This is a genomic window from Amycolatopsis minnesotensis, assembly GCF_039529815.1.
Taxonomy (GTDB): Bacteria; Actinomycetota; Actinomycetes; order Mycobacteriales; family Pseudonocardiaceae; genus Amycolatopsis; species Amycolatopsis minnesotensis.
Window position 1 is genome coordinate 55,919 of sequence record NZ_BAAANN010000016.1, and the last position, 113,003, is coordinate 168,921.

General features: G+C 70.8%; 109 protein-coding genes and 1 pseudogene (2 of these 110 running past the window's edge). 72 read left to right on the forward strand and 38 right to left on the reverse strand.

From position 1 onward, the window contains the following. Together dapF and ABD256_RS20885 are read left to right on the forward strand one after the other, a co-directional pair. Window positions 1-206 carry the end of a diaminopimelate epimerase gene (gene dapF / locus ABD256_RS20880; protein WP_344421160.1) on the forward strand. It extends 619 nt beyond the left edge of the window, so the window shows 206 of its 825 coding nt (coding positions 620-825); its start codon lies beyond the left edge, outside the window; its stop codon occupies window positions 204-206. Between the two features lie 75 nt (window positions 207-281). Further along, window positions 282-707, forward strand: coding sequence for a hypothetical protein (locus ABD256_RS20885; RefSeq protein WP_344421163.1), 426 nt, complete (start codon window positions 282-284; stop codon window positions 705-707). Here the strand turns inward: ABD256_RS20885 and ABD256_RS20890 are convergent, their stop codons facing one another. Further along, complete coding sequence (locus ABD256_RS20890; RefSeq protein WP_344421166.1) at window positions 708-914, reverse strand: hypothetical protein; 207 nt, start codon at window positions 912-914, stop codon at window positions 708-710. 87 nt (window positions 915-1,001) lie between these two features. On the opposite strand from ABD256_RS20890, the gene ABD256_RS20895 reads away from it, so the two are divergent. The 3 genes from ABD256_RS20895 (at window position 1,002) to ABD256_RS20905 (ending at window position 4,330) form a co-directional block, all read left to right on the forward strand. Continuing rightward, complete coding sequence (locus ABD256_RS20895) at window positions 1,002-1,763, forward strand: GntR family transcriptional regulator (protein ID WP_344421169.1); 762 nt, start codon at window positions 1,002-1,004, stop codon at window positions 1,761-1,763. Between the two features lie 115 nt (window positions 1,764-1,878). After that, on the forward strand, window positions 1,879-3,291 hold the full coding sequence (hflX, locus tag ABD256_RS20900) for a GTPase HflX (protein WP_344421171.1): 1,413 nt from the start codon (window positions 1,879-1,881) through the stop codon (window positions 3,289-3,291). 58 nt (window positions 3,292-3,349) lie between these two features. Continuing rightward, window positions 3,350-4,330 (forward strand): SdiA-regulated/phytase-like domain-containing protein, encoded by a 981-nt coding sequence (locus ABD256_RS20905; RefSeq protein WP_344421552.1) that lies wholly within the window; start codon window positions 3,350-3,352, stop codon window positions 4,328-4,330. Between the two features lie 51 nt (window positions 4,331-4,381). Here ABD256_RS20905 and lexA read toward each other — a convergent pair whose 3' ends face one another. Continuing rightward, window positions 4,382-5,035, reverse strand: coding sequence for a transcriptional repressor LexA (gene lexA / locus ABD256_RS20910; RefSeq protein ID WP_344421555.1), 654 nt, complete (start codon window positions 5,033-5,035; stop codon window positions 4,382-4,384). A gap of 301 nt (window positions 5,036-5,336) precedes the next feature. On the opposite strand from lexA, the gene ABD256_RS20915 reads away from it, so the two are divergent. From ABD256_RS20915 to ABD256_RS20925, 3 genes are all read left to right on the forward strand, one after another. After that, the gene (locus tag ABD256_RS20915) at window positions 5,337-5,834 is read left to right on the forward strand and encodes a LysM peptidoglycan-binding domain-containing protein (RefSeq protein ID WP_344421174.1); all 498 of its coding nucleotides are present in this window, start codon (window positions 5,337-5,339) and stop codon (window positions 5,832-5,834) included. 538 nt (window positions 5,835-6,372) lie between these two features. Further along, entirely contained in the window at window positions 6,373-6,882 is a 510-nt protein-coding gene (nrdR, locus tag ABD256_RS20920; RefSeq protein WP_215546136.1) for a transcriptional regulator NrdR, read from the forward strand. A gap of 33 nt (window positions 6,883-6,915) precedes the next feature. Then, entirely contained in the window at window positions 6,916-11,016 is a 4,101-nt protein-coding gene (locus tag ABD256_RS20925; RefSeq protein WP_344421181.1) for a vitamin B12-dependent ribonucleotide reductase, read from the forward strand. 240 nt (window positions 11,017-11,256) lie between these two features. On the opposite strand, the gene ABD256_RS20930 is transcribed toward ABD256_RS20925, so the two are convergent. Continuing rightward, complete coding sequence (locus tag ABD256_RS20930; protein WP_344421184.1) at window positions 11,257-12,006, reverse strand: alpha/beta fold hydrolase; 750 nt, start codon at window positions 12,004-12,006, stop codon at window positions 11,257-11,259. 89 nt (window positions 12,007-12,095) lie between these two features. Between ABD256_RS20930 and ABD256_RS20935 the strand changes: the two genes are divergently transcribed. Then, complete coding sequence (locus ABD256_RS20935) at window positions 12,096-12,722, forward strand: TetR/AcrR family transcriptional regulator (RefSeq protein ID WP_344421187.1); 627 nt, start codon at window positions 12,096-12,098, stop codon at window positions 12,720-12,722. A 12-nt stretch (window positions 12,723-12,734) separates the two neighbouring features. On the opposite strand, the gene ABD256_RS20940 is transcribed toward ABD256_RS20935, so the two are convergent. Next, window positions 12,735-13,169, reverse strand: coding sequence for a MarR family winged helix-turn-helix transcriptional regulator (locus ABD256_RS20940; protein WP_344421190.1), 435 nt, complete (start codon window positions 13,167-13,169; stop codon window positions 12,735-12,737). Between the two features lie 54 nt (window positions 13,170-13,223). Here ABD256_RS20940 and ABD256_RS20945 point away from each other — a divergent pair, with 54 nt between their 5' ends. After that, window positions 13,224-14,069, forward strand: coding sequence for an alpha/beta fold hydrolase (locus tag ABD256_RS20945; RefSeq protein WP_344421192.1), 846 nt, complete (start codon window positions 13,224-13,226; stop codon window positions 14,067-14,069). A gap of 365 nt (window positions 14,070-14,434) precedes the next feature. Here the strand turns inward: ABD256_RS20945 and ABD256_RS20950 are convergent. Continuing rightward, window positions 14,435-14,614 (reverse strand): annotated as a pseudogene (locus ABD256_RS20950) (hypothetical protein); the annotation flags it as partial. 74 nt (window positions 14,615-14,688) lie between these two features. On the opposite strand from ABD256_RS20950, the gene ABD256_RS20955 reads away from it, so the two are divergent. Further along, window positions 14,689-14,868, forward strand: a complete 180-nt coding sequence (locus ABD256_RS20955; protein WP_344421195.1) for a hypothetical protein — start codon at window positions 14,689-14,691, stop codon at window positions 14,866-14,868. Here the strand turns inward: ABD256_RS20955 and ABD256_RS20960 are convergent. Then, a complete protein-coding gene (locus ABD256_RS20960) occupies window positions 14,838-15,050 on the reverse strand; it encodes a hypothetical protein (RefSeq protein WP_344421198.1) in 213 nt (70 codons plus the stop codon). The two genes, ABD256_RS20955 and ABD256_RS20960, sit on opposite strands and share 31 nt — an antisense overlap. Then, window positions 15,026-17,041: a prolyl oligopeptidase family serine peptidase gene (locus ABD256_RS20965; protein WP_344421201.1), complete on the reverse strand. Its 2,016-nt coding sequence runs from the start codon at window positions 17,039-17,041 to the stop codon at window positions 15,026-15,028. The genes ABD256_RS20960 and ABD256_RS20965 overlap by 25 nt, the downstream gene beginning before the upstream one ends. 122 nt (window positions 17,042-17,163) lie before the next feature. Between ABD256_RS20965 and ABD256_RS20970 the strand changes: the two genes are divergently transcribed. Next, the gene (locus tag ABD256_RS20970) at window positions 17,164-18,057 is read left to right on the forward strand and encodes a neutral zinc metallopeptidase (RefSeq protein WP_344421204.1); all 894 of its coding nucleotides are present in this window, start codon (window positions 17,164-17,166) and stop codon (window positions 18,055-18,057) included. Here the strand turns inward: ABD256_RS20970 and ABD256_RS20975 are convergent. Then, window positions 18,050-18,628 (reverse strand): TIGR03086 family metal-binding protein, encoded by a 579-nt coding sequence (locus tag ABD256_RS20975; protein ID WP_344421207.1) that lies wholly within the window; start codon window positions 18,626-18,628, stop codon window positions 18,050-18,052. The two genes, ABD256_RS20970 and ABD256_RS20975, sit on opposite strands and share 8 nt — an antisense overlap. Window positions 18,629-18,695: 67 nt before the next feature. Here ABD256_RS20975 and pdxR (ABD256_RS20980) point away from each other — a divergent pair, with 67 nt between their 5' ends. From pdxR (ABD256_RS20980) to ABD256_RS20995, 4 genes are all read left to right on the forward strand, one after another. Continuing rightward, complete coding sequence (gene pdxR / locus ABD256_RS20980) at window positions 18,696-20,117, forward strand: MocR-like pyridoxine biosynthesis transcription factor PdxR (RefSeq protein WP_344421210.1); 1,422 nt, start codon at window positions 18,696-18,698, stop codon at window positions 20,115-20,117. Window positions 20,118-20,121: 4 nt separating this feature from the next. After that, window positions 20,122-21,537: a MocR-like pyridoxine biosynthesis transcription factor PdxR gene (pdxR, locus tag ABD256_RS20985; protein ID WP_344421213.1), complete on the forward strand. Its 1,416-nt coding sequence runs from the start codon at window positions 20,122-20,124 to the stop codon at window positions 21,535-21,537. 76 nt (window positions 21,538-21,613) lie between these two features. Then, the gene (locus tag ABD256_RS20990; protein WP_344421216.1) at window positions 21,614-22,042 is read left to right on the forward strand and encodes a CBS domain-containing protein; all 429 of its coding nucleotides are present in this window, start codon (window positions 21,614-21,616) and stop codon (window positions 22,040-22,042) included. A gap of 103 nt (window positions 22,043-22,145) precedes the next feature. Continuing rightward, window positions 22,146-22,619 (forward strand): carboxymuconolactone decarboxylase family protein, encoded by a 474-nt coding sequence (locus tag ABD256_RS20995; RefSeq protein WP_344421219.1) that lies wholly within the window; start codon window positions 22,146-22,148, stop codon window positions 22,617-22,619. On the opposite strand, the gene ABD256_RS21000 is transcribed toward ABD256_RS20995, so the two are convergent. The 3 genes from ABD256_RS21000 to ABD256_RS21010 are packed head-to-tail and all read right to left on the reverse strand — an operon-like array spanning window position 22,616 to window position 24,929. Next, entirely contained in the window at window positions 22,616-23,287 is a 672-nt protein-coding gene (locus ABD256_RS21000) for a response regulator (protein WP_344421222.1), read from the reverse strand. The genes ABD256_RS20995 and ABD256_RS21000 overlap by 4 nt on opposite strands. Continuing rightward, window positions 23,245-24,381 (reverse strand): sensor histidine kinase, encoded by a 1,137-nt coding sequence (locus ABD256_RS21005; RefSeq protein WP_344421226.1) that lies wholly within the window; start codon window positions 24,379-24,381, stop codon window positions 23,245-23,247. The genes ABD256_RS21000 and ABD256_RS21005 overlap by 43 nt, the downstream gene beginning before the upstream one ends. 26 nt (window positions 24,382-24,407) lie before the next feature. Further along, window positions 24,408-24,929: a hypothetical protein gene (locus ABD256_RS21010; protein ID WP_344421230.1), complete on the reverse strand. Its 522-nt coding sequence runs from the start codon at window positions 24,927-24,929 to the stop codon at window positions 24,408-24,410. 274 nt (window positions 24,930-25,203) lie between these two features. Between ABD256_RS21010 and ABD256_RS21015 the strand changes: the two genes are divergently transcribed. Beyond that, the gene (locus tag ABD256_RS21015) at window positions 25,204-26,223 is read left to right on the forward strand and encodes a DUF4192 domain-containing protein (protein WP_344421233.1); all 1,020 of its coding nucleotides are present in this window, start codon (window positions 25,204-25,206) and stop codon (window positions 26,221-26,223) included. 10 nt (window positions 26,224-26,233) lie between these two features. Here ABD256_RS21015 and galE read toward each other — a convergent pair whose 3' ends face one another. From galE to ABD256_RS21030, 3 genes are all read right to left on the reverse strand, one after another. After that, entirely contained in the window at window positions 26,234-27,223 is a 990-nt protein-coding gene (gene galE, locus ABD256_RS21020; protein WP_344421235.1) for a UDP-glucose 4-epimerase GalE, read from the reverse strand. 81 nt (window positions 27,224-27,304) lie between these two features. Then, the gene (gene galK / locus ABD256_RS21025; RefSeq protein ID WP_344421238.1) at window positions 27,305-28,492 is read right to left on the reverse strand and encodes a galactokinase; all 1,188 of its coding nucleotides are present in this window, start codon (window positions 28,490-28,492) and stop codon (window positions 27,305-27,307) included. Beyond that, window positions 28,489-29,187 carry an iron-dependent transcriptional repressor DtxR gene (locus tag ABD256_RS21030; protein ID WP_344421241.1) on the reverse strand — a complete coding sequence of 233 codons (699 nt, stop codon included), beginning with the start codon at window positions 29,185-29,187 and terminating at the stop codon, window positions 28,489-28,491. Before ABD256_RS21030 ends, galK begins: the two co-directional genes overlap by 4 nt. A 138-nt stretch (window positions 29,188-29,325) precedes the next feature. On the opposite strand from ABD256_RS21030, the gene ABD256_RS21035 reads away from it, so the two are divergent. Genes ABD256_RS21035 through ABD256_RS21045 form a run of 3 tightly spaced genes read left to right on the forward strand, consistent with a single transcriptional unit; the run spans window position 29,326 to window position 34,142 of the window. Then, complete coding sequence (locus ABD256_RS21035) at window positions 29,326-30,174, forward strand: sulfurtransferase (protein WP_344421244.1); 849 nt, start codon at window positions 29,326-29,328, stop codon at window positions 30,172-30,174. A 49-nt stretch (window positions 30,175-30,223) separates the two neighbouring features. Next, complete coding sequence (locus tag ABD256_RS21040) at window positions 30,224-31,396, forward strand: acetoin utilization protein AcuC (RefSeq protein WP_344421247.1); 1,173 nt, start codon at window positions 30,224-30,226, stop codon at window positions 31,394-31,396. 49 nt (window positions 31,397-31,445) lie between these two features. Beyond that, window positions 31,446-34,142, forward strand: coding sequence for a bifunctional acetate--CoA ligase family protein/GNAT family N-acetyltransferase (locus ABD256_RS21045; protein ID WP_344421250.1), 2,697 nt, complete (start codon window positions 31,446-31,448; stop codon window positions 34,140-34,142). On the opposite strand, the gene ABD256_RS21050 is transcribed toward ABD256_RS21045, so the two are convergent. After that, entirely contained in the window at window positions 34,126-35,142 is a 1,017-nt protein-coding gene (locus ABD256_RS21050; RefSeq protein WP_344421253.1) for an isopenicillin N synthase family dioxygenase, read from the reverse strand. The two genes, ABD256_RS21045 and ABD256_RS21050, sit on opposite strands and share 17 nt — an antisense overlap. 143 nt (window positions 35,143-35,285) lie before the next feature. Here ABD256_RS21050 and ABD256_RS21055 point away from each other — a divergent pair, with 143 nt between their 5' ends. Genes ABD256_RS21055 through ABD256_RS21070 form a run of 4 tightly spaced genes read left to right on the forward strand, consistent with a single transcriptional unit; the run spans window position 35,286 to window position 38,752 of the window. After that, the gene (locus tag ABD256_RS21055) at window positions 35,286-36,692 is read left to right on the forward strand and encodes a fatty acid desaturase (protein WP_344421256.1); all 1,407 of its coding nucleotides are present in this window, start codon (window positions 35,286-35,288) and stop codon (window positions 36,690-36,692) included. Further along, entirely contained in the window at window positions 36,692-36,889 is a 198-nt protein-coding gene (locus ABD256_RS21060; protein WP_344421259.1) for a ferredoxin, read from the forward strand. Before ABD256_RS21055 ends, ABD256_RS21060 begins: the two co-directional genes overlap by 1 nt. Next, the gene (locus ABD256_RS21065; protein ID WP_344421263.1) at window positions 36,886-38,103 is read left to right on the forward strand and encodes an NAD(P)/FAD-dependent oxidoreductase; all 1,218 of its coding nucleotides are present in this window, start codon (window positions 36,886-36,888) and stop codon (window positions 38,101-38,103) included. The genes ABD256_RS21060 and ABD256_RS21065 overlap by 4 nt, the downstream gene beginning before the upstream one ends. 1 nt (window position 38,104) lies before the next feature. Continuing rightward, a complete protein-coding gene (locus tag ABD256_RS21070) occupies window positions 38,105-38,752 on the forward strand; it encodes a TetR/AcrR family transcriptional regulator (protein ID WP_344421266.1) in 648 nt (215 codons plus the stop codon). Window positions 38,753-38,790: 38 nt separating this feature from the next. Here ABD256_RS21070 and ABD256_RS21075 read toward each other — a convergent pair whose 3' ends face one another. From ABD256_RS21075 to ABD256_RS21100, 6 genes are all read right to left on the reverse strand, one after another. Next, window positions 38,791-40,032 (reverse strand): MDR family MFS transporter, encoded by a 1,242-nt coding sequence (locus tag ABD256_RS21075; protein ID WP_344421269.1) that lies wholly within the window; start codon window positions 40,030-40,032, stop codon window positions 38,791-38,793. Beyond that, window positions 40,029-41,117 carry a PLP-dependent cysteine synthase family protein gene (locus tag ABD256_RS21080; protein WP_344421272.1) on the reverse strand — a complete coding sequence of 363 codons (1,089 nt, stop codon included), beginning with the start codon at window positions 41,115-41,117 and terminating at the stop codon, window positions 40,029-40,031. The genes ABD256_RS21075 and ABD256_RS21080 overlap by 4 nt, the downstream gene beginning before the upstream one ends. A 117-nt stretch (window positions 41,118-41,234) precedes the next feature. Then, entirely contained in the window at window positions 41,235-41,588 is a 354-nt protein-coding gene (locus ABD256_RS21085; RefSeq protein ID WP_344421275.1) for a hypothetical protein, read from the reverse strand. Between the two features lie 73 nt (window positions 41,589-41,661). Further along, window positions 41,662-43,272 carry a long-chain-fatty-acid--CoA ligase gene (locus ABD256_RS21090; protein WP_344421278.1) on the reverse strand — a complete coding sequence of 537 codons (1,611 nt, stop codon included), beginning with the start codon at window positions 43,270-43,272 and terminating at the stop codon, window positions 41,662-41,664. After that, complete coding sequence (locus tag ABD256_RS21095) at window positions 43,269-44,363, reverse strand: acyl-CoA dehydrogenase family protein (RefSeq protein WP_344421281.1); 1,095 nt, start codon at window positions 44,361-44,363, stop codon at window positions 43,269-43,271. Before ABD256_RS21095 ends, ABD256_RS21090 begins: the two co-directional genes overlap by 4 nt. Window positions 44,364-44,373: 10 nt before the next feature. Beyond that, the gene (locus ABD256_RS21100; protein WP_344421558.1) at window positions 44,374-45,552 is read right to left on the reverse strand and encodes an acyl-CoA dehydrogenase family protein; all 1,179 of its coding nucleotides are present in this window, start codon (window positions 45,550-45,552) and stop codon (window positions 44,374-44,376) included. A 105-nt stretch (window positions 45,553-45,657) separates the two neighbouring features. On the opposite strand from ABD256_RS21100, the gene ABD256_RS21105 reads away from it, so the two are divergent. The 16 genes from ABD256_RS21105 (at window position 45,658) to ABD256_RS21180 (ending at window position 60,630) form a co-directional block, all read left to right on the forward strand. Further along, window positions 45,658-45,849: a ferredoxin gene (locus tag ABD256_RS21105; protein WP_344421283.1), complete on the forward strand. Its 192-nt coding sequence runs from the start codon at window positions 45,658-45,660 to the stop codon at window positions 45,847-45,849. 94 nt (window positions 45,850-45,943) lie between these two features. Further along, window positions 45,944-47,032: a Zn-dependent alcohol dehydrogenase gene (locus ABD256_RS21110; protein ID WP_344421286.1), complete on the forward strand. Its 1,089-nt coding sequence runs from the start codon at window positions 45,944-45,946 to the stop codon at window positions 47,030-47,032. Continuing rightward, window positions 47,029-47,940 carry a 3-oxoacyl-ACP reductase gene (locus tag ABD256_RS21115; RefSeq protein ID WP_344421289.1) on the forward strand — a complete coding sequence of 304 codons (912 nt, stop codon included), beginning with the start codon at window positions 47,029-47,031 and terminating at the stop codon, window positions 47,938-47,940. Before ABD256_RS21110 ends, ABD256_RS21115 begins: the two co-directional genes overlap by 4 nt. Further along, entirely contained in the window at window positions 47,937-49,442 is a 1,506-nt protein-coding gene (locus tag ABD256_RS21120) for an aldehyde dehydrogenase family protein (protein ID WP_344421292.1), read from the forward strand. Before ABD256_RS21115 ends, ABD256_RS21120 begins: the two co-directional genes overlap by 4 nt. After that, window positions 49,443-50,204 carry a glucose 1-dehydrogenase gene (locus ABD256_RS21125; RefSeq protein WP_344421295.1) on the forward strand — a complete coding sequence of 254 codons (762 nt, stop codon included), beginning with the start codon at window positions 49,443-49,445 and terminating at the stop codon, window positions 50,202-50,204. Between the two features lie 116 nt (window positions 50,205-50,320). Then, window positions 50,321-51,106 (forward strand): MlaE family ABC transporter permease, encoded by a 786-nt coding sequence (locus tag ABD256_RS21130; RefSeq protein ID WP_344421298.1) that lies wholly within the window; start codon window positions 50,321-50,323, stop codon window positions 51,104-51,106. Between the two features lies 1 nt (window position 51,107). After that, window positions 51,108-51,968 carry an MlaE family ABC transporter permease gene (locus tag ABD256_RS21135; protein ID WP_344421301.1) on the forward strand — a complete coding sequence of 287 codons (861 nt, stop codon included), beginning with the start codon at window positions 51,108-51,110 and terminating at the stop codon, window positions 51,966-51,968. Continuing rightward, entirely contained in the window at window positions 51,965-53,290 is a 1,326-nt protein-coding gene (locus tag ABD256_RS21140) for an MCE family protein (RefSeq protein WP_344421303.1), read from the forward strand. Before ABD256_RS21135 ends, ABD256_RS21140 begins: the two co-directional genes overlap by 4 nt. Continuing rightward, the gene (locus tag ABD256_RS21145) at window positions 53,287-54,318 is read left to right on the forward strand and encodes an MCE family protein (RefSeq protein WP_344421306.1); all 1,032 of its coding nucleotides are present in this window, start codon (window positions 53,287-53,289) and stop codon (window positions 54,316-54,318) included. The genes ABD256_RS21140 and ABD256_RS21145 overlap by 4 nt, the downstream gene beginning before the upstream one ends. Beyond that, a complete protein-coding gene (locus ABD256_RS21150; RefSeq protein ID WP_344421309.1) occupies window positions 54,315-55,361 on the forward strand; it encodes an MCE family protein in 1,047 nt (348 codons plus the stop codon). Before ABD256_RS21145 ends, ABD256_RS21150 begins: the two co-directional genes overlap by 4 nt. Beyond that, entirely contained in the window at window positions 55,358-56,563 is a 1,206-nt protein-coding gene (locus ABD256_RS21155; protein ID WP_344421312.1) for an MCE family protein, read from the forward strand. The genes ABD256_RS21150 and ABD256_RS21155 overlap by 4 nt, the downstream gene beginning before the upstream one ends. After that, entirely contained in the window at window positions 56,560-57,753 is a 1,194-nt protein-coding gene (locus tag ABD256_RS21160; RefSeq protein WP_344421315.1) for an MCE family protein, read from the forward strand. Before ABD256_RS21155 ends, ABD256_RS21160 begins: the two co-directional genes overlap by 4 nt. After that, window positions 57,750-58,988, forward strand: coding sequence for an MCE family protein (locus ABD256_RS21165; protein ID WP_344421319.1), 1,239 nt, complete (start codon window positions 57,750-57,752; stop codon window positions 58,986-58,988). The genes ABD256_RS21160 and ABD256_RS21165 overlap by 4 nt, the downstream gene beginning before the upstream one ends. Continuing rightward, window positions 58,985-59,473, forward strand: a complete 489-nt coding sequence (locus ABD256_RS21170; protein ID WP_344421322.1) for a hypothetical protein — start codon at window positions 58,985-58,987, stop codon at window positions 59,471-59,473. The genes ABD256_RS21165 and ABD256_RS21170 overlap by 4 nt, the downstream gene beginning before the upstream one ends. Continuing rightward, entirely contained in the window at window positions 59,470-60,084 is a 615-nt protein-coding gene (locus ABD256_RS21175) for a hypothetical protein (RefSeq protein WP_344421325.1), read from the forward strand. Before ABD256_RS21170 ends, ABD256_RS21175 begins: the two co-directional genes overlap by 4 nt. Before the next feature lie 306 nt (window positions 60,085-60,390). Next, a complete protein-coding gene (locus ABD256_RS21180) occupies window positions 60,391-60,630 on the forward strand; it encodes a hypothetical protein (protein WP_344421328.1) in 240 nt (79 codons plus the stop codon). A gap of 41 nt (window positions 60,631-60,671) precedes the next feature. On the opposite strand, the gene ABD256_RS21185 is transcribed toward ABD256_RS21180, so the two are convergent. Beyond that, entirely contained in the window at window positions 60,672-62,477 is a 1,806-nt protein-coding gene (locus tag ABD256_RS21185) for an AMP-dependent synthetase/ligase (protein ID WP_344421331.1), read from the reverse strand. 154 nt (window positions 62,478-62,631) lie between these two features. Here ABD256_RS21185 and ABD256_RS21190 point away from each other — a divergent pair, with 154 nt between their 5' ends. Genes ABD256_RS21190 through ABD256_RS21220 form a run of 7 tightly spaced genes read left to right on the forward strand, consistent with a single transcriptional unit; the run spans window position 62,632 to window position 67,810 of the window. After that, window positions 62,632-63,048 (forward strand): polyketide cyclase / dehydrase and lipid transport, encoded by a 417-nt coding sequence (locus ABD256_RS21190; RefSeq protein WP_344421334.1) that lies wholly within the window; start codon window positions 62,632-62,634, stop codon window positions 63,046-63,048. Between the two features lie 5 nt (window positions 63,049-63,053). Continuing rightward, window positions 63,054-63,845 (forward strand): metallophosphoesterase family protein, encoded by a 792-nt coding sequence (locus ABD256_RS21195; RefSeq protein WP_344421337.1) that lies wholly within the window; start codon window positions 63,054-63,056, stop codon window positions 63,843-63,845. A 27-nt stretch (window positions 63,846-63,872) separates the two neighbouring features. Then, a complete protein-coding gene (locus ABD256_RS21200; RefSeq protein WP_344421340.1) occupies window positions 63,873-64,313 on the forward strand; it encodes an SRPBCC family protein in 441 nt (146 codons plus the stop codon). Window positions 64,314-64,322: 9 nt separating this feature from the next. Then, a complete protein-coding gene (locus ABD256_RS21205; protein WP_344421343.1) occupies window positions 64,323-65,489 on the forward strand; it encodes an ArsA family ATPase in 1,167 nt (388 codons plus the stop codon). Beyond that, complete coding sequence (locus ABD256_RS21210) at window positions 65,486-65,944, forward strand: hypothetical protein (protein ID WP_344421345.1); 459 nt, start codon at window positions 65,486-65,488, stop codon at window positions 65,942-65,944. Before ABD256_RS21205 ends, ABD256_RS21210 begins: the two co-directional genes overlap by 4 nt. Further along, window positions 65,937-66,935 carry an ROK family protein gene (locus tag ABD256_RS21215; RefSeq protein ID WP_344421348.1) on the forward strand — a complete coding sequence of 333 codons (999 nt, stop codon included), beginning with the start codon at window positions 65,937-65,939 and terminating at the stop codon, window positions 66,933-66,935. Before ABD256_RS21210 ends, ABD256_RS21215 begins: the two co-directional genes overlap by 8 nt. Window positions 66,936-66,940: 5 nt before the next feature. Continuing rightward, entirely contained in the window at window positions 66,941-67,810 is an 870-nt protein-coding gene (locus tag ABD256_RS21220; RefSeq protein WP_344421351.1) for an NUDIX domain-containing protein, read from the forward strand. A 156-nt stretch (window positions 67,811-67,966) separates the two neighbouring features. On the opposite strand, the gene ABD256_RS21225 is transcribed toward ABD256_RS21220, so the two are convergent. Genes ABD256_RS21225 through ABD256_RS21235 form a run of 3 tightly spaced genes read right to left on the reverse strand, consistent with a single transcriptional unit; the run spans window position 67,967 to window position 70,383 of the window. Then, window positions 67,967-69,106, reverse strand: a complete 1,140-nt coding sequence (locus ABD256_RS21225; RefSeq protein WP_344421354.1) for a glutamate--cysteine ligase — start codon at window positions 69,104-69,106, stop codon at window positions 67,967-67,969. A 12-nt stretch (window positions 69,107-69,118) separates the two neighbouring features. Next, window positions 69,119-69,616: a hypothetical protein gene (locus ABD256_RS21230; protein ID WP_344421358.1), complete on the reverse strand. Its 498-nt coding sequence runs from the start codon at window positions 69,614-69,616 to the stop codon at window positions 69,119-69,121. After that, window positions 69,613-70,383, reverse strand: a complete 771-nt coding sequence (locus tag ABD256_RS21235) for an alpha/beta hydrolase (protein WP_344421361.1) — start codon at window positions 70,381-70,383, stop codon at window positions 69,613-69,615. The genes ABD256_RS21230 and ABD256_RS21235 overlap by 4 nt, the downstream gene beginning before the upstream one ends. 226 nt (window positions 70,384-70,609) lie before the next feature. Here ABD256_RS21235 and ABD256_RS21240 point away from each other — a divergent pair, with 226 nt between their 5' ends. Beyond that, entirely contained in the window at window positions 70,610-71,371 is a 762-nt protein-coding gene (locus ABD256_RS21240) for a lysophospholipid acyltransferase family protein (protein WP_344421364.1), read from the forward strand. A gap of 17 nt (window positions 71,372-71,388) precedes the next feature. Continuing rightward, on the forward strand, window positions 71,389-71,874 hold the full coding sequence (locus ABD256_RS21245; RefSeq protein ID WP_344421366.1) for a polyadenylate-specific 3'-exoribonuclease AS: 486 nt from the start codon (window positions 71,389-71,391) through the stop codon (window positions 71,872-71,874). 204 nt (window positions 71,875-72,078) lie between these two features. On the opposite strand, the gene ABD256_RS21250 is transcribed toward ABD256_RS21245, so the two are convergent. Further along, window positions 72,079-73,131, reverse strand: a complete 1,053-nt coding sequence (locus ABD256_RS21250) for a 3-deoxy-7-phosphoheptulonate synthase (protein WP_425546487.1) — start codon at window positions 73,129-73,131, stop codon at window positions 72,079-72,081. A 341-nt stretch (window positions 73,132-73,472) separates the two neighbouring features. Between ABD256_RS21250 and ABD256_RS21255 the strand changes: the two genes are divergently transcribed. The 6 genes from ABD256_RS21255 to dacB all read left to right on the forward strand — a co-directional run bounded on the left by ABD256_RS21255 (window position 73,473) and on the right by dacB (window position 81,524). Continuing rightward, window positions 73,473-74,498 (forward strand): 6-phosphofructokinase, encoded by a 1,026-nt coding sequence (locus ABD256_RS21255; RefSeq protein ID WP_344421370.1) that lies wholly within the window; start codon window positions 73,473-73,475, stop codon window positions 74,496-74,498. A gap of 390 nt (window positions 74,499-74,888) precedes the next feature. Continuing rightward, entirely contained in the window at window positions 74,889-76,142 is a 1,254-nt protein-coding gene (locus ABD256_RS21260; RefSeq protein WP_425546488.1) for a glycoside hydrolase family 18 protein, read from the forward strand. Window positions 76,143-76,297: 155 nt separating this feature from the next. Further along, entirely contained in the window at window positions 76,298-76,963 is a 666-nt protein-coding gene (locus ABD256_RS21265; RefSeq protein ID WP_344421376.1) for a DUF2461 domain-containing protein, read from the forward strand. A gap of 78 nt (window positions 76,964-77,041) precedes the next feature. After that, window positions 77,042-78,466, forward strand: coding sequence for a pyruvate kinase (pyk, locus tag ABD256_RS21270; RefSeq protein WP_344421379.1), 1,425 nt, complete (start codon window positions 77,042-77,044; stop codon window positions 78,464-78,466). Window positions 78,467-78,502: 36 nt separating this feature from the next. Continuing rightward, window positions 78,503-79,411, forward strand: coding sequence for an acyl-CoA thioesterase II (gene tesB, locus ABD256_RS21275; protein WP_344421382.1), 909 nt, complete (start codon window positions 78,503-78,505; stop codon window positions 79,409-79,411). Between the two features lie 556 nt (window positions 79,412-79,967). Continuing rightward, window positions 79,968-81,524: a D-alanyl-D-alanine carboxypeptidase/D-alanyl-D-alanine endopeptidase gene (dacB, locus tag ABD256_RS21280; protein ID WP_344421384.1), complete on the forward strand. Its 1,557-nt coding sequence runs from the start codon at window positions 79,968-79,970 to the stop codon at window positions 81,522-81,524. Here the strand turns inward: dacB and ABD256_RS21285 are convergent, their stop codons facing one another. Continuing rightward, window positions 81,525-81,845 carry a hypothetical protein gene (locus ABD256_RS21285; RefSeq protein ID WP_344421387.1) on the reverse strand — a complete coding sequence of 107 codons (321 nt, stop codon included), beginning with the start codon at window positions 81,843-81,845 and terminating at the stop codon, window positions 81,525-81,527. A 226-nt stretch (window positions 81,846-82,071) separates the two neighbouring features. Between ABD256_RS21285 and ABD256_RS21290 the strand changes: the two genes are divergently transcribed. The 4 genes from ABD256_RS21290 (at window position 82,072) to ABD256_RS21305 (ending at window position 86,572) form a co-directional block, all read left to right on the forward strand. Beyond that, the gene (locus ABD256_RS21290) at window positions 82,072-82,935 is read left to right on the forward strand and encodes a helix-turn-helix domain-containing protein (protein ID WP_344421390.1); all 864 of its coding nucleotides are present in this window, start codon (window positions 82,072-82,074) and stop codon (window positions 82,933-82,935) included. A 43-nt stretch (window positions 82,936-82,978) separates the two neighbouring features. After that, window positions 82,979-83,164, forward strand: coding sequence for a DUF397 domain-containing protein (locus ABD256_RS21295; protein ID WP_344421393.1), 186 nt, complete (start codon window positions 82,979-82,981; stop codon window positions 83,162-83,164). 148 nt (window positions 83,165-83,312) lie between these two features. Beyond that, window positions 83,313-83,471, forward strand: a complete 159-nt coding sequence (locus ABD256_RS21300; protein WP_344421395.1) for a hypothetical protein — start codon at window positions 83,313-83,315, stop codon at window positions 83,469-83,471. A gap of 62 nt (window positions 83,472-83,533) precedes the next feature. After that, the gene (locus ABD256_RS21305) at window positions 83,534-86,572 is read left to right on the forward strand and encodes a helix-turn-helix transcriptional regulator (protein WP_344421398.1); all 3,039 of its coding nucleotides are present in this window, start codon (window positions 83,534-83,536) and stop codon (window positions 86,570-86,572) included. A 136-nt stretch (window positions 86,573-86,708) separates the two neighbouring features. On the opposite strand, the gene ABD256_RS21310 is transcribed toward ABD256_RS21305, so the two are convergent. Then, a complete protein-coding gene (locus ABD256_RS21310; protein ID WP_344421401.1) occupies window positions 86,709-88,322 on the reverse strand; it encodes a succinic semialdehyde dehydrogenase in 1,614 nt (537 codons plus the stop codon). A gap of 274 nt (window positions 88,323-88,596) precedes the next feature. Next, a complete protein-coding gene (locus ABD256_RS21315; RefSeq protein ID WP_344421404.1) occupies window positions 88,597-89,205 on the reverse strand; it encodes a TetR/AcrR family transcriptional regulator in 609 nt (202 codons plus the stop codon). A gap of 112 nt (window positions 89,206-89,317) precedes the next feature. Between ABD256_RS21315 and ABD256_RS21320 the strand changes: the two genes are divergently transcribed. From ABD256_RS21320 to ABD256_RS21350, 7 genes are all read left to right on the forward strand, one after another. Further along, complete coding sequence (locus ABD256_RS21320; protein WP_344421407.1) at window positions 89,318-90,469, forward strand: acyl-CoA dehydrogenase family protein; 1,152 nt, start codon at window positions 89,318-89,320, stop codon at window positions 90,467-90,469. Between the two features lie 45 nt (window positions 90,470-90,514). Continuing rightward, entirely contained in the window at window positions 90,515-91,657 is a 1,143-nt protein-coding gene (locus ABD256_RS21325; RefSeq protein ID WP_344421410.1) for a CaiB/BaiF CoA transferase family protein, read from the forward strand. A 242-nt stretch (window positions 91,658-91,899) separates the two neighbouring features. After that, window positions 91,900-92,067 carry a hypothetical protein gene (locus tag ABD256_RS21330; RefSeq protein ID WP_344421413.1) on the forward strand — a complete coding sequence of 56 codons (168 nt, stop codon included), beginning with the start codon at window positions 91,900-91,902 and terminating at the stop codon, window positions 92,065-92,067. Window positions 92,068-92,378: 311 nt separating this feature from the next. Beyond that, on the forward strand, window positions 92,379-92,861 hold the full coding sequence (locus ABD256_RS21335) for a helix-turn-helix transcriptional regulator (protein ID WP_344421415.1): 483 nt from the start codon (window positions 92,379-92,381) through the stop codon (window positions 92,859-92,861). Between the two features lie 158 nt (window positions 92,862-93,019). After that, on the forward strand, window positions 93,020-93,916 hold the full coding sequence (locus ABD256_RS21340) for a lytic transglycosylase domain-containing protein (protein WP_425546484.1): 897 nt from the start codon (window positions 93,020-93,022) through the stop codon (window positions 93,914-93,916). Between the two features lie 626 nt (window positions 93,917-94,542). After that, window positions 94,543-94,956: a hypothetical protein gene (locus ABD256_RS21345; RefSeq protein WP_344421418.1), complete on the forward strand. Its 414-nt coding sequence runs from the start codon at window positions 94,543-94,545 to the stop codon at window positions 94,954-94,956. A 35-nt stretch (window positions 94,957-94,991) separates the two neighbouring features. Further along, the gene (locus ABD256_RS21350) at window positions 94,992-95,336 is read left to right on the forward strand and encodes a DUF3817 domain-containing protein (protein WP_344421421.1); all 345 of its coding nucleotides are present in this window, start codon (window positions 94,992-94,994) and stop codon (window positions 95,334-95,336) included. On the opposite strand, the gene ABD256_RS21355 is transcribed toward ABD256_RS21350, so the two are convergent. Beyond that, on the reverse strand, window positions 95,302-96,765 hold the full coding sequence (locus ABD256_RS21355) for an MFS transporter (RefSeq protein ID WP_344421424.1): 1,464 nt from the start codon (window positions 96,763-96,765) through the stop codon (window positions 95,302-95,304). The two genes, ABD256_RS21350 and ABD256_RS21355, sit on opposite strands and share 35 nt — an antisense overlap. A gap of 121 nt (window positions 96,766-96,886) precedes the next feature. Here ABD256_RS21355 and ABD256_RS21360 point away from each other — a divergent pair, with 121 nt between their 5' ends. Then, complete coding sequence (locus ABD256_RS21360; protein WP_344421427.1) at window positions 96,887-97,456, forward strand: TetR/AcrR family transcriptional regulator; 570 nt, start codon at window positions 96,887-96,889, stop codon at window positions 97,454-97,456. Here the strand turns inward: ABD256_RS21360 and ABD256_RS21365 are convergent. Genes ABD256_RS21365 through ABD256_RS21385 form a run of 5 tightly spaced genes read right to left on the reverse strand, consistent with a single transcriptional unit; the run spans window position 97,442 to window position 101,866 of the window. Next, complete coding sequence (locus tag ABD256_RS21365) at window positions 97,442-98,293, reverse strand: spermidine synthase (protein WP_344421430.1); 852 nt, start codon at window positions 98,291-98,293, stop codon at window positions 97,442-97,444. The genes ABD256_RS21360 and ABD256_RS21365 overlap by 15 nt on opposite strands. Next, window positions 98,293-98,673: an adenosylmethionine decarboxylase gene (gene speD, locus ABD256_RS21370; RefSeq protein WP_344421433.1), complete on the reverse strand. Its 381-nt coding sequence runs from the start codon at window positions 98,671-98,673 to the stop codon at window positions 98,293-98,295. Before speD ends, ABD256_RS21365 begins: the two co-directional genes overlap by 1 nt. Further along, window positions 98,663-99,814: a type III PLP-dependent enzyme gene (locus ABD256_RS21375; protein ID WP_344421435.1), complete on the reverse strand. Its 1,152-nt coding sequence runs from the start codon at window positions 99,812-99,814 to the stop codon at window positions 98,663-98,665. The genes speD and ABD256_RS21375 overlap by 11 nt, the downstream gene beginning before the upstream one ends. A gap of 13 nt (window positions 99,815-99,827) precedes the next feature. Further along, window positions 99,828-101,414, reverse strand: a complete 1,587-nt coding sequence (locus ABD256_RS21380; RefSeq protein WP_344421439.1) for a solute symporter family protein — start codon at window positions 101,412-101,414, stop codon at window positions 99,828-99,830. Then, entirely contained in the window at window positions 101,411-101,866 is a 456-nt protein-coding gene (locus ABD256_RS21385; RefSeq protein WP_344421442.1) for a DUF485 domain-containing protein, read from the reverse strand. The genes ABD256_RS21380 and ABD256_RS21385 overlap by 4 nt, the downstream gene beginning before the upstream one ends. A gap of 1,136 nt (window positions 101,867-103,002) precedes the next feature. On the opposite strand from ABD256_RS21385, the gene ABD256_RS21390 reads away from it, so the two are divergent. The 4 genes from ABD256_RS21390 to ABD256_RS21405 all read left to right on the forward strand — a co-directional run bounded on the left by ABD256_RS21390 (window position 103,003) and on the right by ABD256_RS21405 (window position 108,249). After that, window positions 103,003-106,386 carry a sensor histidine kinase gene (locus ABD256_RS21390; RefSeq protein ID WP_344421445.1) on the forward strand — a complete coding sequence of 1,128 codons (3,384 nt, stop codon included), beginning with the start codon at window positions 103,003-103,005 and terminating at the stop codon, window positions 106,384-106,386. Continuing rightward, window positions 106,383-106,835: a roadblock/LC7 domain-containing protein gene (locus ABD256_RS21395; RefSeq protein ID WP_344421448.1), complete on the forward strand. Its 453-nt coding sequence runs from the start codon at window positions 106,383-106,385 to the stop codon at window positions 106,833-106,835. The genes ABD256_RS21390 and ABD256_RS21395 overlap by 4 nt, the downstream gene beginning before the upstream one ends. 117 nt (window positions 106,836-106,952) lie before the next feature. Further along, complete coding sequence (locus ABD256_RS21400) at window positions 106,953-107,654, forward strand: DUF742 domain-containing protein (protein WP_344421451.1); 702 nt, start codon at window positions 106,953-106,955, stop codon at window positions 107,652-107,654. Then, window positions 107,635-108,249 carry a GTP-binding protein gene (locus ABD256_RS21405; RefSeq protein ID WP_344421454.1) on the forward strand — a complete coding sequence of 205 codons (615 nt, stop codon included), beginning with the start codon at window positions 107,635-107,637 and terminating at the stop codon, window positions 108,247-108,249. Before ABD256_RS21400 ends, ABD256_RS21405 begins: the two co-directional genes overlap by 20 nt. Before the next feature lie 5 nt (window positions 108,250-108,254). Here the strand turns inward: ABD256_RS21405 and ABD256_RS21410 are convergent, their stop codons facing one another. The 3 genes from ABD256_RS21410 to ABD256_RS21420 are packed head-to-tail and all read right to left on the reverse strand — an operon-like array spanning window position 108,255 to window position 109,700. Next, entirely contained in the window at window positions 108,255-108,908 is a 654-nt protein-coding gene (locus ABD256_RS21410; protein ID WP_344421457.1) for a DUF899 domain-containing protein, read from the reverse strand. Then, window positions 108,905-109,351, reverse strand: coding sequence for an SRPBCC family protein (locus tag ABD256_RS21415; protein ID WP_344421460.1), 447 nt, complete (start codon window positions 109,349-109,351; stop codon window positions 108,905-108,907). The genes ABD256_RS21410 and ABD256_RS21415 overlap by 4 nt, the downstream gene beginning before the upstream one ends. Then, window positions 109,341-109,700 carry an ArsR/SmtB family transcription factor gene (locus ABD256_RS21420; protein ID WP_344421463.1) on the reverse strand — a complete coding sequence of 120 codons (360 nt, stop codon included), beginning with the start codon at window positions 109,698-109,700 and terminating at the stop codon, window positions 109,341-109,343. Before ABD256_RS21420 ends, ABD256_RS21415 begins: the two co-directional genes overlap by 11 nt. A 550-nt stretch (window positions 109,701-110,250) precedes the next feature. On the opposite strand from ABD256_RS21420, the gene icmF reads away from it, so the two are divergent. Continuing rightward, window positions 110,251-113,003 carry the 5' portion of a fused isobutyryl-CoA mutase/GTPase IcmF gene (gene icmF / locus ABD256_RS21425; RefSeq protein ID WP_344421465.1) on the forward strand. It continues 484 nt past the right edge of the window, so 2,753 of the gene's 3,237 nt are visible here — the first part of the coding sequence; the start codon lies at window positions 110,251-110,253; its stop codon lies off the right edge, out of view.

Here is a 113,003-nt window from a genome sequence, read left to right on the forward strand (position 1 = left end):
AGACGCGCGCCTGCGGGACCGGCACGGTCGCCGCCGTCGCGGCCACCCTGCACCTGGCGGGCGCCGATTCCGGTTCGTCCACTGTGGACATCCCCGGCGGGAGGGTCTCGGTCACGGTCGAGCGCGGCGCGTCCACGCTCACCGGCCCCGCCGAGATCGTCGCGCGCGGCGAGCTGGACGAGCACTGGTGGGCCGGTCTCGGTTGAGTTCCGCCGGGGACACCTCCCCGTGGTTCTTCGCTACCGTGCTCGGAGCACGTCGTCCGATCCGAGGGGAAGCCGATGACCGAGGGTTCAGGCGAGGTCAGGGAGAGCACCGTCTCCGCGAAACTGGCCATGGTCTTCGCGGGCCTGCTCGGCCTGCTCACCCTGCTGAACGGCGCCAACGGGCTGTCTCTGGTCGGTGAGGTCGCGGACACCGCGCGCCTGGTCCTGCTGGAAGCCTTCCTGTTCGTGATCGCGCTGAGTTCGCTCATCGGCGTCGCCCTCCTCGCGTGGCGCGTCGCCGCGGGGATCTCGATGGTGGTCACCGGCGCGGTGGTCGCGGTGCTCATGGTGGTGACGTTCTTCATCCTCGACTCGATCCCGCCGCACGGCGGGCTGTCCCAGTCCACCGCCACCCTGCTGGGCGCGGTCACGTTGCTGGCCGTGCTCGCCTTCGTGCAGGCGCTGCGCCGGGGCACCCAGATCTGGGTCGGCCGCGCCTGATCACGGGCACTCGGTCAGGGCATCGAGATCGGCGACGCGCGAGAGCACGTCCGCGCCGAGAGTGGCGAGGTCGAGCCCGAGGTCGCGTAGGTCCTCGACAAACTGATCGGGGTCGAGGGTGTGGCTGAGCCGGACCAGCCTCCCGGCGCGCAGGTCGCGCGCGGTCGCCGAGACCTGGTCGAGCAGAACGCGATCGAGTGGGTCCACGAATCCTCCACTGGTAATGTTGTCCTTACCAGTGGAGCATGCACAGCCTAACTGGTCAAGACGAGATGTCCTGTGGAGAATGGAGACATGGTGGATCGGCGCAGCGGGGTCCCCGCATTCCGGCAGGTCGCCGCCGACCTGCGCGACAAGATCTCGGCTGGCGACTACGCGCCGGGCGATCGCTTGCCCAGCGAACGCGAACTGGTCGAGACCTATGGCGTCTCGCGCCCGACCATCAGGGATGCCGTGAACGTCTTGCGCACCGAAGGGATCGTGACAGCGGAGCACGGTCGCGGCGTCTTCGTGCGCCCGCCGTCCAGCATTCGGCGGCTGTCCCGGTCTCGGCTGTCCAAGGCGGCTCGCGACCGGAACCAGGGTGCTTTCCTCGCCGATGCGGCCGCCGGTGGTTTCATGCCGTCCACTTCGGTCAAGATCCGGTTCGAGCAGGCTGATGAGCGTGTGGCCTCCTTGCTGGCGATCAGCGCTGGCGATGAAGTGACCGTACGAGACCGGCTGATGCGGGCGGATGGCCTCGTGGTTCAGCTCGCGGTGTCGCGGCTGCCGAGGAAGTTCACCCGGGACACGACCATCGAGCAGGTCGACACCGGGAAGGGCGGGGCGTACGCGCGACTCGAAGAAGCCGGTCATGCCATCGCCACCTTCGCGGAGTATGTCGGCGCGCGCATGCCGACCCCGGAGGAAGCCTCGGCGCTTCAGCTCGCCGAAGGAACACCGGCCATCACGGTAACTCGTGTCGCGTACGGGAGTGACGGGATTCCCTTGGAGATCAACGACATGGTGCTCCCCGCCGACAAGTACGAGCTGTCCTACGAGTGGGTGGCGGACTGAGTCCGGAATACCCCGCCCGATAATTCCGTTCTGTGTTCGACGCGGATCGTGGGACCATAGGTGCAGGAAGCACGGGCACGACCGAGGCAGGGGATTCGAACTGACTTACACCGACATGACTGACGCCGAACTGTCCACCGGTGAGCTGGAGCTGGAAGACCGGGCGTCACTGCGCCGGGTCGCCGGGCTGTCCACCGAGCTGCAGGACATTACCGAGGTCGAATACCGGCAGCTGCGGCTCGAACGCGTGGTGCTGGTCGGGGTGTGGACCGAGGGGAGCGCAGCGCAGTCGGAGGCGTCACTCGCGGAACTGGCGCGGCTCGCCGAAACGGCCGGTTCCGAGGTTCTCGAAGGTGTGGTGCAGCGCCGGATCAAGCCGGATCCCGCGACCTACATCGGCTCGGGGAAGGTGCGCGAGCTGCGCGACGTCGTGATCGCCACCGGCGCCGACACCGTGGTCGCCGACGGTGAGCTGTCACCAGGCCAGCTGCGCCAGCTCGAAGAGAAGCTCAAGGTCAAGGTCATCGACCGCACCGCGCTCATCCTCGACATCTTCGCGCAGCACGCGCGGTCGAAGGAGGGCAAGGCGCAGGTCGAGCTGGCTCAGCTGCAGTACCTCATCCCGCGGCTGCGCGGCTGGGGTGAATCGCTGTCCCGGCAGGCCGGTGGCCGTGCCGGTGGCGCGAACGGTGGCGTCGGCCTGCGCGGTCCCGGTGAGACCAAGCTGGAGACCGACCGCAGGCGCATCAACAAGCGGGTGTCGAAGCTGCGGCGGGAGATCGCCGCGATGGACACCATCCGCGAGACCAAGCGCGGGCGCCGCGTCGCCAACGAGGTGCCGAGCGCGGCGATCGTCGGCTACACCAACGCCGGGAAGTCGAGCCTGCTCAACGCCATCACCGGTGCGGGGGTGCTGGTCGAGGACGCGCTGTTCGCGACCCTGGACCCGACGACGCGGCGGGCCGAGACCCCGGACGGGCGCACCTACACGCTGACCGACACGGTCGGGTTCGTGCGGCACCTGCCGCACCAGCTGGTGGACGCCTTCCGCTCCACGCTCGAAGAAGCGGCCGACGCCGATCTGCTCGTGCACGTGGTGGACGGGTCGGACCCGGCGCCGGAGGAGCAGGTCAACGCCGTCCGCGAGGTGCTGGGCGAGATCACGCAGCGCCGGTCGGAGCCACTGCCGCCCGAGCTGATCGTGATCAACAAGGCCGACGCGGCGGACGAACTGTCGCTCGCCAGGCTCCGGCACGTGCTGCCCGGCGCGGTCGTGGTGTCCGCGCGGACCGAGGAGGGCATCGGCGAGCTCGTCGACATCATCGCCGAGCGGCTGCCGCGGCCCGAGGTCGTCGTCGACGCGCTCGTGCCCTACGCGCGGGGCGAGCTGGTGGCGCGGGTGCACGCCGACGGCGAGGTCCTCACCGAGGAACACCTCGAAGAAGGCACGCACCTGAAGGCACGGGTGCGTCCCGACCTGGCCGCCGCGCTGGAGACCTATCTCGCGAACGGTTCGCTCACCCGGTGATCAGTACCGTGGGAGCGTGACGGTTACCGGGCGCAGGGTCCTCGCCTGCCTTTCGGCTTTGCTGTGCGCGCTGGTGCTGGCGCCCTCGGACGCGTACGCGACCGAGGCACCGGCGCCGGTGTGCACCGTGCAGGACAAGCGGCTGACCGAGCTGTCCGGGCTGGCCAGCGACGGCGAGCACTTCTACGCCATCAACGACGGCGGCACGAAAACGCAGGTCTTCGTGCTCGGCCGCGACTGCGCCGTCCAACGGGTGATCACCAACCCCGCCGACCCGTACGACGTGGAGGACCTGGCCAGGGCCGCCGACGGCACGTTGTGGCTGTCGGACACCGGCGACAACCGCAAGCAGCGGGACACCGTCGCGCTGCTCGCGATCACCCCGAAGGGCAAGGCCACGCTGTACCGGCTGACCTATCCCGACGGCCAGCACGACACCGAGGCACTGCTGCTGGACCGGACCGGCACGCCGTACCTCGTCACCAAGAACGTCCTCGGCGACGCGATGGTGTTCCGGCCGAAGGGAAAGCTCACCAGCCCCGGCCCGACACCGCTGGAGAACGCCGGCACGGTGACCATCAAGGCCACCGACACCGAGGGCGGGCCCGTCGGCACGTTCGGCTCGCTGCTCGTCACCGGCGGCGCGACCAGCGCGGACGGCGGAGTCGTCGCCCTTCGCACGTACACCGACGCCTACCTCTACCCGGCACCCGACGGCGACATCGCCGCCGCGCTGAAGCGCGAGCCGGTGCGCGTGCCGTTGCCGGGGGAGAAGCAGGGCGAAGCGATCGCGTTCGACCCGGACGGCACGCTGCTGTCCGGCAGCGAGGGTGTCGGCGAGCCGATCAGGGCGGTGCCGAAGGCGACCGGTCTCGTGCAGGTGGAGCCGGAAACTTCAGGCGGCGCGCCCGCGGCCCCCGGCGCCGAGGCGGCACCGGCCGGATCCGGGCCGGACGAATCCACCGTCACGGCGGTCATCGTGGTCGCCGCCGTGCTCCTCATCGGGTTCGGCCTCTTCCGCCGCTCGCGGCGGCGCTGACGAAGGTGGTGCCCCCGCCGTCCCGGCGAGGGCACCACCTTCGGGTGAACCTCAGAGGCGGCGCAGCACGGCGACGACCTTGCCGAGGATGCTCGCCTCGTCGCCGGGGATCGGGTCGTAGGCGTCGTTGTGCGGCATCAGCCACACGTGCCCGTCCTTGCGCTTGAACGTCTTGACGGTGGCTTCGCCGTCGATCATCGCGGCGACGATCTCACCGTTGTTCGCGGTGGGCTGCTGGCGGACGACCACCCAGTCGCCGTCGGTGATCGCGGCGCCGGTCATCGAGTCGCCGGTGACGCTCAGCAGGAAGACGTCGCCCTCGCCGACGATGTCCTTCGGCAGCGGGAACACGTCCTCGATGGCCTGCTCGGCGAGCACCGGGCCACCGGCGGCGATCCGGCCGACCAGCGGCACGTACGCCGGGCGCGGCATCTGTTCCTCGGGCGGCTCCTCCGCCGCATGCGCGGCGAGCACGCCCACCGCCCGCGGGCGGTTCGCGTCCCGCCGCAGGTAGCCCTTCCGCTGCAGCGCGCGCAACTGGTGCGACACCGAGGAAGTCGAGGTCAGGCCCACTGCTTCGCCGATCTCGCGCACGCTCGGCGGGTAGCCGAACCGGTTCACCCAGGCGCGGATGACCTCCAGCACCTGCTGCTGGCGCGTCGTCAGGCCTTCTTCGGCGTCCTCGGCCTCGGCCAGGGTGTGCACCTTGGCGCGGCCTTCCTGGCCACCGGTGGCGACACCGGTGCCCCTGCCGCCCTTGCCCGCGTCGCGTGTCACTGCGCTGCCTCCCAGCTCGTCCAGCATCTTGTGGTGCTTGTGGCTCCTGTGACGCTATCCCGCCGCCGGGCCGATTTCAAACAACTGTTCGAAGGACACGCCGGGCGCCGCTCGATTTTGTCGGTGCGGGGTGGTACACATTCGCACGGACGTTCGATAGAACGGATGTTCGACCCGGCGGGCTCAGGGTGGGCCGCCGGAGGAGCTGGGACTGCTAGGAGGTTCCGTGATGTCGCTGCTGGACGAGAGGTCACCGCAGGTAGGTGCCGTGCGACGGGTGCGGTCGCTGACACTGGTGCCCCCGCTCCCGGACACCGAACCCGCGCCCCGGTCTCCCGGGGCGGGCAGGCGCGTCCGCGCCGTCGAGACCAGGCGCCCCGCCACCAGGGCCCGGGTCGTCGCGGGCAGGCCTGCGATGCGGCCCGCGTCGTGCGCGCCGCGGCGGGCACCCGTGCGCTGGCCCGCGCTCGCCGGGCTCGCGGCCGCGGTGTTCCTCGCGGTCGTCGGCATCGGCCTGTTCGCCAACGCGATGGCAGGCGGGTCCCCGGTGCCGTCGAACACCGCCACGGTGGCCGTCGCCCCCGGCGACACGCTGTCCGCCATCGCGCACCGCTTCGCCCCGGACAGCGACACCGGCGCGGTCGTCGACCGCATCCAGCAGCTCAACAACCTCGACGACGCCGCGCTCACGCCGGGCACCCCGCTGTCCGTCCCGGTCCAGGGCTGAGTCTGTTATCGGGCGTCGGAATTTGCGCTGCCAGGGCGCGGCTCTCCGCGTGCGTGGCACTTGGGTGCGTTGGCGCCCTGCCATCGCAAGTTCAGCGGGCCTTGGCGGCCCCGCGACCGACTTGCGCGCTGTCCGGCGCGCGGGGCGCGCCGGACAGGTGATGGCACGCCTTCGGGTCACCCTGGTGGGTAATTCTTGAAGTGTCGTCACCCAAAGCCTGCTTGCGCGCCGACCGGTCCAGAGCCTCCGCGGCGAGGTCGCGAGTGGCGGAGAACCGGCCTGCGTCACCCGGTCGGGTCGGTTGCGGTGACTCAGGTCGCGATCTAGGGTCGACCGCTATATCTAGTAGTTACACGGCTGTAGTTGGTCCACAAGTTGGGGTAGAATCCGAACTAGTTGTCCACAGTGCTGCCGGTGTCATCCACCGGGTATCCACATCTCGATCACCAGGTGGCCCCTCCGGGCCGCGTGGTCCCGCCGTTGCGTGGCGGCGGGCGAGTACCCGGTGGCGGTCGGCGTGAGGGAAGGTGATCGGCCGATGCGGTGCCCGTTCTGTCGCCATGCCGACTCCCGGGTCGTCGATTCCCGTGAGGTCGATGAAGGCCAGGCGATCCGCAGGCGGAGGTCGTGCTCCGAATGCGGCCGGCGGTTCACCACCTCCGAGACGATGGTGCTCGCCGTCGTGAAGCGGTCCGGGGTCACCGAGCAGTTCAGCAGGGACAAGGTCGTTCGGGGCGTGCGCCGCGCCTGCCAGGGAAGGCCCGTCGACGACGACGCGCTGCAGCAGCTGGCGCAGCGGGTCGAGGAGTCGATCCGGTCGGCGGGCGTCGCCGAGATCCCGAGCCACGAAGTGGGGCTCGCGATCCTCGGCCCGTTGCGCGAACTCGACGGGGTCGCGTACCTGCGGTTCGCCAGCGTCTACCGCTCCTTCACCTCGGTAGAGGACTTCGAGAAGGAGATCGCGGACCTTCGTACGGCCATGGCGGGAGCGCCCGCGCCGGACGACCCGGCGGCGGCCGAAGGCGAAGAGAGCAAGCCCGGCGAGTGAGCTCGCCCGGCATGCCCGGGAGTGGAGTGCAGCATGTCCGAAACCACGAGTGCGAAGGCGGGCCGGAAGAGCAGGGGAGGCCTGACCGTCCAGCGCGTGTTCACCACCGATGGCGTACACCCGTACGACGAGGTCACGTGGGAACAGCGCGACGTGGTGATGACCAACTGGCGTGACGGCACGGTCAACTTCGAGCAGCGCGGCGTGGAGTTCCCCGGGTTCTGGTCGGTCAACGCGACGAACATCGTCACCAGCAAGTACTTCCGCGGCGCCGTCGGCACCCCGCAGCGCGAGACCGGGCTGAAGCAGCTCATCGACCGGGTGGCCAAGACCTACGTCAAGGCGGGCACGAAGCACGGCTACTTCGCGAGCCCGAAGGACGCGGAGGTGTTCGAGCACGAACTCACCTGGATGCTGCTGCACCAGGTGTTCAGCTTCAACTCGCCGGTCTGGTTCAACGTCGGGACGGCCTCGAAGCAGCAGGTCTCCGCGTGCTTCATCCTCGCCGTCGACGACACGATGGAGTCGATCCTCAACTGGTACCGCGAGGAGGGGCTCATCTTCAAGGGCGGCTCCGGCGCGGGGCTGAACCTGTCGCGGATCCGGTCGTCGAAGGAACTGCTGTCCTCGGGCGGCACCGCGTCCGGCCCGGTGTCGTTCATGCGCGGCGCCGACGCGTCCGCGGGCACCATCAAGTCCGGTGGCGCCACCCGCCGCGCCGCCAAGATGGTCGTGCTCGACGTGGACCACCCCGACGTCGAGGAGTTCGTGCGGACCAAGGCGCGCGAGGAAGAGAAGATCAAGGTCCTGCGCGACGCCGGGTTCGACATGGACCTCTCCGGCGCGGACATCAGCTCCGTGCAGTACCAGAACGCGAACAACTCGATCCGGGTGTCCGACGAGTTCATGCGGGCGGTCGAGTCCTCCGGCGACTTCGGCCTGCGGGCGCGGCTCACCGGTGAGGTGATCGAGAACGTCGACGCGAAGAAGCTGTTCCGGTCGATTTCCACCGCCGCGTGGGAATGCGCCGACCCCGGCCTCCAGTACGACAGCACCATCAACGACTGGCACACCTGCCCCGAGTCGGGCCGGATCACCGCGTCCAATCCCTGTAGTGAGTACTTGCACCTGGACAACTCCAGCTGCAACCTGGCCTCGCTGAACCTGATGAAGTTCGTCGGCGGCGACGGCACCTTCGACGCGCCGCTGTTCGCGAAGGCCGTCGAGTTCGTGATCACCGCGATGGACATCTCGATCTGCTTCGCCGATTTCCCGACCGAAGCGATCGGTGACACCACGCGCAAGTTCCGGCAGCTCGGCATCGGCTACGCCAACCTCGGCGCGATGCTGATGGCGCTCGGGCACGCGTACGACTCCGAGGGCGGGCGCGCGCTCGCCGCGTCGATCACCTCGCTGATGACCGGCGTGTCCTACCGGCGCTCGGCCGAGCTGGCCGCCGTCGTCGGCCCGTACGAGGGGTACGCGCGCAACGCCGAGCCGCACCAGCGCGTGATGCGCAAGCACGCGGCCGCGAACGAACTCGTCCGCACCCACCACGGGAACGACGCGGCGGTCCGGTCGCTGGCCACCGAGGAATGGCGCCGCGGCATCGAGATCGGCGAAGTCAGCGGCTGGCGCAACGCGCAGGCCTCGGTGCTGGCTCCGACCGGGTGCCTGACGGGCGATTCCTTGGTGACAACGGATCGCGGGCTGGCCCGGTTGTCCGAACTGGGCGAGCTTTACGGCGATCAGTGGCAGGACATCGACTTCACGGTGTCGACCGACGAGGGCCCGAGGCGTGCCACCAAGTTCTTCGTCAACGGCGAGGAGCCGACGCGGCGGATCGTCACCAGGGGCGGCTACCGGATTCAGGGCACGCTGGCGCACCGGGTCAAGGTGGTGGACTTCGAAACCGGGGCCTGGACCTGGAAGCGGCTCGCCGACGTGTGCCAGGGCGACGTCGCGCCCATCCAAATGGACAACCTGGTGGGAGCGCCGCGGCGAGTGCCGATGCCGGTGCTCGACCAGGCGTCCTACGCCGGTGACCGTGACACGCGCGTCCCGGATGCCGTCGATGAGGACTTGGCCGAGCTGGTCGGTTACTTCATGGGTGACGGCAGCCTGCACGCGAAGGGGATCCGGTTGTGTGTGGCGGACGCGGACCTCGACGTGGTCGCGCGGCTGAGCGTGCTGTCCAAGGAACTGTTCGGCCTCGACCCCGTTGTCTCGGCGCGAACGGGATATCACGAGGTCGCCATTCAGTCGGTCCGGCTGGCGCGGTGGTGGCAGGCCGCCGGTTTCGCCAAGGACCTGCCCGGCCACGATCATGTCGGCAAGGGATGGACCCCACGGGTGCCCGCGGCGATCCGGGAAACCAACGACCGCGCGGTCTACGCGGCTTTCCTCCGCGGTCTGTTCGAGGCCGACGGTACCGTTGTCGAGGGTGTGCCAAGCGTGTCCGCCGCTTCGGAGCTGTTCGCCGACGACATCCGCTGCATGCTGCTTCCCTTGCGGCTGGCCACAACCACGCGCGAGACGACCAGCGGATGGGGTGGCGCCGAGTATCAGGTTCGGCTGCGCGACATCGACCACGCGGTGACCTTCGACGAGATCATCGGCTTCATCAGCAACCGCAAATCGCGGTTGACGGCAGACCTCGAACCGGTGCGCTCGGCCAGGCGGGAGCACGTCTACCTTCCGCACGAGGTGTGGGACGAGCTGGTTCCCGCCTCGCATCCGATGCGGGACGCGGTGGTCCAGTCGCTGCGCAAGACCGGTGGTGTCGCCAGGACGGCCGCGCGCAAGCTGTTCGGCGAGACCGGTGACGACCGGCTGGCACGGGCCTTGAACTACCTGTTCGAGACCGTCGCCGCGAACGAGGACGGCGGCCTTCAGCCGACCTACGACCTCTCCGTTCCGGAGAACGTCACCTACGTGGCGAACGGTTTCATCAGCCACAACACCATCGGCTTCATGATGGACTGCGACACCACCGGGATCGAGCCGGACTTCTCGCTGGTGAAGTTCAAGAAACTGGTCGGCGGCGGGTCGATGCAGATCGTCAACCAGACCGTGCCGCGCGCGCTGACCTCGCTCGGTTACCAGAACGAGCAGGTGGAGGCGATCGTCGAGTACATCGCCGAGCACGGGCACGTGGTCGACGCGCCGGGGCTGCGTCCCGAGCACTACGAGGTGTTCGACTGCGCGGTCGGCGATCGCGCGATCGCGCCGATGGGGCACGTGCGGATGATGGCGGCGGTGCAGCCGTTCCTGTCCGGCGCGATCTCGAAGACCGTCAACATGCCGGAATCGGCGACGGTCGAAGAGGTCGAGGAGATCTACTTCCAGGGCTGGAAGCTCGGCCTCAAGGCGCTCGCGATCTACCGCGACAACTGCAAGGTCGGCCAGCCGCTGTCCACCGCGAAGAAGGACAAGGCCGCGGCCGAGCCGGAAACGGTGGTCGAGTACCGGCCGATCCGCAAGCGGCTGCCGAAGAAGCGTCCGAGCCAGACCGTGTCGTTCACGGTCGGCGGCGCCGAGGGCTACCTGCACGCCGGGTCGTATCCCGACGACGGGCTCGGCGAGGTGTTCATCAAGCTCGGCAAGCAGGGTTCGACACTGGCCGGGGTGATGGACGCGTTCTCGATGTCGATCTCGGTCGGCCTGCAGTACGGGATCCCGCTGGAGTTCTACATTTCGAAGTTCTCCAACCTGCGGTTCGAACCGGCCGGCATGACCGACGACCCGGACATCCGGATCGCCACCAGCGTGCTGGACTACCTGTTCCGCAGGCTCGCGCTGGACTACCTGTCCTACGAAAAGCGTTCGCAGCTCGGCATCTTCACCGCGGACGAGCGCTCGGCGCAGACCGAGGCGGCCTACGGGTCGTCCTCGGCGGAATCCGACGGCGTCGACCTGGAAGCGTTGCGCACCAGCGTGGATGCCAGCAGCACACGCGGCACCGAAAGCGGGGACGAGCCCGCGCAGGAGGCGCACAGCACGGCCGAGCTGGTGGAACTGCGCCTCGGCAAGGCCGCCGACGCGCCGCTGTGCATGACGTGTGGCACCAAGATGCGGCCAGCGGGTTCCTGCTACGCGTGCGAAGGCTGCGGCGCCACGTCCGGCTGTAGCTGACAGCCGGGTCCGAAGTGGCTGTTCGGGCGGGATGCCGGTGCCGAGCCGGCATCCCGCCCGTGACGCAGTCGTCGCGTCGTCCGGCACCACGGTGCGGCCTTGGCCGCATCCGAGGCCAAGGCCGCGCTGCGCGAACTCCACGGCGACGGGGTACGCCCTGGGTGCTAGTGCCTTCGCCGCACGGTCCAGTTCTTCGGCGAGAGCGCCGACCGGACGCGGACCGCCGATGAACGCCGTCGGCTACGCCTCGGGTGCCGACCAGAACGAGGTGAGGGCCCGCGCGCCGCGGACCGGGTCCTGCACCATCCACCAGTGACCGAGTCCGTCGAGGGTCGCGATCCGGGCCCCGGCCCGTGCTGCGGACCGGCGGCGCATTTCCACCGAGCCGACCACGTGGTCGTCGGTGGCGATGACGGCGAGGCCGGGGCGCGCCGCGGCGGCGGGGAGGTTCCGGCCGAGTTCGGCCATCACCGGTTGTTCGGCGGAGCGGTAGAACGCGAGGATGGCCCGGCCCATCTCCGGCCCCTGTCCCTCGGCGACCCGTGCGGAGACCGGTTCGGCGATTCCCCTGGCGATCATGCGCTCGGTGCGTTCTTCGAGCGAACCGCCGAGGAGGTCCGCGACCAGTTTTTCGCCCGCTTCAGGGGTTTGCCACCGCTGGGCGAGGTCGTGCCAGACGTAGTCCGGATCCAGTGCGCCCAGTGAGTCGCTGACCCAGGTGCGGAGCAGGTCGGGTCTCGCCATCGCGACCGAGGCGACGGTGCTCCCGCCGATGTCGTGCCCGACGAGGTCGACGGGTTCGCCGAGGTGCTCCAACTCGGCGATGAGCCAGTCCTGGTAGTCGGACGGGGTGCAGCCGAAGCCGTCCGGGATGGGCGCGCCGAAGCCGGGAGGGGACAGGCGCAGCTCGTCCGCCAAATCCAGTTCGGCGCACAGCGGATCCCAGATCGCGGCGGTTTCGGGGTTGCCGTTCACGAACACGGTGAGCATGGGGCTCCTGAAGGTCGGGGTGACGAGGAGACCGTCATATTCACATACTTGTTAGTTGACACGCAAGTTTTTGAGGTACACTCGTGCCCATGCCGTCCGTACCGCAGCACCCGCCCGTTCCCGGAGAACGTCGCACGCAGGAGCAGCGGCGCACCGCGACGAGAGCCGCGCTGCTCGATGCGGCGGCGGAACTGGTGGTGGAATCCGGCGTGCGCGCGGTGACCTTGGCTCGCGTCGGCGAGCGGGCGGGGTACAGCAGGGGGATCGTCACCCACCACTTCGGCTCGAAACAGGCTTTGCTCGACGCGCTGGCGAAAACGAGCCAGGGTGGATTCGTGCCTGGTGTCGGCGAGCTACCGCCAGGGCTCGACCGCCTGCTGGTCCTGATCGAAGGCTACGTAAGGGAACTCGGCCGCGACGGGGTTTCCGGGCGGGCGTTCCTCCTGCTGTGGGCGGAGGCGGCCACTGCGGCCGAACTCTCCGCGAGTTTCCGGGAACGCGACGAGGCATTCCGGGCGGACCTGCGCGAGGACGTGGCCGCCGGTATCGCGGACGGCACCGTTCGAGCGGACGCCGATCCGCGGGACGTCGCGGTGTCGGTGCTGGGACAGTTGCGGGGCATCGGACTGCAGCGCCTGCTGGACCCGGACGCGGTCGACGCCCGGCGGCTTGGCCGTGCCATCGGCGACCAGTGGTGCCGGGCGCTCTCGGCATGAGCGGAACGGCGGCTAGCCGGTGTGCGAGTCGTAGACGCGGCGCAGCAGGTCGGTGAACCGGTCCCGGTCGCGCGTGCCGAGCGCGCGGAGGAAGTCGTCCTGCCCTCGGGCGGCTGCCGTGGCGAGATCGTCCACAAGGGACTTCCCGGCGGGGGTCAGCGACACGACGCGCCTGCGGCCGTCCGCCGGGTCGGCGGCCCTGCCGACGAGCCCTCGCTCGCTCAGCGAGTCCAGTACGGCCACGAGATTGCGCGCGTCCACGGCGATCGAGCGCGCGAGGCTCACCTGCCCGAGCGGGCCTTGTTCGTTCAGCACCACCAGAACCGCGTACTGGCCGGGGCTCACCTCGTGTTCGGCGAGGAAGGCCGCCCAGGACCTGGCGGCGAGGGAACCGAGGCGGGACAGGAGAAATCCCGTGCCGCGTTCGTACGCAGGTCTGTCGCTCATCGTGGACGAGCCTACCAGGTAGACATGAACCATGTCTTCCAGTACACATGAACCATGTCGATCGAACCGCGTCATTCCCAGGTGCCCCTTGGCAACGGATCGGTGCACGTCGCAGAGATCGGCGATCCGCACGCACCCGCGTGCCTGTTCCTGCACGGCTGGCCCGAGTCGTGGCGCGCCTGGCTGGACGTGCTGGGGCTCGCGTCGGCGCGGTTCCGTGCCGTCGCGATGGACCTGCCGGGGATCGGCGGATCGACGGGCCGGGGAGGGCGCAAACGCGAGCTGGCCGCGACGGTGCGCGAACTGGTCGCGGCGATGGGCCTGACCGACGTGACGCTCGTCGGCCACGACGCGGGCGGCATGGTGGCCTACGCCTGCCTGCGGCGGTGCCCCGGCCTCGCGCGCGTGGTCGTGCTGAACACCGTGGTCCCCGGTGTCGCGCCGTGGGAGACGGTGCTGGGGAACCCGCGCATCTGGCACTTCGGCCTGCACGCGGTGCCCTCGCTCCCGGAAACGCTGGTGCGGGGCCGTGAAGCGGCGTACTTCGATTACTTCTACGACATCCTGTCGGCCGACCCGGCGCGCATCACGCCGGAAGCGCGCGCGGCCCACGTCGACGCCTACCGGGCGGAAGGCGCGCTGACGGCGGGTTTCGACCTCTACCGCGCGTTCGGCCACGACACGGAGGACAACACCGACGTGTCGCGTGTGGACATTCCGCTCCTGTACCTGCGCGGCGACCACGAGTACGGTGACATCGCCGCCTACGCGGCCGGATTCCGCGCCGCCGGGATCGCGAACGTCACCACCGGCGAAGTGCCCGGCGCCGGGCACTTCGCGCCGGAGGAGGCGCCGGAAGCCGTCTGGCACCTGATTGACGAGTTCAGCCGCGAGACCTGAGCCCGCGCAGCGTGTACCCGGTGCCGCTCGGGTCCAGCGGCTTCGTCGCCTGCTTGAAGAGGTATTCGGCGCGCTCGTAGGACAGCCTCCGCCTGCCGGTCGTCGAGGTCCAGGTCTTCGACGTTCAGCGACAGCACCACCCGCACGCCGGCCCCGGATTCGTGCAGGAGCAGCCAGAACGCCCGCTCCCGTAGCGGCAGGGAAGTCGCGTTCCAGAGCGCTTCGAGCGTGGCGGGGTCGATCGCTTCGGCCGACGCGCGGGCCGTGGGCCGTCGATCGAGACCGGCGGCGAGATCGCCGAGCGAGGCCCACGCGCCGAAGGAGCGGACCGCCGAGCGGTGCCGGTTCCAGGTCACCGCCGCCGCGGTGCCCCATGCGGTGCCGAACACCCGCGCGACCGCGCCCGCGGTCAGGGACTCCAGCGGCAGCCGCTCGCCGAGCGACCGCCGCAGGCGGCGCAACGTCTGCCCGTAGGAGCGGATCGTCGCGGGATCCAGGTCTTCGCGCGCCAGGAACTCTTCGGCCGCGGAACCGAGGGTGCGCACCGGCGCGGCCGCGGCTGGCGGAGCTGGCGCTGGGCGAACCGGCGGGGCGGGCGCCCGATTTCGGCGGGCCCGAGGTGAAGAGCCTGCTCGAACTGGCGCGCGTCCGGCTGGCGGTCACCGGGCGCCGTCGCGCGCTCGTGCCGGTGCGGTTCCCCGGCCGGGTTTCCGCCGCCTTCCGGGCCGGGGACAACCTCGCCGCGGACGGTGCGCGCGGCGAGGTGACCTACGCCGAGTTCCTCAGGCGGCGCGGGTGAAGTCCATGACCCGGGTTCGGTTCCCAGGTCGCGCCGTCGCCGCCGCAGAACCAGCCCTCGCCGTCGGCGAAGTCACCGGTGACCGGCGGTAGCAGCGCGCCGTCGCGGCCGTTCGCCCAGTACAGCGACCACTGCCCGGCTTCGCTGCCGTCTCCGGTCAGTGGATCGTCAGGCGCTGCCACAGGAATTCGTAGACCATCGCCCACTTGGCGGCGAGCTGCCCGTTGTCGGCGGCTCCGCCGTGCCCGCCTTCGATGTTCTCGTGGTACAGCACGTCGTGGCCCTGCTCCCGCATGCGCGCCACCATCTTGCGCGCGTGGCCGGGGTGCACCCGGTCGTCCCTCGTGGACGTCGCGAACAGGCTCGGCGGGTAGTTCCCTCCACTGTGGACGTTCTGGTACGGCGAGTACTCCCCGATGAACGCCCAGTCGCCTTCGTCGTCGGGGTCGCCGTACTCCGCCATCCAGGACGCGCCCGCGAGCAGCAGGTGGTAGCGCTTCATGTCCAGCAGCGGCACCTGGCTCACCACCGCGCCGAACAGTTCGGGGTAGCGCGTCAGCATCACGCCGGTGAGCAGCCCGCCGTTGCTGCCGCCCTGGACGCCGAGCGTGGCGGGCGTGCTGATGCCCCGCGCGTGCAGATCGGCCGCCACCGCGGCGAAATCGGCGTAGGCGAACCGCCGCCGTTCCCGCAGTGCCGCGGTGTGCCAGTCCGGCCCGTACTCGCCGCCGCCGCGGATGTTCGCCACCACGTAGGTGCCGCCCCTGGCGAGCCAGGCCCGCCCGGTGGTGCCGCTGTAGGACGGCGTGAGCGACACCTCGAAACCGCCGTAGCCGGTCAGCAGCACCGGGCCGTTCCCGGCATCGGGGCGCACCACGAAATACGGCACCCGCGTGCCGTCCTCGGAGGTGGCGAAGAACTGGTCGACCGCCATGCCGTCGCTGTCGAAGAACGCCGGGGCCTGCTTCAGCACCTCGACCCCCGCGCCGACTTCGCCGCGGCTCAGCGTCGCGGGCTCGGTGAACCCGCTGCTGTTGAGGAAGAACTCGTCGCCGGTGTCCGGGTCGGTGTCGAAGACTTCGGCGTTGCCCGTCTCCGGCACGCCCGCGAGTGGCTCGTCCGTCCAGCCGTCGTCGCCAGGGGTCAGCACCCTGATCGCGGTCTTGACGTCGGACAGGGTGCCGAGGAGCAGATGGTGCCGCGTCCACGCGTAGTAGTCGAGCGAGGTGTGCGCGTCCGGTTCGAAGAGCACGGTCAGCTCGCGCGCCCCCGCGAGGTAGTCGTCGAACCTGGCCGCGAGCAGGGTGCCCGGCCCGTACTCGGCTTCGCCGACCCGCCATGCCGTCCTGGTGCGGACCACCAGCCATTCGCGGTGCACCGAGTACCGCGCGTCCTCGGGAAGGTCGAGCTTGACCAGCTCGCCGTCTTCGGTGCGCAGGAACCGTTCGGACCGGAAGAAGGTGATCGACCGCGTGACGAAGTCGCGTTCGAACCCCTCGGTCGAGTCGTGCGCGACTCGTACCGCCACGTCGTCGGGCTTGCCCTCGAACACGGTGGTGGCTTCGGAAAGCGGAGTACCGCGGCGCCATTCCTTCACGATGCGCGGGTAGCCGGACGAGGTCATCGAGCCGGGCCCGAAGTCGGTGCCGACGTACACGCGGTCCTCGTCGATCCAGCCGACCGAGCTCTTCGCCTCGGGCAGGGTGAAGCCGTCGTCGACGAATTCGCGGCGCTCGAGGTCGAATTCGCGCACCACCGCCGCGTCCGCGCCGCCGCGGGACAGTTCGACCAGCGCGTGCCGGAAATCGGGCCGGAGCACCGCGGCGCCCTCCCACACCCAGCTTTCGCCTTCGGCCTCGCCGAGCGCGTCCACGTCGAGCAGGACCTCCCAGGCGGGGGAGTCCTTCCGGTACTCCTCCAGTGTGGTGCGGCGCCACAGTCCCCGCGGATGGGCGGCGTCCATCCAGAAGTTGTAGAGGTGCTCGCCGCGGCGGACGACGTAGGGAATCCGGTCGTCGGCGTCGAGGACCTCGCGGATTTCGTCGCGGAGCGCGGCGAACCGGGGTGTCTCGGCGAGTGCGGCGGCCGTCTCGGAGTTGCGCTCCCGCACCCAGTCCAGCGGGGCGTCCCCCGTCACGTCCTCGAGCCAGAGGTAAGGATCTTCGTCAGGCATGCGCCCAGTTTGTCAGGCGGACCGCTATGCTGGCTCCGCGCTGGTTGGGGGACCGCGGCCGGTTCCGCGGGGGATCGCACATCCGGGCGCCTGTGCCGAGAACGATCTGACACGGGGTACCGATGGAATTCACCGGTGGAGACGGCGCGCCGCCGCGCAACTCACCGCTCGCGATCGCGTCCGTGCTGCTGCTCGTGCTGCTCGTCGTGGCGGCCGTGGTGCTGGTCCCGAAGCTCACCCGCTCCGCGGACGGGTCGCCGGTCGCCGGTGGGCAGGCGAGGGAGTCCGGCAGGGACGCCGGGCAGGACAGCGGCGGTGCGCCGGTCCTGCCGCCGGAAGCCAGCCCCCTGCTGGCGCCCGGTGTGCACCTCACCCCGGTCACCTGCGCGCTGCCGGGGCTCAAGCGCACTGCCGAGGCCCTGCTCGCCTTCTACCAGTCCGGGATCGGCTGCCTCGACACCGCGTGGCAGGGCGCGCTCGGCCAGGCGAAGCGGCCGTTCACGAAGGCCGGTGTCCAGCTCAGCGAACCGCAGGCGAGCGGGTGCGGCGTCGCGCCGTCGAAGAACGAGGCCACCGCCTACTACTGCTCCGGCGACCGGGCGATCTACATGCTCCGCGACCGCGTGCTCGAAGCCGCCGACGTGATCCCCGCCGCGCACCTCGCGGTGCTGGCGCACGAGTACGGCCACCACGTGCAGGAGCTGAGCGGCATCATGACCGCGGTCGAGCTGAAGATGTCCTCCGCGGACGAGAGCACCCCCGCGGACAAGGAGCTGAGCAGGCGGGTCGAACTGCAGGCGAACTGCTTCGCCGGGCTGTTCGCCGCGGCGGCGTCGGGCCGCGGGGATGTGACGAAGGCCGTCGCCGACAAGGCGGTCTCCGAGTTCGGCAACACCGGCGACAGCGACAGCCACGGCACCCGCAAGCATCAGCTCTGGTGGGCGCGGGCGGGGCTGGGCGCCGCGGACACCTCGGCGTGCAACACCTTCACCGCGCCCGCGGCCGACGTCAGCTGACCCGCCACGCGGGGTCGCGGCCGAGCAGCCCGAGCATCCGGTCGAGTGTGCTCGCGTCCGCCCCGGTTTCCACGACGAGCCCGAACGACTGGCCGTCGCCCCGGTTCTCGGCACCGGCGGGAATGAGCTCCACCAGCTTCATCGCGGCGGCCACCAGGTCTTCGTCCGGTGCGTAGGGCAGGCCGAGTGCCCTGGCGATGTCCCAGCCGTGCGCGAGCTGGTCGACGAGGTGCATGCTCAGCGCCATCTCGGCGTCGAACGTGCCGAAGTCGTGGATGGCCATCTTCCGCTCGGCGACGCCGTCCTCGGCGAACGCGGCCTTCACCTCGGCGACCGAGGAGGCGTAGCCCGCGATCGGGTCGGGGTGGGCGTTTCCGGTGTCCCAATCGGTCGCCACGCCGTCGCGGGCGGCCGCCGCGAAGCCGTGGTTCTCGCTGATCTGGTGGCGGAGGAGGTCGCCGAGGTCCCAGCCCGCACACGGCGTGGGTCGCGCGAGGTCTTCGGCGGTCACGCCGTCGAGCAGGGTGTCCAGGATGTCGAGTGCGCGGAAGTCGAATTCACGAAGCTGCATACCCGGCACCTTAGGATGGGAATCGGCCCTGCCGTAGGGCCAAATCCGGCCGGGTTGGATGGGGCCAATGAACACCGATATCCAGATCGACACCGAGGCGGGCGGCGGCAGGCGCGACCAGATCTACCGGCAGCTTCGTGCCGCGATCCTGGACGGCAGGCTCGCCGACGGGGAGCCCCTTCCGCCGACGCGCGAGCTCGCCAGGCGCCTGTCGGTGTCCCGCAACACCGTGAGCTCGGCCTACGACCTGCTGGCCGCGGAGGGCTTCCTGCGGGCACGCACCGGCGCCGGCACCTTCGTGCGTGCCGGTGCCGCATGGGAGCGGCGGCCGCGGTCCGAGCAGCGCGCGCGGCTGGCGGTGAACGAGGTGTGGGACGCGTTGCCGCCCCCGCCCGCCGCGTTCGAGACGTCCTTCGAGTTCGACTTCCGCGCCGGGATACCGGATCTCGCGCGGTTCCCGTTCGACACCTGGCGGCGCCTGTCGTCCGAGCAGCTGCGCGCGTCGAACGCCGAGGTGCTCACCTACGGCGACCCCGCGGGCGACCCCGCCCTGTGCGCCGCGATCACCCGGCACGTCGGCGTGTCGCGGGGACTCACCGTCGACCCCGACGACGTCGTGGTCACCAACGGCGCGCAGCAGGCGTTCGACCTGGTGGCCCGCGTCCTGCTCCGGCCGGGCGACACGGTGGCCGTCGAGGACCCGGGGTACCCGCCGCCGCGGCTGATCTTCGCCACGCACGGCATGCGGGTCGTCGGCGTCCCGGTGGACGAGGAGGGGATCGTGGTCGACGCGATCCCGGCGGGCACGCGGCTGGTGTTCGTCACGCCGTCGCACCAGTGCCCGCTCGGCACGGCGATGTCGCTGGGACGCAGGCTCGAGCTCATCGCGTGGGCTCGCCGCGTCGACGGCGTCATCGTCGAAGACGACTACGACAGCGAGTTCCGGTACGGCGGCAGGCCACTGGAACCGGTGCACAGCCTCGACGACGACGGCAGGGTCTGCTACGTCAGCTCCTTTTCGAAGCTGCTGTTTCCCGCGCTGCGCCTGGGCTTCCTGATCGTCCCGGCATCCGTGCGGGCGCCGGTGCGCAAGGCGAAGCAGCTCACCGACTGGCATTCGGACGGCCCCGCGCAGGCCACGCTGGCGCGGTTCATGGCCGACGGCGGGTTCGCCAGGCACGTCAAGCGGATGCGGCGGGCCTATCACGAGCGCCACGACCTGGTGGCGGAGATCCTGCGGGACGAGTTCGCCGGGATGCTGGCTCCCGTTCCCTCGGCCGCGGGCCTGCACGTGAGCGCGCTGGGCGCGGCGGGGGAGGACTTCGTGCGCGAAGCGCGGGCAGCGGGAATCCGGCTCTACACGGTGGAAAGCATGGCGGTCGGGGAGCCGGCCGTGACCGGCCTGATCTTCGGCTACGGCGCGATCCGGCCCGAGCGGATCGGTCCCGGGATGCGGCGGGTGCGCGACCTGCTCCGGAAACGCGGGTGACCGCGTGGACCCGCACGTCACGCTGAGCGGCCGCGGTGATCTCGCCGCCCGCATCTACCGGCAGCTCCTCGACGCGATCCTCGACGATCGCCTGCGCGCGGGCGACCGCCTGCCACCGACCAGGGAGCTGGCCCGCACTCTCGACGTCTCCCGCAACACCGTCGCCGTCGCGTACGACCGGCTCACCGCGGAGGGGTTCGTGGTGAGCCGGGTCGGCGCGGGCACGTTCGTGGCGGCACCCGCCGCCGACCGCGAGCGCCGCCGTCGCGCGCCGGGCGGAGCCGGGATCCTGCCCAGGGAGGTGTGGCGGGACGTGCCCGTGTCCGCCGGTCTCCCGGACGCCCCGGAGTTCGATTTCCGGGTCGGGGTACCGGATCCAGGGCTCTTCCCGCACACCAAGTGGCGCCGGTTCGTGGCGCGGGAGCTGCGCCCCGACGACGTCCCCGCTGGCTACGGGGACCCGGCGGGACACGAGGGCTTCCGCGCGGCGATCGCCCGCTACACCGGCGTGGCGAGGTCGGTGCACGCCGCGGCCGAGGACGTTTTCGTCACGCAGGGCGCGCAGCAGGCGCTCGACCTCATCGGCAGGGTGCTGATCGACCCCGGCACGCGGGTCGCGGTCGAGGAGCCCGGCTACCCGCCCGCGCGACGGCTTTTTCACACGCTCGGCGCGCGGGTGACGGCCGTGCCCGTCGACTCCGAAGGCATCGACGTCGCGGCGATCCCGCCGGACGCGCGGCTGGTGTACGTCACGCCGTCGCACCAGTTCCCGCTGGGCACACCGATGTCGCTCGCGCGGCGGACCGCGCTGCTGGACTGGGCGGAGCGGCACGGCGCGGTGCTCGTCGAGGACGACTACGACACGGAGTTCCGGTTCGAGGACCGCCCGCTCGAACCGTTGCAGAGCCTCGATCCCGCCGGTCGCGTCCTCTACGTCGGCACGTTCTCGAAGACGATGCTGCCGTCACTGCGGCTCGGATTCCTCGTCGCGCCACCATCGCTGCGCCCGGCATTGCGCGCGGCGAAACAGCTTTCGGACTGGCAGGGCGATCTGGCCGTGCAGGCGGCGCTCGCGCGGTTCATCGACGAAGGGCTGCTGGCAAGGCACGTGCGCAGGGCCGCGCGGGAATACCGCGCGCGCCGCGAGCTGGTCAAGGCGGGCCTCGCCGAGGGGTTCGCGGGACGGCTCGAACCGGTCCCCGCCGTGGCAGGGCTCCACCTCTGCGCCCACCTCGGTCCACAAGAGACGGTCGAGATCCCGGAAGTGCTTGCCAGGGCCCGCAAGCTCGGCGTGGTACTGGACGACCTCGCCGACTACCACGCGGAGGGCCGTGGCCGCGCCGGGCTCGTCCTCGGGTACGGCGCGGTCAGGACGGACCGGGTCGCCGAAGGGCTGCGGCGCCTCGCCGCGAGCTTCTGAAATCTGTCCACGACTTTCGCCCGTGGCGGCGAGGCAATAGCCTGTGTGAGCCAGGTCACCGGGTCGGGAGGTTTTTATGCGCATTGCCGATGTTCTGCGAAGCAAGGGCACCGCCGTCGCGACGATCGAACCGCAGCGTTCCGTGTCCGAGCTGCTCGCCGGACTGGCCGAGCACAACGTCGGCGCGATGGTGGTCGTCGACACCGCCGGGATCGCCGGCATCGTCTCCGAGCGCGACGTGGTCCGCAGGCTGCACGAACGCGGTGCCGCGCTGCTCGACGCGCAGGTTTCGGAGATCATGACGACCATGGTCGCGAGCTGCGCGCCGGACGACTCCGTCGACCAGCTCAGCGTCGTGATGACCGAGCGCCGCATCCGGCACGTGCCGGTGCTCGACAAGGGCGAGCTCGCCGGCATCGTGAGCATCGGCGACGTCGTCAAGAGCAGGCTCAACGAGCTGGAGAAGAGCCAGGAACAGCTCGAGGCGTACATCGCGCAGGGCTGAACCTTCCCGGCAGGCGAGACTTACGTCACATCCGGTGCTGTCACAACTCGCTGAGCCGATCCGTCAGGGAGGTGTATTCACCGACAACGGCAAGGAGTGCAGCATGGATGCGCGTTTGAACCTCTTCGGCAACCCCGTCGCGGGCAAGTTCATGAAGCACATCGTGTCGGCGGGCAAGGCCGTCGAGAACGCCGGTCTGCCCGCCGCCACGCAGGAGCTGGTGAAGATCCGCGCCAGCCAGATCAACGGCTGCGGCTTCTGCACCGACATGCACACCAAGGAGGCCACGCACGCCGGGGAAACCCCGGTGCGCCTCAACCTGATCGCCGCGTGGCGGGAGGCCACGGTGTTCACCGACGCCGAGCGCGCCGCACTGGAGCTGACCGAGCAGGGCACCCGCATCGCCGACGCGGCCGGTGGCGTCACGGACGAGGCGTGGTTGAACGCCGCCAAGCACTACGACGAGAACCAGCTCGCCGCCTTGGTGTCGCTCATCGCCGTGATCAACGCCTTCAACCGCTTGAACGTCCTGGTCCAGCAGCCCGCGGGCGACTACAGGGTGGGCCAGTTCGGCTAGCCGTTGGCGATGCCCGATCGGTAGGCGAAGGCGACGGCCTGTGCGCGGTCGCGCAGGCCCGCCTTCGCGAACAAGTGGTTGACGTGGGTCTTCACGGTCGCTTCGCCCACCACGAGCGTTCTCGCGATTTCGGTGTTCGACAGCCCGGCCGCGATCAGCCGCAGCACTTCGACTTCGCGGGCGGTCAGCCCTTCGACCGCTTCGGCGCGCGGCGGGGCCGCCCTCGCCGCCGCGCCCACCAGGCGCTCCTGCAAGCTCGCGTCCACAGTGGACTGGCCGTCGGCCGCCGACCGGAGCGCGCGGGCGATCGCTTCGGCGTCGGCGTCCTTGGTCAGGAATCCCCGCGCTCCCGCGCGCAGCGCGCCCAGCAGGGAGTCGTCGTCGGTGTAGGTGGTCAGCACGACGACCTCGGTGCCGGGATGCCGTGCGCGCACCAGCTCGGTCGTGCGGACCCCGTCCAGCCCCGGCATGCGCAGGTCCACCAGCAGCACGTCGGGATGGTGCTCGGCGACCAGGTCCACGGCTTCGGCGCCGTCCGACGCCGCTCCGGCCACTTCGATGCCCGGCAGCAGGCCCAGCAGCGTGACCAGTCCTTCGCGCACCACGGCCTGATCGTCGGCCAGCACTACCCTGAGCGTCTTGCCGGCACCACCAGGTGCACTCGCCATCCGTCCTCCACCGGTCCGCTGTCCAGTTCGCCGCCGAGCAGCGCTGCCCGTTCGCGCATCCCGCGCAGGCCGAACCCGCCCGCGGCCGGTTCGGCCGGCCGCCGCTCCTGCCGGTCGCGCACCTCCACCCCGATCCGGTCCTCGCGCCTGGTCAGCGTAACGACGACCGGCGCGCCGGGCGCGTGCTTTCGGGTGTTCGACAAGGCTTCCTGCACGGTGCGAGTGATCGTCGCGTGGGCGCCCGCGTCCGGCTCCGTGCTTTCCCCGTCCACCACCAGTTCCGCTCCGGCACCGGTGTCGAGGCGGTAGCCCGCCACGAGATCGTTCAGCTCCCATTCGAGCGGCATCGGCGCGTCGCGCAGCGCGGCGACCGCCTTGCGCGCCTCCACGAGCCCTTCCGCCGCCAGCCGTTGCGCGCGTTCCACCTGCGCGATCGCGTCGTCTGAGGCACCGTCGCGGGCCAGCATGAGCCGGGCACCCTGCAGGTTCAGCGCGAGCCCCGACAACGAGTGGGCGAGGACGTCGTGCAACTCGCGAGCGATCCGCGCGCGCTCCTGCAGCGCGGCCGCGAGGGCGTGTTCCTCGTTCGCCTGCTGCGCCCTCGCCAGGGCGAGTTCGGTCTGCTCCAGCCGTTCGAGCCGTGCCCGCCGGTTGTAGCCGAGCAGCACGACCGAGCCGAGCACCGCCAGCGTGAGGAGCGAGTCGGTGAGATCGCCGTGCGTTCGTACGACGCCGAGCACGACGCACCCGCCACCGAGTGCGATGCCGAAGGCCACCATCAGCCGCGACTGGCCCCGTACCAGGAAGAACACCGCGGTGAACATGCTGACGAGACACCAGTTCTTCGGGGCGAGCAGCCACAGCGCGCCGTTCGAGGCCACGAGGACCAGCAGCAGCGCGCTCGCCGAGCCGGTCGGCAGCCGGCCCGTCCAGAGCATCGGCACCGCGCCGAGCGCGGCCACCGCCAGCACGGGCCACACCCACCCGTCGCGTACCGGGAACACACTGAACAACGGGAACGTGAGCATCGCCAGGCGCACCCATTCGAGGGCGGCGGCGGACCAGTGGCGGTGCGGGCGCGCCGACGTGGTCATGAGGCCCAGCATGCCGGTCGGCGCGCTCAGTCGCGCGCGCTGGCCACCGCGGCCCGCCCGGTGGCCACGCGGAGGCCGAGGCGGCGGGCCCGCTGGTACGCGAGCGCGTTCTGCAGGCCGATGCTCAGGCCGAGGGTGAGCGCCAGCGACGCCGAGGTGAGCGGGCCGTCCGCGCCGAGGTGCGCGCCGAGCACGAGGAACCCGATCCGGACGCCGATCGTGACCAGCCAGAGCACCAGCGTCCTGGCGGTGCCCTGCGCGAACGCGTAGCCGTCCTTCGCGGTGATCGTCGTCGACGCGGCGCGGAGCACGCCGAGCGCGGCCAGCACCGCGAGGTCCACGCCGAGCAGCGCCAGTTCGGTGCCCGACGCGCTGGGCAGCGCCTTGGCGGAGGAGACCACGCCGACCACCACCAGGATCGCCGGGATCAGGGTCAGCCCCCGCGCGCTGAGCCGGTAGCCGCGCACCTGGCGGAAGACGACCCGCCAGATCACCAGCACGGCGATCGCGAGGTAGAGCAGGATGTCGGCGGCACTCACGTCGTTCACGGTCGGGTTTCCCCTCGGCTCGGTTCCAGTGCCCACAGCGTCGCCCTCGGACGGCCTCGCCCGCGTCGGCGCCGGGGTGGGAACCGGGTGGACCGCGAGGTCAACCCGGGGGTGGAGAACGAACCGGGCGGAAGGGCCGGGCAAGCTAGCGCATCCCACCGACAGGAATCCGCCTCCCCGCCGAGATCCAGCCGGGTTGTCCACCGCCGCCCCCGTTGTCCACAGATTCCCCTCCCCGCTCCCACCGCCCCCTCCCGCCCGCCACCGTGGAGGCATGACCACTCCGACCACAGCCACCCGCCACCAGGTCCACGTCCGCGACCCCGGCGAGCTGATCGCGTCCACCCCGTCCCTGCTGGGTTTCCGGCCTGCCGAGTCCCTGGTGGTGCACGCCCACCAGGGCACCCGCATCACGTTCTCGCTCCGGCTCGACATCCCGTCCCGCGAGCACACCGGCGAAGTGGCCGCCACCGCGGCCGGGCTCGCGCTCGGCACCGGCCCGACCGGCGTCACCATCGTGGTGGTGGGTGGCGACGCGCGCGGAGCGCCACCGGGAGAGGTGCCGAACAGTGCGCTGGCGGAGGCCGTGATAGCCGACTGCGCGGCGGCGGGAGTTCCGCTCGTGCACGCCATGTGGGCGCCGGAGATCCGGAAGGGCGCGCCGTGGCGGTGCTACCGCGACCTGGCGTGCGGCGGGACGCTGCCCGAACCGGAGAGCACGGTCGCCGCGGCGGCGACGGCGGCGATCGGGCGTGTCGTCTACGACAGCAGGGAGGAGATGGCGAGCCTGCTCGCGCCCGATGACGTCGCCGAGGTGGCCCGCAGGGCGGTGATGCTCGCCGAGTCCTCCGGCGACCTCGGCACCGATGAAGGGCTGGCCGCGCTGCGAGACGCGCTGGATCGGGTGGCACGGCCCGGTTTCGCACTGTCCAATGCGGACATAGCGACCCTGGCGCGGGCGATGTCGGTGACCGCTGTCCGCGACGCCTGCCTGGCCACGGCACTACCCGCGGGCAGTCCGGAAGCGCTGTCGGCCGAACGGCTGTGGACCGAACTCACCCGCGTCACCCCGGCGCCGGAGCGGGCCGCACCCGCCACCCTGCTCGGCTACTCCGCCTACCTGCGCGGGGAGTGCGCGCTGGCGGGAATGGCACTGGAGGAGGCGCTCGGCGCCGATCCCACCTACCTGCTCGCGCAGTTGCTGCACGCGGCGATGAGCACCGGGCTCAGCCCGGACCGGCTCGTCGGCATCGCCGGGCTCGCCGAGACGTCCTTGGACGGCCCGGATGACTGAGCCCGCGGTGCTATCCCTCGGCCCGGCGCTGGGTGAAGCGCCACGCGTCGGCGACGATGCCGGCGAGGTCGGCCCGTTCGGGCTTCCAGCCGAGCTCCTCGCGGGCGCGGTCGCTGGCGGCGACCAGCACGGCGGGGTCACCGGCGCGCCGGGGCGCCACGGCGGCCGGGATGGGGTGCCCGGTCACCTCGCGGCAGGCCTCGATCACCTGGCGCACCGAGAAGCCGGTGCCGTTGCCCAGGTTGTAGACGAGGTGCTCGCCGGCGCGCGCGTGCCGCAGCGCCAGCAGGTGGGCGTCGGCGAGATCGGACACGTGGATGTAGTCGCGGACCGCGGTGCCGTCCTCGGTGGGGTAGTCCTCGCCGAAGATCTGGATCCGCTCCCGGGCGCCGGTCGCCACCTGCAGCACCAGCGGGATGAGGTGGGTCTCGGTGGCGTGCCGCTCCCCGATGCCGCCGTGCGCGCCCGCGACGTTGAAGTACCGCAGGCTCACCGCGGCGAGCCCGTGCGCGCGGGCGTAGCCGGTGATCGCGAGGTCCACCGCGAGCTTCGTGGCGCCGTAGGTGTTGGTCGGCCGCGTCGGCGCGGTCTCGGCGATGGGCGAGGTCTCCGGCTCGCCGTAGGTCGCCGCGGTCGAGGAGAAGACCAGCCTCGGCGTGCCGTGGTCGCGCATCGCGTCGAGCAGGCGGAGCGTGGTGCCGACGTTGCCGTGCCAGTACTTCGCCGGGTCCTGCATCGACTCACCCACCAGCGACTTGGCCGCGAAGTGCAGCACGCCGTCGTAGGAGCCTTTGGCGAGCAGATCGCGCGTGGCGTCCGCGGCGTCGCCTTCGACCAGCCGGGCGCCCTCCGGAACGGCGTCCGCGTGCCCGGTGGAGAGGTCGTCCACCACGGTGACGGCGTGCCCCTCCGCCAGCAGGCGGGCGGTGCAGACACTGCCGACGTAGCCCGCCCCGCCCGTGACGACCAGGTTCAGGGCGTCGTTCCGCTCGTCTGTCACGTGTGGACCTTTCTCGTCGGTTCGCTCGTCCACTGGAGACGACGTGCGAGGTGCCGCGAGGTTGCCTTCGCGGGCACCGGATCAGTAAGCCGTGTCCCGTCCCGCGCCGGGGGAGGGGGTCGCTACGAAGGTGCGCGGCGGGCGCCAGTCCCGCTCGGCGAACGCGGCGGTCACCGCCGCCCCGACACTGTCCACATCGGACTCCCGCACGAGCGCGATCGCCGAGCCGCCGAAGCCGCCGCCGGTCATCCGCGAACCGAGCGCGCCCGCTGCCTTCGCGGTGTCCACCGCGACGTCGAGCTCCGGTGCGGAAATGCGGTAGTCGTCGCGCATGCTGACGTGCGAGGCGTCGAGCAGCGGGCCGATGTCGGCGAGCCGGTCGGCGTGCAGCAGCTCGACGGTGTCGAGCACGCGCTGGTTCTCCGTGACGATGTGCCGCACGAGCGGCCGCAGGTCCTCCGGCAGCCGTTCCAGCGTTTCCCCGAGCGCGTCCAGTTCGACATCGCGGAGGGCCTTCACGCCGAGCAGTCCGGCGGCCTTCTCGGTGCCGCGCCGCCGATCGCCGTAACCGGATTCGCTGTGCGAGTGCTTCACCCTGGTGTCCATCACGAGCACGCGGAGCCCGGCGGCCGCGGCGTCGAACGGCACCTGCTCCGACTCACCGGACCGGACGTCGAGGAACAGCAGGTGCGCCTCGGTGCAGCACAGCGACGCGGTCTGGTCGAGCAGCCCGGTCGGCGCGCCGACGAAGTCGTTCTCCGACCGCTGCACCCAGCGGGCGACAGCCTGCCGGGTCGGGGTCCGCTCGCCCCCGTCTTCGAGCTCGATACCCGCGGTCCCGAGCAGCGCGAGCGCCACCGCGCACTCCAGCGCGTGCGACGAAGACAGGCCCGCCCCCGAGGGCACGTCACCGGCGACCACCAGATCCGCGCCCGCGGCGAACCCGTGATCGCGCATCACCCAGGCCACACCGGCCGGGTAGGCGGCCCAGCCGTCGATCGCGCCGGGTTCGAGTTCGGCGATCACGGTGGGCTCGGAGCGCTGGAGCTTGCCGTCGGAGCCGAGCGTCGCCACGGTGAGCACGCCGTCCTCCCGCGGCGTCGCGGCCACGGCGAGGCGGTGCGGCAGTGCGAACGGCAGCACGAACCCGTCGTTGTAGTCGGTGTGCTCGCCGATCATGTTGACCCGGCCCGGCGCCGACCACACCCCGGCGGGGGCGCGGTCGTGCACGGTCCGGAACGCTCGGGCCGCGTCGGCTGCCGGGCTCACCGCGCCTGCGCCAGCACGGCGTGCAGCACGGAGATCGGCACCTGCATCGAGTCGGTGTCCCCACTGATCTCGATGGTGGAACCGCCACCGGCGGCCCTGCCGACGGTCACCGTCCGGCCAGGGATGAGCCCGACCGACTTCAGCTCCACCATCAGCTTCTCGTCGAGCTGCACGTGTTCGGCGATCCGGCGGATCTCCACCGCGCCCCCGCCCGCGCGGGCGAACTCGTCCAGGCGCACCAGGTCGGCCTCGACGGGCAGCGCGGGCTCCCCGCCCTCGCCGAGCTTGTCGAGCCCCGGGATCGGGTTGCCGTACGGCGAGGTCGTCGGGTGGTCGAGGAGCTTGACCAGCTTGCGCTCCACCGCCTCGCTCATCACGTGCTCCCAGTGGCACGCCTCGTTGTGCACGTGCTCCCACTCGAGCCCGATGACGTCGAGCAGGAGGCGCTCGGCCAGGCGGTGCTTGCGCATCACCGCGATCGCCAGTTCCCTGCCGTGGTCGGTGAGCTGCAGATGCCGGTCGTCGGCCACCACCACGAGGCCGTCCCGCTCCATCCGCGCGACCGTCTGGCTGACGGTCGGGCCGCTCTGCTGCAATCGCTCCGCGATCCGCGCGCGCAGCGGTACGACACCCTCTTCTTCGAGTTCGTAGATGGTCTTCAAGTACATCTCAGTGGTGTCGATGAGATCGTTCACGCTGTCCCCTTCGTCCGCGTCGCTTATCGTAGTCGCTCACCCCAGCGCCCCGGCCCACGCAATGGCATAACGCCGTCTCGAGTCGGAAAAGTCCCGCCGACCTGCGAGGATCGTCACGGACAGTGCAGGATGGCGGTCATGGGTCCTCTCCTCACGAACAGCGCGCTTGCCGAGACACTGTCCGCTTCCGCGCCGCGACGGCCGGTTGTCCTCGACGTGCGCGGGGGTCTCGGGCACCCGCCCGCCGCTGAGTCCTATCAGGAGGGTCACCTGCCGGGTGCGGTGTTCGTCGACCTGGACGCCGACCTCGCCGGCGCGCCGGGAGCGCGCGGGCGGCACCCGCTGCCCGAACCCGGCGATCTCCAGCGGGTGCTGCGCGCGGCCGGGGTGCGGCCGGGGGAGCCGGTCGTCGTGTACGACCACGGCGACGGGTCGATCGCCGCGCGGGCGTGGTGGCTGCTGCGCTGGGCGGGGCACGACGAGGTCGCCGTGCTGGACGGCGGATACGCCGCGTGGGTCGCCGACGGCCACGCGGTTTCCACGGAGGTCCCGTCGCCCGAACCGGGTGACGTCGTGGTGCGTCCCGGCTCGATGCCGACCGTCGACGCGGGCGAAGCGGCTTCGCTCGCCAGGTCCGGCACGCTGCTCGACGCGCGGGCGCCCGAGCGCTACCGCGGGGAGACCGAGCCGGTGGACCCTCGCGCGGGGCACGTTCCCGGTGCGCTCAACGCCCCGTTCGCACGGCACACCGACGAGCGAGGGCGCTGGCGGTCGCCTTCGGAGCTGGCGAAGCTCTTTTCCGACACCGGTGTGCCCGCGGACGGGACGGTCGGCGCCTACTGCGGCTCCGGTGTGACAGCCTGCTCCGTCGTGCTCGCGCTCGAGGTGGCCGGCAGGGCCCGGCCCGCCGCGCTCTACCCGGGTTCGTGGTCCGAGTGGGCCGCCGACGCGGACCGGCCGGCGGCCACCGGCGGTGAACCCGGCTGACCCGCGTCGAGCCGGGCTCGCGCGGCGCCGAGCGGTTACAGTGCGGTACATGCCGCACCCCGCCGTCGTCTGGGACTCCGCACTGCTCAAGTACGACCTCGGCGGCGAGCACCCGTTCAACCCGGTGCGGCTCGAGCTGACCATCCGGCTCGCCACCGAGCTCGGCGTGCTCGAGGACATCCCGCTGCTGGTGCCCGAACCCGCGTCCGACGACGAACTGCGCCGCGTGCACTCCGACGAGTACCTCGCGGCGGTGAAACAGGCTCCGCTCGCCGGATGGGACGTCGGACACGGGCTCGGCACCACCGACAACCCGGTGTTCAGCGACATGCACGACGCCACCGCGCTCGTCGTCGGGTCCACCCTGCTCGGGGCGCGCGCGATCGCGGAGGGCGCCACCCGCCGCGCGGTCAACATCGCGGGCGGGCTGCACCACGCGATGCGCGATCACGCGTCCGGGTTCTGCGTCTACAACGACTGCGCGGTGGCGATCTCGTGGCTGCTCGACCACGGCTTCGAGCGCATCGCCTACGTGGACACCGACGTGCACCACGGCGACGGCGTGCAGACCGCGTTCTACTCCGACCCGCGCGTACTGACCGTCTCCCTGCACCAGCACCCGTTCACGCTGTGGCCCGGCACCGGGTACTCCGCCGAAACCGGCGGGCCCGGTGCCGAGGGCACGGCGGTGAACATCCCGCTGCCGCCGGGGACGCGCGACCCCGGCTGGCTCCGCGCGTTCCACGCCGTGGTGCCGTCGCTGCTCGCGGAGTTCCGGCCGCAGGTGCTCGTCACCCAGTGCGGGGTGGATTCGCACGAAGAGGACCCGCTCGCGGATCTTTCGCTGTCCGTCGACGGGCACCGCACCATCTACCGCACCCTGCGCGCACTGGCCGAGGAGCACGCCGAAGGCCGGTGGCTGGCCGTCGGCGGCGGTGGTTACCAGCTGATCAGGGTGGTGCCGCGGTCGTGGACGCACCTGCTGGCGACCGTGCTGGACCGCGACCTCGACCCGGGCACCCCGGTACCGCCGGGCTGGCGGACCTCGGTCGGGCGCGCGGCGCCCAACGCGGAGCTCCCGCTGAAGATGACCGACGGTGCCGAAACGGAATACCGGGCCTGGGGCGATGAACGCGACGAACCGGTCGACGTCGCCGTCCGCGACACCCGGCGCGCGGTGTTCCCCGCGCACGGCCTCGATCCTGACGATCCGAGGGACTAGCCATGAGCACCCACGACACCGACGACGTGCTCTTTCCAGCGGAGGAGTCATGACCACCGCCACGCCCGCCGCGCACGACCCCTACGACTACCCGAGGGCGTGGGAAGCCGATGTGGTGCTGTCCGACGGCGGGACCGTGCACCTGCGCCCGATCGTCCCCGACGACGCCGACGGCCTGGTCGCGTTCCACGGGAAGCTGTCGGAGCGGACGCGGTACCTGCGCTACTTCGGTGCCTACCCCCGGATCCCGCAGCGCGATCTGGAGCGCTTTTCCACCGTCGACCACCACGACCGCGTCGCCTTCGTCGCGCTGCTCGGCGACGACATCGTGGCGGTCGGCCGCTACGAGCGGCTCGGCGACGCCCCGTCGGCGGAGGTCGCGTTCGTGGTGGACGACGCGCACCAGGGCCGCGGGCTCGGCTCGATCCTGCTGGAGCACCTCGCCGCGGCCGCTTCGGAGTGCGGGCTGCGCCGGTTCGTCGCCGAGGTGCTCGCGGAGAACTCGCCGATGGTGCGGGTGTTCCGCGACGCCGGTTACCAGGTGAGCAGGGCGATCGAAGAGGGCGTCCTGCACCTCGAATTCGACATCGACCCGACCGAGGAGTCGCTCGCCGTCGCCCGCTCCCGCGAGCAGGCCGCCGAGGCGCGCAGCGTGCACAACCTGCTGCACCCGCGCTCGGTCGCGGTGATCGGGGCGTCGACGGATCCCACGAAGATCGGGTACGCGGCGCTGACGAACCTGCTCTCGGCCGATTTCGCGGGCACCGTCTACCCGGTCAACCCCGAGCACCGGTCGGTGCGGGGCGTGCGCGCCTATCCGTCCGTTGTGGACATTCCGGACCCGGTGGACCTGGCCGTGGTCGCGGTGCCCGCTGACCAGGTGGAGTCCGTTTTGGACGGTGCGCTCGCCAAGGGGGTGAAGACCTTGCTCATCGTTTCGGGCGGGTTCGCCGAAGCCGGGCCGCACGGGCTGCACGCCGAGCTGCGGCTGGTCGGGGAGGCGCGCGCGCACGGGATGCGGGTGGTCGGGCCGAACGCGCTCGGCGTGCTGAACACCGACCCGGCGATCCGGCTCAACGCGACGCTCGCACCGCGCCTGCCCGCGCGGGGCCGCACCGGGTTCTTCTGCCAGTCCGGTGCCCTCGGCACGGCGATCCTCGCCGACGCGGAGGCGCGCGGACTCGGCCTGTCCACGTTCGTCTCGGCGGGCAACCGCGCGGACGTCTCCGGCAACGACCTGCTCCAGTACTGGGAGACCGATCCGAACACCGATCTCGTGCTGCTCTACCTCGAATCGTTCGGCAACCCGCGCAAGTTCGCCAGGCTGGCGCGGCGGCTGGCCCGCAGCAAACCGGTGGTCGCGGTGAAGTCGGGCCGCCACGCGGTGCGCCCGCAGCTCGCCGCGACCTCGGCCGAGGTCGACGAATCCAGCGTGCAGGCGCTGTTCGAGCAGGCGGGCGTGGTCCGCGTCGAGTCGTTGGCGCAGCTCTTCGACACCGCGCTCGTGCTGGCGCACCAGCCCCTTCCCGCGGGGCCGAGGGTCGGCATCGTGGGCAATTCGAGCGCGATCGGGTTGCTGGCCGCGGACACCGCGCGGGCGCAGGGCCTGCGACTGGCGTTCGACCCGGTGGACGTGGGCACCCAGACCGGGCCGGCGGAGTTCGCGGCGGCGGTGCGGGAAGCACTGAACTCGCCGGACACCGACGCGCTGGTGGTGGTGTTCGTCCCGCCGCTGGCGATTCCCGGCACGACCTATGCGCGGGCGCTGCGCGAAGTGGTTACCGCGCTGGGCAAGGACAAGCCGATCGTCTCGACCTTCCTCGCCGCGGAGGGCGTGCCAGCGGAGCTGGCCGTGCGCACAGAGGACGGCGCGCCCACGCGGGGCTCGGTGCCCTCCTATCCCAGTCCCGAGCGCGCGGTGACGGCGCTGGCACGAGTTGTGCGGTACGCGGCATGGCGGCAGCGGCCACAGGGAAATCTGGTGCGGCCAGCCGAGATCCACACCGAGCAGGCGCAGGAGGTCGTGCGCGAGTTCCTGTCCACAGTGGACGACAGGACGACGGTGCTCGAAGACGCCGAGGTGGTGCGGCTCCTTGCCTGCTACGGAATCGATGTGGTGCCGTTCAAGGTGGTGCTGTCGGCGGACGAGGCGGCGGCTGCCGCTGGCGAACTCGGGTACCCGGTGACCCTGAAGGCCGTCGACGAGCGCCTCCGCGGCAGGCCGGACCTGGCCGGGGTGCGGCTCGACCTCAACTCCGAGGACGCGGTGCGGACCGCGTACGAGGACATCAAGGTCGTTTCGGGGGACGACGAGGTGTACGTCCAGCAGATGGCGCCGAAGGGCATGTCGTGCGTGATCGGGCTGCAGGACGACCCGTCGTTCGGCACCCTGGTGTCCTTCGGGCTGTCCGGCGTGGTCAGCACGCTGCTCGGCGACCGCGCCTACCGCGCCGTCCCGCTGACCGACGTGGACGCGGCCACGCTGATCCGCGAGCCGAGGACGGCGCCGCTGCTGACCGGCTACCGCGGCGACGAGCCGGCGGACCTCGCCGCGCTGCAGGACCTGGTGCAGCGCGTCGCCGCACTGGCCGAGGACAATCCCGAGGTGCGATCCCTGTCGCTGGACCCGGTGCTGGCCTCACCGGACGGGGTGTTCGTGGCGAACGCGCGGATGGTGCTGGGTCCGCCGCCGTCGCGCCCGGACTCGGGCCCGCGCCGCCTCCGCCCGATCACGGCGCCGGACTGAGGTCCGCCCACCACCGTTCGGCGACGCGCGGGTGTGAGCGCAGCCAACCGAGCAGGGCGTTTTCCCCGTAGGCGGCCAGCAACGGGTTGTCCGCGTCCTGGGTGACGCCTCGCGCCCGCGCCGCCAGTTCGGGCGGCAGCGGCAACGGCTCGACGACGGCGTCGAACCTCGGCGCCAGGAAGAACGGCACCGAGTACCGGTCGACGGGCTGGCTGAGTACGCGGTGGTCGGTCGCCTTCAGGTAGCCGCCGGTGGCGATTTCGAGCATCTCGCCGATGTTCACCACGAACGCGCCCGGCAGCGGCACCACGTCGATCCAGGAGCCGTTGTCCCGGCGCACCTGCAGGCCGCCGATCTCGTCCTGCTGGAGCAGCGCGAGGTAGCCGTAGTCCTTGTGCGCGCCGACGCCCTGGTCCGTCGACCGCCGGGGCGGGTAGTGCACGACCTTCAGGTGGATCGCGGCTTCGTCGTCGAACCACCGGTCGAAGTAGCCGTCGGCCTGCCCGAGCGCGGCGGACAGCGCGCGGAGCACTTCGCGGGACACGCGCAGCGCTTCCACCTGCCATTCGAGGACGGTTTCGCGGAGTTCGGGTAGCGCGGACGGCCACTGGTTCGGGCCGATCAGGCGCAGGTAGGCGGGGGAGGGTGTGGTCAGCGCCGCGCGTTCCCGGCCGATGTCGAGCTGTTCGCGCCAGTCGGCGGCGCCCGCGGTCTGCTCGGTACCGGTCCGCGTGTAGCCGCGGAAGTGCGGGGAGCGCACGTTTTCGATCTCGAGCCGCTGGGCCTCCGGCAGCGCGAAGAACCGCCGCGCCACGGTGAACAGGCGTTCGGTGAGACCGGCGGGGACGCCGTGCCCGACCAGGTAGAAGAACCCGACCTCGTGCGCGGCGGAGCGCAGGTCGCCGAGGAACCGGGCGCGATCGGTGCGGAACCGCGAGAGGTCGACGACCGGCAGCGTGGACGGCCCGGATGCGGACGGGGAGCGCGGCGTGTCGGTCACCGCACCAGGACACCACCCGCTCGCGGCGCGGCACCACCGCTCCCGGAGTGTGGAAGCGTCCGACGGACTTTACGTTTTTTGCTCTCTTGTCAATCAAGGTGTACATGACTTACAGTTTTGTAAACTCAGGCGAAGGAGGCGACATGAGCAGTGCGACGGGATCGGTCACGGCGGCCTCGGCCGAGCGGTGGACCGACCGCAAGCGCTACCTCTGGCTGATCGGGCTGGTGGTGCCCTCGCTGGCGTTCCTGGCGATCGGGCTGCACGCGGCGACCGGCTGGGGCGTGTGGTTCTGGATCGGCCCGCTGGTGATCCTGGTGATCGTGCCGCTGATCGACCTGGTGGCGGGGCTGGACCGGGCCAACCCGCCGGACGACATGATCGAGGCGCTGGAGCGGGATCGCTACTACCGCTGGATCACCTACGCGTTCCTGCCGATCCAGTACCTCGGCTTCGTCTTCGCCTGCTGGCTGATCGCCACCGGTGACCTGACCGCAGTGGACAAGATCGGGCTCGCGGTGTCGATCGGCTGCATCGGCGGCATCGGCATCAACACCGCGCACGAACTGGGGCACAAGAAGGAGAGCCACGAGCGCTGGCTGTCCAAGATCGCGCTGGCGCAAAGCTTCTACGGGCACTTCTACATCGAGCACAACCGCGGCCACCACGTCCGGGTCGCCACGCCGGAGGACCCGGCCAGCAGCAGGCTCGGCGAGAGCTTCTACCGGTTCTGGCCGCGCACCGTGTTCGGCTCGCTCGCCTCGGCTTGGGGCCTGGAGCGCAAGCGCTACGCACGGCGGAACCAGCACCCGTTCCGGATCGGCAACGACGTGCTCAACGCCTGGCTGATGTCGGCGGTGCTGTGGGTGGCGATGATCGCCTGGCTCGGCGTCGGCATCCTGCCGTACCTGGTGGTCCAGGCGGTGATCGGGTTCTCGCTGCTGGAGGTGGTGAACTACCTGGAGCACTACGGGATGTTGCGCCGCCAGGTCGGCTCGCCGGAGCGCCGCCGCTACGAGCGGGTGGACCCGAGCCACAGCTGGAACTCCAACAACATCGCCACCAACGTCCTGCTGTACCACCTGCAGCGGCATTCCGACCACCACGCCAATCCGACCCGGCGCTACCAGACGCTGCGGGACTTCGCGGAGTCCCCGGTCCTGCCCACCGGGTACGCCGGGATGATCGTGCTCGCGCTGGTCCCGCCGATGTGGCGGCGCGTGATGGACAAGCGGGTGCTCGCGCACTTCGACGGTGACCTCGGCCGCGCCAACATCCAGCCGGGCAAACGGGAAAAGCTGCTGGCCCGCTACGGCGCCACCGAGCGTATGTCCGAAAAGGACGGAGCGGGCGCCGACACCAGGGGAGACGCCGCCGACGGCGGGATGTGCCCCGGCTGCGGCTACGTCTACGACGAAACGCGCGGCGACCCGAGGGAGGGGTTCCCGGCGGGCACACCGTGGTCGGCGATCCCCGATTCGTGGTGCTGCCCCGACTGCGGTGTGCGGGAAAAGGTCGATTTCGTGGCACCGGGAAGGGTGAGCGCGTGATGAAGATCGAAGCGGACCGTGCCAAGTGCGACGGGCTGGGCATGTGCGAGGCGATGGCCCCGGACTTCTTCGAGGTCGGTGCCGACGGCACCGTCGTGGTGCTCGACGAGAGCCCCGGCGAGGAGCACCGCGAGGATCTCGCCGCCGCGGTGGACGCCTGCCCGGTGCTGGCGCTGAAACTGCTGGAGCGGACATGACCCTCGTCGTGGTCGGCGCGTCGCTCGCCGGGCTGCGCGCGGTCGAGTCCGCCCGCCGCACCGGTTACCGGGGCCGGATCGTCCTGGTCGGCGCGGAAGAGCACCTGCCGTACGACCGGCCGCCGCTGTCCAAGGCGTTCCTCGGCGCGGACGGTCCCACCGCGGTCGAGCCCCTGCGCACCGAGGCCGAGCTGCGCGACGACCTCGGCGTCGAGCTGATGCTCGGCTCGGCGGCGACGGCGCTCGACGCCACCGCTCGCGAGGTGTCGGTGGCGGGTGCCGCGGTCGGCTACGACGCGCTGGTGATCGCCACCGGTACGACCGCGCGGCGGTTCCCCGGCACGGAGGGGATTTCCGGTGTGCACACGTTGCGCACGGCCGAGGACGCCGCGGCCGTGCGAGCCGGGTTGGACGCCGGTGGGCGCACAGTCGTGGTCGGCGCCGGGTTCATCGGCTCGGAGGTCGCCTCCGCGGCGCGCGGACGGGGGTTGCCGGTCGCGATCGTGGAAACGGAGAAGGTGCCGCTTTCCCGTTCGGTCGGCGCGCACGCGGGCACGGTGTGCGCCGATCTGCACCGCGCGGCCGGTACCGAGCTGCGCCTCGGCACCGCGGTCAGCGGGTTCGAGACCGGCGGCGGCGCGGTGACCGGAGTGCGGCTGGACACCGGCGAGGTGCTGCCCGCCGATCTCGTGGTCACCGGGATCGGGGTCGGCCCGGCCACCGGATGGCTCGAGGGCAGCGGCGTGCACCTGCACGAACGCGACCGGGGCGTGGTGTGCGATTCGACGTTGTACGCGGGCGCGCCAGGGGTCTACGCCGCCGGCGACGTCGCGCACGTGCCGAATCCGGGCTTCGACCAGGAGCTGATGCGGCTGGAGCACTGGACCAGCGCGGCCGAGCAGGGTGCGGCCGCCGCGCGCCACGCGCTCGATCCGGCGGCGGCTCGCCCGCTCTCGCCCGTGCCGTACTTCTGGTCGGACTGGTACGGGCACCGCGTGCAGTTCGTCGGCACGCCCCGTGCCGACGAGGTCGTGGTGGCGGTGCCTGCCGAGGCCGGGTTCACCGCGCTCTACCGCCGCGACGACCGGATCGTCGGCGCGCTCACCGTCGACCGGCCCCGCGACATCATGAAGTACCGCCGCCGCATCGCCGGGCGAGCGCCGTGGCAGGACGCGCTCGCCTTCGCCGCCGCCAGCCGCGAGGTCGCCGCCTAGAATGACGATCATGAGTGAGGCCTCGCCGACCGAGGGCGGCCGGTACCGGCAGCCGATCATCGCGGCGGCCGTCGAGCTGACCGCCGACGCGGGCTGGGCCGCGGTCACCATGGCCGGGCTGGCCGAACGGGTGGGCGTCAGCCGCCAGACCGTTTACAACGAGGTCGGTTCGAAGGCGGCGCTCGCCGACGCCATGATCTCCAGCGAGCTCGCCCGGTTCCTCTCGCTCGTCGGCGACGCCTTCGACCGGCAGCCCGACGATCTCGTCGAGGCCATTTACGAGGCGGTGCGCGCGGTACTCGACCTCGCCCGCGAGCACACCCTCCTGCGCGCGATCGTGTCCGCCACGCACAGCGCCGACACCGAACTGCTGCCCCTGCTGACCACCGGGGCGGGTTCGCTGCTCGCCGAGGCCAAGGGCGTCCTGACCACGCGCGTGCTGGCCTACCGCCCCCCACTGGACGACGACCAGCTCGCCGTGGTGGTCGATCTCGTCGTCCGCGCCGTGCTCAGCCACGTCATGCGGCCGTCCGACCCGCCGGGCAAAGTCGCCGACGGCGTCGCGTGGATGGCGGCGCGCGCGCTCGACGTCACGCCGCGGCAGTCGCTGCGGACCGCGCCACCGGTACGGGCCACGCGGCGCGGTTAGCTGCCGGTGGCCCGTACCGTGTTGTGCGGTAAGGGAAATCAGGCGGGTGCCGATTCGAAGCGCCGGTTCCGGTCGAGCACCCGCAGCCCGATCGCGCACGCGGCACCGAGTGCGACGAGGCCCAGCCACGGGATCTCCGGCAGGCCGGCCGCGCGCGCCAGGTCGAGCACGGTTCCGGTGCCGAGGTTGCCCGCGAGGATCCCGACGCCGACGATCGTGTTGTAGAACCCGTAGTGGGTGGCGACGAGCCGGTCGCCGGAGAGGCGCACCACGGTGTCCATTTCGAACGGGAACACCGCGACCGTGCCCAGCGTCAGCAGGATCGCCGCCACGACGAGCGCGCCGCCCGCGACCACCGGTCCCGTGCGCGCGGCGGCCAGCGGGGCGGCGAACGACGCGGCCATCAGCGCGAGTCCGGCGGCCACGCAGGTGCCGGGGGACCAGCGGGCCTTCAGCCAGCCGGTGACCTTGAGCTGGCCGAGCACGGCCAGCGCGCCCGAGACGGCGAACAGGGCGGCGGTCAGCGCGGTGCCCGGCACACCCGGTCCCGCGATCCGGCGGGCTTCCATCGGCAGCGCCAGGTACATCTGGAACGACAGCACGTACGACCCGGTCATGACCAGTGCGAACAGGACGAACGAGCGGTTGGCCGCCACCACCCGCCAGTCGGCGAGCACCGAACGGCGGTTCCCGTGTTCGACGTCCGGCGTGTTCGGCGGCAGCGCGCGGAGCTGGACGACGGTCAGCGCCGCGAACACCGCGGCCGCCACCAGGCAGGTGAGCCGGAAGTCCACTGTGGTCAGTGCGAGCCCGACGATGGGCCCGGCGAGGATGCCGCCTTGGTAGAACACGTTGAACACGGCGAAGGCCTCCACCCGCCGCGGTCCCGAGTCGGCGGCGAGGTAGGCGCGGACCGCCGGGTTGAACAGGGCGCCGGCGAACCCGGTCGCCGCCGAGGCGATGATCAGCGTGGGCAGCGAGTCGACGACGCCGAGCACCGCGAACCCGGCGGTGCGCAGCACGCAGCCCGCGACGATGAGGGGTTTGCAGCCGAACCGGTCGGCCAGCGTGCCGCCGACGAGGAACATGCCCTGCTGCGAGAAGTTCCGGATCCCGAGCACCAGCCCGACCGCCCACCCGGCGAGCCCGAGCGGCCCGGCGAGGTAGCTCGCCAGGTAGGGCATCAGCATGTAGAAGCCGACGTTGATGGTGAACTGGTTGACCATGAGCAGTTTGCTCGGCCGGTCGAACGACCGGAACTGCCGGAGCAGCGGCGTCACCGGACACCCCGCACGTTCGCGCAGCGCGTCCACCGTTCGACGACCCGGTCGCCCGGGTGCGCGATCGTCTCCGGGCCGGCGGGTGGCCGCCCGTCCAGCAGGCCGTGGTGCGCGCAGTATTCATCGTTGTAGACGGTGTCGAAGTAGCGGTGCGGCCCGTCCGGGAACACCGCCGCGATCCGCACGTCGGGGTCGTGGGTGCGCGCGATCCAGCCTGCCACCAGCGCGACCGCGCCGACGCTCCACCCGCCGGTCGCGTGGTGGGTGGCGGCGAGCCCGCGGCACGTCCACACCGCGTCCGCCGGGGTGACCCAGTGGACCTCGTCGAACGCGTCGTGGTCCACGTTGCGCGGGTGGATGCTGGAGCCGAGGCCGCGCATGAGCCGCGTGCGCGCGGGCTGCCCGAAGATCGTGGAGCCGACGGTGTCCACGCCGACCAGCCGCAGCCGGGGGAAGTACCGCTGGAGCACCCGGAACACGCCCGCGGAATGCCCGCCGGTGCCCACCGAGCAGACCAGCACGTCGATCCGCCCGAGCTGCGCGGCCAGCTCGTCGGCGAGCGGCGCGTACGCGGTCACGTTGTCCGGGTTGTGGTACTGGTCAGGGCACCATGCGCCCGGCCGGTCCGCCAGCAGCTCGCGCACGCGGTCCCGGCGAGCTTGCTGCCAGCCGCCGGTGGCGTGCGGCCGCGTGACGACGTCGACGCGGGCGCCGTGCGCGGCGAGCAGGCGGAGCATGATCGGTTCCATGCCGGGATCGGTGACGAGCGTGACGGGGTGCCCGTGCACGATGCCCGCCAGCGCCAGCCCCAGGCCGAGCGTGCCGCTGGTCGATTCGACGATGGGGGCGCCTTCGGCGAGTTCACCGCGTTCCTCGGCCTGCGCGACCATGTGCAGCGCGGGCCGGTCCTTCATGCCGCCGGGGTTGAATCCTTCGAGCTTGGCCCAGAACCCGCGGCCGGTGCGGGTGAGCGGGTCTTCGATCCACAGCACGGGCGTGTTCCCGACGGCGAGCGCGGGTGACTGGCAGCGGGCGGCGGTGGTCAGCGACCTGGCGGAAGCCGGAGTGGGCAGGACAGCGTTCATCAGGGCAACCTTCGATCTCGTGTGCTGAGCGGAGGCGGGCGCGCGGGAGCGCCGGACGGGCCAGTGGTGGCGGCCTCCGTGCGGGATGAGCTGGCGGACGCGTGTGCGCCGGGAAACTCAGATCCGGAAGACGCAGAGATCGACGAGCAGGCGCCTGCTCGGCGGGCGGAAAGCCGGTGCGCGCACGGAAATCGTGGACGCGGGGCGGATCGCGAGAGCGGGGCTGTCCGGTGTTACCGCAGCCGACGGGGCACCGGAATCGCGGAGCGGGATCGGGACGACTCCGGCGGCGACGTGTTCCGAAGGCTCGTGCTGGCCGCGATGCCCGTGCTCGGGGCACGAATCACCCTGGGCCGCGGCGAACACGCTGTGGCCGCCGGGTGCGGCGAGACCGGCTTCGGCGTGCAGCCCGGCCGCGGCGATCAGGCCCAGCAGCGCGAGGACGAAGAACCGCGCCAGCCGCGTAGCCACCCGAGCACCCACAGTCGCGACCGTACCAGTGCGGAGGGTGTCCGCGCCGCTGCGGACGAGTGATCTTCCCGATTCACCCTCGGCGGGGGACCTCATCCGGATTTGACGCCACGGCAAGGAACCCCGACGCGTGGTAGCCGTCGGCCCCGCGCGCCCACACGGGATCGGCGCCCCGGGTGCCGTCCGCCGCCAGCGCCCGTTTGACCACCTTGTGCGTCGAGGTCTTCGGGAACGCGGTGCAGATCCGCACGTGGCGCGGGAGCTGCTTGGGGCCCAGATCGCCTTGTTCGGCGAGGAAATCGCCGAACGCCGACGGGGTGAGCGTGCCTTCGCGGAGTACGAGCGCGGCCATCACCTGGTCGCCGACCCGCTCGTCCGGTACTGCGTAGACCGCGGCCTCGGCGATGTCGGGATGGCGCAGCAGCACCCGTTCGATCGGGGCCGTGCCGAGGTTCTCGCCGTCGACCCGCAGCCAGTCGCCGAGCCTTCCCGCGAAGTAGCAGTAGCCGTCCGCGTCGGCGTAGGCGAGGTCGCCGGTGTGGTAGACGCCGTCGCGCAACCGTTCCGCGTCGGCGTCGGGATCTCCGTAGTACCCGGCGAAGGCGCCCGCGCCCGCGGTGTTGACCAGTTCGCCGATCGCCTCGGCGCCGTTCGTCAGCCGCCCGTTGCCGTCGAACTCGGCCGGTGGGCACCGGGTGCCGCGTTCGGGATGCCGGATCTCGACGTCGTCCGGCGTCTTGCCCAGCGAGCCGGCCGGGGTCTCCGCGGTGCGGGAGAAGCCGATGCCGCCTTCTGTCGAGCCGAACGCGTCGACGACGCGGCACGAGAACCGCTCGGCGAACGCGGCGAGATCCGCTTCGGCGCCTTCGTTGCCGTACACCAGGCGCAGCGGGTTGTCCGCGTCGTCGTGGCGCGGCGGGGTGGCGACCACATAGGACAGCGGCTTGCCGACGTAGTTCGCATAGGTGGCGCCGAACCGGCGGACGTCGTCGAAGAACCCGGACGCGGAGAAGTGCCGCCGGAACGCGACGGTGCCGCCCGCGGCGAGACCGACTGCCCAGCCCGCCATCACCGCGTTCGAGTGGAACATCGGCATCGAGACGTACGCGGTGTCGTGTGTGGACAGTCCGAACCGGCCGGCGAGCATGCGGCCGGGGAAGGCGATCTTGCCGTGCGTGCACCGGACCGCCTTGGGATCGCCGCTGGTGCCCGAGGTGAAGATCAGCATCACCAGGTCCGCGGGGTCCGCGGCCACCGGGTTCGGCGGCGAGCCGCGCCGCGCGCCGAGCGTGTCCGTCCATTCCGGACTGTCCAAGGCGAACACCGGGACCGGGCAGCGGTCCAGCAGCGGGAGGAAGCGGCGTTCGGCGAGCACGAACTGGCAGTCGGCGAGTGCGATGTCGCGTGCGAGCGCTTCGCCACGGCGGGTGGGGTTGAGCCCGACGAGCACGGACCCGGACAGCGCGGCACCGCCGAGCAGGAACGAGAACGAAGGCACGTTCCCGGCCAGCACCCCGACGTGCGGCGGGACCTCCCGCCGCAGCATCGAACGGAGCGCGGCGCCGTGTTCCGCGCACGCCTGGACGTGCTCGCCCCACGACCACACGGCGTCTTCGTAGCGCAGGCACGCACGCCCGGAGTCCGCGTGCCCGAGCAGCAGCGCCGTGACCGTCAGGTCACTCACGACGAGGACGCCAGCAGCCCGCCGAGCGCCCGTAGCTGCGCGGTCGCGCCACCGAGCGCGAACTCGTTCCGTTTCGCCGCCACGAAGTAGCGGTGCAGCTCGTGCTCGGTGTCGATGCCGACGCCGCCGTGGACGTGTACGGCCGTGTGCGCGACGCGGTGCCCGGCTTCGGCGGCCCAGAACTTCGCGGTCGCGACCGCTTCGGCGGCGGGCTCGCCTTCGGAAAGCAGCCAAGCGGCCTGCCACAGGGTGAGCCGCACCGCTTCGACGTCGGCGTAGGCGTCGGCGAGGCGCTGGCGGACGGCCTGGAAGCTGCCGATCACGGCGTCGAACTGGCGGCGTTCGCGGGCGTGCGCGGCGGTCAGCTCCAGCGCCCGTTCGAGGACGCCGAGCTGGAGCGCGCACAGGCCGGTGGTGCCGCGCAGCCGGAGCCATTCCGCCACGCCGGCGCCGGGATCGCCCAGCAGCGCGGAATCGGGGACCGTCGCGCCGGTCAGGGTCACCAGCGCCGAGTCGCCCCGGTCGACGGTCCGCTGCGGTTCCACGAGCAGACCGGGGTTGTCCGTGGCGAGCACGAACACCACGACGCCATCGGCGGTGTCGGCGGGGACGAGCAGCGCGTCGGCGTCGGCCGCGGCTCCGACGGCGGTCTGGGTCCCGGACAGCCGCCATCCGGAAGCGCTCCGCGCCGCGGTGAACCCGGGAGCCACCGAGACGTCCGGCAGCGCGACCGCGAACACCTTTTCCCCGCGCAGCGCCGGAATCAGTAAGCGTTCGAGATGCTCGCCGCGGCCGAACTCGGCGAGCGCGGCGGCGGCCATGGTCACCGTCGGCAGGTACGGCAGCGGGGCGACCGCGCGCCCGAGTTCGATCAGCACGCTGCACTGCTCCAGCACGCCGAAACCGCCACCGCCCACGGCGGAGGGCAGCCCGGCGTCGATCAGCCCGGCGCGGCCGAACTCCGTCCACAGTGCACGGTCGGTCCGCCCCGATCCGTGCGGGCCGAGGGTTTCGGGGGTGACGCGGTCGCCGAGGATCCGGCGGGCCAGCCCCGCGAGATCGCCCTGCGCTTCGGTGAGTGTGAAGTCCATGGAACCCTCCTCAGCGGGTGACGGGCAGGCCGAGCGCGGTCGCGGCGACGATGTCGCGCTGCACTTCGTTGGTGCCGCCGCCGAAGGTCAGGATCAGCGACGACCGGTGCATCCGTTCGATCCGCCCGTGCAGGAGCGCACCCGGCGAGCCTTCGCGGACGACCGCGCCGGCGCCGAGCACCTCCATCAGCAGGCGGTAGGCCTCGGTGGCGAACTCGGTGCCGAACACCTTCGTCGCCGAGGCGTCGGCGGGCGTCACGTCGCCGCCCGCCGACGAAGCGATCTTCCAGTTGCGCAGTTTCAGGTACTCGGCGTGCGCGTGCACCCGCGCGAGGTGCAGCCGCACCCATTCCGCGTCGAGCACGCGGGTGCCGTCGGGCAGTTTCGTCTCCAGCGCCCAGCGCCGCACCTCCGCGAGCGCCGTCTGGACGGGCGCGGCCGAGGTCAGCGCGACGCGTTCGTGGTTGAGCTGGTTGGTGATCAGCGGCCAGCCCGCGTTCTCGTCGGCGATCCTGGCCGACACCGGCACCCGGACGCCGTCGTAGTAGGTGGCGCTCGTGCCGGGACCGGCCACGGTGTGCACCTTCGTCCAGGAGAACCCCTCGGCGTCGGTCGGCACCACGACGATGCTCAGCCCCTTGTGCTTGCGGGCGTCGGGATCGGTGCGGACCGCGAGCCACACGTAATCGGCGTGCTCGATCAGGCTCGTCCACATCTTCTGGCCGGTGATGACGTAGTCGTCACCGTCGCGGACCGCGCGCGTGCGCAGGGACGCGAGGTCCGTGCCCGCCTCCGGCTCGGAGTAGCCGATCGAGAAGTGCAGCTCGCCTGCCGCGATGCGCGGCAGGTAGAACGCCTTCTGGTCTTCGGTGCCGAACCGCATGATCGTGGGGCCGATCGTGTTGACCGTCAGGAACGGCACCGGCACCCCGGCGACGGCCGCTTCGTCGGTGAACACGAGCTGGTCGAGCATCGGCCGCGCCTGCCCGCCGTACTCCTCCGGCCAGCCGATCGCGAGCCAGCCGTCGCGGCCGAGTTCGCGCACGATTTCCTTGTACGCCTTGCCATCCCCGTACTCACCCCGGTCGCTGTCGAGCGCCTCGCGGCGCTCCGGGGTCATCAGGTCGGCGAAGTAGGACCGAAGCCTGCTCCGCAGTGCCGTCTGGCCGGGCGTGTAGCCGATCCGCACGTCGTCACCTCCGCCGCGCGGGCTCGTTGTGGTGTCGTGCCCGCGCATCGCGCTAGTGTGTAGAACCTGTTCTAGTAATACCAGCCGGAATGGGAGTGGGGAAGTATGGAGGTTCGCGTCGACCGGTCGCTGTGCGAGGCCAACGAGCTGTGTGTGGCCTTCGCGCCGGGGGTCTTCGAGATCGATGACGACGACGAGCTGCGGATCGTGCAGCCGTCGCCGCCCCAGGATGAAGTAGAACGTGTTACTCAAGCCGTGGCCGCATGTCCGAAGAACGCCCTGTTCATCTCGGATTAAGCATGCCTTGCTTTGAATGAGAACAGATTCTAGTCTGTGCGAGTAGAGGGCGGCCAACGACGGCCAGCCCCGCGTCCGCGAGGAGGCAGCTGAAGTGAGAGCGGCCGTACTGAACGCGATCGGTGACGAGACACTCGACCTGCGGGACGACGTCACCACGGTGGATCCCGGCCCGCACGAGGTCCGGATCCGGGTCAGGGCCTCGGGAATCTGCCACAGCGACCTGTCCGCGATGGACGGCACGCTGCCCGCGCTGGCACCGGGGGTGGTCGGTCACGAGGGCGCGGGGGAGGTCCTCGAAATCGGCTCCGGCGTGGAGCACCTCGCGCCGGGCGACCACGTGACCGTGTCCTTCGTGCCGCCGTGCGGGAACTGCCCGAGCTGCCTGCGCGGCGAGCCGAACCTGTGTCCCGTGCACGCCATCGCCGCGTTTTCCACGCCGCGGTTCCGGCTCGGCGACCAGCCGCTGTTCGGCTACGCGGGCCTCGGCACGTTCGCCGAAGAGGTCGTCGTGCCCGCGCCGGGCGCGATCAAGGTGGATCCCGACGTCCCGTTCGAAACCGCGGCGCTGGTCGCCTGCGGGGTGCTGACCGGGGTCGGCGCCGTGCTCAACACCGCCCGCGTCGAACCGGGCTCCACGGTCGTGGTGCTCGGCTGCGGCGGGGTCGGGATCTCGGTCATCCAGGGCGCCCGCCTGGCGGGCGCGTCGGTGATCGTCGCGGTCGACCCGGTGACCGGGAAGCACGACATCGCGAAGCGGTTCGGTGCCACGCACGCGACCACGCCCGAAGGGCTCGAAGCGGTCAAGCAGCAGGTGACCTCGATGGAAGGCTTCGACTACGCCTTCGACGTGGTCGGGCACCCCGGCACGATCCGGTCCGCGTGGGACAACGCCCGCCGCGGCGGCTCGGTGGTCATCGTCGGCGCCGGCCGCGGTGACGCGATGGTCCAGTTCAGCGCGCAGGAGCTGTTCTTGCACGACAAGAAGATCCTCGGCTCGTTCTACGGATCGGCGCACGTGCACCGCGACACCGGCCGCATGCTGAAGTTCTGGCGCGCCGGGCTGCTCGACCTCGACGGGATGATCTCGAAGCGGCTCGGGTTCGACGACATCAACACCGGGCTCGGCCTGCTCCGCGAGGGCAGCACGGACGTGATCCGCCAGGTGGTGACGATCGGGTGAGGCTCGACGGGAGGGTCGCGGTCGTCACCGGGGCCGGGGCCGGGCTCGGCCGTGCCGAAGCGCTGGCACTGGCCGCCGAGGGTGCCGCCGTCGTGGTGAACGACGTCAGCGAGGACACCGCGCGGAAGGTCGTCGACGAAATCGAAGCCGCGGGCGGCAAGGCGCTGCCGATCGCGGGCGACGTCGCCGACCGCGCCACGGCGGACGCGCTCACCGACGGTGCCATCGAGCACTTCGGCGGCCTGCACGTCGTGGTCAACAACGCGGGCGTGCTGCGGGACAGGATGCTCTTCTCGATGTCCGACGAGGAGTGGGACACCGTGATCAGGGTGCACCTGCGCGGGCACTTCCTGTTGTCCCGCAACGCGACCGCGTACTGGCGAGGACAGTCCAAAACGGACGGTGCGCCGGTGTACGGCCGGATCGTGAACACCACGTCGGAGGCGTTCCTCGTCGGCTCCGGCGGCCAGCCGAACTACTCGGCGGCGAAGGCGGGCATCGCCGCGCTGACCGTCGCCACCGCGCGGGGCACCGCGAAGTACGGGGTGCGCGCCAACGCGATCTGCCCGCGTGCCCGCACCGCGATGACCGAGGGTGTGTTCGGTGCCGAGGCACCCGAAGGCGTCGATCCGCTGTCGGTCGGCCACGTGGCGCCGTTCGTCGCCTTCCTCGCCTCGCCCGCCGCGGACCGCGTCAACGGTCAGGTGTTCGTGGTGCACGGCGGGATGGTGGCGCTGCTGAAGCCGCCGGAGGTCGAGCACCGGTTCGACACCGCGAACGGCACCTGGACCGCGGACGAGCTGGAAGCGGGCGTCGGCGGCTACTTCGCCGCGCGCGACCCGGAACGCACCTTCGCCGCCACCGACGTGTTGTCCCTACCCGGAACCGGAACAGGAGCAGGCTCATGACGATCACCGTGCTGCCGCACCGCGAAGCGCTCGGCCTCAAGGCGGGCCAGCTTCTCGTCGGCGGGCAGTGGGGCCCCGGCCGCGACGGCGCGACGTGGACCCACCACCATCCCGCCACCTCCGAGGAGATCGGCGAGTTCGCGGTGGCCACCGCGGCCGACGTCGACGACGCGGTCGCCGCGGCGCGCCAGGCCTTCGAAGGCGGCTGGGCGCGGTCACGGGCGGGCACCAGGATCTCCCTGCTGCACCGGTACGCGAACCTGCTGCGCGAGCACGCCGACGAGCTGCGCGCGTTGCAGGCGCTGGACAATTCCGTGCCGCTGTCCTTCGGCGGCATCTACGCGACCTCGGTGGGGGCGGCCGCCGACGTCGTCGACCACCACGCGGGCTGGGTGGACAAGATCGGCGGCGAGACGCTGCCCGCGTACCAGGGCGGCGACCACCTCGCGATGACCTTCCGCGAGCCGATCGGCGTGGTGGCGGCGATCCTGCCGTGGAACGCGCCGTTCCTGCTGTTCGCGCAGAAGGTCGCCCCCGCGCTCGCGGCGGGCTGCACGGTGGTGCTCAAGCCGTCGGAGTACGCGACCTTTTCCGTGCTGCGCATGGTCGAACTGCTCGTCGAGGCCGGGCTTCCCGACGGGGTGCTCAACGTCGTCACCGGGCCGGGCGACCCGGTCGGCGAGGCGCTCATCACACATCGAGATGTCGACAAGGTGAGTTTCACCGGCAGCCGCGCGGTGGGCAAGCACATCGTCGAAGCGTCGGCGGGCACCCTGAAGCGGGTTTCGCTGGAACTGGGCGGGAAGAGCCCGGCCGTGGTCTTCTCCGACGCCCCGAACGTCGGGCTCGCCGCGATGACGACGATGGGCGCGGTGACGCTGGGCCTGTCCGGCCAGGCGTGCGTGGCCAACACGCGCGCGCTCGTCCACCGCGACGTCTACGACGAGTTCATCGGCGCCGCCGCCGGGATCGCGGCCGCGGTGACCTACGGCGACCCGTTCGACCCCGGCGTGCTCTCCAGCCCGCTGGTCAACGCGCGCCAGCTCGAACGCGTCCTCGGCTACATCGAGCAGGGCAAGTCCGAGGGGCGGCTGGTCACCGGCGGTGAGCGGCTCGACGGCGATCTGGCGAACGGGAACTTCGTCTCGCCGACGATCTTCGCCGACGTCGACAACTCCGCGACCGTGGCGCAGGAGGAGATCTTCGGCCCGGTGCTCGCGGTGGTGCCCTTCGACGACGAGGAAGAGGCCGTCCGGCTCGCCAACGACACCGAGTACGGGCTCGGCGCCGGCCTGTTCACCGCGGACGGCCAGCGCGCGTTCCGGGTCGCGCGGCGGCTCAAGGCGGGCACGATCGGCATCAACGGCTTCCAGATCGAGCCGCACCTGCCCTTCGGCGGGTTCAAGCAGTCCGGGCTCGGCCGCGAGGGCGGGCGCTCGGCGTTCGAGGCCTACACCGAATTGAAGAGCGTGCTCATGCCGCTGACCGAAGAGCTGATGTAGATGGGCAAGCTGGCCGGGAAGGTCGCACTGGTCACCGGCGCCGCGCGCGGGCAGGGCGCGGCGGCGGTGCGCCGGTTCGTCGCCGAGGGCGCGCGCGTGGTGATCGCCGACATCGCCGACGAAACGGGCAAGCAGCTCGCCGGCGAACTCGGCGACGCGGCGGTCTTCCAGCACCTCGACGTCACCGACGAGCACGGCTGGACGGCCGCGGTGGACCGGGCGGTCGGCGAGTTCGGCGAGTTGTCGGTGCTGGTCAACAACGCGGGCGTGCTGCACTTCTCGGCATTGGAGCAGACCACTCTCGCGGACTACGAACGCGTCATCGGAATCAACCAGATCGGGGCGTTTCTCGGCATGCGGTCGGTCGTTGAACCGATGTCCGCGCGCGGTGGCGGGGCCATCGTCAACGTGTCCTCTGTGGAGGGACTGGCCGGTATGCCCTACCTCGTCGCCTACACCGCGAGCAAGTTCGCGATCCGCGGCATGACGAAGGTCGCGGCCCTCGAACTGGGCGCGCGCGGGATCAGGGTCAACTCGGTGCACCCCGGCATGATCGACACCGGCATGGTGCGCGACGCGGCGGGCGGTGCCGAGATCGACCTGTCGCGGATCGGGAAGAAGGTCGCGCTCGGCAGGATCGGGCGGCCGGACGAGATCGCGGCGCTGGTCGCGTTCCTCGCCAGCGACGACAGCTCGTACTGCACCGGCGGCGAGTTCATCGCCGACGGGGGCGCGACCGCGACCCACGCGCTCAAGCTCTGACCAGGAAGGCTCGGCAGGTTCGGCCCGCCGCGTGAACACCGCTAACGGAAAGCGGGCGCACGGGATGCGAAAGACTCAGGCGCACGCGGCATGCACACGACTCGGGTGGAGGCGGGATGGCGGAGGCGGGCACCATACCCGGCGGCGCCGCGCTGGCCCAGGTCGGCAGGCTTGCCACGCTATCGTGGGAGGTGCTGCGGGCGATCCCGAAGCGGCCGTTCCAGTTCCGCGAATGGATCCAGCAGTGCTGGTTCTTCGCCAGCGTCACCATCCTGCCGACCGCGCTCGTCGCGATCCCCTTCGGCGCGGTCATCGCGCTGCAGCTCGGCTCGCTGACCGAGCAGATCGGCGCGCAGTCGTTCACCGGTGCGGCGAGCGCGCTCGCCATCGTGCAGCAGGCCAGCCCGCTGATCACCGCGCTGCTCGTGGCGGGCGCGGGGGGCAGCGCGGTGTGCGCGGACATCGGCGCCCGCAAGATCCGCGAAGAGATCGACGCGATGGAAGTGCTCGGCGTCAACCCGATCCAGCGGCTCATCGTGCCGAGGGTGCTCGCCGCGATCGTGGTGTCGGTCCTGCTCAACGGGCTGGTCAGCGTGGTCGGCGTGCTGGGCGGCTACTTCTTCAACGTGGTGATGCAGGGCGGCACCCCCGGCGCCTACCTCGCCAGCTTCAACGCGCTCGCCCAGCTTCCGGATCTCTACGTCAGCGAGATCAAGGCGGTGCTCTACGGGTTCGTCGCCGGGGTGGTGGCCGCCTACCGCGGGCTGAACCCCGGTAGCGGGCCGAAGGGCGTCGGCGACGCGGTGAACCAGGCCGTCGTCATCACGTTCCTGCTGCTGTTCCTGATCAACGTCGTGCTGACCGCGATCTACCTCCAGATCGTGCCCCCGAAGGCGTTGTGACATGGCACAAACCGTTACGCGGGAGCCGTCCGTCTCCGATCGGACGCTGGAGATCATCGCGCGCCCCGGTGCGTCGCTGGAGGGGTTCGGCGAGCAGCTTTCGTTCTACGCCCGCGCGCTCGCGTGGGCGCCGAGGACGGCCCGCCGGTACCTGCGCGAGACGCTGCGGCTGCTGACCGAGGTGTGCTTCGGCTCCGGCGCGCTCGCGGTCATCGGCGGCACGCTCGGCGTGATGATCGGGATGACCCTGTTCACCGGGCTCATCGTCGGCCTGCAGGGGTACGCGGCGCTCAACCAGCTCGGCACGGCCGCGCTCACCGGGTTCATCTCGGCCTACTTCAACACCCGCGAGGTCGCGCCGCTGGCCGCGGGGCTCGCATTGTCGGCGACGGTCGGCTGCGGGTTCACCGCGCAGCTCGGCGCGATGCGGATCTCCGAGGAGATCGACGCGCTGGAAGTGATGGGCGTGCCGAGCATGCCGTACCTGGTGACCACGCGCGTGCTCGCCGGGATCACCGCGGTCATCCCGTTGTACGCGGTGGGCCTGCTCTCGTCGTACCTCGCTTCGCGCCAGATCACGGTGTGGATGTACGGCCAGTCCGCGGGCACCTACGACCACTACTTCGGGCTCTTCCTGCCACCGGAGGACGTGCTCTGGTCGTTCCTGAAGGTGATGGTCTTCAGCGCGATCGTGATCCTGTCGCACTGCTACTACGGCTACACCGCGTCCGGCGGCCCGGCCGGGGTCGGGCTCGCGGTCGGCCGCGCGGTGCGCACCTCGATCGTGCTGATCTCGGTGCTCGACTTCTTTCTCAGCCTGGCCATCTGGGGCGCCAGCACCACGGTGAGGATATCGGGATGAGCCGGAAGGTCCTGTTGCGCAGGCTTCGCTACCAGGTGCTGGGGCTGGCTTTCCTCGTCGTCGTCGCGCTGTTCTTCACGGTCACCGTGGCGGTCTACAAGAAGGCGTTCGTCCCCGTCGCGATGGTCAAGCTGGAGACCGACCACGTCGGCAACCAGATGCGCGGCGGCGCCGACGTGAAGATCCGCGGCATGGTCGTCGGCGAGGTGCGCGACATCCGTGCCCTCGGCGACCACGCGGAGCTGGACCTCGCCATGCAGCCGGACAAGCTGGGCGTGATCCCGGCGAACGTCTCCGCGCGGCTGCTGCCGAAAACCCTGTTCGGGGAACGGTATGTGGCACTGCAGCCGCCGTCGGCGCCGGTGCCCGGCAGGCTCGCCGGCGGCACCGTGATCCCCCAGGACCGCAGCAGCACCGCGATCGAGCTGGAAAAGGTGCTCGGCGACGTGATGCCGCTGCTGCAGGCCGTCCAGCCGGAAAAGCTTTCGAGCACGCTCACCGCGGTGTCGAGCGCGCTGGAGGGACGGGGCACCCAGCTCGGCAAGACGCTCGTGCAGGTCGGCGACTACCTCGGCGGGCTCAACCCGTCGCTGCCCGCGTTGAAGTCCGACATCTCCGGGCTCGCCGACGCCGCCGACCTCTACCAGCGCGCGGCACCCGATTTCCTGCAGGCGCTGTCCGATCTCACCACCACCAGCCGCACGCTGGTGGAGAAGCGCCAGGGGCTGGCGGACGTGTTCGCCACCGTCAGCACCGCGTCGGACGATCTCGGCCGGTTCCTGGAAGTCAACAAGGACAACCTGATCCGGCTCACCACCACGGCGCAGCCGACGCTCGACGTGCTCGCGAAGTACGCGCCCGAGTACCCGTGCCTGCTCCAGCAGCTCGCCGAATCGGTGCCGCGCGCGGAGGCGGCGTTCGGCAAGGGCACCGACCAGATGAACCACGTGACGATCCGGTTCCTCGCCAACCGCACCAAGTACCTGCCCGGCGTCGACGAGCCGAAGTACGACGACAAGCGCGGGCCGCGGTGCTACCCGCAGGTGCCGCCGCCAGGCCGCTGGCCGCAGTACCCGCCGGACGGCCCGATCCTCGACGGGTCCACGCATCCGCCCGCGGCGAAGGGAGCCACCCCCATCGGCGGTGGTGGCGCGCCTGCCGCTGCGCCGATGCCCGCGGCCGTGGCGAACTCGCCGCAGGAGCAGCGGCTCGTCGGGACCCTGCGCGGCGCGGCGCTCGGCGTCGACCCCGCCGAGGTGCCGAACTGGAGCGGCCTGCTCGTCGCGCCGCTGTACCGGGGCGCGGAGGTGGAGCTGAAGTGAAGACGCTCCCGTCGCTGATCAAGGTCTCCGTCTTCGCCGTGGTGACGGTGCTGCTGACCGCGGTGCTCGGCGCCACGATCGCGAACACCAACCTCGGCGCGACAGCCGCCTACACGGCGTTGTTCGCCGACGCCTCCGGGCTCAAGGAGGGCGACGACGTCCGGATCGTCGGGGTGAAGGTCGGCCAGGTCTCGAAGATCACGGTGAACGCGGACAACCGCGCGGAGGTCCACTTCGACGTCGAGACCGCGCGCCGGATCCCCGCCGAGGCCACCGCGACGGTGAAGTACCGCAACCTCGTCGGCCAGCGGTACCTCTCGCTCGGCACCAGCGTCGGCGGGACCGGCGCGCTCACGCCGGGCACCACGATCCCGGTGGACCGCACCCAGCCCGCGCTCAACCTCACCGTGCTGTTCAACGGGTTCAAGCCGCTGTTCGCCGCGCTCGACCCGAAGCAGGTCAACGACCTGTCCTACGAGATCATCCAGGTGTTCCAGGGCGAGGGCGGCACGATCGGCAGCCTGCTGACCCACACCGCGTCGGTGACTTCGGCGATCGCGGACAAGGACAAGGTGATCGGCCAGGTCATCGGGAACCTCAACGAGGTGCTCGGCACCGTCAACGCGCGGGGCCCGCAGCTCGGCGACCTGATCACGCAGACGCAGGCGCTCGTCACCGGGCTGGCCGAGCAGCGCAAGCCCATCGGGGACGCGGTTTCCGCGCTGGGCGGGCTCACCGACGTCACCGCGGGCCTGCTCAACGACGCGCGCCCGGCGCTGAAGGAGGACATCGCGGGATTGGGCCGCCTGTCGTCGAACCTGTCGGATTCGGGGCAGCTGCTCAACGAACTGCTCGGCAAGATGCCGGGGAACCTGGAGAAGTTCACCAGGACCCTGAGCTACGGAAGCTGGTACAACTACTTCCTCTGTGGACTGTCCGGCACGATCGGGATCTCGTCGCTGAACGTCACGCTGCCGCTGCTGCCGATCGTGGGGACCCAGCAACCGGAGAGGTGCAAGCCGCAGTGAAACCACTCCGCGAACGCAACCAGGCCGCGGTCGGCGCCGTCACGCTCGTGCTGGTGGTGCTGGCCGTGCTCACCGCCTACAACGCGGACCGGCTGCCGCTGCTGTCCAACGCCACCACGTACTCCGCGGAGTTCGCCGAGTCGGCGGGACTGGTGCCGGACAACGAGGTCCAGGTGGCGGGCGTGAAGATCGGCAAGGTGACCAAGGTGGCGCTGGCGGGCAAGAAGGTCGTGGTGTCCTTCGACGTAGACAGCACGGCGGCCACCGGACGCACGATCGGCGACGGCACCACCGCGTCCATCGAGATCAAGACCCTGCTCGGCGAGAAGTACCTCGCGTTGCAGCCCAAGGGAAAAGCGGCGCTCGACCCGCGCCAGGCGATCCCGGTGGCACGCACCCGGACCCCGTTCGAGCTGCAGGACGCGTTCAAACAGCTTTCCACCACCGTCGGCGATATCAACACCCAGCAGCTCGCGCAGAGCTTCAACGTCCTTTCGGACACCTTGAAGGACACGCCGAAACCGATGAAGGACGCCTTGAGCGGGCTTTCGGCACTGTCCAAAACGGTCTCTTCGCGCGACGAAGAGCTGGCGAAGCTGCTGTCCAACACGAGCCAGGTGTCGAAAACGCTCAGCGACCGCAACACCCAGCTCCAGAAGATCATCTCGGACGGCAACCTGCTGCTCGACGAGCTGCAGCGGCGCAAGGACGCGATCAGCGCGCTGCTCACCGGCGCCACCGGGCTCGCGCGGCAGCTTTCCGGGCTGGTGAACGACAACCGGCAGCAGCTCAAGCCCGCGCTGGCGAAACTCGGTGACGTCACGGACATCCTCAAGCGCAACCAGGACAACCTCGGCCGCAGCCTCGCCCTGCTCGCGCCGTTCTCCAGGGTCGGTGCGAACGCGACCGGGAACGGCCGCTGGTTCGAGGGCTACATCTGCGGGCTGCTGCCGCCGATGATCAACGCGGGCGGGCTGCAGGTGAACCCGGAAGGCTGCACGCCGCCGATTTCGGCACCGGATCAAGGGGTTGGGCGCCGATGAGCATCGATACGAGGGCGTCCCGGAGCCTGTACTCGTGGATCGCGATGGCGTGCGTGGTCGCGCTCGTGCTCACCGGTGCGCTGTGGTGGATCTTCCGCGATCCCGGCGGCACCAAGGTGAGCGCGTACTTCGGGCGCACGGTGGGGCTGTACGCGGGTTCGTCGGTGCGGGTGCTGGGGATCAAGGTCGGCGAGATCACCGCGGTCACCCCGGCGGGCGATCAGGTCCGCGTGGACATGAACGTGGACGCCGGGGTGTCGATCCCCGCGGACGCGGGCGCCGTCGTCGTCGCGCCGAGCCTGGTCAGCGACCGGTACGTCCAGCTCACACCCGCCTACGACACCGGCCCGAAGCTCGCGGCCGGCGCGGTGCTCGGCCGCGACCGCACCGCGATGCCCGCCGAGCTGGACGATCTCTACGGCAGCCTGAACCAGCTCTCGACGACGCTGGGCCCCGAGGGCGCCAACAAGAACGGCGCACTGTCCAAACTGCTCGACACCGCCGCCAAGAACCTCAACGGCAACGGGAAGAACATCAACACCACCGTGACGAGACTCGCGGATCTGGGGCGCACGCTGGAAAGCTCTAAGGGGGACCTGTTCGCCACGGTCCGCAACCTCCAGTCGTTCACCACCGCACTGTCCGACAGCGACGCTCAGCTGAACGAGTTCTACGGCAGGTTGTCGGATGTCGCGGGATTCCTGGCCGGTGAGTCCGGGGACGTGGCGGGCGCGCTGAACTCGCTCGGCACGGCGCTGACCGACGTCAAGGGCTTCGTCGCGGAGAACAAGGACCTGCTGACATCCAATGTGGACAAACTGGCCGGGATCACGAAGGTGCTCGTCGACCAGCGCGCCGCGCTCGCCGAGACGCTCGACATCGCGCCGACCGGGATGACGAACTTCATCAACTCCTACGACGCGGCGTCGGGCAGCATCGCGATCCGGTACAACGCCAACGAGCTGACCAACCCGCTCGTCACCACGCTGTGCCGCCTGCTGAAGGCGTCGACGCCGGTGGGCCTGCCGGACGTGGTGGGCAACCTGTGCCAGGCGATCGCGCCCGTGGTCGACGGCATCGCGAAGCTCCCGTCGCTCCCTCAGATCATCTCGTCGATCTCCAACGGCGAGCTGCCACCGCTGCCGCTGCCGCTGGTGGACGTGCCCGGCAGTGCCGGGTTCGGCCTCGGGGGGAGCCAGTGAAGCGCCGCCTCGCCCCCCTACTGCTCGCCGGGCTCGTGCTCGCCGGATGCTCGAACGGCGGATTTTCGGGGCTGTACAACACTCCGCTGCCCGGTGGCGCCGATGTCGGCGATCACCCGTACCGGGTCACCGCGCAGTTCTCCGACGTGCTCGACCTGGTGCCACAGGCCAGCGTCAAGGTCAACGACGTCGCGATCGGGCGGGTCGAGAAGATCGACCTCGCGCAGGACACGAAGTCGGCGATCGTGACCATGGTGGTCAACGGCGATCTTTCCCTGCCCGGCAACGCGGCCGCCGAGCTGCGCCAGTCGAGCCTGCTGGGGGAGAAGTTCGTCGAGCTGCACCCGCCGGGGAACGAGAAGCCCGCCGGGAAGCTCGCCGAAGGCGCGGCGATCCCGATTTCGCGCACGAACCGCAACCCCGAGGTCGAGGAAGTGCTCGGCGCGCTTTCCCTGCTGCTCAACGGCGGTGGGGTGGCACAGCTCAAGACGATCACCACCGAACTGAACAACGCGCTCGGCGGCAACGAGGCGCAGGTGCGCGCGCTGCTGTCGCGTGTGGACACCCTCGCGACCGAACTGGACGGTCAGAAGGGGGAGATCATCCGTGCGATCGACGGGCTGAACCGGCTTTCGAGCACGCTCGTCGCCCAGACCGGGAACCTCACGAACGCGCTGGACAACCTGGCACCGGGGATCAAGGTGGTCAGCGACCAGCGCGACCAGCTCGTCGGCATGCTGCAGGCGCTGTCGAAGCTGTCGACGGTCGCGGTGGACACGGTGAACAAGAGCCGTGCCGAACTGGTCGCGAACCTGAAGGCACTGGCGCCGACGCTGAAGCAGCTCGCCGACGCGGGGCAGAACCTGCCGACGGCGCTGAAGATCCTGCCGACCTACCCGCTGCCCGACGCCGCGGGCGCGGTGGTGCGCGGCGACTACGCGAACGTGCGCGCCCGGCTCGACCTCGATCTCGACTCGATCGTGCAGAACCTGAGCCGCTCGCGCGCGCCCGCGATCGGCCTGCCCGGCTCGGCGGGCACCGGGACACCGGGCGCGATCCCGTTCAACAACGGCACTCCGCCGCCCCCGCTGCCGCTGCCGCCGTCGGCGCCGCCCGCGGGGAAACCGGCACCGCAGCAGGGCGGGCTCATCGGCGGCCTGCTCGGCACGCTACTGGGAGGTGGCCGGTGATCACCAGGAAGCACAAGACCTTGCTGTTCGCGTTCGTGCTGATCGCCGTCGTCTCGGTGGTCTACGTCGGCGGGAACTACGCCGGGCTCGGCAGGCTGTTCGGTTCGCGCGGCTACGTCGTCACCGCGCAGCTCGCGGACTCCGGCGGCATCTTCACCAACGCCGAGGTCACCTACCGCGGCGTCACCGTGGGCAGGGTCGCCGAGCTGCACCTGACCGACTCCGGCGTCACCGTCGACCTCGACCTGGACTCGGGAGGGCCGGACATCCCCGCCGACACCACGGCCGTGGTCGCCAACCGGTCCGCGGTGGGGGAGCAGTTCGTCGACCTGCAGCCCCAGCACGCCGAAGGCCCGTACCTCGCCGACGGCTCGGTGATCAAAGTGGACAAGACGCGGCTGCCGCTCGCCCCGGACACCGTGCTGTCCAATCTGGACAAACTCGTGTCCAGTGTGGACCCGCAGTCGGTGCGCACGGTGGTCGACGAGGCGCACACCGCGTTCAACGGCACCGGCCCCGACCTGCAGGCGCTGCTGGACACCGCGGGCGCGTTCACCGCGACCGCGAAGCAGAACCTGCCCCAGACCAAGGACCTGCTGGCCAAGGGCAAGGTCGTGCTCGACACGCAGCGCCGCCAGGGCGATCACATCACGTCACTGGCCACCGGGCTGGCCGGGATCGCCGACCAGCTCAAGAAGTCCGATCCCGACGTCCGCAAGGTGATCGACGAGGCACCGCCGGTGGCGCGCCAGGTCAGCGACGTGCTCGCGACCTCGGGCACCAGCCTCGGCGTGGTGATCGCGAACCTGCTGACCACCGCGCAGGTGACCAGCGCGCGCACCGATTCGCTGGAGGAGCTGCTCGTCGCCTACCCGGTGATCTCGTCGTTCACGAGGTCGGTCACCTCCAACGGCGAAGGGCACCTCGGGCTCGTCCTGAACTTCTTCGACCCGCATTCGTGCACCAAGGGCTACGAGGGCACGAAGGAGCGCCCCGCCAACGACACCAGCGAGGCGCCGGCCAACAAGCTGGCCTACTGCGCCGAGCCGCCCGGCAGCCCGACCGGGGTCAGGGGCGCGCAGAACGCGCCGTACGCGGGCAAGCCCGTCGCACCGGTGGCCCCGAAACCGCAGGCATCCGCGCCCCAGGCGCAGCGGCTGCCCGGGGTGCTCGGGCTCGCCACCTCGGGGGCGGGGCCCGCCGGGCTCGGCGGCCTGTTTGGATTGGCGGGATGAACGGCAGAGACCCCCTCCGCACCGGGCTGCTCGCGCTCGCCGTCGTCGCGGTGCTCGCGGCAGCCTGGTTCGGCTGGTCGTGGTGGCAGGCCTCGGCCGACGACGGTCTTCAGCGCGCACGGGACCGCGACGCGGTGCTGGCGGCGGCGGCCGACGGGCTCGTCGCGCTCAACACCGTGGACTACCGCGACGCCGCCCGCGACGTCGGGCGATGGGCCGAGGTCAGCACCGGCCAGCTCGGGCAGGACCTCGCCGATCGGCAGGCGCAGGTCGCGCGGGCCACGGCGAGCAAGGCGGTGGCGACAGCGTCACTGCGCGAGGCCGCGGTGACCGAGCTGACCGGGGATGGCGCGCGCGTGATCGCGGTGCTGGACGTGCGGATCAGCGTCGACGGGGCGGCGGCGGCCCCGAGCCGCAGCAAGCTCACCGTGCAACTCGACCGCGCCGGTGACACCTGGAAGCTCAGCGGGGTGCAGGCGGCGTGAACGACAACCGGCCGGTGCCCTACAAGCGGACCGAAGTGCCACCCGCGGAGGAATCCACAGTGGACGATCCGGCCGAGGTGCCGGAAGACGGCGACGTGCCCGCGGACCGCCGCGCGGTGGGACGGCGGGCGAGCCTGCTCGCGGTGCTGACCGCGGTGATCGTGCTGGCGGCCGCCACCGCGGTGTGGTCGGGAATCAGAGCGGCCGGCCTCAGCAGCGACAACGCGGCACTCGCCGACGCGGGCGCGACCGCCGAGGTGACCGGCCAGGTCGGCGCCGCGGTGAAGGCGATCTTCTCCTTCGACTACGCCAACCTGGACCGCACCGAACGCGCTTCGGCGGGAGTGCTCGCGGACAACGCGGTCGAGCAGTACCGGCGGAGCTTCGCGGCCGTGAAGAAGCAAGCGGGGGAGCAGAAGCTCGTCCGGTCCACGACCGTGCGGGAGATCGGCGTGCGCGACCTGCGCGACGACACCGCGCGACTACTCGTCTTCGTCGACCAGCAGACCGTCGGCGGTCCACCGGACCAGGCGTCCAGCACCGCGCACCTCGACATCGGCGCCCGCAAGATCGACGGCACCTGGAAGATCACCGATCTGCTGGCGCTCTAGTTCTATCGCGTGTCCGAATTCGCGCTGCCGGGGGCGCGGCTGCCCAGGTGAGTAGCCGTTGAGTTGCGGGCGCCCCCGCCATCGCAAATTTGGAGGGCTTGGCGGCCCTGCACGCGACTTGAACGCTCCCCGTCGCGCGGGGCGCGTCGGCTCGCCGGGGGGCTGGGTTGGCGAGGACCGCGCCTTCGGCGGATTCGCGCTTCGGCTGCCCACCGTTCCCGCTGCCAGTGAAATGACAGCGGGTGCGGTTACCGTCTCGCCATTCCTCCGCTATGGCGGGAGATAACACACCGAAAGGAATGTTCGTTGCGCATCAAGCCCATGCTGGCCGCCGCCGCGCTGGCCGCCATCGCGACCGGAACGCTCGCCGCGCCCGCCGCCGCGGCCTCGCCCGCACCCGGCGGTTTCGTCATCTTCAACTACTTCGCTTCCCACCAGGCGTGCACCGAGGCGGGGAACAGCGTCTCGACGAGGTTCCAGTGCTGGGCGCCCGCCGACCGGGCTGGGCTCCCCGAGCCGTGGGAACTCGACGTGTGGCAGGACTGAGCACGCGGGGGCGCCCCCGGTGACGGGGCGCCCCACCCGCGCTACTTCTTGTACAAGCCGTCGATGTCGCTGGCGTAGTTCTTGTTGACCACGTTCCGCTTGAGCTTCAGGCTCGGCGTGATCTCGCCACCCGCCTCGGTGAAGTCCTTGGCGAGGATGGTGAACTTCTTGATCGACTCCGCGTGCGACACGAGCTTGTTCGCCTCGTCGACAGCGCGCTGCACCTCGGCGCGAAGGTCGTCGTCGCCGGCGAGTTCGGCGACGGTGGCGCCGTCGGGCTTGCCGTGCTGGGACTTCCAGGTGGGGAAGAACTCCTCGTCGATCGTCACCAGCGCGCCGATGAACGGGCGCTGGTCGCCGACCACCATGGCCTGGCTGATCACCGGGTTCGCCTTGAGCGTGTCCTCGAGGCCGGAGGGGGCGACGTTCTTGCCGCCCGCGGTCACGATGATCTCCTTCTTGCGCCCGGTGATCTTCAGGAAGCCGTCGTCGTCGAGCGAGCCGAGGTCGCCGGTGTGGAACCAGCCGTCCTCCAAGGACTCCTTCGTCGCGGTCTCGTTGTTGAAGTAGCCGCCGAACACGACGTCGCCCTTCACCAGCACCTCGCCGTCGGAGGCGATCCGCACCGAGGTGCCTGCCACCGGCTTGCCGACCGTGCCGACCCGGAAGTCCTTCTCCGTGTTCACGTTCGCCGCCGCCGAGGTCTCGGTGAGGCCGTAGCCCTCGAAGACCGGGACGCCGATGCCGCGGAAGAAGTGTGCGAGCCTGGCCCCGAGCGGGGCGCCGCCGGAAACCGCCGCCTTGCAGCGGCTGCCCAGCGCGGCCCTGAGCTTGCCGTACACCAGCTTCTCGAAGACGGCGTGCTTCAGCTTCAAGCCGAGGGCGGGGCCGCCGCTGTCCTGCGCTTCGCTGTAGGCCACCGCGACGGCTTCGGCCGCGTCGAAGATCTTTCCCTTGCCGTCCCCGTGGGCCTTCTGCTTCGCGGTGTTGTAGACCTTTTCGAACACCCGGGGGACCGCGACCACGAACGTCGGGCGGAACGTGCCGAGATCGGCGATGAGGTTCTTCACGTCGGGGGTGTGCCCCAGCGTCACGCGGGCGGTCAGCGCGGTGATCGCGATCGCGCGGGCGAGCACGTGCGCCAGCGGCAGGAACACCAGCAGCGAGTTCCCCTCCTCCATGAGCTGGGGGAAGGCCTCGATGTCGGCGCTGACCTCGGCGAGCAGGTTCCGGTGGGTCAGCTCGACGCCCTTCGGCCGCCCCGTGGTGCCGGAGGTGTAGACGACGGTGGCCAGTGCGGGCGCGCCGACGGAGCGGCGGCGCTCGTGCACCTCGTCGTCGGTGATCTTGGCGCCGAGCGCGGTGAGCAGGTCCACCGCGGGCTGCTCACCGGCCGCCGGTTCGAACTGCCATACGTGGTCGAGCTCGTCGAGCCTGCCCCGCACCGATTCCAGCACCTCGCGGTGCTCCGGTGTCTCGACCACGATCGCCTTGGCCGCCGAGTCCGACACGATCCAGTGCACCTGCTCCGCCGAGGAGGTGTCGTAGATCGGCACGGTCACCGCGCCCGCGGCCCAGATGGCGAAGTCGAGCAGCGTCCACTCGTACCGGGTCTTCGACATCAGGGCCACCCGGTCGCCCTTGGCGATGCCCGCGCCCATCAGGCCCTTCGCCACGCCCATGACCTGCTTCGCGAAGTCGCGCGCGGTCACGTCGAGCCACGAGCCGTCGACCTGGCGGCGGAAGCTCACCACGTCCCCGAAGCGTTCCGCGTTGGCCCAGACGATGTCGGACATGTTCTCTTCATCCGACACCGGGCGGGTTGCCGGAGCGCTGTATTCGCGCACGTAGACCTCCGAGTTTCACACCGCGAGCGTGCTGTGCCCCGATCCTCCCTCACCGGAGGACCGTACTGTTACTCGCCGGTCAACTTAGCTTGCTGTCTACCGTATGACCATCCTCGCCGCCTGCTCGACGCGCGGGCATGACATTCTGCCTGATGTGACGCCGGCACTCGACATCGTTGACGAGACGTTCCTCGCGGTGCCGGCGAGCACCGTCGCCGCGGTGTTCGCCGAACCCTCGTCCTGGACGTCCTACTGGCCCGATCTGGTGCTCGAGGTCTACACCGACCGAGGTGACAAGGGGCTGCGCTGGACCGTGCGCGGCGCGCTCGTCGGCACCATGGAGGTGTGGCTCGAGCCCGTCCTAGACGGTGTGCTGCTGCACTACTTCCTGCGCGCCACCCCCGCGGGCCCCACCGGGCAGCCCCTGCCGCTGCGGCCGAAGGACGTGCGGCGCGAGTTCGACCGCAGGGCGCGCGCGGCGAAGGCGATCGCGTTGGGGCTGAAGGGGATCCTCGAAGACGGGCGCCCGCCGGGCGAGCCGCCGAGGACGGCGGACGAAGGCACGAGGTAACCGGCGTGCGCGTACACGTGGTGTCCGATGTGCACGGAAACGCCGACGCGCTGGCGCGGGCGGGCGATGGCGCGGACGCGCTGGTCGTGCTCGGCGACCTGCTCGACTTCGTCGACTACAAGCAGCACGACAAGGGCATCATGGGTGCCCTGTTCGGCGCGGAGAAGGTGGGCGTGTTCGCGCGCCTGCGCCGCGAGAGCACCCGCGACGAGACGATCGCCTACTCCCGCTCGCTGTGGGCGACGCTCGAAGACCCGGCCTCCGCCGTCGAAGAAGCGATTCGCGAGCAGTACGCGGCGTTGTTCAAGGTGCTGCCTTCGCCCACCTACGCGATCCCCGGCAACGTCGACACGCCCGCGCTGTGGCCCGAGTTCGCCGGTGCCGGGATCGAGCTGGTCGACGGCGGGACGGCCGAGATCGGCGGGCTGCGGTTCGGGTTCGCCGGCGGCGCGCTGCTGCCGCCGCACGTGGTGCCGCGGCGCACCGGCGGGGCGTGGCGGCCGTACCTGCGCACCCCGGAGGAGTTCGACGCCTCGGTCGCCGCGCTCGAAGCGGTCGACGTGCTGTGCAGCCACATCCCGCCCGCGTTGCCGGAGCTCACCTACGACGTGATCGCGCGCAGGCACGAGATCGGCTCGGCGTCGCTGCTCGGCGTGATCACCGCGCACCAGCCGAGGTGGTCGGTGTTCGGGCACGTGCACCAGCCGCTGTCCTCGCGGCGGCGCGTCGGCAGGACCGAGTGCCGTAACGTGGGTCACTTCAAGGAGACCGAACAGCCGTACGTGCTGCGCTGGTGACGCCGACCGGGCGGTAGCCTAGCCCGCATGGCCGACCAGTCCACGCAGTCCATCGAGGTCGACGCGCCGCCGGAGCGGGTGCTGGCGGTGATCGCCGACTTCCCCGCGTACCCGGAGTGGGCCAAGCAGGTCCGCGAGACCGAGGTGCTCTCCAGCGACGGCGACGGCAGGGCGAAGCAGGTCAAGCTGACCCTGGACGCCGGTCCGATCAAGGACGTCTACACCCTGGAGTACGACTGGGACGCCGACGGCCACGGCGTGAGCTGGCACCTGGTCAAGGGCCAGATGCAGAAGGCACAGGACGGCCGCTACCACCTCGAACCCGCCGGGAACGGCACGAAGGTCACCTACACGCTGTCGGTGGAGCTGGTCCTGCCGATGATCGGCCTGCTGCGGCGCAAGGCGGAGAAGATGGTGATGGACACCGCGCTGAAGGAGTTGAAGCGCCGGGTCGAGGATCTGGGCTGAGGCGCCGCCATGCGCATCCTGCTGTTCACCGGTAAGGGCGGCGTCGGGAAGACGACCCTTGCCGCGGCGACCGCCGCCGGGCTCGCCGCCGAGGGCAGGAAGACGCTGGTGGTCTCCACCGACCCCGCGCACTCCCTCGCCGACGCGTTCGGCATCCCGCTCACCGGCGAACCCTCCGAAGTGGACTCGTGCCTGCACGCGGCGCAGGTCGACGCGCGCGGCCTCGTCGACGGGGTGTGGGACGAGCTGAAGGGGCAGCTGCGATCCGCGCTCGCGGGCGCTGGCGTCGACTCGCTCGACGCCGAGGAGCTGACGGTGCTGCCGGGAGTCGACGAACTGGCCGCGCTGACCGAGGTCCAGCGGCTCGCCGAGACCGGCCGCTGGGCGACCGTCGTGGTCGACTGCGGCCCCACCGCGGAAACGCTGCGCCTGCTGTCGCTCCCGGAGGCGGTGAGCGGATACCTCGGCAGGCTGTTCGGCTGGCCGAAGCTGACCGGCGGCGGCCGGAAGTGGGGCGGCACGGTCGAGTCCGTCCGCAAGCTCGCCACCCATCTCGAGTCGTTGCGGGCACTGCTCACCGATCCCGGGGTCACCACGGTCCGGCTGGTGCTCACCCCGGAACGCGTCGTGGTCGCCGAGGCGCGCCGCACGCTCAGCTCGCTCGCGCTGCGCGGGATCAGGGTCGACGGCATCGTGGTCAACCGGCTGATGCCCGCACCCGGGCGCTGGCGGGGCGCCGCCGCGGCCTGGATGCGCACGCGGCGGGCGCAGCAGCGGGCCGTGCTGTCCGAACTGGACGCCGCGGGTCTCGCCGCGGGCGAGACGAGCAGGGTCGAGCACCGGGCCACCGAGCCGGTCGGGCTCCCCGCCCTGCTGGAGATCCACCGCGAGCTTTACCAGGGAGCCGATCCGTTGTCCGGCAACGGGTCCGGGGTCACTCCACTGCTCAACGTGTCCGAAGTGGACGATGGGTACCGGCTGCGGGTCGCGTTGCCGCTCGGCAAGGACTCCGCGGTCGACCTGGCCAGGGTCGACGACGATCTCGCGATCACCGTCGACGGGTTCCGCAGGCTCATCGCGCTGCCCGAACTGCTGCGGTCGTGTTCGGTCACCGGAGCCGAGTCCGATCCAGCCGGGCTCGTCGTCTCGCTCGAGCCCGCCCGGAGGCACCCATGACCGAGCAGCAGCACCACGGCGACGGCGCGAGCCTCGCCGAGGAGATCCGCCTGCTGGTGGAGATGGTCGTCGAGCGCGCCGCGCCCTGGCTCGACGGCGTGATCGCCGCCGGGCACGGCGCCGCGGAGGAAGCGCACCGGCGTGCCGAATCCCAGGACGGCTCGTCGGCGGGGACCGACGGATGCGGCTGGTGCCCGCTGTGCGCGATCGTCGCCGTCGTGCGCGGCGAGCGCCCCGAGTTCGCGGCACGCGTGCTCGAACAGGCCGCGCAGCTCATCGCGCTGCTGCGCGCGGTGCTGGCCGATCGCTGGGACCCCGCCGCCGGGGTGCACATGCCCGGCTTCCAGCCGGATCCCCCTCGCCGGGACGCCGATCGCGAACCGGAGCCAGCGGGAGCGGGGGCACCCTCGTCGCACCGCGTCCAGCGCATCACCGTTCGGCCCCGCTTTGAGTAGCCCGCGCCTGGCCATCGGCCTCGACGTCGGCGGGACGAGCGTGCGAGCCGGAGTGGTCGACGAAACCGGCTCGGTGCTCGACACCGCGCGAGTCGGCACGCCCGGCGACGAAGGCGCGCTCGAGGATTCGATCGCGGGCGTCATCGACGAACTGCGCGAGCGGCACACCGGCGCGGGCGAGATCGGCGCGGTCGGGCTCGCGGTCGCCGGCTTCGTCAGGAGCGATCGCCGGTCGGTGATGTTCGCGCCGCACCTGGCCTGGCGGGACGCCCCGGTCGCCGACCGGATCTCCCGGCGCGTCGGGCTCCCGGTCACCCTCGAACACGACGCGAACGCGGCCACCATCGGCGAGCACCGCTTCGGCTCCGCCAGGGGCGCGCAGGTCGCGGTGCTGATCGCGCTCGGCACCGGGATCGGCGCCGGTCTCCTGCTCGGCGGGCGCACCTACCGCGGCGCGCACGGCGTGGCACCCGAGCTGGGACATCTCACCGTGGTGCCGGGCGGACGGCCGTGCTCGTGCGGCAAGTACGGCTGCTGGGAGCGCTACTGCAGCGGCACCGCGCTCGCCGCGACCGCGGTGGAGCAGCTCGCGCGCCATCCCGGCACTTCGACGGTACTGGCGAGGGAAGTGCTCGGCGACCCCGGCTCGGTCACCGGGCGCCGGGTCGCCGGTGCCGCCCGCGACGGCGACCCGATCGCCCTGAAGGCGATGGCGGAGCTGGCGAAGTGGCTCGGCGAGGGCATCGCGCTCGTCGCGGACGTGTTCGATCCCGAGGTGGTGGTGATCGCGGGCGGGGTGTCCGAGTCGGCGCCGCTGTTCCTCGACGAGGCGAGGGAGCACTACGCGAGCATGCTCACCGGCAGCGGGCACCGGCCGCTGGCCAGGATCCGCACCGCGCAGCTCGGTGACGACGCCGCGATCGTCGGCGCCGCCGCGCTCGCGATGGACGTCGCCGCGGCACCGAAGACCACGGCCGGGGTCGGGGGATAGCCGCCGTGGCTCGCGGTGACGGTGAGGGGTTCGTGCGCTGTGCCTGCGGGCAGCGGCACTGGGGCCGCTACGGCGCGGCGGGCCTGCTGCTGACCGATCCCGAACGCGGCGTGCTGTTGCAGCGCCGGGCGTGGTGGACCCACCAGGGCCGGACGTGGGGTGTGCCGGGTGGCGCGCTGCGCTCCGGCGAGAGCCCGCTGGACGCCGCGCGGCGGGAAGCCGCCGAAGAAGCCGCCGTGCCCCCGGACCTGCTCGTGCCCACCGCGTCGTCCACTGTGGACCACGGGACATGGCACTACACCACCGTTCTGGCGACCGCGCGTGCGCGGGTGCGGGCCGAGGTGTCCGATGTGGAGAGTGCGGAGCTGCGCTGGGTGCCGCCGGAGGAGGTGCCGTCGCTGCGCCTGCACCCCGGGTTCGCCGAGGCGTGGCCGTCGCTGGCAGGCGAGCTGGACCGGGCGCTCGTGCTCGTCGTGGACGCGGCGAACGTGATGGGCTCCCGGCCGGACGGCTGGTGGCGGGACCGCGCGGGCGCCGCCGCCAGGCTGCGCGATCGCCTGGCCGGGCTGGTGACCGCGGGAGTGCCCGATTCCGCGGCAGGCCTGCTCGGGCGTCCCGGCTGGAGGTGGTGGCCGCGGATCGTGCTCGTGGTCGAAGGGCAGGCGCGTGGTGTGTCCGCAGTGGACGGCGTGCCGGTGGTCGCCGCGCCGCGCGACGGTGACGCCGAGATCGTGGCGCAGGCGCGGCGCCTGGTCGAAGAGCGCCCCTACGACCACGTGCTGGTAGCCACCGCCGACCGCGAACTGCGCGACCGGATCACCGCCGAAGGCGCCGGGCCGATGTCGCCCCGCACCCTGCTTTCGTTGCTGGACTGAGCTTTCCTGCCCCGAAGGTCACAGTGCTGATGTGCCCGCGTCGATTCCGGGTGGGTTGAGCGAGGCGCGGGTTCTCTGGAGGCTCGGCTCGTCCGCGCGGTCCCCGAAGGCGTCCTTCAGGACGTGACCGGGCCGGTGGGAAATCGGACCACGCGGTCAGTCCTTGTCGATGCCGTCGCGCATTTCCGCGACGAGAGAGGCGACGACGGCCTTGAGGCTCCCGTTGTACCGGCGTGCGACAGCGCGCTGCCGCCGGTAGCTCGCGCCGTAGCGCAGGATCGTCTCGACGCCGCGTAGCTGCTCGGCGCAGTCGAGCCGCTTCGCCACCGGTTCGAGGCGGTTCAGCAGGTCCACCACGTCGTCGGTGACGAGCCGCTCGTTGCCATCGGCGTCCAGGATGATGATCGCGTCGGTGCCGTAGCGCGCCGCGCGCCACTTGTTCTCCTGCACGTGCCACGGCGGCAGTGTCGGCAGGGTTTCACCGTTGTCGAGCCTGGCGCTGAAGTCGTCGACGAGGCACTGGGTGAGCGCGGAGATCGCGGCCACCTCCTCCAGCGTCGGCACCCCGTCGCACACGCGCATCTCCACGGTGCCGAAATGCGGCGCCGGCCGGATGTCCCACCGGATCTCGGAGAAGTGGTCGATCACGCCGGTGACGAACATGTCGTCGACGTAGTGCTCCAGCTCGTCCCAGGTGCCGAACTGGAACGGCAGGCCCGCGGTGGGCAGCTGCTGGAACATCAGCGCGCGGTTCGAGGCGTACCCGGTGTCCTCGGCGCCCCAGTAGGGCGACGAGGCGGAAAGCGCCTGGAGGTGCGGCGCGTACTTGAGCAGCCCGTCCAGCACGGGCAGCGCCTTGTCCCGGTGGTCGAGTCCCACGTGGACGTGCACGCCGTAGATCAGCATCTGCCTGCCCCACCACTGGGTGCGGTCGATGAGCTTGGCGTACCGCTCCTTGTCGGTCACCTTCTGCTGGTACCAGGTCGAAAACGGGTGGCTGCCCGCGGAGAACACCTCGACGCCGAGCGGGTCCAGCACGGTGTGCAGTTCGTCGATCGAGGCGCTGAGGTCGGCGGCGACCTCGTCGACGGTGTCGCACACGCCGGTGATCACTTCGATCGTGTTGAGCAGCAGCTCCTGCTTGATCTTCGGGTGCTCCCCCGACCCGTCCGGGCAGATCCGGGTCAGCACGCGCTCGGCGATCGAGGCGAGCTCACCGCTGCGCCGGTCGACCAGCGCCAGCTCCCATTCCGCGCCGATGGTCGACCGGCGGGATGGCACGAACTCGATACGCATGGCGCTCGCGCGTCAGACCTGCGCGCCGTTGGTCGGGTCCGCGCCGTCCGGCGGCCCCTGCCGGACCCGGAGCAGGAGCAGCGCCAGCCCGATCGCGAGCGAGAGGATGCCGAGCGGGGTCGCCAGCGTCGCGCTGACGCCGGTGATGCTCGGCGCGACCAGCAGCAGGATGCCGACCACGAAGAACAGCAGCACCACGAACGCGCCCTTGCGCGGTTTCGGCAACGGCGGCGGTTCCGGCGGGATGTAGTGCTCTTCCGGGTCGTCGGGGTCCGGCGGCGACGGGTCCCCGCCCAGCACGGTGGCGTCCCAGTCGGTGCCGCCGGTGCGCCAGCCGGCGTCCTGCGTCTCGGCCTCCTTCTCCTTGCCCTCCGCGGCCTTGGCCTTCGGCTCCTTCGACGCCGGTTCTTCGACGATGTCCTTGCCGACGCCCTCGGCCCGCAGCCCCGCCACTATCGCGGCGAACGCCTCGTCGACGTTGTCCGGTTCGCTCGTGTCGTGTTCGCTCACCGTGAACCGCCTCGGCCCGCCTCGACTCTCGCCCGCACGAATTCCACGCTCCGATCGAAGATGAGCGGCGCGTCGTTGTCCAGCGTCGCGACGTGGTAGCTGTGCTCGAGCAGCACTTCGGTGACGTCGCTGCTCCCGACCCCGTCCAGGATGATCCGCGAGTTCACCGGCTCCACGACGTGGTCAACGACCGAGTGCAGCAGGAGAAGCGGCTGGGTCACCTTCGGCAGGTCGGCGCGGACGAGCTTCCACAGCCGCGCGAGGCTGGCCGCGGCGCGCACCGGCAGCCGGTCGTAGGCCAGCTCGGTGACACCCGGCTTCTTGATGTCGCTGGCGATGCCCTTGACCGACGGCAGCAGCCTGGCCAGCACCGGCATCAGCTTCGCGTCCCAGCGCAGCGTGGTGACCGACGGGTTGACCAGCCCGATGCCCGCGATCCGCTCGCCGAACTCCTGGGCCAGCCGCAGCGTCAGCGTGCCGCCCATCGACTGGCCGAACACGAACACCCGCTCGTGTGATCCCAGCAGTTCGAGCAGCTCGGCGCGGACCTGGCCGTACCAGTCCGGCCAGCCGGTGCGGTTCATCTCCTGCCACGTGGTGCCGTGCCCCGGCAGCAGCGGCACGCGCACCGAGAACCCGGCCTCGGCGAGGTGCTCGCCCCACGGGCGCATGCTGCCCGGGGTGCCGGTGAAGCCGTGGCAGAGCAGGACACCGGCTTCGGCGGAGCCGGTGTGCGAGAACGGTTCTGCGCCGGGGAGCACGGGCATGCTCTTCTCGCCTTCGCTCGGGACGGTCGAACTCCTATGGTGGCACGGCCGGCCGTGATCGGGGCACCGCCATGACCGTTTCCGCCCGGTTCGCGCGTCACACCCGCGCGTGTGACATCGGTCGCCGCGCTCGCGCAACCGGGCGGCACCCGTTGTGCGAGGGTGGCCGTGATTCGTAGGCTAGTCGTCCGAACGAGGATTTCGGCTGCTTGGAGGGTCACCCGCGGTGCTGTACCGGCTGATGAAGTACGTGCTGATCGGCCCCCTGCTCCGGCTGCTGTGGCCGACGAAGGTGAGCGGCACGGAAAACATCCCGACGACCGGTGGCGCGATCCTCGCGAGCAACCACCTCGCCGTCGCCGACTCGTTCTTCATGCCGGTGCGGGTGCGGAGGATGGTCACCTTCCCCGCCAAGCTGGAGTACTTCACCGAGCCGGGGATCAAGGGCAAGCTCAAGAAGGCGTTCTTCAGCGGCGTCGGGCAGATCCCGATCGACCGGTCCAGCGGCTCCGCCGCGCAGGCCGCACTCGACACCGTGATCCGCCTGCTGAACGAGGGCAACCTCGTCGGTATCTACCCCGAGGGCACCCGCTCCCCGGACGGCAGGCTCTACAAGGGCAAGACCGGCGTCGCCCGCATCGCGCTCAAGACCGGCGCGCCGGTGGTCCCGGTCGCGATGATCGGCACCGACAAGGTCAACCCGATCGGCTCCAAGATGTGGTGGCCGCGGCGGCTGGAGATCCGGTTCGGCGCGCCGCTCGACTTCTCCCGCTACGAAGGGCTCGCGGGGGACAGGTTCGTCGAGCGGTCCATCACCGACGAGATCATGTACACGCTGATGGAGCTGTCCGGCCAGGAGTACGTCGACATCTACGCCGCCAAGGCCAAGGAACTCGCCGCCGCCGAGGCCGCCGGGGTGCGGCCCGCCGTGCCGGCCCAGGCCGACGCGCGCGCGGCCGACCGGGTGCCGGAAAGCAAGGCGGGCTGACGCCGTAAGGTGCCCCGGTGCGATTCTTCTACGACACCGAGTTCATCGAGGACGGCGTGACCATCGACCTGGTGTCGATCGGCGTGGTGGACGAGAAGGGTCGCGAGTTCTACGCGGTATCCACCGAGTTCGATCCGGCGAAGGCCGGGCCGTGGGTGCGGGAGAACGTGCTGCCGAAACTGCCGTCGCCCGCCGACAGCGCCTGGCGCAACCGCGAGCAGATCCGCACCGACCTGTTGCGCTTCCTCGGCAAACCGCCCGGCGGCATCGAACTGTGGGCCTGGTTCGCCGCCTACGACCACGTGGCGCTCGCCCAGTTGTGGGGCGCGATGCCCGCGCTGCCGCGCCAGCTTCCCCGGTTCACCCGCGACCTGCGGCAACGGTGGGAGGACGTCGGCAAGCCGAAGCTCCCCGCCGCTCCCACCGACGCCCACGACGCCCTCGCCGACGCCAAGCACAATCTTTTGCGCTGGCGCGTGATCGCGCAGCAGAATTTGAGCTGACGGGGGCGCGGCTCTCGAGGTGAGTCACTGTCGAGTGGCGGGGCGCCCCCGGCAGCGCAAGTTCAGGGAGCCTGGCGGCTCCGTGCGCGACTTCGAACGCTCCCCGGCGCGCTGGCGCGCACCGGCTCGCCGGTGGGTGGTTAGCTGGGCAATGGCCGCGCCTCCGGCGCGGACCTCGCTTCGCTCGGGGGGAGGCGGGCGAGATCAGCGCGATTGCCGCGTGCTGGCCAGATGCTGGAGGAGCATCGCCGTGTCGTCCCAGCCGAGGCAGGCGTCGGTGATGCTTTGGCCGTAGGTCAGGCTTTCCGCGTCGCCGAGGGTGAGGTCCTGGCGTCCTGCTTCGAGGAAGCTTTCCACCATCACGCCGGCGATCCCGCGTTCCCCGGCCGCGATGCGGTCCGCCAGCTCGCCGAGCACCTCGCCCTGCCGGACGTGGTCCTTGCCGCTGTTGCCGTGGCTCGCGTCGACGATCACGCGTTCGGGCAGGCCCGCCTTCCGCAGGCGCGCCATGGTGTCCGAGACGGTGGCCTCGTCGTAGTTGGGGCCGCTCGCGCTGCCGCGCAGGATGACGTGGCAGTCCGGGTTGCCCGCCGTCGTGACCAGCGCGGCCAGCCCGTCCGGGTTGATGCCGGGGAACACGTGGCTGGCCGCGGCCGCGCGGGTGGCGTCCACCGCCACCTGCACGTCGCCCTCGGTGGAGTTCTTGATCCCGACCGGCATCGACAGCGCGCTGCACAGCTGCCGGTGCACCTGGCTCGCCGCGGTGCGCGCGCCGATGGATCCCCAGCTCACGGTGTCCGCGATGAACTGCGGGGTGATCGGATCGAGGAACTCGCAGCCCACCGGCAGGCCCAGCGCGGAGATGTCGAGCAGCAGCCGCCGCGCCATCCGCAGGCCCTCGTTGACGGCGAAGCTCCCGTCGAGCCTCGGGTCGTTGATCAGGCCCTTCCAGCCCAGCGTGGTGCGCGGCTTTTCGAAGTACACGCGCATGACCACGTGGATCCGGTCGCGGACGGTCTCGGCGAGTTCGGCGAGACGGCGCGCGTAGTCGAGCGCGGCCGCGGGATCGTGCACCGAGCACGGCCCGACCACGACCAGGAGCCGGTCGTCGGCGCCGGTGAGGATGTCGACGGTGTCGGCACGGCCCTGCTGGACGACCTTCGCGACGGCGGCGTCCATCGGATGCTCTTCGCGGAGCAGCGCGGGGGAGATGAGCGGGCTCATGCTCGTCGTCCGCCGGGCGTCGAGCGAGTCGATGGCCCCGGCGGGGGCTGCGGTGATGGTCAACGGGGGTTCCTTTCGGGGAACCGGCCCGTCGAAGAGGTCCCTGGCGAGCCGGTGCGTTCGGCTCGAGGGCGGGATCGTCAGCGCGCGGTGTCGCCGGCGGGCCCACCCCGGGCCAGCCTGCTAAACCAGAAATAGCGCTGCACGTCTTCGACCGTAGCACGCTCGGCAGCCGGGTTCCCCGGCTCACCGCCATGGCCGCTGCACCGATCAAGTTGGGACCGCTACGCTGGCGCCGGAACGTGTGACTGCCGTCTCGCCACGCCCCGGAGCGGGGCACCGCAGGCGAGGCATGACAGCGGAGGTCTGATCTGATGCGAGTCGGTGTACTGACCGGCGGCGGCGACTGCCCGGGACTGAACGCGGTGATCCGTGCCGTGGTGCGCAAGGGCATCGAGGTGCACGGCTGGGACATCGTCGGCTTCCGGAGCGGGTGGCAGGGCCCGCTGACGGGGGACTGCAGGCCACTCGGCCTCGACGACGTGGAGGACATCCTCACCAGGGGCGGCACCATCCTGCGGTCCTCGCGGACCAACCCGTACAAGGTCGAGGGCGGGGTCGACAAGATCAAGTCCGTGCTCGCCGACCAGGGCGTCGACGCGCTGATCGCGATCGGCGGGGAGGACACCCTCGGCGTCGCGAAGCGGCTCACCGACGACGGCATCGGCGTGGTCGGCGTGCCGAAGACGATCGACAACGATCTCGGCGCCACCGACTACACCTTCGGCTTCGACACCGCCGTCTCCATCGCCACCGAGGCGATCGACCGGCTGCACACCACCGCCGAGTCGCACCACCGCGCGCTCGTGGTGGAGGTCATGGGGCGGCACGCGGGCTGGATCGCGCTGCACTCCGGGCTCGCCGGCGGCGCCAGCGTGATCCTGGTGCCGGAGCGCCAGTTCTCCGTCGACCAGGTCGTCGAATGGGTCGAGCGCCGGTTCGAGCGCGAGTACGCGCCGATCATCGTCGTCGCCGAGGGCGCGCTCCCCGAGGGCGGCGAGGAAAAGCTTCTCACCGGGGAGAAGGACGCCTTCGGCCACGTGCGCCTCGGCGGCATCGGCACCTGGCTCGCCGACGAGATCGCCCACCGCACCGGCAAGGAGTCCCGCGCGGTCGTGCTCGGGCACACCCAGCGCGGCGGCACGCCCACCGCGTACGACCGCGTGCTCGCCAGCCGGTTCGGGCTCAACGCGGTCGACGCGGTCGCCGACGGCGACTTCGGCGTGATGGTGGCACTGCGCGGCACCGACATCGTGCGCGTCAAGCTGTCCGAGGCCACCGCCGAGCTCAAGACGGTCCCGACCGAGCGGTACGAAGAGGCCGAAGTCTTCTTCGGTTAGTCGATCGCTGCATTTTGTCGGCCCGGCGGCCGACTTGAACGCCTCCCCGGCGCGCTGCGCGCACCGGGGAGGCCGGGTGGGTGGCTGGGTTCTGCACGACCGGGCCTTCGGCCCGGACCTCGCGGCACTCGGGGTTGTGGGCGGGCGTTGAAGCGGGAGCGACCGCGGACTTGGGCGAGCGGATGTGTCTCCGGGCGAAGTCGGGAATTTCTTTCTTAGTATTTCTCTTATATGGCAATGATTTTCCTCTACCCGACTTTAGTCTGGTGTGGAGTCTGGGTTTGGTCTAAACCATTGATTCGGTGGTCTAGTCCTCTTACCGTGAGGGTCCTTCCGTGTTCCCTCGGCCACTCACGGTTATCAGGGAGAAGACCAATGTTGTTCACTCGGATCAGGCGAAACATTCTCGCGGGTGTGGGCGTGGCCGCCGCTCTCACACTCGCGGCCACCGTGGCGGCACCCGCCTCGGCCAACCCGGTGGCTCCGGCCACCGATGCGGCGCCGGTCACCGCGGCCCCGGCGGACGCGACCGCGGCGGCGGGCAAGACCGTCGGGTACTTCGTGCAATGGGGTGTCTACGGGCGCAACTACCACGTCAAGAACATCGAAACGAGCGGCTCGGCCTCGAAGCTGACCCATCTCAACTACGCCTTCGGCAACGTCACCAACGGCGGTTGTTCCATCGGTGACAGCTACGCCGACTACGACCGGTTCTACGACGCCGGGTCCAGTGTGGACGGCGTCGCCGACACCTGGGACAACGGCGCGCTGCGCGGCAACTTCGGCCAGCTCAAGCGGCTCAAGAAGATGCACCCCAACCTGAAGGTCCTCTTCTCGTTCGGCGGGTGGACCTGGTCCGGCGGCTTCGGCCAGGCCGCGGCGAACCCGACCGCCTTCGCGAACTCCTGCTACAACCTGGTCAACGACCCGCGCTGGGCCGGGGTCTTCGACGGCATCGACATCGACTGGGAGTACCCGAACGCGTGCGGGCTCACCTGTGACAAGAGCGGCCCCGACGCACTGAAGAAGGTCCTGTCGGCGCTGCGCGCGAAGTTCGGGTCCAAACTGGTCACCGCCGCGATCACCGGTGACGGGTCGAACAACGGGAAGATCGACGCCGCCGACTACGCCGGTGCCGCGCAGTCCTCGGACTGGTTCAACGTGATGACCTACGACTACTTCGGCGCGTGGGCGCCGAAGGGGCCGACGGCACCGCATTCGCCGCTGAACGCCTACCAGGGCATCCCGACCGAGGGCTTCAACTCGGACGCGGTCATCCAGAAGCTCAAGGGCAAGGGCATTCCGGCGAACAAGCTGCTGCTCGGCCTCGGTTTCTACGGGCGGGGCTGGACGGGTGTCAGCCAGGACGCGCCGGGAGGCACCGCGACCGGTCCGGCGCAGGGCACCTACGAACAGGGCATCGAGGACTACAAGGTGCTCAAGGGCCGCTGCCCGAGCACCGGCACGATCGCGGGCACGGCGTACGCGAAGTGCGGTTCGAACTGGTGGAGCTACGACACCCCGGCGACGATCAAGAGCAAGGTCGGCTACGCCCGTTCGCAGGGGCTCGGCGGCACCTTCTTCTGGGAACTGTCCGGTGACACCACGAACGGCGAGCTGATCAGCGCGATCAACGCGGGCTGAGCCGCTTCGACCCGGCGGGCTCTCCCCTCAACCGGGGGAGGGCCCGCTTCGTGCATCCACAGTGGACTCGACCGGCGGGACTCGACAGGCGGGACTCGACCGGCGGGACCCGACCGCGCCCGGTTCTGTCGGGGGCCGTCAGTAGGCTGCGGCGCGTGAAGTTCGCCGGTTTCGGCGAGTACGCGGTCGATTTCTACGACGGCCTGCTCGCGGACAATTCCAAGTCCTACTGGGACGACAACGTCGCCGTCTACCGCTCGGACGTGCGGGAGCCGATGCAGGCGCTGCTCGCGGAGCTGAACAAGGAGTTCTCGTCGGGCCTCGGCGAGGGCAAGGTGTTCCGCCCGTACCGCGACGTCCGGTTCTCGAAGGACAAGACGCCGTACAAGACGCACTGCGGCGGCGTGATCGAGGCGGGCCGCGGCGGCGGCGCCTACTACGTGGAGGTCGGGCCGGACGGCCTGCGGGTCGGCGGCGGCTGCTTCCACCTCGCACCGGACCAGCTGGCCCGCTTCCGGCAGGCCGTCGACACCGAGATCCACGGCGAGGCGCTGGCGAAGATCATCGCGAAGCTCCAGCGCGCCGGGTGGACGATCGGCGGTGACGTGCTCCAGACCAAACCAAGGGGGTACGACGCCGGGCACCCGCGGATCGACCTGCTGCGGCACCGGTCGATCTACGCCGTCCGCGTCTGGGAGCCGGACGACGCGCTGCACGAGCGCGCATGCCTCGACCGGGTGAAAAAAGCGTGGCGGCAGGTGCGCGACTTCAACGAGTGGGCGCGCGATCACGTTGGGGTGAGCGAGCAACCCCGCCGGTAGGAAGTTCGGGCAGAGTTTCCGGATCGATTACGGGATCGGTACAGACCTGCGGCGCGAGAGGTACTAGGCTGTGCGAACGTGAGCCGACGCGCGAAGATCGTTTGTACCCTTGGTCCTGCCACCGCGACCGCGGACAAGGTCCGCGCGCTGGTGGACGCGGGCATGGACGTGGCGAGGATGAACTTCAGCCACGGCAGCCACAGCGACCACAAGCAGGTGTTCGACCTGATCAGAGCGGCCGCCGCGGAAACCGGCCGGGCCGTCGGCATCCTCGGCGACCTGCAGGGCCCGAAGATCCGCCTCGGCACGTTCGCGGGCGGGCCCGTCGAGTGGCGCACCGGCGACACGGTGCGCATCACCGTCGAGGACGTGGCAGGCACCCACGACCGCGTCTCGACCACCTACAAGGGCCTCGCCAAGGACGCGAAGCCCGGCGACCGGCTGCTCGTCGACGACGGCAAGGTGGGCCTGGTGGTCACCGGTGTCGAAGGCCCCGACGTGGTGTGCGAGGTCACCGAAGGCGGTCCCGTCAGCAACAACAAGGGCGTCTCGCTGCCGGGCATGGACGTGTCCGTGCCCGCCATGTCCGAAAAGGACATCGAAGACCTCGAGTTCGCGATGGAGCTCGGCGTCGACTTCATCGCGCTGTCCTTCGTGCGCTCGCCCGCCGACATCGACCTCGTGCACCAGGTGATGGACCGGGTCGGCAAGGGCAGGGTCCCGGTCGTGGCGAAGATCGAGAAGCCGGAGGCGGTGTACAACCTCGAAGCCATCGTGCTCGCCTTCGACGGCGTGATGATCGCCCGCGGCGACCTCGGCGTCGAGCTGCCGCTCGAGCAGGTGCCGCTGGTGCAGAAGCGGGCCATCCAGATCGCCCGCGAGAACGCGAAACCGGTCATCGTGGCCACCCAGATGCTCGACTCGATGATCAACAGCTCCCGGCCGACGCGCGCCGAGGCCTCCGACGTCGCGAACGCGGTGCTGGACGGTGCGGACGCGCTCATGCTCTCCGGCGAGACCAGCGTCGGCCGCTATCCGACCGAGTCGGTGCGCACGATGGGCAGGATCGTCGAAGCAGTCGAAACCGACTCCCCGGTCGTGCCGCCGCTGAGCCACGTCCCGCGGACCAAGCGCGGCGTGATCTCCTACGCGGCGCGCGACATCGGCGAGCGGCTCAACGCGAAGGCGCTCGTCGCCTTCACCCAGTCCGGCGACACCGTGCGCCGCCTCGCCCGGCTGCACACCCGGCTGCCGCTGCTGGCGTTCACGCCGGAGGAAAGCGTGCGCAGCCAGCTTTCGATGACCTGGGGCACCGCGACCAGGATCGTGCCGTTCGTCGAATCGACCGACCAGATGATCCAGCAGGTCGACCACGCGATGCTCGAGATGGGCCGGTACGCCAAGGGCGACCTCGTGGTCATCGTCGCGGGCTCCCCGCCGGGGACCGTCGGGTCCACCAACCTCATCCGCGTCCACCGGCTCGGTGAAGACGACCACGCCTGAGGGACTGCCGGGCCCCGACGGCATAGGGTCGGCGCCATGACTGAACTGGCCAGGCAGGCCGCGTCCGGAATGGACGCAGGGGAACCGGCCGGCGGACAGCAGGTGCTCGACCACCTCGTGGCCCTGCTGGACCTGGAGAAGCTCGAAGAGAACTTCTTCCGCGGCGTCAGCCCCGCGCACTCACCGGTGCGCGTGTTCGGCGGGCAGGTGGCGGGCCAGGCGCTCGTCGCGGCGGGGCGCACCGTGCCGGAGGACCGCGGGGTGCACTCGCTGCACGCGTACTTCATCCGCGGCGGTGACCCCAGCGTGCCGATCGTGTACGAAGTGGACCGCATCCGCGACGGGCGCTCGTTCACCACGCGCCGGGTCATCGCGATCCAGCACGGCAAGGCGATCTTCTCGTTGTCGGCGTCGTTCCAGAAGGACGAGCGCGGGATCGAGCACGCGGACGGGATGCCCGACGTGCCGCCGCCGGACTCGCTGCCGACGCTCGCGGAACGGGTCGGCGACTTCCCGCACCTGAGCACCATGCGCACCCGGCCGCGCCCGATCGACCTGCGCTACGTCAACGACCCGCCGTGGCTGACCAGGGAGACCGGCGAGCGGCCCGCGCGCAACCAGGTGTGGATGCGGGCCGACGGCGTGCTGCCCGACGAGCGGCTGCTGCACGTGTGCGTGCTGACCTACGCCTCGGACATGACGCTGCTCGACTCGCCGCTGGCGCGCCACGGCGTCTACTGGGAACTCGACAAGGTGCTGGGTGCGAGCCTCGACCACGCGCTGTGGTTCCACCGCCCGTTCCGCGCCGACGAATGGTTCCTCTACGACACCGAAACCCCGTCGGCCTCGGGCGCGCGCGGTTTGGCGACCGGCCGCTTCTTCGCCGCCGACGGCACCCTCATCGCCACCGTCGTCCAAGAGGGCCTCCTCCGCGTCCTGGACTGACCCGCCGCGGGTGGCGGAATGGCCCTGAAAGGCGCCTTCGGGGAATCTGACGCCGCGATCTCGCGCTTCGTGGTGCGTGGCGTGGTGGGGTCTATGCCCTGAAGGGGGCCTTCGCGGCGTCAGATTCCCTCAAGGGCGCCTTCAGGGCATGGACCCCGGAGTAGTGCGGGCGCACGAGGGGCTACTTCCGTGGCGTGCGCGCTCTTGGAGGCCCTTTTTGGCTGTCTCTGGGGTACCGGGCGGACCTGGGAAAGAGGTGCGAGCTGGCGGAATTCCCGCTCGTGCTCTGAAGGGTGCCTTCGGGGAATCTGACGCCGCGATCTCGTCCTTCGTGGTGCGCGGTGTGGTGGGGTCTATGCCCTGAAGGGGGCCTTCGCGGCGTCAGATTCCCTCAAGGGCGCCTTCAGGGCATAGACCCCGGAGTAGTGCGGGCCCACGAAGGCCACATCCGCGGCATCACACGCCCCGAAGGACCCCTTCGGGGCATCCAGAAACCCGGGTGACTGCCCCGAACGGCGGGGGTCGAGCACCCGGAAATCGCTTACGATCCCCGCTCATGCGCCTGTCTCGCACTGCCCGCACCGGGCTCGTCGTGCTCCTCGCCGCACTGGTCACCGGCACGCAGGCCGGTGCGCCGACGGCGGTGTCGGCCAATCCGCTCGGGAAGGACCTCGACGCGGTCCTGTCGGCGCCGTCGCTCGCCGGTGCCGACATCGGGCTCGTGGTGCGCAAGGCGAGCACCGGCGAGGTGCTCTACACCCGCCAGAGCGACCGGAGGCGGCAGCCCGCGTCGAACACCAAGCTGTTCACCACGGCGGCCGCGCTCGACAGGCTGGGGCCCGGCTACCGGTTCCGCACCACGGTGGAGTCCGCCGCGCGCCGGGTGGGGCCGGTGCTGGCGGGGGACGTCGTGCTGCGCGGTGGGGGTGACCCGACGATGCTCGCCGCCGACTACGACGCGCTTGCCGCGAAGATCGCCGCGAGCGGGGTCAAGGTGGTGACCGGCAAGCTCGTCGCCGACGACGGGTTCTTCGACCGCGTCCGCCTCGGCACCGGCTGGTCGTGGGACGACGAGCCGTACTACTACAACGCGCAGACCTCCGCGCTGACCATCGCACCCGACACCGACTTCGACGCCGGTTCGGTGATCGTGCGGGTCTCGCCCGGCCGGGCGGGGAAGCCCGCGAAGGTCGAGCTGGACCCGCCGAACTCCTACCTGCGCGTGGTGAACACCGCCACCACCGCGCCGAGCGGCTCGACTGCTGTCACGGTGGATCGCGAGCACGGCACCAACACGATCACGGTCAGCGGGTCGATCCCCGCCGGGGCGGCGCCGGACGAAGAGACCATGGCGGTCTGGGAGCCGACCGGGCTCGCTTCTTCGGTGTTCCGCGACGCGCTGGCCCGCCACGGCGTCCGCGTGCTCGGCACGTCGGTCACCTCGACGGCGCCGAAGCAACCGGTGCTCGCGACACGGGACTCCATCCCGGTTTCGGAGCTGCTGACACCGTTCCTCAAGCTCTCGAACAACATGCACGCCGAGGCGCTCGTGAAGGCCGCGAGCCGCGGCGCCGGCGGCACTGGCGGTTGGGCGGACGGGATCGCCACGCTCGAAAAAGTGTTGCCCGCCTTCGGAATCGACCCGTCACGTCTGTACTTAGTGGACGGTTCGGGACTGTCAAGGATGGACCAGGCGACGCCGGACCAGATCGCGGCGCTGCTGCTGGCCGCGCGCGCGAAACCGTGGTTCGGCCAGTTCTACGCCGCGTTGCCGGTGGCGGGAATCGCAGACCGGCTCGTCGGCGGCACCCTGCGCTCCCGCCTCGCCGGAACCGCGGCCGCGGGCAAGGTGCACGCGAAGACCGGGTCCTACACCGGGGTCAGCGCGCTGTCCGGTTACGTCACCGCCGCCGACGGTGAGGAGCTGGTGTTCTCGATGGTGTCGAACCAGACGCTCGGGAGCCCGCGCGCGGCCGAGGACGCGGTGGCGCTCCGGCTCGCCCAGTACGCGGGTGCGGCGGACCGCTCCCAGCCCGTCGCGACGATCACTGATCGTTCTCAGGTGTCTTCGCCGCGTGACGAACTCGAATGCTCCTGGACGAAGTCCTGCTGATCAGACGGCGGCGCGGCGGTGCCGCCTGCGGGGTGTGGACGGCACCGGCTCGCCCAGCGCGAGCTGCGCGGCGAGGTAGGCGCGGCACGGGGTGACGCGGCGGCGGAAGAAGCCGCGGCGGCAGCGGGGGCACCGGCCCCGCGCGTCGCTGCCGTGCCCGGCCAGTACCGCGCGCAGCGCCTCGGCGAGCGCGGGGATTTCCCCCCTGGCCAATTCGACCGCACGTTCGTCCTCGGCGTTTTCCACTGATCGGGTGAGCTCGGTCAGGCGCCGGTGGACCGACGTCTGGAGCGGATCCTTCGCGGATTCACGTTCGAGCACAGGACCTCCCCTGCCGGATTCGCCCGATCGAATCGGCGTGCGCACCCGGAATTGCGCCGCACCACCCGAGGGTACAAGCGCAATCTGCAAATTGCAGTCCGCCGAACCGGGGGTGACTTCTCGCATTCGGGATCGTTGAGATCTCACAGAGTGTGCTGGTGGCTGGTTAGATATGCGATCAGGGGCCGTCGGAGGACGACGGCACTCGAGCGAGGTGGAGGTGGCCATGACTCGGGGACAGGGACCCACTGTCCGGCGGCGCAGGCTCGCCAGTGAACTGCGTCGGCTACGCGAATCCGCCGACCTGACGATCGACGAAGTCGGCGAGAAGCTCGAGTGCTCGGCGTCGAAGATCAGCCGCATCGAGACCGGTCACGTCGGGGTCACCCCGCGCGACGTGCGGGACATGCTCGAACTCTACGGGCTCGCCGGCGAGGAACGCGAAGCGCTCGTGCAGCTCGCGAGGGAGGCCCGCAAACGCGGCTGGTGGCACGCCTACAACGAGGTGTTCACCGGTGCGTTCGTCGGGCTGGAGGCCGACGCCAGCTCGTTGCGGGCGTTCCAGGCGCTGCTGGTGCCCGGCCTGCTGCAGACCGAGCGGTACACCCTCGCGGTGATCAGGGCGATGCGCCCCGGCGCCGACGAGGACGAGATCGCCAGGCGGGTGGCGGCGAGGATGGCGCGCCAGCAGCTGCTGGCCGATCCGAACCCGCCGGAGTACTGGGCGGTGATCGACGAAGCGGTACTGCACCGCATGGTCGGGGGACCCGATGTGATGGCCGAACAGCTCGAAAGGCTACTGAGGGTGGCAGAACAGCCGCACGTGACGATTCAGGTCGTCCCGTTCGGAGCAGGCGCCCATCCGGGAATGGAGGGCCCGTTCCTGATCCTCGGTTTCCCGGAACAGGCCGATCCCGATGTCGTCTATGTGGACAGCACATCGAGCGGGGTCTATCTCGAAATGCCCCCCGATGTGCGCCGCTACTCCCTCATGTTCGACCATTTGCGTGCCGCCGCGCTGAAGCCGGACGACACGGTCGAGCTGATCGCTCAGGCCGCCGAGCGGGTGGCCGCATTACCCACGGAATAAGGAGTCGGGGACGATGGCAGCATCGCGAGCAGTGCAGGAGAGTATGGCCGTCAGAGTGACGGGGCTCGTCTGGCGCAAGAGCAGCCACAGCGGTGGCGGCAACGACTGCGTCGAGGTCGCGCTCACCGGTGAGGGCACCGCCGTGCGCGATTCGAAGGACCCCGATGGCGGGGTCTTCGCCGTGTCGGCGTCCGGCTGGCGTGGCCTGCTCGCGGCCGTCCGCGCGTAAGGCCTTACCCGGCCCCTTACCCCGCCGGCCGCGGGGTAAGGGGCCGTGGCGCCGCCAGTAGTGGGTGATCGCCCGATGCCGGGTGCCCTGCCTCAGTACGACTCTGGGATCCGTCAGCGAATCGCAGCAGCCGGAAGAGGGATCATCCATGAGGCTCGAGTACATCTACGACCCGTGGCAGGCGGAGGTCGCGCACCGGATCGCCGAGCTGCGCGCCGCGTCGCGCCGCACCAGGGTCGTCGACACCGAGAAGAACCACCGCTGGGGCTTCGGCAAGCGGCGCGGCTCGTCCCGCCGTGCCGCGTGAGGGGCGGGCTGCCCCCGTCCGGGCGGATAACCATGCCGGAACTGTCGGTGCAGTAGGCCAGAATGGACCCCGTGCCCCGTCTTGGATCCGGAATACCCCTCGTCGCGCGTGCCGAAGAGATGCGCAGGCTCTCGGCCGCCTTCGAGGGCGCCGAACTCGGTGAAGCCAACGCCGTCCTGCTCTCCGGTGACGCCGGGGTCGGGAAGACGCGGCTGCTGACCGAACTCGGCATCCGCGCGGGCGCGGCGGGCGCGCTCGTGCTCACCGGCCGCTCGCTCGACGTTCGCGAGGGCGGCCTGCCCTACCTGCCCTTCGCCGAAGCGCTCGCGCCGCTGGCCACCTCGGAGGACCCGGTGGTGGCCGAGGCGGTGCGCGCTCGTCCCGCGCTCGGCAGGCTCCTGCCGCAGGGCGAGCCGATGCCCGGCGGCGGCCTGCCCGAGCACATGGCGGTCACCACCGCGACCGAGCAGGATCCCTCGCGCCGCCGTCGCACCGAGCAGGACCTCGGCCAGCTCCAGCTGTTCGACGCGGTGCTCGGCGTGCTCGCCGAGGTCGGCGAGCGCCGCCCGGTCGTGCTCGTGGTGGAGGACCTGCACTGGGCCGACGGCGCCACCCGCAACCTGCTTTCGTTCCTGGTCTCGCGGCTGCGCGCGCAGCGCCTGCTGGTCGTCGGGAGCTACCGCGAGGAGGACGTGCACCGCAGGCACCCGCTGCGCGCCCTGCTCGGCGAGCTGGTGCGGCTGCCCACCGTCACCACGGTGGACCTGCGGCCCTTCCAGTCCGCCGACGCGAAGGCGTTCATCGAGGCGCTGGTCGACGGCCCGCTCGACGCGGACGTGCTCGCGCGCGTGGTCGAGCGGTCCGAGGGGAACCCGTTCTTCGCCGAGGAGCTCATCGCCAGCTGCGTCACCTGCGAGGACATCCCGGCCGGGCTGGCCGAGCTGCTGCTGTCCCGGCTCGAACGGCTGCCGGTCGAGACGCGGCGGGTGCTGCGCGCCATCTCGGTGGCCAGCGAACCGGTGTCGCACACCGCGCTGGCCGACGTCTCCGGGCTCGGCGAGTTCGAGCTGGACGAAGCGCTGCGCGAAGCCGTGCAGCACCACGTCGTCGTGGTGGAGAAGGGCTGCTACCTCTTCCGGCACGCGCTGCTGCAGGAGGCGGTGTACGGCGATCTGCTGCCGGGCGAGCGGATCCGGATGCACGCCGCGTACGCCGCGCGGTTCCAGGCCATGCCGCCGGGGCGCGGCCATGCGGCCAAGTTCGCCTACCACAGCTTGGAGAGCAAGGACTTCACCGCGGCGCTGCCCGCACTGCTCGCGGCCGCCGACGAGGCCGAGAAGCTGGGCGCGCCGGGCACCGCCCTGCGGCACCTGGAGCAGGCGCTGGAGATCTGGCAGGCGGTCCCCGCCGAGACCAGGCCCGCGGAGGCCGACGAGCTGAAGCTGCTCGGCGAGGCCTCCCATTTCGCGGGCACCTCCGGCGAGCCGGAGCGCGCGGTGGCCTACGCCCGCTCCGCGACGCAGGCGCTGACGCCCGAGATCGAGCCCGAGCGCGCGGCGAAGGTCTGGCGCAGGCTGGCCGAGGCGCTGCTCGCGCTGGAGACCGGGCTCGACGAGTCGGTCGAGGCGATCGGCAAGGCGTGGGAGCTCGTCGAGCACGCCGGGCCGAGTCCCGCGCGCGCGTGGGTGCTCGCCACCAGGGCGAACATTCTGCGGATCACCCGGCGGCGGGACGAGGCGCTGTGGAGCGCGCGGACCGCGGTCGAGGACGCGCGGGCCACCGGCGCGCGTGGCGGGGAGGCGCTGGCGCTGATCATGCTGGGCCTCCTCGCGGAGAACTCGGGCAATGTCGAAGAAGCGCGGGACAAGCTGCGCGAGGCGGAGCGGAAGGCCCGCGCGGCGGGGTCCCTGTCGGTCGAGCTGAAGGCGCTGTACTACCTCGCGCTGAGCTACGACGACCACGGCGAGATCCCCCAGGCCATCGAGGGCTACCAGGCCGGGGTCCGGCGGGCCGAAGAGGCGAGCCTGAACTGGAGCGAGTTCGGCCTCGAAGTGCGCGCGCGGCATCTCGCGCTGCGCTACATCAGCGGTGACTGGCCGACCAAGGCCGGTGCGGGGCAGCCGGGCCGCGGGGTGTCCGGGGCGGTCGCGGCGAGGATGGCCGCGTCCTGGGTGCAGATCGTGGTCGGCAGGGGACAGGTCGAGACGGCGGAGCGGCTCATCTCGAACCTGCGCGCGCAGTGGCGCAACGACACCCTGATCGCGCTCGCCGCCGGTGCCGCGGCCACCGAACTGGCGTTCTGGCACGGCGACCACGCGGCCGCGGTCGCCTACGCCAAGGAAGCCATTGGCTGGCTCGAGCAACTCGGGAGCTCACTGCTCGGCGGGATCAGGATCGCCGCGCTCGGGCTCGCCGCCGCCGTCGAGCAGGCCGCGGCGGCCAGGCTGCGCGGTGACGGCACGACCGTCGCCACCGCGGTCGCCGCGGGCGAGGCGTTCCTCGCCCACGCGCGGGCGTGCGCGGAGCACGGCAGGCCGCGGACGGGCACGCTCGGGCCGGAAGGGAAGGCGTGGATGTCGCGCGCCGAGGCCGAGGCGCGCTCGCTCGGCGGCACCGGTGATCCGGCGTACTGGGCCGGAGTCGTGGAAGCCTTCGGCTACGGCGCGATCTACGAGCAGGCCATCGTGCGCTGGCGCCGGGCGAAGGTGCTCCTGGCCGCCGGGGGAGCGGAGAACACCGCGCTCGCCGAGCGGGAACTCGTTGCCGCACATGAAGTGGCGGACCGGATCGGCGCGGCGTCGCTGCGGGACGCGGTGCGCGAGGTGGCTCGCCGCGCCCGGCTTTCGCTGCCGGGCGTCGACGCGTCCGTGCTGACCCCGCGCGACGTGCTCGACCCGTTGACCGGCCGCGAGCGCGCCGTGCTCGAACAGGTCGCGCTCGGCCGCACCAACCGCCAGGTCGGCGAGGAGCTGTACATCAGCGAGAAGACGGTCAGCGTGCACGTGTCGCGGGTGCTGTCGAAGCTGAAGGTGTCGAACCGCGCGGAAGCCGTCGCGGTCGCCTACGAACGCGGCCTGCTCACCAAGCCCGCCTCGGTGTGACGCTCGACCTTGGCTGTCTCCTGTTCGTGCCGGTGGCCGCTTGGCCATTGGCTCTCGCGGGGGTTCGCACCGGGGAAAGGAAAAACGACCGCCACGGCTCCTGTTCGGGGAGTGGTGGCGGCCGTTCGTCCTGTGTTCAGCGGCCGGGGAGGCGGCGCAGGGCCTTGATGCTCGCGGTCATGGCGGTGGCCCAGACCTTGCCGGGTACGCCGCGCGGTGGCCGCAGCTTGAGCCCGCGCTGCACCGCGACGGCCTGTGCTTCGGTGTACTTGAGCAGGCCCTCGGCGCCGTTGCGGCGGCCGACGCCGGAGGACTTCATCCCGCCCATCGGCACGCCGACGCTGCCGAAGGTGGCCGCGTAGCCCTCGTTGACGTTGACCGTGCCCGCCTTGATCCGCGCGGCGACCGCCCTGCCCGCGGCCACGTCACGGGTCCAGACGCTCGCGTTGAGGCCGTATTCGGTGTCGTTGGCGCGTTCGATCGCGTCGTCGAGGTCGGTGAAGCCGTAGATCGACACGACGGGGCCGAAGGTCTCGTCGGTGAACAGCTTCGCCGAGGGGGTGACATCGGTGAGCACCGTCGGCTCGTAGAACAGCGGCCCGAGATCGGGACGGGGGCGGCCACCGGTGAGCACGGTCGCGCCCGCCGCGCGCGCATCGTCCACATGGGACGAAACGCCGTCGAGCTGGCTCCGCGAGGTCAGCGAGCCCATGTCCGCGCCGTAGTCGAGCCGCCCGCCCAAGCGAAGCGCTTCGGTCTTGGCGACGAACGCGCGGGTGAACTCCTCCCGGATCGACTCGTGCACGTAGATCCGCTCCACCGACACGCACAGCTGGCCGGCCGAGGAGAAGCAGGCGGCGACCGCGCCGGTGGCGGCTTTGGCGACGTTCGCGTCCGGCAGCACGATCATCGGGTTCTTCCCGCCGAGTTCGAGCGAATACCCGGTGAGCCGCCCGGCGATCTTGGTGGCGAGCTGCTTCCCGGTCGGCGTCGAGCCGGTGAAGCACAGGTAGTCCGATTCCTCGGCCAGCGCGTCGCCGATCACCGAGCCCCTGCCGAACACGATCTGCCACACCCCGGCGGGCAGGCCCGCCTCCTCGGCCAGCTCGTGCAGCCACAGCGCGGAAAGCGCGGTCTGGTTGTCCGGCTTCTGCACCACGGTGTTGCCCGCCATGAGCGCGGGGAGCACGTCCATCGCGGTGAGCGCGAGCGGGTAGTTCCACGGCGAGATGATCCCGATGACGCCCTTGGGGTGGTGCAGTTCGCCCGCACTCGTCATCACCGGGACGGCCCCTGCCGAGCGGCGGGGACGCAGGATCTTCGCGCTGTGCTTGCCGTAGTAGGCGGCGACCAGCGCGGTCGCGCTCACCTCGTCGAACGCGTCCAGTCGTGCCTTGCCCGCTTCGAGCTGGACGAAGTCGAGCGCCTCCGCCTGGCGGTCGAGCACCAGATCGTGCAGCCGCACCAGCACCCGCTGGCGCTCGGCGACCGGCGTCGCGGCCCACGCCTTCTGCGCGGCGCGCGCGGTGCTGAAGATCGCGCGGGTGTCCGCGTCGGTGGCCTGGGACAGGGTGACGGTGGCGAGCCCGGTGAACGGGGACCTGATCTCCACCGGCGCCGAGTCACCGCCCCCGACCGTGCGGCGGGCCAGCTGGGTGGCGCGGGCCGCGGACGGGGCGCCGACCACCCCGCCGACGGTCGTGGGTTTGCCGGTGGCCTGGCCGGTGTCCGCTGGCGTCGTGCTCGTCATGGGTCCGGGGTCCCTTTCGCTCGGCGTCGAGGTGCGGGCGCTGTGGGCGGGTCAGCCGTGTTACTGACGAGTAGAAGCATACCGGCGGTACGGCGCAAGGCCAAACGAACATGAATAGTACTCATGTCAGCTCAGTGCGCTCCGTCACCGGACGCGCGGATTTCCCGTTCGCGCGTCATGGCTGCCCTTCCATTCCCTCTTCTCGGGTATGGGGGTGCCCCGGCTCGCGTGAGGGCCGAGCCGGGCCCCGCCCGCCTTGAGGGCGGCGCGGCTTTCAGGATTCCGCGTACAACGCGGTGGCGATGCGCTTCCACTCTTCGAGCAGCTGCTTGCGCCGGGTGGGGTCGCCGCCGAGTTCGGCGTCCAATGCGAGCCCCCTGGTCAGGTTGACGGTGAGCCAGAACAGGGTTTCGGCGCGCTCGCGCGGGAGGTCGCCGGCGACCGTGCGGATGTGCTCGAGCGTGGCGCGGCCCAGTGCCCTGTCCACCGGGCGGATCGCCGCGCGTAGTTCCGGATCGGTCCTTGCCGCGACCCACAGCTCGGTCACCGCGGTGGACAGCGTGCCCGAGTAGCCCTCCCACAGCAGGTCGATCGCCGCGCTGACCCCGTCCGCGCCGCCGGGAAGATCGCCGAGCGAAGCGGTGAGCTGGTGCCGGAGCCTGGTGGTGAGGTGTTCCACGGCGGCGGCCATCAGTTCGGCCTTGGCGGAGAAGTGGTGCTGCACCGCGCCTTTGGAGACACCGGCGCGTGCGCAGATCTCCTGGACGGAGGTCTTGGCGTAGCCGAGTTCGACGAGGCAGTCGATGGTCGCGTCGAGCAGCGCGGTCCGGGTGTGCTCGCGCCGCTCCGCCTGCGTCCGGTGGCCTCGTGTAGTCCCGGTCACATCGACTCCTTCGCCCGGCGGTCTTTACGTGCAATCCGGAACGGATGTACATTTCGGCTAGAACTTACATCCTATCCGGAATGTTTTCCAGGGTGATCAGGGAGGACCCGCCGTGCCACTGCAGATCCAGCGCAGTTCGTGGAGCAACGACGACCTGGAGGACTTCCGGGACCTCGCGAGGACCTTCTGCCAGAAGGAGCTCGTGCCGAACCAGGAGCGGTGGGCCGCGGCCAAGCAGGTCGACCGCGGGCTGTGGACGAAGGCGGGCGAGGTCGGCCTGCTCGCGCTGTCCATCCCCGAGGAGTACGGCGGTGGCGGCGGCACGTTCGCCCACGAAACCGTGCTGTACGAGGAGCAGGCGCGCTGCGGTGACAGCGCGTGGGGCGTCACCGTCCACAGTGGAATCGTCGCGCACTACCTGCTCGCCTACGGCTCTGAGGAGCTGAAGCAGCGCATGCTGCCGAAGTTCGCCACGGGCGAGTTCGTCGGCGCGATCGGCATGACCGAGCCCGGCACGGGATCGGACCTGCAGGGCATCAAGACGCGCGCGGTCCGCGACGGCGACCACTACGTCATCAACGGCGCGAAGACGTTCATCACCAACGGCGGGCTCGCCGACGTGATCGTGCTCGCGGTGAAGACCGATCCCGACGCGGGCGCGCAGGGCGTTTCGCTGATCGCCGTCGAGGCGGACACGCCGGGGTTCCGGCGCGGCCGCGTCCTCGACAAGCTCGGCCTCAAGGGACAGGACACCGCCGAGCTGTTCTTCGACGACGTCCGCGTGCCGGTGGGGAACCTGCTCGGCGACGCCGAGGGGCAGGGCTTCGTCCAGATGATGCAGCAACTCCCGCAGGAGCGGCTGCTGATCGCGATCACCGCGGTCGCCGGGATGGAGGCCGCGATCAACCAGACCATCGAGTACACAAAGGACCGCCAGGCCTTCGGCCGCCCGGTCTTCTCCTTCCAGAACACCAAGTTCAAGCTCGCCGAGGCCGCGACCGAGGCCGCGGTCGCGCGGGCCTTCCTCGACCAGTGCGTCGAGCGGCACCTGCGTGGCGAGCTCGACATCCAGGGTGCGGCCATGGTCAAGTTGTGGACCACCGAGCGGGTCAACCGGGTCGTCGACGACTGCCTGCAGCTCTTCGGCGGGTACGGCTACATGACCGAGTACCCGATCGCACGGGCGTGGGCCGACATCCGGATCTCGCGGATCTTCGGCGGTACCAGCGAAATCATGAAGGAAATCATCTCGCGCACGCTCTGAGCCCGGCCGCACGCGCCGAAGCCCACGAACAAGGAGAACGCACACATGAAGGCAGGGCCACTGGCCGGGCTGACGGTCGTCGAACTGGCAGGCCTCGCACCGGGGCCGTTCGCGGCCACCGTGCTCGCCGACCTCGGCGCCGACGTGATCAGGGTGGACCGGGCGACGCCGGGCGAGGACGTGCTCGGCATCCCGGCGGACCCGCTGGCGAGGGGGCGGCGCACGGTCGGGATCAACACGAAGACCCCGGAGGGGGTCGAACTCGTGCTGAAGCTCGCCGAACGCGCCGACGTGCTGATCGAGGGGTTCCGGCCGGGGGTGGCCGAGCGGATCGGCATCGGCCCCGAAGCCGTGCACGCGCGCAACCCCCGGCTGGTGTACGGGCGGATGACCGGCTGGGGCCAGGACGGGCCGCTGGCGCCGGCGGCAGGCCACGACATCAACTACATCGGCATCGCGGGCGCGCTCGACCTGGTCGGCAGGGCGGGGGAGCGGCCGGTGCCGCCGGTGAACCTCGTCGGCGATTTCGGCGGCGGCGGGCTGCTGCTGGCCATGGGCGTGCTCGCCGCGCTGTACGAGCGGACCTCCTCCGGCAAGGGGCAGGTCGTGGACGCGTCGATGGTGGACGGTGCCGCGCTGCTGACCAGCCAGCTGCACGGCATGCGCGCGGCGGGGCTGTGGCAGGGCGAGCGCGGGGACAACATGCTCGACGGCGGCGCGCCGTTCTACGACACCTACGAGACCGCCGACGGCAAGTACGTCGCGGTGGGCGCCATCGAGATGCGGTTCTGGCAGGCCCTGGTGAAGGTGCTCGGTCTCGACGCGGAAGAGCTGCCGCTGCACATCGACAAGACCCAGTGGCCGCGCCTGCGCGAGATCCTCGCCGCGGCGATCGGGAAGCACACCCGCGACGAGCTGACCGCGATGGCCGAGGGAACCGACGCCTGCCTCACCCCGGTGCTGTCGCCGTGGGAGGCCGCGGAGCACCCGCACAACCAGGCGAGGCGGACCTTCGCCGACATCGGCGGGATCGTGCAGCCCGCCCCGGCGCCGAAGTTCGACCGGACGCCGCCCGCGGTGCCCGACGCGCCGCGGCCGAAGGGCGGGGACACCATCGAGGTGCTCAGCGAACTCGGCCTGTCCGGCGACGAGGTCGAGGCGTTGCGCGCGGCGGGGGCCATCACCTGACGCCCGTAGCCGGCACCGGGGGTGTCCCATGGCGTGTTCATCGCTGACGGATACCCCTGTTTCTCCTAGAATCGAGCGGACTGGCGCGCACTCAACGTGACAGGTGCCGCCTGTCCGTGTGAGGCTCTGTCGGATTGCGGCCGGGCAAGGCAGGATGGCCGTAGACCCTCGGTCAACGGGCCGACACACACGGGCACCAGGGACACCCCCTGCGCTGCCGGGCTAACCGATCGGATGGAGCCATGTCGTCGAACGTCAAGAAGATCCTGATCGTCGGCGTGATCGCGCTCGTCCTCTTCTTCCTCATCAGTAAGCCAACGCAGTCGGCCGACGCGGTGCACCACGCCCTCGGCTGGCTCAAGGACGGCGCCGAGGCCATCGTCACCTTCTTCAAGAGCCTGTTCTCCTGACCTGGGCACAGCCGGGCCGGCACCGCCTCTTGGCGGCGTCGGCCATTTCGCTGCGTGAGATCTTTTCCGGTCACTCAGGGTGAGTTTTATCGAATTTGGACAGTCGCGATACACCATCCGGGTGGATTGCCGCGATTAACCCGCTGGTCGCCGAATTGGTCCCATCGAAAGTCTGGCGTAGGCCGGGGATCCGGCCCTACGGTGCTCACATTGCGTGACCAGCTCGTGCTGGTAGTGCCGGGCCGTCTGGTCCGCCGCACGATCACCGCTCGTCAGTCAGAACTTCGTTGTCGGGGTACGAGGAGGCAGGGATGACCGGAGATCCTGGAGTGGACGCGTTGATCCGCCAGTGGGCGGCCGAGCGTGAGCAGACCGCGGAGGAGAAGGAAGCCGACCGCATCGCCTCCGCATGGCTCGCGGAAGCGCCCCGCCAGGCGCCGGGCATTCCCGGGCAGCGCGCCCGCGGCGGCGCCTCTTCGTGGGCGCCGGTGGAAAGCGCGGATCCCGGTTACCTCGACGCCATGCGTCAGCGGCTGCCGGAGGTCCCCGACGAGCTGCTCGTCGCCGCCGCCGGCTGGTGGCAGATGATCGGCGACGTCGCCGAGGCGGAGCGCTGGTGGGACGCCGGCCTCAGCCCGCTCGACCAGCGCGCGCTCGACTACCGCGCGGCCGGGCTGAGCCCGTCCGACCTGAGCAGGCGGCTCGGCCCGATGACCGTGTTGCAGCACCTCCGCCGCGGCAGCGCGCCCGCGTGGTGCGTCGCGCGGCTGGCCAGGCAGCAGCGCGCGAGCTGATCCGGGTTCGCATGGCGGGCCGAATGGACGGCCTCCACCCATAACGCTAACGTGCGCGGCGTCGTTATCTTGGTGGCGCGACCGTGCGCTGGGCTGGAGGCAGTGTTTCCTTGGTCTCGTCGGGTTCCCCGGGTACTCCCGGTACCACGCGTGGTGACGTGGACGACACAGCGGACGGCGCGGACGCCGAGGTGGCGTCCCCGGTGCCGCGTCCGCGTTCGCACGGGGTCGCCGTGCTCGGCAGGCTCGCCATCGTCGTCGTGGTGCTCGCACTCGCCGGGGGCGGTATCTGGCTGGTGACGGCCGCGACCACCCCGGACGTGAGTCCCACCACCACCGAGATCCCCGCGCTCGAGGTCAAGGCCGCAGCGGTGCAGCCGGGATCGGCCGCGCCGATCAACGCGACGCTCGCCGGCGATCCGGCGCGGCAGCAGCCGCAGGTCCCCCAGCCGCAGCCGAAGGGCAAGCAGGGGAAGAACACCCTCGCGGGCTGGGCCGAGCGCGCGTCCGGTCCCGTCGGCATCCCGGCACGGGCGCTGGTCGCGTACGGGAACGCGGAGCTGGCGATGCGGTCCATGCAGCCGAAGTGCCGTCTCTCGTGGGCGACGCTCGCGGGGATCGGGCGCATCGAGTCCAACCACGGCCAGTACGGCGGCGCGACGCTCGGCGCCGACGGCAGGCCGAGCAAGCCGATCATCGGGGTGCCGCTCGACGGGTCGCCAGGGGTGCGCGCGATCGCGGACACCGACGGCGGCCGCTACGACGGCGACCAGACGCAGGACCGCGCGGTCGGGCCGATGCAGTTCATCCCCGGCACCTGGGCGAAGTGGAACTCGGACGGCAACGGCGACGGCGTCGGCGACCCGCAGCAGATCGACGACGCGGCGCTCGGCGCGGCCCGTTACCTGTGCACGGGCGGCAGGGACATGGCGGGCGCGACCGGCTGGTGGGCCGGGATCATGTCGTACAACAACTCCGTCGAGTACGCGCAGAAGGTGTTCGGCCTCGCCGACGGCTACGCGAAAGCCGCGCAAACCGTCAAGGTGCAGGACTGACCCCGGGGTGTTCCCGGTATGGCCGCGATTCCCCGAAGGATGTTCCGATAGACCCGGGGTTGATTCCGCGGAGGTGGCCTTCGGGACACCGTGGGCGGGGATCGCTCGATCTCCTGGGGAGCATCTCCTTTGCGGTGCTCGCGGCTCGCGGCTTCCGGCGGCTACTCGGTGCGGGCCATGGCAATTCCCTGAAGGACGCCTTCGGGGAATCTGACGCCGCTAACTCGCCCTTCGCGGCGGGGAGTCCGCCGAGGTTGAAGTCCCTGAAGGACGCCTTCGGGGCATCAGGTTCCCTCAAGGGGTCCTTCGGGGCATGGGCGTGGGAGTGGATGCGGGTGCGCGGGAGCGGAGAAGGTTCGTGAGGGGCGCATTCGCGGCGTTGAAGTCCCTGAAGGACGCCTTCGCGACATCAGGTTCCCTCAAGGGGTCCTTCGGGGCATGGGCGTGGGAGTGGATGCGGGTGCGCGGGAGCGGAGAAGGTTCGTGAGGGGCGCATTCGCGGCGTTGAAGTCCCTGAAGGACGCCTTCGCGACATCAGGTTCCCCCAAGGGCCCCTTCGGGGCATCGCCGTGGAGGGGGAACCGCCTCGGAGAGGGGGCGATCGCGGCGGGTGCTAGCGTCGGAATGTGCCAGCAAGCTCGGTCCTAGCACGCCGCTTCACGATCGTGGTCGTGTCGCTGGCGAGCCTCGCCCTGTGCTGCGGGCTCGCCTGGTGGCAGTGGGAACGGTTCTCCTCGGCGAGCGGCACCTTCCAGAACCTCGGCTACGTGCTGCAGTGGCCGCTGTTCGGCCTGTTCCCCGCGTTCATGTTCTGGCGCATCCGGAAGCTGCGGCGCCAGGCCGCCGAGCAGGAGGCCGGAAGTGGCGAAGACCACGCCGACGTGCCCGCGCCACGGCCGGAAGCCCGGCCGGAAGCGGCGGTGAGCACCCCCACCGCCACCCCCGGACCCGCCCCCGCGCGGGACGGCGAACCGGACGACGAACTCGCCGCGTACAACCGCTACCTGGCCGAGCTGAACGCCCGTGACCAAGCCAGGTGACCAAACCAGGTGACCCAGCCAGAAAGGCCCCGTCCATGACCACCCGAACTGACGAGCCGACCTCCGCGGCGCCCGCGCTCAGCGGCCCGTTGCTGCGGTTCCGGATCGCCGCGTACGTGACCGGTGTCGGCCTGCTCGGGCTCTGCTTCGTGATGGTCCTGCGGTACGGCTACGACATCCCCAAGCCGTCCGCGATCTACTCGCCGATCCACGGCGTGCTGTACATGATCTACCTGGTGGTCACCATCGACCTGGCGATCAAGGCGCGCTGGGCGATCAAGAACACCGTGCTGGTCCTGATCGCGGGGTGCGTGCCGTTCGTGTCGTTCCTGGTGGAGCGCCGGGTCACTCGACGAGTACAGGCGGGGCAGAAGCTGTAACCGCCGCGGCTTCTCGCCGCCTCGCCCGGAATGTCAGCGCGACGAGCAGGGTGCCGGTGGCGACGATGGCCGAAACGACGTAGGCGTGCGTCATCCCGGTGACGAACACGTCGTTCGGCGCGGCACCCGGCGCGGGATCGCGGGTCGCCGAACCGAACACGGTGGCGAGCACGGCCAGCCCCAGCGCGGACCCGGCCTGCTGCATGGTCTGCAGCGCCCCGCCCGCGGCACCGGCCTCGCCGGACGGCACGGTCGACATGATCACGACGTTGAGCGGTGAGAACGCCATGCCGCCGCCGAACCCCATCAGCAGCAGCGGCGCGAACAACGAGCCGAAGTAACTGCTCGACGTGTCGACCTGGGTCAGCAGCACGAGGCCGGTGACCATCAGCGCGCTGCCCGTGATGGCCAGGGGTTTCGGCCCGAAGCGGGGGAGCAGCCTCGGCACCGTCCGGCTCATCCCGAAGATGCCCGCCGCCATCGGGAGGAACGCGAAACCGGTGGTCAGCGGCGCGAGCTTCAGCACCAGCTGCAGGAACTGCGTCAGGTAGAAGAACATCGACATCATCGCCATCGGCCCGAGGAAGAAGTTGGCGTAGGCGGCGATCCGGTCGCGGTCGGTGAACAGGTGCAGCGGCATCAGCGGTTGCGCGGTCCGGCGCTCGATGAGCAGGAACGCGGCGATCAGCACGACGCCCGCTCCGAGCGAGAGGCTCACCAGCGTGTCGCCCCAGCCCGCGTCGCCGGCCCTGATGAACCCGTAGACCAGTGCCGCCACGCCGAACGTCGCGGTGACCGCGCCGGGCAGGTCGAGCCTGGCCGACACGCGTGCGGGCTCGCGGACGAACCGGGGCGCGAGCAGCGCGATGACGACGCCGAACGGCACGTTGATGAACAGCACCGCGCGCCAGGAGAACCACTCGGTGAGCAGACCGCCGAGGATGAGCCCGATCGCGAACCCGCCGCTGGACATCGCGGAGAACAGCGCGAGCGCGCGGATTCGCGCGCTCGGTTCGCTGACCGTGGTGGTGACCAGCGCGAGCGTGCTCGGGCCCGCCATGGCGGCGCCGGCGCCCTGTGCCACGCGGGCGATGATGAGGAACTCGGCCGAGTTCGCGAAGCCACCGGCGAAGGAAGCTGCGGTGAACACGGTGACGCCGATGACGAACATGCGGCGCCTGCCGAGCAGGTCGCCCGCGCGGCCGCCGAGCAGGAGCAGCCCGCCGAAGACCAGGGTGTAGGAGCTCATCACCCAGGACAGGCCCGGCTGCGAGAACCCGAGATCGGTGCGGATCCTCGGCAGCGCCACGTTCATCACCGTGGCGTCGAGGATGAACATGAGCTGGCAGGTGAGCAGCACCGCCAGCGCGAGCCCCGGCCGTGGCGCGGCGCGCGTGCCGGGTGGTGCGGGCAGGGTGGAACGCGTCAAGGGATACTCCAGTGAGAGCAGATAATCGGAGAAGGTCTCCGCTTCGAGACGTGTGTGATGATATGGAGAGACTCTCCGTTTCTGCAAGTGGATTCTCGGTGAGGTGTGAAGGAGGCCGCCGATGGAGGCTGTCGGTGTACCGCGGGCGATGCGCGCCGATGCCCGGCGCAACTACGAGCGCATCATCTGCGCTGCCCGGGAAGCGTTCGGCGAGCAGGGGGCCGAAGCGGCGCTCGACGACGTCGCGAAGCGGGCCGGTGTCGGCGCGGGCACGCTCTACCGGCACTTCCCGACGAGGGACGCGCTGATCGAGGCGGTCTACCGTGCGGACATCGTCGCGCTCGTCGACTCCGCCTACCGCCTGGTCGACGAGCTGCCGCCGAAGGAGGCGCTCGAAGCGTGGCTGCGAGAGCAGGTCCGGTTCGTGGTGTACAAGAACGGGCTCGCGCAGACGTTGAAGGCCGCGATGGACCGGGGTTCGGAAACCTTCGCCTGGTGCCGGACCAGCATCACCGAGGCGGCCACGCTGGTGGTGACCAACGCGCAGAAGGCGGGCGTGGTGCGCGAGGACCTCACCGGTTCCGCGCTGCTGCGGCTCGGGCACGGCATCGGCGTCGCCGCCGTGAACGCGTCAGAGGGTGACGGCGCGTGCATGTTCAAGGTGGTGCTCGCGGGACTACGCCCGGAGTGACCGCGGCGGCACCGTCGCGCCGCGCAGCGCGTCCGCGTCTATTGTGGACGGCTGGACCGGCGCGTCGGCGAGCCGGGCGAGCATGGTCTCCAGTGGACTGTCCACAGTGTCCGCGCGGGCACTGAGGAACGCCCACTCGTGCTCGTCGGAGCCGTAGTAGACCACGGCCGGAAACGCGCTGGTGAACCGTTTCCACGCGGCGGCCAGTGTTTCGTTGCGCCACAGGGTCGGGCAGCCCGCCTGCACGCTCACCACGCCGCCGGGACTGAGCAGGCGGGTGCACGCCGCGAGGAAGTCCGAGCCGTAGAGCCGGTTGTGCTGCGCGGCGGGATCGTCGTTCTCGTCGGGGAGGTCGACCACCACCACGTCGTAGGACCGCTCCCGCGCCGCGGCGTCCGCGACCCACTGCCAGCCGTCGAGGTAGTGGACCCGCACCCCGCTCTCCGCGACTTCGGCCGCGCGAAGTTCTTGCGGTGTATAGCCGTAAGGAAGGTGTTCCGCACACGCGGCGACCGCCTCGCGGTCGATGTCCACGTGGTCCACCTCGTCGGCGCCCATCGCGATGGCGAGCTGGCTCGCGACGCCTTCGCTGGACCCGATGATCAGCACCCGCCGCACCTGCTCGGCGAGCAGCAGCGGCGGCACCATCAGCGCTTCGTGGTAGACGAGCTGGCTGGCCTCGGTGCTCTGGCGCTCGCCGTCGCAGAACAGGGAAATGCCCTGCGCGGTGCGGGCGATCAGCAGGTCCTGGTACTCGGTCTTCGTCTCCAGCAGGACTTCGCCGATCTCCCAGGTCCTGGTGAGCCCCGCCCCGACCGGTTCGCTGATGGTGCGCATCAAGAGTCCCTCCCGTTTCCGCGGTGCACTGTGGACGATCGAACGGACGCCGCGCCGACCGCCTTCGCGAGCAGTTCGACCGCGCGCTCCGGATCGGCCCGCTCGCCGCAGGTGAACACGTCGACGAAGGCGGCGCCGAGCTCGGGGTAGGTGTGGATGGAGGCGTGGGATTCGGCCAGCATCGCCAGCACGGTCAGGCCCTGCGGTTCGAACCGGTGCGAGATCACCTCGCACACCGTCGCGCCCGCGGCCGAAAGCGCGGCCGACATCGCTTCGCGCAGTGCGAGGGAATCGTCGAGCAGTGCCGGGTCGGCGCCGGTCAGTTCGGCGAGCACGTGACGGCCGGTGAAGGCGCCGACGGTGCGGGCCTCACCGGTCATCGGTGCCCTCGGTCCCGCCGTCGAGGCAGTAGGTCCGCAGCGGCGGGATGCCGTTGAACGACACCGACGAGTAACTGGCCGTGTAGGCGCCCGCGTCGAGGATGTCGAGCAGGTCGCCCGCCCGCACCGAGGCAGGCAGTGAGTAGGGCGTCCGCAGGTAGAGCACGTCGTCACCATCGCACGTCGGCCCGGCGAGGATCACGCCGGTGTGCGCGCCGTCTCGCGTGGTGACCGGCTCGACGCGGTACGCGATCGCTTCGTTCTCGGTTTCGGCGAGTCCGTTGTAGCGCCCGATGTCGAGGAACACCCAGCGCTTCTCGTCGTCGCGCACTCCGGCGACCTCCGTGCGGATCAACCCCGCCTCGGCCACCAGCACCCGCCCCGGTTCCAGCACCAGCTCCGGGGTGCCGCCGGGGAAGTGGCTCGCCAGCGCGCCGCGGATCGCGGTGGCGTAGGCGCCGATCGACGGCGCGGTCCCGCGGTAGCCGACGGCCATGCCACCGCCGAGGTTGAGCCGCCTCGCGCGCACCCCGCGTGCGCCGGCTGCGGCGAACACCTTGGCCGCCGCGGCGATTCCGGGCTCCCACGCGCCGGGGTCGAGCTGCTGGGAGCCGGGGTGGAAGCTCACCCCGGCGGGATCGAGGCCCAGTTCGGCGGCGAGGACCAGCAACCCGGCGGCGAGTTCGGGGGAGCAGCCGAACTTGCGGCCGAACGGGGTCGCCGACGCGGGGCCGTCGACCAGCAGCCGGACGGTCACCGCCGAGCCCGGCGCGTGCTCCGCGATCGCGCGCAGGTCGCCTTCGGTGTCGGTGACGAACTCGCGCACCCCGAGCCCGAACGCGTACGCGATGTCGGCGGGCTTCTTGATCGTGTTGCCGTAGGAGAGGCCGTGTGCGCCCAGCGAGCGGCACAGGTCGATCTCGCCGGTGCTCGCGACGTCGAAGCTCAGCCCTGCCGCGACCAGACGGGCCACCACCGCCGGTTCGGGGTTCGCTTTGACCGCGTAGCACAGCCGGGCGCCGGGGAACTCGCGGGTGAGCTCCCCGGCGCGGTCGGCGACGGCGTCGAGATCGAGCACCAGGCACGGCGTCGGCGGCGCGTGCTCGGCGAGGAACCGGCGGATGCGGGCGAGTGCGGTCACTCCACCAGCAGTATCAGGAACCGATCCCGGTCAGCGACCGGACCTCCATCTCGGCGTGCTTGCGCGGGTCGGCCTTCTCCCTGCCGAACACGGTGCCGAGGAACCCGCACAGGAACGAGAACGGGATGGACACCAGCCCGGGGTTCTTCAGCGGGAACCAGTGGAAGTCGACGCCCTTGATGATCGAATCCGGCGAACCGGAGACGACTGGCGAGAAGAACACCAGCACCAGGCAGGCGATCAGGCCGCCGTAGATGCCCCACAGCGTGCCCGTGGTGGTGAACCGCTTCCAGAACAACGAGAACAGCAGCGTCGACAGGTTCGCCGAGGCGGCGACGGCGAACGCGAGCGCGACCAGGAACGCGATGTTCTGGCCGTTCGCGAGGATGCCGCCGACGATGGCCATCGCACCGACCACCACCGCGGTCAGGCGCGCGACCCGCACCTCGTCGGCGGGTTCGGCCTTGCCTCGCTTGAAGATGTTCGCGTAGACGTCGTGCGCGAACGACGCGGACGCGGTGATCGTCAGCCCGGCGACCACGGCGAGGATGGTGGCGAAGGCCACCGCGGAGACGATCCCGAGCAGCACGGTGCCGCCGATGTGCAGCGCGAGCAGCGGCGCCGCGGAGTTCTCCCCGCCCGGCGCGCCCTTGATCTCGTCCGCGCCGACCAGCGCGGCCGCGCCGAAGCCGATCACCAGCGTGCACAGGTAGAAGACGAACATGCACGAGGTCGCCCACACCACCGAGCGGCGGGCTTCCTTCGAGTTCGGCACCGTGTAGAACCGCATCAGCACGTGCGGCAGCGCGGCGGCGCCGAGGATGAGGGCCACCGCGAGCGAGACGAAGTCCAGCTTCGTGGTGCCCGAGCTGCCGTACTGGCCGCCCGGCTCCAGCAGCTTGTCGCCCATCGGGCTCTTCGCCGCGGCCGAGGAGAGCAGGTTCGAGAAGCTGAAGCCGAACTTGCCGAACAGGAACACGGTCATCAGCACCGCGCACAGGATCAGGATGGTGGCCTTGATGATCTGCACCCACGTGGTGCCCTTCATCCCGCCGACCAGCACGTACAGCACCATGATCAGGCCGACCACGCCGATCACCAGCGCCTGGCCGAAGCCGCCGTGGATGTTCAGCAGCAACGCGATGAGCCCGCCGGCGCCCGCCATCTGGGCGAGCATGTAGAAGAACGAGATGATCAGCGTCGAGGTCGCGGCCGCGGCGCGGACGGGGCGCTGCTTCATCCGGAAGCTCAGCACGTCGCCCATCGTGAAGCGGCCCGTGTTGCGCAGCAGTTCGGCGATCAGCAGCAGGTCGACCAGCCAGGCGACCAGGAAGCCGATCGAGTACAGGAAGCCGTCGTACCCGTGGATCGCGATGGCGCCCGCGATGCCGAGGAACGAGGCCGCGGAGAGGAAGTCGCCGGACAGCGCGATGCCGTTCTGCCTGCCGGTGAACGAACTGCCCGCCGCGTAGTAGTCCGCGCGGCTCTGGTTGCGGCTGCTCGCGCGGTAGACGACGTACAGCGTGATCGCCACGAAGACGGCGAACACCGCGGTGTTCAGGACGGGGTTGCTCGAACTGGTCGAGGCGGCGAGCGTCATTCCGTCACCCCCGCCCGGACGCGGATGTCCTCGACCTGCGGGTCGATCCGGTGGTTGGCGAACCGGACGTAGGCGACGGTGATCGCGATGGTGCTGGCGAACTGCAGGATCCCGAACACCATCGCCACGTTCACGTGGCCGACGAGCTTGGTGCTCATGAAGTCGTGCGCGTAGGCCGCCAGCAGGACGTAGGCGAGGTACCAGGCGAAGAACAGCAGGCTCATCGGGAAGACGAATCGGCGCAGGCGCGAGCGCAGCGCGACGAATTCACCGCTGCTCTGGATGCGCTCGAAGTCGGGGCCCTGCGGCCGGTGCTCGGTGGCGCTGTCGGCGGTTTCGGTCCGGGTGTCGCCGCCGAAGAGCACCGGCATCTGGCCGGTCTCCTCGGTGGCGTTCCCGGTCGCGGGTGAGTGCGTGACGTGGTGCAAGTCGTGGTGCAAGTCACTGTGCATGTCATGCCTCCGGCAAGCGTCGGTCCGCAAGTGGCCGGGATGGGGCGGCCGTGGGGTTCAAGGTCCGGGGTGTGGCCGTAAGCGGACTCGGAAGGCGCACATCGTAACTACGCGGATTTCGGTCCGGAAAACCGGCGGTGCGGTTTCGCCGGACCGAAGATCCGGAACGGGAATGACCTTCATTGCTCTTTTCGGAGCGCCCGCCCCACAATAGTGAGCAGTTCTGTGACGGTCGGTTAATCCCACGGGCTGGAATGCGGCACACGGTGGAAGTTCGGGTTGACCGTCTCCGGCCGCGAGTGACGGAGGGTGACCTCGATGGCAGGTGGACCCGCGCCCGGGTGTCCGGCGACCGCGTGATCAACTCGTCCGGCGGTCACGACCGGGAGAATCCGCTGGCCGAGGGCCGGTTCCGGGCACAACCTCACGGCTTCTGCCCGTCGGTAGCGAAACGCCACAACATCGGGGAAATCTTGACGCTGTAGTCGGCCGGTTACAGCACGGGCAGTAGCTTCTGACCGTGGGTGAAGGCCGTAGGATCCGCCATACGGGTGACCCCGTCCCCGGAATAATCTGATCGTATGGTCACGCAAAACGGACCTGCTCACGGCGCGCTGCCCGCAAAACCGGATCAGTGTCACCGGAAAGTGTATTTCCGCTGGTCATCGGCGGTCCGTTCGACGGAATTGCCGCAGCGCCGTTTGAGGTAGGATTCTTCCGCCACGCCGGAGTCAGCGATCTCCGAAGTGTCGATAGTCGGCCAGGTCAGCCGCACGAAGCATGATGCGATGTGCAACATGCACTGCACTGCGGCCGGGCTCGGCGGCACCGGCGTGGCAGGGCAGAACGTACGGGCCAGCCGTCGGACGCCCCGGCCGCCCCCGCCGGACAGCGGGCGCGACGGCGGGACGGGCGACGGCGGGCGCCGCACCAGAGGGCCGTAGTACAGGCACAGCCGGACCGAGGACGAGGAGCTGGATGCGAGCGAGGCGAGTCGCGGCACGGGAAGCGACCATCGAGAGCGCCCCCGCCGTCAGAGCCCGCCCACGGGGCGGTGACGCGCCCCGTGACCACTCGGCCGTTTCAGTCGTTGCTCGTGTTTTCGGGCCGAAGACGCCGGACAGGGAGTCACTTTCGTGACCGTTGCAGGAGAAGGCCAGGTGCCGGTCGGACAGTTGCTCGGCCGTAGCGGGGCCGAGCCGCCGCGCCGATCGAGGTGGCGCGCGATCGCGCAGTGGCGTGACTGGAGCATCCCGGTCAAGCTGGCCGCGGTCACGCTGGTGCCGATCCTGATCGCGCTGGCGCTGGGCATCACCACCATCGCGAACCAGGTCGGCCGGTCCGACAGCTACCAGCGCATCGACCGGTTCGTCGCGCTCGGGAGCAGCCTGCGCACGCTCACCGACGCGATCCAGCACGAGCGCACGCTCACCGTCGAACTGCTGACCCAGGGCACCTCCGGCGGGTCGGCCGCGCTCGACGCCGCGCGCCGCTCCGTCGACGCCGCGACCGCGCCGCTGGCACCCGCGATCGGCCGCGCGGTCGAGCAGGACGGCAGCGTCGCCGGTCCCGGCAGGGAGGCGACCGACCAGCTCGGCAGGGTCGCCCGGTTCCGCGAGCAGATCGCCGCGGGCGAGCTCGACCCGGTGCAGGCCGTCACGGGGTACTCGGACATCGTCTCCGCGCTGCTGAAGGTCGACACCGCACTCGTCGCCGGCATCAGCGACGACGCCATCGGCGGCACGCCGAGCGCGCTGCACGACATCGAGGTGGCCAAGGAGGAGGTGTCCCAGACCCAGGCCCTGATCGGGTTCGGGATCACCCGGGGCAGCCTCACCCCGAACGAGGTCAACCAGGTCCGCACCGCCGACGTGCGGCTGACCGACCGGCTCGCCGACTTCCGCGCCGCGGCCGACCAGCGGCAGCGCCAGCTCTACGACGGCACCGTCGTCGGCCCGACCTACGTCACCAGGGACCAGCTCGTCAAGACGGTGCTCGGGGAGCGGGCGGGCGGCGGCGTCGACCCCGACGACATCTCCTCGGCGCTGCGCAGCATCTCCCCGCAGCAGTGGACCGAGGTCTCGAACGTGGTCGCCGGCCGCATGACCGAGGTCAGCAAGCAGCTCGGCGACCAGCTCACGGCGAGTTCGTCGGCGCTGGTCGAGGACGCCAGCAGCGGCGCGGGCCTGCTCGCGGTGCTGCTGTTCGCCGCGCTGGTGCTCACCGCGGCCGTGGTGTTCCTGATCAACCGCCAGCTGCTGCGCTCGCTGCGGACGCTGCGGGCGGGCGCGCTCGACGTCGCCGACCGCCAGCTCCCCGCGGCGGTGCGGAACATCCAGGAAGGCCGCGCGCAGAGCACGAACGTGCAGCCGGTGCCGGTCGACTCCAACGACGAGATCGGCGAGGTGGCGCGCGCGTTCGACGCCGTGCACACCCAGGCGCTGCGGCTCGCCGTCGAGCAGGCCGCGATGCGCACCGGCTACGGCAGCGTGTTCGTCAACCTGTCCCGGCGCAGCCAGAGCCTCGTGCAGCGGCAGCTGCAGATGATCGAGCGGCTCGAACGCGACGAGGAGGACGCGGACCAGCTCGCCACGCTGTTCCAGCTCGACCACCTCGCCACCCGGATGCGCCGCAACAACGAGAACCTGATGGTGCTCTCCGGCGCCGAGCCCGGCCGCCGCTCCGGCCAGCCGGTGACGACCACCGACGTGCTGCGCGCCGCGGTTTCGGAGATCGAGCAGTACCAGCGGGTGGTCGTGCAGCCGCCGCCGCAGGCAAGGGTCGTCGGCTACGCCGCCAGCGACCTGATGCGCCTGATCGCCGAGCTGCTGGACAACGCGACCGCGTTCTCCGCGCCCGGCACGCAGGTCACCGTGGCCAGCCGCTTCACCGACAACGGCGCGCTGTCCATCGACATCCTCGACAAGGGCATCGGCATGAACGAGGCCGAGGTCGCGGAGGCGAACAACCGGCTCACCGAAGCCGCCTCCGTGGATCTCGCCACCTCGCGCCGGATGGGCCTGTTCGTGGTCGGCAGGCTGGCCAGCAGGCACCACATCGGCGTCACCCTGCACGGCGGCAAGGACATCGCCGGGGTCAGGGCCACCGTCACGGTGCCTGCCGACCTCGTCGTCGACGCTCCGGCCTCCCCGAAGGGACCCGTGCCGTCGCAGGGCACGGCCACCGAGGCCCCGCAAGCCGCGCCGGGCACGCTGCCCCGGCGGCAGCGTCCGGTCAACGGGGCCAGCAGGTCGGTCAACGGCACGCCGGGAGTGCCGCCGCCGTCGCAGGGCACACCGCTCGAACACCGGCCGATCGAGCCGACGGGCCCGCCGGAGATCAGGGTCGCGAACGGGCTCGCCGGGCTTTCCCAGCGGCCGCCCTCCGATGTCGAGATCTCGGGCACGGCGCTGTTCAGCCCGATCCCGAGGGACGAGCCGGCGCCGGAGCCCGCGCCGGAGCCGAAGGCACCGGAGAAGCAGGCCCCGCTCTCCGCGGCCGAGGCCGACGCCGCCTTGCCGCGCGGCAAGGAACTGTTCGAGCCCAACGGCACCGCGCTCACCGACTGGTGGAACGCCGCGACGAGCGAGCGCGACCAGCGCGCCGCCGCCGCGCCGCCGCCGCCAGCGCGCCCGGAGACGACGCCGATCTTCGACGAGATGCTCTCCGCGTGGTTCCGCAGCGCGGAGCCGGTCGAGGGCGAAGCCGGTGACCAGGCTCCTCCGGCGGCGGCCGAGCCGGTCGCGGGCGGGCAGACCGGGTGGGACTTCGTCGCCGACGCCAACCGGCGCACGGTCGAGGCGGTCTCCCGCACCGAGCCGACCAGCTTCACCAGCGCCGGGCTGCCCCAGCGCCGCCGCGGCGAGCAACTGCTCCCCGGTGGCGTCCCCGAGAAGCAGGCGGAAACCCCGGCGCCCTCGTCGGATCTGCCGGTGCGCGACCCCGCGAACGTCCGCGGCAGGCTGAGCAGCTTCCAGCAGGGCGTCAACCGCGGCAGGCAGGCCAAGCAGGACGCGCGGGACACCCCGGAGGTGACGGTGTCCCCGGCGTCCCCGGTGTCCCCGGCGCCGACGGTGCCGGTCGAATCGCCGGGCCCGCTGCCGTCCCGCAAGCCTCTCGCGGCGCCGGAACCGCCCGCCGCGCCCGAGCCGCCCGCGACGCAGGTCACACCGCCTGCGACCGCACCACCGGCGCCCGCCGCGCCGGAGCGGAAGGAAGAGCCCGCGGAGGTGACCGCGGCCTGGTCGTTCGAGAGCGACGAGAGCTGGCGTACCGTCCAGGCGGTTTCGCAGACCGTTTCCGGCTCGCTGACGCCCGCGGGGCTCCCGCGGCGGCGGCGGGGCGAGCAGCTGATGCCCGGCAGCGCACCACCGTCGGCACAGCCCGCGAGCCCGCGGCCGGAGCGCGACGCCCATGATGTTCGCGGCCGGTTGAGCAGCTTTCAGCAGGGGATCCGCCGAGGACGGCACCAAGCAGCCCGACCGACCGATGGCAACCAAGAGAAAAGGGAGGGTGAATGACCTCGCCGGATTCGCCGCAGCCTCAACAGAACCAGTTCGGCTGGCTGGTCAACGACTTCGCGGAGCGGGTGCCGGGGGTGGCCCACGCGGTGGTCGTGTCGGCGGACGGCCTGTTGCTGACCGCATCGAACCGCCTCCCGCTCGACCGCGCCGACCAGCTCGCCGCGGTCGCCTCCGGCCTGGTGTCGCTCACCCAGGGCGCGGCGCGGTGCTTCGAAGCGGGCGCGGTCAGCGAGACCGTGGTCGAGATGGAGCTCGGCATCATGGTCCTGATGTCGATCAGCGACGGGTCGTGCCTCGCCGTGCTCGCCGCGCCGAACTGCGACATCGGCCAGGTCGCCTACGAGATGACGATGCTGGTGGACCGGGTCGGCCAGATCCTCACCCCCGAGCTGCGCGCGCAGCTGCAGGGATCGGCGGGCTCCCTCATCGGTGAACCGGTGGGATGACGACGAACCGATGCTCCTGATCACCCGCCGGCCTGAACCCCGAGTGGACCGCTGCCGTGCCGCCGCCGTTTCGGTGCAGCGGTTGCGATCACGCGTCCCGGATAGGACTCTGCTCTGATGAGCACGGGATCCGGGTTCTTCGGTGAGGAGCCGGGCGCGCGCCACTCGCAGCAAGGCGAGCGGCCCCGCGAGGACTCCGACGACGGTACGTTCGCCGACGTCCTCAACGGTTTCACCCTGGATTCAGGTCGTAGCCGACGCAAGCGCAAGAAGGACAAGGACACCCATGCCGAGCCCGTACCCGCTCCACCGCCGGAGACACCAGACGACCGGGGTGAGCCGATGACCCCGCCACCCGCACCCGTCGCCGAGGCCCCGTCGCCCGCGGCTGCGCTGTTCGAGCCCGGCGCGGCACCGTCGGTCATCCGGCCGCGCTATCCCGAGCCCGACCCGGTGAGCCCCGCCGAGGAGACCGCCGTCGTCCGCCCGTACGCGCTGACCGGCGGCAGGACGAAGTCGAACTACGCGCTCGAACTGGAGACGCTGATCTCCGCCAAGGACCGTCTGAACGGCCAGAACGCCGTGGAGACGCCCGAGCAGGTCGAGCACCGCTCGATTCTGGAAGAATGCCGGACGCCGAGGTCGGTGGCCGAGATCGTTTCGGCGCTGCGTGTCCCGCTCGGTGTCGCAAGAGTGCTCATCAGCGACGCGGCCGACGCGGGACTGGTCACCGTGCACAGGACGATATCCGGTGATGACGGTGCCGAGGCGCATCTGATGTTGATGGAAAGGGTTTTGAGTGGACTCCGTCGGCTTTAAGTCACCGCGGTCATCCGCACCGTCGACCATGACCTCGGCCAAGATCGTGGTGGCCGGCGGCTTCGGCGCCGGTAAGACGACCTTCGTCGGATCGGTGTCGGAGATCGTGCCGCTGACCACCGAGGCGATGATGACCGACGCCAGCCGGGGCATCGACAACCTCGACTCGACGCCGAACAAGACGACCACCACGGTGGCCATGGACTTCGGCAGGGTGTCGCTCGACTCCGACCTCATCCTGTACCTGTTCGGCACGCCGGGGCAGCAGCGGTTCTGGTTCATGTGGGACGACCTCGTCCGCGGTGCGATCGGCGCGGTCGTCCTCGCCGACACCCGCAGGCTCGCGGACTCGTTCGCGCCGGTCGACTTCTTCGAGGACAGGGGACTGCCCTACATCGTCGGCGTGAACACGTTCGACGGCGTGGTGCACCACGCCGTCGACGACGTTCGAGAGGCGCTGTCGATCGACCCGAGCATCCCGATCGTGCGCTGCGACGCGCGCGACCGCGAGTCGACGAAGCAGACGCTGATCACGCTCGTCGAGTACGCGATGCGCCAGTGGATCGCGGTGCGGGCGGCGAACGCGGCCACCTGAGCGGGTCAGTACTCGTCATGGGGGCGCCACCACGAGGAGGCGGGGTCGTCGCGGCCACGGCCTGACTCCTCCCAGTCCTCCTGCCTGCCCATCGGCGTGAGGTCGAGGTAGCGGAGCGTGGTGTCGAGCTGGTCGCCACCCCGGCCGGTGGTGAAGTAGGTGCGGAACACGCGGTCGCCGTCGCGGAGGAAGACGCTGACCCCGAACCCCGTGCCGACGCCGCAGTCCTCGGTGAAATCCGTGCCGTCGGAGGAGTACCACGGCACGGTCCACCCCATGCGCTTCTTGACGGCTTCGGCTTCGGGGAGCGGCGCCGGGGCGATCACGGCGAGGGTCGTGTCGCGCGCGTGCAGGTGCGCGGGGTGGCCCATGTTGTCGAGCACCAGCGAGCAGCCGGGGCACAGGTGATCCGAGCCGGGGTGCAGCATGAAGTGGTAGACGATCAGCTGCTTCCGGCCCTCGAACACGTCGAGCAGCGCCGCCTTTCCGTGCCTGCCGTCGAACTCGTACTCCTTGTCGAAGGCGACCATCGGCAGGCGCCTGCGTTCGGCGCTGACCGCGTCCATCGCCTTGGTCAGCCGCTTTTCCTTGACCAGCAACGCTTCCCGCGCGGCCTGCCATTCCTCCGGTGTGACGATCGCGGGCAGTGCGGTGGTCATCGGATGCTCCTCGCGAGTAGCGGGCCGATCTTGTCGAACGCTTCCGTCCAGCCGATCCCGTGGTCGTCGCGCTGTGCCGTGGAGCCGAATCCGGTCTGGTGGAAGGTCATTTCCGTCTTGCCGCCGAGATCGGCGAAGGTCAGCGTCACCTGCGACTGGTCGAGCAGCGCCTCCGCCACGTCCCAGACGAAGGTGAAGGCCAGCCGCTCCGGTTCGGCGATTTCGGTGTAGCGGCCGTACATCCCGTGCTCGCCACCGTCCTGGTCGAGCATGGTGGCACGCCAGGCGCCGCCGGGGACCACGTCGAAATCGGCGGTGTCGCCGGTGCAGCCCGCCGGCCCGATCCAGCTCACGAACAGCTCCGGATCGGTCCAGGCCCGGAAGACCAGCTCCCGTGGTGCGTCGAAGATCCTGGTGAGGGTCAGTTCGCGGTCAGTGGTCATCGTGCTCTCCATTCTGTCCTTTTTGGATTTCCCTGAGCCGCCGGTCGAGCCGGTCGAACCCGCTGTCCCAGAAGGCGCGGTACCGCGAAACCCAGTCCGAGACGTCTTCGAGCGGCTCGGCGGTCAACCGGCACGGCCGCCACTGGGCGGAGCGGCCACGGGAGATCAGTCCCGCGCGTTCGAGCACCTTCAGGTGCTTCGACACCGCCTGCAGGCTCACTTCGAACGGTTCGGCGATCTCGTTGACGGTCGCCTCGCCGGTGGCGAGCCGGGCCAGTATGGCGCGCCTGGTGGGGTCAGCCAGCGCGGCGAAGGTCGCGCTGAGCTGGTCCTGCTGGGTGGTCGGCATCGTATTCAACCATCTCGTTAATGAACCGTTGGGTTGAATATAGCTGGCGTGTCAAGCCGGGACGACCTGGCAATCACGCTGGGGTGTGGACTTCGACGTGTCGCGGGGCGGGGGCAGGGGTGGGCAGGGCGATGTTGATGCCCCGAAGGGCGCCTTCGCGGCGTCAGGTTCGCTCAAGGTTCCCTTCGGGGCGAGCGCGCCGGAGTAAGGCGGGTCCGCGAAGGCTGGATCTGCGACACTCGCGCCTCTGGAGGCCCCTTTTCGGGGTGTCGGCGTGGAACGAGGAAAAGTACGGATTGTGAGATCCCGGCACGTGCCCTCAAAGGCGCCTTCGGGGCACCTGACGCCCCAATCCCGCCCTTCGTGGCGCGTGGGCAAGGCGGCGGCCGTGCCCTGAGGGGCGCCTTCGCGGCGTCAGATTCCCTGAAGGTGCCCTTCGGGGAATCGGCACCGCCGCGCGGGGTGACGACACCATCGGGGTGGCGATGAGACCGCGGTCACGTCCGAGCCCGGCTTTCAAATAGTTGGATGTCCGAGTATTTTAGGGCCTATGACCTCCGAACTGCACCGCCCGTCGAACCCGGTCCGGTTCGTGACCGCCTCGTCCCTGTTCGACGGCCACGACGCGGCCATCAACATCATGCGGCGCATCCTGCAGTCGCAGGGTGCCGAGGTGATCCACCTCGGGCACAACCGCTCGGTCGACGAGGTCGTCACGGCCGCGATCTCCGAGGACGTGCAGGGCGTCGCGATCAGTGCCTACCAGGGCGGGCACGTCGAGTACTTCTCGTACCTGGTCGAGCTGCTCGAAGAGCGCGGGGCCGGGCACATCAAGGTGTTCGGCGGCGGCGGTGGCGTCATCGTGCGCGAGGAGATCGACCTGCTGCACTCCCGCGGCGTCGCGCGCATCTTCTCACCGGAGGACGGGTACGAGCTCGGCCTGCCCGGCATGATCAACTCGATGATCAGGGCCTGCGACGTCGATCTCGCCGCGCAGGGGCACGGATCCGTCGAGGGGCTGCTCTCCGGTGACGTCCCGGCGCTGGCGCGCACCATCACCCAGCTCCAGCGCGAGGCGCTGCCGGAGGAGTCGCTGGCCGCGATCAAGGAGGCGGCGGGCGCGCGGACGGTGCCGGTGCTCGGCATCACCGGCACCGGCGGGTCGGGCAAGTCCTCGCTCACCGACGAGCTGGTGCGCCGGTTCCGGCTGGACCAGGAGGACAAGCTGCGGATCGCGGTGCTCGCGGTCGACCCGTCGCGGCGCAAGGGCGGTGGCGCGCTGCTCGGCGACCGGATCCGGATGAACTGCCTCGACGGCTCGCCGGTGTTCTTCCGCTCGCTCGCGACCCGCACCACCAGCGGTGAGATCCCGGTGGGGCTCAACGAATCCGTGCTCGCCTGCAAGGCGGCCGGCTACGACCTCGTGATCGTCGAGACGCCGGGCATCGGCCAGGGCGACGCGGGCATCGTCGACTACGTGGACGACTCGCTGTACGTGATGACGCCGGAGTTCGGCGCCGCGTCGCAGCTGGAGAAGATCGACATGCTCGACTTCGCCGACGTGGTGGCGATCAACAAGTTCGAGCGCCGCGGCGCCGAGGACGCCCGCCGCGACGTGGCGCGGCAGCTCGTGCGCAACCGCGAGGCGTTCGGTTCCGCGCCGGAGGACATGCCGGTCTACGGCACGAGCGCGGCGAAGTTCAACGACGACGGTGTCACCGCGCTGTACCAGCACCTGCGCGACCTGCTCGCCGAGCGGGGGCTGTCGGTGTCGGCGGGCGTGCTGCCCGTGGTGGCGGGCAAGGTGTCCACCGACGCCAGCACCGTCATCCCGGCGACCAGGGTGCGCTACCTGTCCGAGATCGCCGAAGGCGTGCGCGGGTACCACCGGCGCACCGAGGCGCAGGCCACCGCCGTGCGCAAGCGGGAGCACCTCACCGAAGCGAAGGCCGCGCTGGCCGAAGCGGGAGCCGATACCGTCGCGATCGCCGAACTGGTCACGAAGGCCGAGTCCGATGTGGACGTCGAATCGGCCGAGCTGCTGGCGAAGTGGCCGGAACTGGCCGAGTCCTACCGCGCAGAGGAACTCGTCGTCAAGATCCGCGACAAGGAGCTGCACACTCCACTGTGGAGGGAGACCCTCTCGGGGAGCAGGATCCCGCGTGTCTCGCTGCCGCGCTACACCGATCCCGGTGAGCTGCTCTCGTTCCTTCGCAGGGAGCACCTGCCCGGATACTTTCCCTACACCGCAGGGGTTTTCCCGTTCAAGCGGGAGGGAGAGGACCCGGCCCGGATGTTCGCGGGCGAAGGGGACGCGTTCCGCACGAACCGGCGGTTCAAGTACCTCTCGTCCGATTCGGACGCCAAGCGGCTGTCCACCGCGTTCGACTCGGTGACCCTGTACGGGCACGATCCCGCCACCCGTCCCGACATCTACGGCAAGGTCGGCACCTCGGGCGTGTCCATCGCGACGCTCGAGGACATGAAGGCGCTCTACGACGGCTTCGACCTCACCTCGCCGAGCACCTCGGTTTCGATGACGATCAACGGCCCCGCGCCGACGATCCTCGCGTTCTTCCTCAACACCGCGATCGACCAGCGGGTGGCCGCGTTCGAGGCGGAGCACGGGCGACAGCCCGACGAGCAGGAGCACGCGCAGCTGCGTGAGTGGGCGCTGAAGAACGTGCGCGGCACCGTGCAGGCCGACATCCTCAAGGAGGACCAGGGCCAGAACACCTGCATCTTCTCCACCGAGTTCAGCCTGCGCATGATGGGCGACATCCAGGAGTGGTTCATCGCCAACGGGGTGCGGAACTTCTACTCGGTGTCGATCTCGGGCTATCACATCGCCGAGGCGGGGGCGAACCCGATTTCGCAGCTCGCGTTCACCCTCGCCAACGGGTTCACCTACGTCGAGTCCTATCTCGCGCGCGGGATGGACATCGACGACTTCGCGCCGAACCTCTCGTTCTTCTTCTCCAACGGGATGGACGCCGAGTACTCGGTGCTCGGCCGCGTCGCGCGCCGGATCTGGGCGGTCGCGATGCGCGAGCGCTACGGTGCGAACGAGCGGTCGCAGAAGCTCAAGTACCACGTGCAGACCTCGGGGCGCTCGCTGCACGCGCAGGAGATGAGCTTCAACGACATCCGCACCACGCTGCAGGCGCTGTGCGCGCTCTACGACAACGCGAACTCGTTGCACACCAACGCCTTCGACGAGGCGATCACCACGCCTTCGGAGTCGTCGGTCCGGCGGGCGATGGCGATCCAGATGATCATCAACAAGGAGTGGGGCCTGTCGAA

What these genes read in the sequence shown, in the direction of transcription:
- dacB (WP_344421384.1), top strand. Translation starts at nt 79,968, where the DNA reads ATGCGCCTGTCTCGCACTGCCCGCACCGGGCTCGTCGTGCTCCTCGCC.
- ABD256_RS21040 (WP_344421247.1), top strand. Translation starts at nt 30,224, where the DNA reads ATGCCGCACCCCGCCGTCGTCTGGGACTCCGCACTGCTCAAGTACGAC.
- ABD256_RS21330 (WP_344421413.1), top strand. Translation starts at nt 91,900, where the DNA reads ATGTCGTCGAACGTCAAGAAGATCCTGATCGTCGGCGTGATCGCGCTC.
- ABD256_RS21300 (WP_344421395.1), top strand. Translation starts at nt 83,313, where the DNA reads ATGAGGCTCGAGTACATCTACGACCCGTGGCAGGCGGAGGTCGCGCAC.
- ABD256_RS20975 (WP_344421207.1), bottom strand. Translation starts at nt 18,628, where the DNA reads ATGCAGCTTCGTGAATTCGACTTCCGCGCACTCGACATCCTGGACACC.
- ABD256_RS20970 (WP_344421204.1), top strand. Translation starts at nt 17,164, where the DNA reads ATGGAATTCACCGGTGGAGACGGCGCGCCGCCGCGCAACTCACCGCTC.
- ABD256_RS21095 (WP_344421281.1), bottom strand. Translation starts at nt 44,363, where the DNA reads ATGGACTTCACACTCACCGAAGCGCAGGGCGATCTCGCGGGGCTGGCC.
- ABD256_RS21055 (WP_344421256.1), top strand. Translation starts at nt 35,286, where the DNA reads ATGAGCAGTGCGACGGGATCGGTCACGGCGGCCTCGGCCGAGCGGTGG.
- ABD256_RS21400 (WP_344421451.1), top strand. Translation starts at nt 106,953, where the DNA reads ATGAGCACGGGATCCGGGTTCTTCGGTGAGGAGCCGGGCGCGCGCCAC.
- ABD256_RS21420 (WP_344421463.1), bottom strand. Translation starts at nt 109,700, where the DNA reads ATGCCGACCACCCAGCAGGACCAGCTCAGCGCGACCTTCGCCGCGCTG.
- ABD256_RS21290 (WP_344421390.1), top strand. Translation starts at nt 82,072, where the DNA reads ATGACTCGGGGACAGGGACCCACTGTCCGGCGGCGCAGGCTCGCCAGT.
- ABD256_RS20995 (WP_344421219.1), top strand. Translation starts at nt 22,146, where the DNA reads ATGGATGCGCGTTTGAACCTCTTCGGCAACCCCGTCGCGGGCAAGTTC.
- ABD256_RS21170 (WP_344421322.1), top strand. Translation starts at nt 58,985, where the DNA reads ATGAACGGCAGAGACCCCCTCCGCACCGGGCTGCTCGCGCTCGCCGTC.
- speD (WP_344421433.1), bottom strand. Translation starts at nt 98,673, where the DNA reads ATGACCGGTGAGGCCCGCACCGTCGGCGCCTTCACCGGCCGTCACGTG.
- pdxR (WP_344421210.1), top strand. Translation starts at nt 18,696, where the DNA reads ATGAACACCGATATCCAGATCGACACCGAGGCGGGCGGCGGCAGGCGC.
- ABD256_RS21295 (WP_344421393.1), top strand. Translation starts at nt 82,979, where the DNA reads ATGGCCGTCAGAGTGACGGGGCTCGTCTGGCGCAAGAGCAGCCACAGC.
- ABD256_RS21080 (WP_344421272.1), bottom strand. Translation starts at nt 41,117, where the DNA reads ATGAACGCTGTCCTGCCCACTCCGGCTTCCGCCAGGTCGCTGACCACC.
- ABD256_RS21310 (WP_344421401.1), bottom strand. Translation starts at nt 88,322, where the DNA reads ATGACGAGCACGACGCCAGCGGACACCGGCCAGGCCACCGGCAAACCC.
- ABD256_RS21065 (WP_344421263.1), top strand. Translation starts at nt 36,886, where the DNA reads ATGACCCTCGTCGTGGTCGGCGCGTCGCTCGCCGGGCTGCGCGCGGTC.
- ABD256_RS21360 (WP_344421427.1), top strand. Translation starts at nt 96,887, where the DNA reads ATGGAGGCTGTCGGTGTACCGCGGGCGATGCGCGCCGATGCCCGGCGC.
- ABD256_RS21125 (WP_344421295.1), top strand. Translation starts at nt 49,443, where the DNA reads ATGGGCAAGCTGGCCGGGAAGGTCGCACTGGTCACCGGCGCCGCGCGC.
- ABD256_RS21135 (WP_344421301.1), top strand. Translation starts at nt 51,108, where the DNA reads ATGGCACAAACCGTTACGCGGGAGCCGTCCGTCTCCGATCGGACGCTG.
- tesB (WP_344421382.1), top strand. Translation starts at nt 78,503, where the DNA reads ATGACTGAACTGGCCAGGCAGGCCGCGTCCGGAATGGACGCAGGGGAA.
- ABD256_RS21380 (WP_344421439.1), bottom strand. Translation starts at nt 101,414, where the DNA reads ATGACGCTCGCCGCCTCGACCAGTTCGAGCAACCCCGTCCTGAACACC.
- ABD256_RS21015 (WP_344421233.1), top strand. Translation starts at nt 25,204, where the DNA reads ATGACCACTCCGACCACAGCCACCCGCCACCAGGTCCACGTCCGCGAC.
- ABD256_RS21060 (WP_344421259.1), top strand. Translation starts at nt 36,692, where the DNA reads ATGAAGATCGAAGCGGACCGTGCCAAGTGCGACGGGCTGGGCATGTGC.
- ABD256_RS20885 (WP_344421163.1), top strand. Translation starts at nt 282, where the DNA reads ATGACCGAGGGTTCAGGCGAGGTCAGGGAGAGCACCGTCTCCGCGAAA.
- ABD256_RS21155 (WP_344421312.1), top strand. Translation starts at nt 55,358, where the DNA reads ATGAGCATCGATACGAGGGCGTCCCGGAGCCTGTACTCGTGGATCGCG.
- ABD256_RS20945 (WP_344421192.1), top strand. Translation starts at nt 13,224, where the DNA reads ATGTCGATCGAACCGCGTCATTCCCAGGTGCCCCTTGGCAACGGATCG.
- ABD256_RS21000 (WP_344421222.1), bottom strand. Translation starts at nt 23,287, where the DNA reads ATGGCGAGTGCACCTGGTGGTGCCGGCAAGACGCTCAGGGTAGTGCTG.
- ABD256_RS21035 (WP_344421244.1), top strand. Translation starts at nt 29,326, where the DNA reads ATGGGTCCTCTCCTCACGAACAGCGCGCTTGCCGAGACACTGTCCGCT.
- ABD256_RS21200 (WP_344421340.1), top strand. Translation starts at nt 63,873, where the DNA reads ATGGCCGACCAGTCCACGCAGTCCATCGAGGTCGACGCGCCGCCGGAG.
- ABD256_RS21130 (WP_344421298.1), top strand. Translation starts at nt 50,321, where the DNA reads ATGGCGGAGGCGGGCACCATACCCGGCGGCGCCGCGCTGGCCCAGGTC.
- ABD256_RS20930 (WP_344421184.1), bottom strand. Translation starts at nt 12,006, where the DNA reads ATGCTCACCGTGTTCGTGAACGGCAACCCCGAAACCGCCGCGATCTGG.
- ABD256_RS20990 (WP_344421216.1), top strand. Translation starts at nt 21,614, where the DNA reads ATGCGCATTGCCGATGTTCTGCGAAGCAAGGGCACCGCCGTCGCGACG.
- ABD256_RS21415 (WP_344421460.1), bottom strand. Translation starts at nt 109,351, where the DNA reads ATGACCACTGACCGCGAACTGACCCTCACCAGGATCTTCGACGCACCA.
- ABD256_RS21235 (WP_344421361.1), bottom strand. Translation starts at nt 70,383, where the DNA reads ATGCCCGTGCTCCCCGGCGCAGAACCGTTCTCGCACACCGGCTCCGCC.
- ABD256_RS21325 (WP_344421410.1), top strand. Translation starts at nt 90,515, where the DNA reads ATGAAGGCAGGGCCACTGGCCGGGCTGACGGTCGTCGAACTGGCAGGC.
- ABD256_RS21385 (WP_344421442.1), bottom strand. Translation starts at nt 101,866, where the DNA reads ATGCACAGTGACTTGCACCACGACTTGCACCACGTCACGCACTCACCC.
- ABD256_RS21410 (WP_344421457.1), bottom strand. Translation starts at nt 108,908, where the DNA reads ATGACCACCGCACTGCCCGCGATCGTCACACCGGAGGAATGGCAGGCC.
- ABD256_RS21070 (WP_344421266.1), top strand. Translation starts at nt 38,105, where the DNA reads ATGACGATCATGAGTGAGGCCTCGCCGACCGAGGGCGGCCGGTACCGG.
- ABD256_RS21210 (WP_344421345.1), top strand. Translation starts at nt 65,486, where the DNA reads ATGACCGAGCAGCAGCACCACGGCGACGGCGCGAGCCTCGCCGAGGAG.
- ABD256_RS21140 (WP_344421303.1), top strand. Translation starts at nt 51,965, where the DNA reads ATGAGCCGGAAGGTCCTGTTGCGCAGGCTTCGCTACCAGGTGCTGGGG.
- ABD256_RS21365 (WP_344421430.1), bottom strand. Translation starts at nt 98,293, where the DNA reads ATGCGCACCATCAGCGAACCGGTCGGGGCGGGGCTCACCAGGACCTGG.
- nrdR (WP_215546136.1), top strand. Translation starts at nt 6,373, where the DNA reads ATGCGGTGCCCGTTCTGTCGCCATGCCGACTCCCGGGTCGTCGATTCC.
- ABD256_RS21045 (WP_344421250.1), top strand. Translation starts at nt 31,446, where the DNA reads ATGACCACCGCCACGCCCGCCGCGCACGACCCCTACGACTACCCGAGG.
- ABD256_RS21225 (WP_344421354.1), bottom strand. Translation starts at nt 69,106, where the DNA reads ATGCGTATCGAGTTCGTGCCATCCCGCCGGTCGACCATCGGCGCGGAA.
- ABD256_RS20940 (WP_344421190.1), bottom strand. Translation starts at nt 13,169, where the DNA reads ATGAGCGACAGACCTGCGTACGAACGCGGCACGGGATTTCTCCTGTCC.
- hflX (WP_344421171.1), top strand. Translation starts at nt 1,879, where the DNA reads ATGACTGACGCCGAACTGTCCACCGGTGAGCTGGAGCTGGAAGACCGG.
- ABD256_RS21255 (WP_344421370.1), top strand. Translation starts at nt 73,473, where the DNA reads ATGCGAGTCGGTGTACTGACCGGCGGCGGCGACTGCCCGGGACTGAAC.
- ABD256_RS21120 (WP_344421292.1), top strand. Translation starts at nt 47,937, where the DNA reads ATGACGATCACCGTGCTGCCGCACCGCGAAGCGCTCGGCCTCAAGGCG.
- ABD256_RS20925 (WP_344421181.1), top strand. Translation starts at nt 6,916, where the DNA reads ATGTCCGAAACCACGAGTGCGAAGGCGGGCCGGAAGAGCAGGGGAGGC.
- ABD256_RS20895 (WP_344421169.1), top strand. Translation starts at nt 1,002, where the DNA reads ATGGTGGATCGGCGCAGCGGGGTCCCCGCATTCCGGCAGGTCGCCGCC.
- ABD256_RS20965 (WP_344421201.1), bottom strand. Translation starts at nt 17,041, where the DNA reads ATGCCTGACGAAGATCCTTACCTCTGGCTCGAGGACGTGACGGGGGAC.
- ABD256_RS21305 (WP_344421398.1), top strand. Translation starts at nt 83,534, where the DNA reads ATGGACCCCGTGCCCCGTCTTGGATCCGGAATACCCCTCGTCGCGCGT.
- ABD256_RS21105 (WP_344421283.1), top strand. Translation starts at nt 45,658, where the DNA reads ATGGAGGTTCGCGTCGACCGGTCGCTGTGCGAGGCCAACGAGCTGTGT.
- ABD256_RS20935 (WP_344421187.1), top strand. Translation starts at nt 12,096, where the DNA reads ATGCCGTCCGTACCGCAGCACCCGCCCGTTCCCGGAGAACGTCGCACG.
- ABD256_RS21350 (WP_344421421.1), top strand. Translation starts at nt 94,992, where the DNA reads ATGACCACCCGAACTGACGAGCCGACCTCCGCGGCGCCCGCGCTCAGC.
- ABD256_RS21335 (WP_344421415.1), top strand. Translation starts at nt 92,379, where the DNA reads ATGACCGGAGATCCTGGAGTGGACGCGTTGATCCGCCAGTGGGCGGCC.
- ABD256_RS21005 (WP_344421226.1), bottom strand. Translation starts at nt 24,381, where the DNA reads ATGACCACGTCGGCGCGCCCGCACCGCCACTGGTCCGCCGCCGCCCTC.
- ABD256_RS20915 (WP_344421174.1), top strand. Translation starts at nt 5,337, where the DNA reads ATGTCGCTGCTGGACGAGAGGTCACCGCAGGTAGGTGCCGTGCGACGG.
- ABD256_RS21395 (WP_344421448.1), top strand. Translation starts at nt 106,383, where the DNA reads ATGACCTCGCCGGATTCGCCGCAGCCTCAACAGAACCAGTTCGGCTGG.
- ABD256_RS21205 (WP_344421343.1), top strand. Translation starts at nt 64,323, where the DNA reads ATGCGCATCCTGCTGTTCACCGGTAAGGGCGGCGTCGGGAAGACGACC.